This window comes from Paenibacillus sp. BJ-4 (assembly GCF_020404765.1).
GTDB lineage: Bacteria > Bacillota > Bacilli > Paenibacillales > Paenibacillaceae > Paenibacillus.
The window spans coordinates 1-115,343 of record NZ_JAIVEM010000027.1 but is presented as its reverse complement, the minus strand read 5'-3'; the positions used below and the strand labels follow the sequence as shown (position 1 = coordinate 115,343).

At 44.8% G+C, this 115,343-nt stretch carries 97 protein-coding genes and 6 pseudogenes; 67 read left to right on the top strand and 36 right to left on the bottom strand.

Features of this window, described 5'->3' with window-relative positions; all coding sequences use genetic code 11:
• Window positions 1–11 precede the first annotated feature (11 nt).
• The 11 genes and pseudogenes from LCF57_RS05530 to LCF57_RS05480 all read left to right on the top strand — a co-directional run bounded on the left by LCF57_RS05530 (window position 12) and on the right by LCF57_RS05480 (window position 10,698).
• Window positions 12–436: pseudogene (locus LCF57_RS05530) on the top strand (MaoC family dehydratase).
• Between the two features lie 503 nt (window positions 437–939).
• Entirely contained in the window at window positions 940–1,959 is a 1,020-nt protein-coding gene (locus LCF57_RS05525) for a hypothetical protein (protein ID WP_225999804.1), read from the top strand.
• A gap of 609 nt (window positions 1,960–2,568) precedes the next feature.
• Window positions 2,569–3,141 (top strand): TetR/AcrR family transcriptional regulator, encoded by a 573-nt coding sequence (locus LCF57_RS05520; RefSeq protein ID WP_225999803.1) that lies wholly within the window; start codon window positions 2,569–2,571, stop codon window positions 3,139–3,141.
• Between the two features lie 284 nt (window positions 3,142–3,425).
• On the top strand, window positions 3,426–4,184 hold the full coding sequence (locus tag LCF57_RS05515) for an SDR family NAD(P)-dependent oxidoreductase (protein ID WP_225999802.1): 759 nt from the start codon (window positions 3,426–3,428) through the stop codon (window positions 4,182–4,184).
• A gap of 39 nt (window positions 4,185–4,223) precedes the next feature.
• On the top strand, window positions 4,224–5,294 hold the full coding sequence (locus LCF57_RS05510) for an alkene reductase (RefSeq protein WP_225999801.1): 1,071 nt from the start codon (window positions 4,224–4,226) through the stop codon (window positions 5,292–5,294).
• A gap of 94 nt (window positions 5,295–5,388) precedes the next feature.
• Window positions 5,389–6,387 carry an NADP-dependent oxidoreductase gene (locus LCF57_RS05505; protein ID WP_413232183.1) on the top strand — a complete coding sequence of 333 codons (999 nt, stop codon included), beginning with the start codon at window positions 5,389–5,391 and terminating at the stop codon, window positions 6,385–6,387.
• 50 nt (window positions 6,388–6,437) lie between these two features.
• A complete protein-coding gene (locus LCF57_RS05500; protein ID WP_226000007.1) occupies window positions 6,438–7,016 on the top strand; it encodes a TetR/AcrR family transcriptional regulator in 579 nt (192 codons plus the stop codon).
• A 96-nt stretch (window positions 7,017–7,112) separates the two neighbouring features.
• Window positions 7,113–7,475: pseudogene (locus LCF57_RS05495) on the top strand (SDR family NAD(P)-dependent oxidoreductase); the annotation flags it as partial.
• Between the two features lie 75 nt (window positions 7,476–7,550).
• Window positions 7,551–8,555 (top strand): hypothetical protein, encoded by a 1,005-nt coding sequence (locus tag LCF57_RS05490; protein ID WP_225999798.1) that lies wholly within the window; start codon window positions 7,551–7,553, stop codon window positions 8,553–8,555.
• Window positions 8,556–9,027: 472 nt separating this feature from the next.
• A complete protein-coding gene (locus LCF57_RS05485; RefSeq protein ID WP_225999797.1) occupies window positions 9,028–9,426 on the top strand; it encodes a MarR family winged helix-turn-helix transcriptional regulator in 399 nt (132 codons plus the stop codon).
• Between the two features lie 39 nt (window positions 9,427–9,465).
• Window positions 9,466–10,698: an epoxide hydrolase family protein gene (locus LCF57_RS05480; protein ID WP_225999796.1), complete on the top strand. Its 1,233-nt coding sequence runs from the start codon at window positions 9,466–9,468 to the stop codon at window positions 10,696–10,698.
• 227 nt (window positions 10,699–10,925) lie between these two features.
• On the opposite strand, the gene LCF57_RS05475 is transcribed toward LCF57_RS05480, so the two are convergent.
• Window positions 10,926–12,284, bottom strand: coding sequence for an amino acid permease (locus LCF57_RS05475; RefSeq protein WP_225999795.1), 1,359 nt, complete (start codon window positions 12,282–12,284; stop codon window positions 10,926–10,928).
• A 556-nt stretch (window positions 12,285–12,840) separates the two neighbouring features.
• Between LCF57_RS05475 and LCF57_RS05470 the strand changes: the two genes are divergently transcribed.
• Entirely contained in the window at window positions 12,841–13,806 is a 966-nt protein-coding gene (locus tag LCF57_RS05470) for a bile acid:sodium symporter family protein (protein WP_225999794.1), read from the top strand.
• A gap of 208 nt (window positions 13,807–14,014) precedes the next feature.
• Here the strand turns inward: LCF57_RS05470 and rpoN are convergent, their stop codons facing one another.
• The gene (gene rpoN, locus LCF57_RS05465) at window positions 14,015–15,334 is read right to left on the bottom strand and encodes an RNA polymerase factor sigma-54 (protein WP_225999793.1); all 1,320 of its coding nucleotides are present in this window, start codon (window positions 15,332–15,334) and stop codon (window positions 14,015–14,017) included.
• A 250-nt stretch (window positions 15,335–15,584) separates the two neighbouring features.
• Here rpoN and LCF57_RS05460 point away from each other — a divergent pair, with 250 nt between their 5' ends.
• The 5 genes from LCF57_RS05460 (at window position 15,585) to manZ (ending at window position 21,143) form a co-directional block, all read left to right on the top strand.
• Complete coding sequence (locus LCF57_RS05460) at window positions 15,585–18,377, top strand: sigma-54-dependent transcriptional regulator (protein WP_225999792.1); 2,793 nt, start codon at window positions 15,585–15,587, stop codon at window positions 18,375–18,377.
• Window positions 18,378–18,576: 199 nt separating this feature from the next.
• Window positions 18,577–18,996: a PTS sugar transporter subunit IIA gene (locus tag LCF57_RS05455; protein ID WP_225999791.1), complete on the top strand. Its 420-nt coding sequence runs from the start codon at window positions 18,577–18,579 to the stop codon at window positions 18,994–18,996.
• Window positions 18,997–18,998: 2 nt separating this feature from the next.
• Complete coding sequence (locus LCF57_RS05450) at window positions 18,999–19,487, top strand: mannose/fructose/sorbose PTS transporter subunit IIB (RefSeq protein ID WP_025682751.1); 489 nt, start codon at window positions 18,999–19,001, stop codon at window positions 19,485–19,487.
• A 31-nt stretch (window positions 19,488–19,518) separates the two neighbouring features.
• Entirely contained in the window at window positions 19,519–20,289 is a 771-nt protein-coding gene (locus LCF57_RS05445; RefSeq protein WP_225999790.1) for a PTS mannose/fructose/sorbose transporter subunit IIC, read from the top strand.
• Between the two features lie 11 nt (window positions 20,290–20,300).
• A complete protein-coding gene (gene manZ / locus LCF57_RS05440; RefSeq protein WP_269744422.1) occupies window positions 20,301–21,143 on the top strand; it encodes a PTS mannose transporter subunit IID in 843 nt (280 codons plus the stop codon).
• A gap of 295 nt (window positions 21,144–21,438) precedes the next feature.
• On the opposite strand, the gene LCF57_RS05430 is transcribed toward manZ, so the two are convergent.
• Together LCF57_RS05430 and LCF57_RS05425 are read right to left on the bottom strand one after the other, a co-directional pair.
• Window positions 21,439–22,458, bottom strand: coding sequence for a DUF4367 domain-containing protein (locus tag LCF57_RS05430; RefSeq protein WP_225999789.1), 1,020 nt, complete (start codon window positions 22,456–22,458; stop codon window positions 21,439–21,441).
• Entirely contained in the window at window positions 22,419–23,009 is a 591-nt protein-coding gene (locus LCF57_RS05425; RefSeq protein ID WP_225999788.1) for an RNA polymerase sigma factor, read from the bottom strand. The genes LCF57_RS05430 and LCF57_RS05425 overlap by 40 nt, the downstream gene beginning before the upstream one ends.
• 238 nt (window positions 23,010–23,247) lie before the next feature.
• Here LCF57_RS05425 and LCF57_RS05420 point away from each other — a divergent pair, with 238 nt between their 5' ends.
• The 4 genes from LCF57_RS05420 (at window position 23,248) to LCF57_RS05405 (ending at window position 28,488) form a co-directional block, all read left to right on the top strand.
• Complete coding sequence (locus tag LCF57_RS05420) at window positions 23,248–24,042, top strand: Nif3-like dinuclear metal center hexameric protein (RefSeq protein ID WP_225999787.1); 795 nt, start codon at window positions 23,248–23,250, stop codon at window positions 24,040–24,042.
• A gap of 52 nt (window positions 24,043–24,094) precedes the next feature.
• Window positions 24,095–26,449 (top strand): glycoside hydrolase family 2 TIM barrel-domain containing protein, encoded by a 2,355-nt coding sequence (locus tag LCF57_RS05415; protein ID WP_225999786.1) that lies wholly within the window; start codon window positions 24,095–24,097, stop codon window positions 26,447–26,449.
• Between the two features lie 266 nt (window positions 26,450–26,715).
• Window positions 26,716–27,906, top strand: coding sequence for an MFS transporter (locus LCF57_RS05410; RefSeq protein ID WP_225999785.1), 1,191 nt, complete (start codon window positions 26,716–26,718; stop codon window positions 27,904–27,906).
• An 18-nt stretch (window positions 27,907–27,924) separates the two neighbouring features.
• On the top strand, window positions 27,925–28,488 hold the full coding sequence (locus LCF57_RS05405; RefSeq protein WP_318840623.1) for a maltose acetyltransferase domain-containing protein: 564 nt from the start codon (window positions 27,925–27,927) through the stop codon (window positions 28,486–28,488).
• Between the two features lie 11 nt (window positions 28,489–28,499).
• Here LCF57_RS05405 and LCF57_RS05400 read toward each other — a convergent pair whose 3' ends face one another.
• A complete protein-coding gene (locus LCF57_RS05400; RefSeq protein WP_225999784.1) occupies window positions 28,500–29,051 on the bottom strand; it encodes a helix-turn-helix domain-containing protein in 552 nt (183 codons plus the stop codon).
• Between the two features lie 115 nt (window positions 29,052–29,166).
• Here LCF57_RS05400 and LCF57_RS05395 point away from each other — a divergent pair, with 115 nt between their 5' ends.
• From LCF57_RS05395 to LCF57_RS05365, 7 genes are all read left to right on the top strand, one after another.
• Window positions 29,167–29,748, top strand: a complete 582-nt coding sequence (locus LCF57_RS05395; RefSeq protein WP_225999783.1) for a LysE family transporter — start codon at window positions 29,167–29,169, stop codon at window positions 29,746–29,748.
• 226 nt (window positions 29,749–29,974) lie between these two features.
• Window positions 29,975–31,702: an alpha,alpha-phosphotrehalase gene (treC, locus tag LCF57_RS05390; protein WP_225999782.1), complete on the top strand. Its 1,728-nt coding sequence runs from the start codon at window positions 29,975–29,977 to the stop codon at window positions 31,700–31,702.
• Window positions 31,703–31,808: 106 nt separating this feature from the next.
• Window positions 31,809–33,773: a PTS system trehalose-specific EIIBC component gene (gene treP / locus LCF57_RS05385; RefSeq protein ID WP_225999781.1), complete on the top strand. Its 1,965-nt coding sequence runs from the start codon at window positions 31,809–31,811 to the stop codon at window positions 33,771–33,773.
• Between the two features lie 75 nt (window positions 33,774–33,848).
• A complete protein-coding gene (gene treR / locus LCF57_RS05380; RefSeq protein ID WP_225999780.1) occupies window positions 33,849–34,598 on the top strand; it encodes a trehalose operon repressor in 750 nt (249 codons plus the stop codon).
• 214 nt (window positions 34,599–34,812) lie between these two features.
• Window positions 34,813–35,553 carry a LytR/AlgR family response regulator transcription factor gene (locus LCF57_RS05375; protein WP_225999779.1) on the top strand — a complete coding sequence of 247 codons (741 nt, stop codon included), beginning with the start codon at window positions 34,813–34,815 and terminating at the stop codon, window positions 35,551–35,553.
• A 1-nt stretch (window position 35,554) separates the two neighbouring features.
• On the top strand, window positions 35,555–36,856 hold the full coding sequence (locus LCF57_RS05370) for an ATP-binding protein (protein ID WP_225999778.1): 1,302 nt from the start codon (window positions 35,555–35,557) through the stop codon (window positions 36,854–36,856).
• A gap of 124 nt (window positions 36,857–36,980) precedes the next feature.
• The gene (locus tag LCF57_RS05365; protein WP_225999777.1) at window positions 36,981–39,023 is read left to right on the top strand and encodes a serine hydrolase domain-containing protein; all 2,043 of its coding nucleotides are present in this window, start codon (window positions 36,981–36,983) and stop codon (window positions 39,021–39,023) included.
• A 55-nt stretch (window positions 39,024–39,078) separates the two neighbouring features.
• On the opposite strand, the gene LCF57_RS05360 is transcribed toward LCF57_RS05365, so the two are convergent.
• From LCF57_RS05360 to LCF57_RS05300, 13 genes are all read right to left on the bottom strand, one after another.
• Window positions 39,079–40,062, bottom strand: coding sequence for a glycoside hydrolase family 5 protein (locus LCF57_RS05360; protein ID WP_225999776.1), 984 nt, complete (start codon window positions 40,060–40,062; stop codon window positions 39,079–39,081).
• A 477-nt stretch (window positions 40,063–40,539) separates the two neighbouring features.
• On the bottom strand, window positions 40,540–40,860 hold the full coding sequence (locus LCF57_RS05355; protein WP_225999775.1) for a PTS sugar transporter subunit IIB: 321 nt from the start codon (window positions 40,858–40,860) through the stop codon (window positions 40,540–40,542).
• Between the two features lie 56 nt (window positions 40,861–40,916).
• Window positions 40,917–42,353 (bottom strand): glycoside hydrolase family 1 protein, encoded by a 1,437-nt coding sequence (locus LCF57_RS05350; RefSeq protein ID WP_225999774.1) that lies wholly within the window; start codon window positions 42,351–42,353, stop codon window positions 40,917–40,919.
• Window positions 42,346–43,404: a mannonate dehydratase gene (gene uxuA / locus LCF57_RS05345; RefSeq protein ID WP_225999773.1), complete on the bottom strand. Its 1,059-nt coding sequence runs from the start codon at window positions 43,402–43,404 to the stop codon at window positions 42,346–42,348. Before uxuA ends, LCF57_RS05350 begins: the two co-directional genes overlap by 8 nt.
• A 38-nt stretch (window positions 43,405–43,442) precedes the next feature.
• Window positions 43,443–44,738 (bottom strand): PTS sugar transporter subunit IIC, encoded by a 1,296-nt coding sequence (locus LCF57_RS05340; RefSeq protein ID WP_225999772.1) that lies wholly within the window; start codon window positions 44,736–44,738, stop codon window positions 43,443–43,445.
• A gap of 14 nt (window positions 44,739–44,752) precedes the next feature.
• On the bottom strand, window positions 44,753–45,121 hold the full coding sequence (locus LCF57_RS05335) for a PTS lactose/cellobiose transporter subunit IIA (protein WP_226000004.1): 369 nt from the start codon (window positions 45,119–45,121) through the stop codon (window positions 44,753–44,755).
• A 185-nt stretch (window positions 45,122–45,306) separates the two neighbouring features.
• Window positions 45,307–46,797, bottom strand: coding sequence for a BglG family transcription antiterminator (locus LCF57_RS05330; protein WP_225999771.1), 1,491 nt, complete (start codon window positions 46,795–46,797; stop codon window positions 45,307–45,309).
• Window positions 46,707–46,982, bottom strand: coding sequence for an HTH domain-containing protein (locus LCF57_RS05325; RefSeq protein WP_225999770.1), 276 nt, complete (start codon window positions 46,980–46,982; stop codon window positions 46,707–46,709). Before LCF57_RS05325 ends, LCF57_RS05330 begins: the two co-directional genes overlap by 91 nt.
• Window positions 46,983–47,064: 82 nt before the next feature.
• Window positions 47,065–48,261: a Ger(x)C family spore germination protein gene (locus LCF57_RS05320; protein ID WP_225999769.1), complete on the bottom strand. Its 1,197-nt coding sequence runs from the start codon at window positions 48,259–48,261 to the stop codon at window positions 47,065–47,067.
• Window positions 48,254–49,357 (bottom strand): GerAB/ArcD/ProY family transporter, encoded by a 1,104-nt coding sequence (locus tag LCF57_RS05315; RefSeq protein WP_225999768.1) that lies wholly within the window; start codon window positions 49,355–49,357, stop codon window positions 48,254–48,256. Before LCF57_RS05315 ends, LCF57_RS05320 begins: the two co-directional genes overlap by 8 nt.
• A gap of 30 nt (window positions 49,358–49,387) precedes the next feature.
• Window positions 49,388–51,064 carry a spore germination protein gene (locus tag LCF57_RS05310; protein ID WP_225999767.1) on the bottom strand — a complete coding sequence of 559 codons (1,677 nt, stop codon included), beginning with the start codon at window positions 51,062–51,064 and terminating at the stop codon, window positions 49,388–49,390.
• A 253-nt stretch (window positions 51,065–51,317) separates the two neighbouring features.
• On the bottom strand, window positions 51,318–51,668 hold the full coding sequence (locus tag LCF57_RS05305) for an Asp23/Gls24 family envelope stress response protein (RefSeq protein WP_225999766.1): 351 nt from the start codon (window positions 51,666–51,668) through the stop codon (window positions 51,318–51,320).
• Between the two features lie 48 nt (window positions 51,669–51,716).
• Complete coding sequence (locus tag LCF57_RS05300; protein ID WP_225999765.1) at window positions 51,717–52,286, bottom strand: TetR/AcrR family transcriptional regulator; 570 nt, start codon at window positions 52,284–52,286, stop codon at window positions 51,717–51,719.
• A 345-nt stretch (window positions 52,287–52,631) separates the two neighbouring features.
• Here LCF57_RS05300 and nirB point away from each other — a divergent pair, with 345 nt between their 5' ends.
• A complete protein-coding gene (nirB, locus tag LCF57_RS05295) occupies window positions 52,632–55,061 on the top strand; it encodes a nitrite reductase large subunit NirB (protein WP_225999764.1) in 2,430 nt (809 codons plus the stop codon).
• Window positions 55,062–55,101: 40 nt separating this feature from the next.
• Window positions 55,102–55,422 carry a nitrite reductase small subunit NirD gene (gene nirD / locus LCF57_RS05290; protein WP_225999763.1) on the top strand — a complete coding sequence of 107 codons (321 nt, stop codon included), beginning with the start codon at window positions 55,102–55,104 and terminating at the stop codon, window positions 55,420–55,422.
• Window positions 55,423–55,478: 56 nt separating this feature from the next.
• Here nirD and LCF57_RS27825 read toward each other — a convergent pair.
• From LCF57_RS27825 to LCF57_RS05270, 3 genes and pseudogenes are all read right to left on the bottom strand, one after another.
• Window positions 55,479–56,826: pseudogene (locus tag LCF57_RS27825) on the bottom strand (exosporium glycoprotein BclB-related protein).
• Window positions 56,827–57,053: 227 nt separating this feature from the next.
• Window positions 57,054–60,941 carry an immunoglobulin-like domain-containing protein gene (locus LCF57_RS05275; RefSeq protein ID WP_225999762.1) on the bottom strand — a complete coding sequence of 1,296 codons (3,888 nt, stop codon included), beginning with the start codon at window positions 60,939–60,941 and terminating at the stop codon, window positions 57,054–57,056.
• A 46-nt stretch (window positions 60,942–60,987) separates the two neighbouring features.
• Complete coding sequence (locus LCF57_RS05270; protein ID WP_225999761.1) at window positions 60,988–61,329, bottom strand: phage tail protein; 342 nt, start codon at window positions 61,327–61,329, stop codon at window positions 60,988–60,990.
• A gap of 312 nt (window positions 61,330–61,641) precedes the next feature.
• Between LCF57_RS05270 and LCF57_RS05265 the strand changes: the two genes are divergently transcribed.
• Genes LCF57_RS05265 through LCF57_RS05255 form a run of 3 tightly spaced genes read left to right on the top strand, consistent with a single transcriptional unit; the run spans window position 61,642 to window position 65,658 of the window.
• A complete protein-coding gene (locus LCF57_RS05265; RefSeq protein WP_225999760.1) occupies window positions 61,642–63,342 on the top strand; it encodes a spore germination protein in 1,701 nt (566 codons plus the stop codon).
• 22 nt (window positions 63,343–63,364) lie between these two features.
• Entirely contained in the window at window positions 63,365–64,462 is a 1,098-nt protein-coding gene (locus LCF57_RS05260) for a GerAB/ArcD/ProY family transporter (RefSeq protein ID WP_225999759.1), read from the top strand.
• Complete coding sequence (locus LCF57_RS05255) at window positions 64,459–65,658, top strand: Ger(x)C family spore germination protein (protein ID WP_225999758.1); 1,200 nt, start codon at window positions 64,459–64,461, stop codon at window positions 65,656–65,658. The genes LCF57_RS05260 and LCF57_RS05255 overlap by 4 nt, the downstream gene beginning before the upstream one ends.
• Before the next feature lie 104 nt (window positions 65,659–65,762).
• Here the strand turns inward: LCF57_RS05255 and LCF57_RS05250 are convergent, their stop codons facing one another.
• Window positions 65,763–66,311 carry a PadR family transcriptional regulator gene (locus LCF57_RS05250; RefSeq protein WP_225999757.1) on the bottom strand — a complete coding sequence of 183 codons (549 nt, stop codon included), beginning with the start codon at window positions 66,309–66,311 and terminating at the stop codon, window positions 65,763–65,765.
• Between the two features lie 162 nt (window positions 66,312–66,473).
• On the opposite strand from LCF57_RS05250, the gene LCF57_RS05245 reads away from it, so the two are divergent.
• Window positions 66,474–66,965 carry a phenolic acid decarboxylase gene (locus tag LCF57_RS05245; RefSeq protein ID WP_014279672.1) on the top strand — a complete coding sequence of 164 codons (492 nt, stop codon included), beginning with the start codon at window positions 66,474–66,476 and terminating at the stop codon, window positions 66,963–66,965.
• Between the two features lie 180 nt (window positions 66,966–67,145).
• Here the strand turns inward: LCF57_RS05245 and LCF57_RS05240 are convergent, their stop codons facing one another.
• Window positions 67,146–67,535, bottom strand: coding sequence for a winged helix-turn-helix transcriptional regulator (locus tag LCF57_RS05240; protein WP_025716379.1), 390 nt, complete (start codon window positions 67,533–67,535; stop codon window positions 67,146–67,148).
• A gap of 163 nt (window positions 67,536–67,698) precedes the next feature.
• Window positions 67,699–69,042: a glycoside hydrolase family 30 protein gene (locus LCF57_RS05235; protein ID WP_225999756.1), complete on the bottom strand. Its 1,344-nt coding sequence runs from the start codon at window positions 69,040–69,042 to the stop codon at window positions 67,699–67,701.
• Between the two features lie 200 nt (window positions 69,043–69,242).
• On the opposite strand from LCF57_RS05235, the gene LCF57_RS05230 reads away from it, so the two are divergent.
• The 7 genes from LCF57_RS05230 (at window position 69,243) to LCF57_RS05200 (ending at window position 75,061) form a co-directional block, all read left to right on the top strand.
• A complete protein-coding gene (locus tag LCF57_RS05230) occupies window positions 69,243–69,923 on the top strand; it encodes a response regulator transcription factor (protein WP_225999755.1) in 681 nt (226 codons plus the stop codon).
• Complete coding sequence (locus tag LCF57_RS05225; RefSeq protein ID WP_225999754.1) at window positions 69,920–71,689, top strand: sensor histidine kinase; 1,770 nt, start codon at window positions 69,920–69,922, stop codon at window positions 71,687–71,689. The genes LCF57_RS05230 and LCF57_RS05225 overlap by 4 nt, the downstream gene beginning before the upstream one ends.
• Before the next feature lie 24 nt (window positions 71,690–71,713).
• Complete coding sequence (pssA, locus tag LCF57_RS05220) at window positions 71,714–72,223, top strand: CDP-diacylglycerol--serine O-phosphatidyltransferase (RefSeq protein WP_225999753.1); 510 nt, start codon at window positions 71,714–71,716, stop codon at window positions 72,221–72,223.
• Between the two features lie 22 nt (window positions 72,224–72,245).
• Window positions 72,246–72,740 (top strand): DedA family protein, encoded by a 495-nt coding sequence (locus tag LCF57_RS05215; RefSeq protein ID WP_225999752.1) that lies wholly within the window; start codon window positions 72,246–72,248, stop codon window positions 72,738–72,740.
• A gap of 87 nt (window positions 72,741–72,827) precedes the next feature.
• Window positions 72,828–73,244 carry a phosphate-starvation-inducible protein PsiE gene (gene psiE, locus LCF57_RS05210; RefSeq protein ID WP_225999751.1) on the top strand — a complete coding sequence of 139 codons (417 nt, stop codon included), beginning with the start codon at window positions 72,828–72,830 and terminating at the stop codon, window positions 73,242–73,244.
• A 55-nt stretch (window positions 73,245–73,299) separates the two neighbouring features.
• A complete protein-coding gene (locus tag LCF57_RS05205) occupies window positions 73,300–74,307 on the top strand; it encodes an AI-2E family transporter (protein ID WP_025684352.1) in 1,008 nt (335 codons plus the stop codon).
• Between the two features lie 193 nt (window positions 74,308–74,500).
• Window positions 74,501–75,061: an NADPH-dependent FMN reductase gene (locus tag LCF57_RS05200; RefSeq protein ID WP_225999750.1), complete on the top strand. Its 561-nt coding sequence runs from the start codon at window positions 74,501–74,503 to the stop codon at window positions 75,059–75,061.
• 91 nt (window positions 75,062–75,152) lie between these two features.
• On the opposite strand, the gene LCF57_RS05195 is transcribed toward LCF57_RS05200, so the two are convergent.
• Window positions 75,153–76,076, bottom strand: a complete 924-nt coding sequence (locus LCF57_RS05195; protein ID WP_226000003.1) for a ketopantoate reductase family protein — start codon at window positions 76,074–76,076, stop codon at window positions 75,153–75,155.
• 29 nt (window positions 76,077–76,105) lie between these two features.
• Window positions 76,106–76,243 (bottom strand): annotated as a pseudogene (locus tag LCF57_RS05190) (3-methyl-2-oxobutanoate hydroxymethyltransferase); the annotation flags it as partial.
• 562 nt (window positions 76,244–76,805) lie between these two features.
• On the opposite strand from LCF57_RS05190, the gene LCF57_RS05185 reads away from it, so the two are divergent.
• The 3 genes from LCF57_RS05185 (at window position 76,806) to LCF57_RS05175 (ending at window position 78,902) form a co-directional block, all read left to right on the top strand.
• Window positions 76,806–77,177 (top strand): MmcQ/YjbR family DNA-binding protein, encoded by a 372-nt coding sequence (locus LCF57_RS05185; protein ID WP_226000002.1) that lies wholly within the window; start codon window positions 76,806–76,808, stop codon window positions 77,175–77,177.
• A gap of 110 nt (window positions 77,178–77,287) precedes the next feature.
• Window positions 77,288–77,914 (top strand): nitroreductase family protein, encoded by a 627-nt coding sequence (locus tag LCF57_RS05180; RefSeq protein ID WP_225999749.1) that lies wholly within the window; start codon window positions 77,288–77,290, stop codon window positions 77,912–77,914.
• A gap of 37 nt (window positions 77,915–77,951) precedes the next feature.
• Window positions 77,952–78,902 carry a ring-cleaving dioxygenase gene (locus tag LCF57_RS05175; RefSeq protein ID WP_225999748.1) on the top strand — a complete coding sequence of 317 codons (951 nt, stop codon included), beginning with the start codon at window positions 77,952–77,954 and terminating at the stop codon, window positions 78,900–78,902.
• An 89-nt stretch (window positions 78,903–78,991) separates the two neighbouring features.
• Here the strand turns inward: LCF57_RS05175 and LCF57_RS05170 are convergent, their stop codons facing one another.
• Window positions 78,992–82,357, bottom strand: coding sequence for a DEAD/DEAH box helicase (locus LCF57_RS05170; RefSeq protein WP_225999747.1), 3,366 nt, complete (start codon window positions 82,355–82,357; stop codon window positions 78,992–78,994).
• Window positions 82,358–82,505: 148 nt separating this feature from the next.
• Between LCF57_RS05170 and LCF57_RS05165 the strand changes: the two genes are divergently transcribed.
• Window positions 82,506–83,594, top strand: a complete 1,089-nt coding sequence (locus tag LCF57_RS05165; protein ID WP_225999746.1) for a site-2 protease family protein — start codon at window positions 82,506–82,508, stop codon at window positions 83,592–83,594.
• On the opposite strand, the gene LCF57_RS05160 is transcribed toward LCF57_RS05165, so the two are convergent.
• Both LCF57_RS05160 and LCF57_RS05155 read right to left on the bottom strand, forming a co-directional pair.
• Entirely contained in the window at window positions 83,496–84,530 is a 1,035-nt protein-coding gene (locus tag LCF57_RS05160) for a hypothetical protein (RefSeq protein WP_225999745.1), read from the bottom strand. The genes LCF57_RS05165 and LCF57_RS05160 overlap by 99 nt on opposite strands.
• Window positions 84,531–84,712: 182 nt before the next feature.
• Window positions 84,713–85,621 carry an AraC family transcriptional regulator gene (locus LCF57_RS05155; protein ID WP_225999744.1) on the bottom strand — a complete coding sequence of 303 codons (909 nt, stop codon included), beginning with the start codon at window positions 85,619–85,621 and terminating at the stop codon, window positions 84,713–84,715.
• Window positions 85,622–85,796: 175 nt separating this feature from the next.
• Between LCF57_RS05155 and LCF57_RS05150 the strand changes: the two genes are divergently transcribed.
• From LCF57_RS05150 to LCF57_RS05115, 8 genes are all read left to right on the top strand, one after another.
• A complete protein-coding gene (locus LCF57_RS05150; protein WP_225999743.1) occupies window positions 85,797–87,191 on the top strand; it encodes an MFS transporter in 1,395 nt (464 codons plus the stop codon).
• Between the two features lie 52 nt (window positions 87,192–87,243).
• On the top strand, window positions 87,244–89,250 hold the full coding sequence (locus LCF57_RS05145; RefSeq protein WP_225999742.1) for a beta-galactosidase: 2,007 nt from the start codon (window positions 87,244–87,246) through the stop codon (window positions 89,248–89,250).
• A gap of 149 nt (window positions 89,251–89,399) precedes the next feature.
• Window positions 89,400–91,199, top strand: a complete 1,800-nt coding sequence (locus LCF57_RS05140; RefSeq protein WP_225999741.1) for a sensor histidine kinase — start codon at window positions 89,400–89,402, stop codon at window positions 91,197–91,199.
• The gene (locus LCF57_RS05135; RefSeq protein WP_225999740.1) at window positions 91,196–92,260 is read left to right on the top strand and encodes a response regulator; all 1,065 of its coding nucleotides are present in this window, start codon (window positions 91,196–91,198) and stop codon (window positions 92,258–92,260) included. The genes LCF57_RS05140 and LCF57_RS05135 overlap by 4 nt, the downstream gene beginning before the upstream one ends.
• A gap of 175 nt (window positions 92,261–92,435) precedes the next feature.
• On the top strand, window positions 92,436–93,716 hold the full coding sequence (locus LCF57_RS05130; RefSeq protein WP_225999739.1) for an ABC transporter substrate-binding protein: 1,281 nt from the start codon (window positions 92,436–92,438) through the stop codon (window positions 93,714–93,716).
• Between the two features lie 40 nt (window positions 93,717–93,756).
• Window positions 93,757–94,641: a carbohydrate ABC transporter permease gene (locus LCF57_RS05125; RefSeq protein ID WP_225999738.1), complete on the top strand. Its 885-nt coding sequence runs from the start codon at window positions 93,757–93,759 to the stop codon at window positions 94,639–94,641.
• Complete coding sequence (locus LCF57_RS05120) at window positions 94,638–95,465, top strand: carbohydrate ABC transporter permease (protein ID WP_225999737.1); 828 nt, start codon at window positions 94,638–94,640, stop codon at window positions 95,463–95,465. The genes LCF57_RS05125 and LCF57_RS05120 overlap by 4 nt, the downstream gene beginning before the upstream one ends.
• Window positions 95,466–95,848: 383 nt before the next feature.
• A complete protein-coding gene (locus LCF57_RS05115) occupies window positions 95,849–96,895 on the top strand; it encodes a hypothetical protein (protein WP_225999736.1) in 1,047 nt (348 codons plus the stop codon).
• A gap of 210 nt (window positions 96,896–97,105) precedes the next feature.
• Here LCF57_RS05115 and LCF57_RS05110 read toward each other — a convergent pair whose 3' ends face one another.
• Window positions 97,106–100,405, bottom strand: a complete 3,300-nt coding sequence (locus LCF57_RS05110) for a DUF5695 domain-containing protein (protein WP_225999735.1) — start codon at window positions 100,403–100,405, stop codon at window positions 97,106–97,108.
• A 128-nt stretch (window positions 100,406–100,533) separates the two neighbouring features.
• A complete protein-coding gene (locus tag LCF57_RS05105; protein WP_225999734.1) occupies window positions 100,534–101,262 on the bottom strand; it encodes an HAD-IIB family hydrolase in 729 nt (242 codons plus the stop codon).
• Between the two features lie 292 nt (window positions 101,263–101,554).
• Between LCF57_RS05105 and LCF57_RS05100 the strand changes: the two genes are divergently transcribed.
• Window positions 101,555–102,193, top strand: a complete 639-nt coding sequence (locus tag LCF57_RS05100; RefSeq protein ID WP_225999733.1) for a pentapeptide repeat-containing protein — start codon at window positions 101,555–101,557, stop codon at window positions 102,191–102,193.
• Window positions 102,194–102,368: 175 nt separating this feature from the next.
• Here the strand turns inward: LCF57_RS05100 and LCF57_RS05095 are convergent, their stop codons facing one another.
• The gene (locus LCF57_RS05095; RefSeq protein WP_225999732.1) at window positions 102,369–103,898 is read right to left on the bottom strand and encodes a PLP-dependent aminotransferase family protein; all 1,530 of its coding nucleotides are present in this window, start codon (window positions 103,896–103,898) and stop codon (window positions 102,369–102,371) included.
• A gap of 115 nt (window positions 103,899–104,013) precedes the next feature.
• Between LCF57_RS05095 and LCF57_RS05090 the strand changes: the two genes are divergently transcribed.
• From LCF57_RS05090 to LCF57_RS05055, 8 genes and pseudogenes are all read left to right on the top strand, one after another.
• On the top strand, window positions 104,014–104,625 hold the full coding sequence (locus LCF57_RS05090) for a pyridoxamine 5'-phosphate oxidase family protein (RefSeq protein ID WP_225999731.1): 612 nt from the start codon (window positions 104,014–104,016) through the stop codon (window positions 104,623–104,625).
• Window positions 104,626–104,861: 236 nt separating this feature from the next.
• A complete protein-coding gene (locus LCF57_RS05085; RefSeq protein WP_225999730.1) occupies window positions 104,862–105,449 on the top strand; it encodes a TetR family transcriptional regulator in 588 nt (195 codons plus the stop codon).
• A gap of 111 nt (window positions 105,450–105,560) precedes the next feature.
• Window positions 105,561–105,662 carry a hypothetical protein gene (locus tag LCF57_RS05080; RefSeq protein WP_023986941.1) on the top strand — a complete coding sequence of 34 codons (102 nt, stop codon included), beginning with the start codon at window positions 105,561–105,563 and terminating at the stop codon, window positions 105,660–105,662.
• A gap of 348 nt (window positions 105,663–106,010) precedes the next feature.
• The gene (locus LCF57_RS05075) at window positions 106,011–106,466 is read left to right on the top strand and encodes a MerR family transcriptional regulator (protein WP_225999729.1); all 456 of its coding nucleotides are present in this window, start codon (window positions 106,011–106,013) and stop codon (window positions 106,464–106,466) included.
• 40 nt (window positions 106,467–106,506) lie between these two features.
• Entirely contained in the window at window positions 106,507–107,736 is a 1,230-nt protein-coding gene (locus LCF57_RS05070) for an MFS transporter (protein ID WP_225999728.1), read from the top strand.
• A gap of 26 nt (window positions 107,737–107,762) precedes the next feature.
• Window positions 107,763–108,191, top strand: a complete 429-nt coding sequence (locus tag LCF57_RS05065) for a universal stress protein (RefSeq protein WP_225999727.1) — start codon at window positions 107,763–107,765, stop codon at window positions 108,189–108,191.
• Between the two features lie 28 nt (window positions 108,192–108,219).
• Window positions 108,220–108,957, top strand: a pseudogene (locus LCF57_RS05060) (aldehyde dehydrogenase family protein); the annotation flags it as partial.
• A 296-nt stretch (window positions 108,958–109,253) separates the two neighbouring features.
• A complete protein-coding gene (locus tag LCF57_RS05055; RefSeq protein ID WP_225999726.1) occupies window positions 109,254–109,820 on the top strand; it encodes an NAD(P)H-dependent oxidoreductase in 567 nt (188 codons plus the stop codon).
• Between the two features lie 64 nt (window positions 109,821–109,884).
• Here the strand turns inward: LCF57_RS05055 and LCF57_RS05050 are convergent.
• Window positions 109,885–109,997: pseudogene (locus LCF57_RS05050) on the bottom strand (aldehyde dehydrogenase family protein); the annotation flags it as partial.
• A gap of 34 nt (window positions 109,998–110,031) precedes the next feature.
• Between LCF57_RS05050 and LCF57_RS05045 the strand changes: the two are divergent.
• Complete coding sequence (locus tag LCF57_RS05045) at window positions 110,032–110,196, top strand: hypothetical protein (RefSeq protein WP_225999725.1); 165 nt, start codon at window positions 110,032–110,034, stop codon at window positions 110,194–110,196.
• A gap of 52 nt (window positions 110,197–110,248) precedes the next feature.
• Here the strand turns inward: LCF57_RS05045 and LCF57_RS05040 are convergent, their stop codons facing one another.
• Window positions 110,249–110,713 (bottom strand): AbrB/MazE/SpoVT family DNA-binding domain-containing protein, encoded by a 465-nt coding sequence (locus LCF57_RS05040; protein WP_225999724.1) that lies wholly within the window; start codon window positions 110,711–110,713, stop codon window positions 110,249–110,251.
• A gap of 217 nt (window positions 110,714–110,930) precedes the next feature.
• Between LCF57_RS05040 and LCF57_RS05035 the strand changes: the two genes are divergently transcribed.
• Both LCF57_RS05035 and LCF57_RS05030 read left to right on the top strand, forming a co-directional pair.
• Window positions 110,931–111,299 carry a MerR family transcriptional regulator gene (locus LCF57_RS05035; protein WP_225999723.1) on the top strand — a complete coding sequence of 123 codons (369 nt, stop codon included), beginning with the start codon at window positions 110,931–110,933 and terminating at the stop codon, window positions 111,297–111,299.
• A gap of 225 nt (window positions 111,300–111,524) precedes the next feature.
• Entirely contained in the window at window positions 111,525–112,289 is a 765-nt protein-coding gene (locus LCF57_RS05030) for a MerR family transcriptional regulator (RefSeq protein ID WP_225999722.1), read from the top strand.
• A 106-nt stretch (window positions 112,290–112,395) separates the two neighbouring features.
• On the opposite strand, the gene LCF57_RS05025 is transcribed toward LCF57_RS05030, so the two are convergent.
• Together LCF57_RS05025 and LCF57_RS05020 are read right to left on the bottom strand one after the other, a co-directional pair.
• Window positions 112,396–112,872, bottom strand: a complete 477-nt coding sequence (locus tag LCF57_RS05025; RefSeq protein WP_225999721.1) for a hypothetical protein — start codon at window positions 112,870–112,872, stop codon at window positions 112,396–112,398.
• Between the two features lie 90 nt (window positions 112,873–112,962).
• Window positions 112,963–113,442 (bottom strand): GAF domain-containing protein, encoded by a 480-nt coding sequence (locus LCF57_RS05020; RefSeq protein ID WP_225999720.1) that lies wholly within the window; start codon window positions 113,440–113,442, stop codon window positions 112,963–112,965.
• Between the two features lie 220 nt (window positions 113,443–113,662).
• Here LCF57_RS05020 and LCF57_RS05015 point away from each other — a divergent pair, with 220 nt between their 5' ends.
• Together LCF57_RS05015 and LCF57_RS05010 are read left to right on the top strand one after the other, a co-directional pair.
• The gene (locus LCF57_RS05015) at window positions 113,663–114,688 is read left to right on the top strand and encodes a hypothetical protein (RefSeq protein WP_225999719.1); all 1,026 of its coding nucleotides are present in this window, start codon (window positions 113,663–113,665) and stop codon (window positions 114,686–114,688) included.
• A 96-nt stretch (window positions 114,689–114,784) separates the two neighbouring features.
• Window positions 114,785–115,084 (top strand): hypothetical protein, encoded by a 300-nt coding sequence (locus LCF57_RS05010; protein ID WP_225999718.1) that lies wholly within the window; start codon window positions 114,785–114,787, stop codon window positions 115,082–115,084.
• Window positions 115,085–115,343: the final 259 nt, after the last annotated feature.

Genomic DNA, 115,343 nt, shown 5'->3' with positions numbered 1-115,343 from the left:
AGGTGTAATAAATGCGGTTTGAAGAATTTTATATTGGACAAGAATTCAAAACCAAGTCATTGAAATTGTCCAAGGAGGATATCACCAGATTTGCGTCTGAATTTGATCCACAATATATGCACTTAAATGAGGACAAAGCGAAACAGGGGAGATTTAATGGAATCATAGCGTCAGGAATTCAAACTCTAGCAGTTTCGTTTAAACTTTGGGTGAGACAGGTAATTATGGAGATGAGGTCATTGCAGGGACTGCTATGAACAATATCAGATTTATAAAGCCTGTATATCCAGGAAACGAGTTGTATACACTTGTGAAGGTCACTGAACTGAAGGAGAAACGAAATGAATCAGGATTAGTAACTGTTTTACTAACAACTTTTAATGAGAAAGAGGAGGTAGTGTTTGAAGGGGATTTGACAGTTTTAATAAGAAAATAAGACAGACAGTCAATCGGGGGTTTTTGTGTTTGAATAGTTAATGAGCACAACAAACATTTTTAAAAACAAGCAATGCTGGTTCAGTATTGCTAAACCTGCTATTGTTCTCTATGAAGTGTCTAAAAGTTAGCACTCCGAAGGATTTAATACCCAATCGAAATCAATGCTATAAATTACTACAAAAACGTTAGATCAAAACACCGAAGGAGCAGTCATGCCAGTCGGCAGCGCTGCTCCTTTTTGTTAAGCTAACGGGCAGGATAGCACTCATATACGTATACTCAAGATTATGTAAAATTATATTTAAGTGGTATAAATATCATACCCTCTATAATTAGGGTGATGCTTAATATTGGATCTTATAAATATATCATTAAGTCAACTAAAAGGGATAAGGCGTACCATGACGAAAAAAAAACAAAAAGGTTGACCCAGGAATCGAGTTTGATACTTCCGTAAATAATGAAATTCTTAACAAACTTAAGAGTAAGCATAGTAAATGCATGCACGCAGGTTGCAATGCTTTTGCTATTTCATCACATTCAATTTCTCAAGCTATTTCGTTGCGTGAAATTGCAAAGAATGGAATATTACTGACTCCAAAATCTGAAAGGAATTACCCTGATAAGAAATATTACATTGGAGATATCGGATATAAAGATGCTTCTACTTTCATGGGTTTTTGCGGGAATCATGATACAAAGTTATTTCATGAATTAGATAGCCATTCAATACAAACATATATGGACATCGTGACTCAACTTTATAGATCAATTAGTTACAATTACTCAATTAGTAGTGCATATTTGATTGCTCAAACACGCGTTTTGGAAAAACTAATAAATACCTATGAAAATGTAGTAATGAACGCTATGCATAAAAATTGCAGTATGCTTTCTAGACTGGAAAATCTTCAAACGCGTTTATCTGATTTAATGCAAATAGATAAAATTAAACTAGAAGTAAAAGATCCATTTTCAGTTAATACAATTCAAATCTCCAATATAGGTATCTATTATAAAAAGTTAAGCTTCCAAGTGCCTATTGCGATAAACACAAAGTATATGTACCGTTTAGGCAATGAAGAGTTTGAATTATTTGTTATTAATATACCGTATAAAGATTGTACAGATTTTTTGGTTATGTTTGATTATAAATATTTAGAATATTTCGCCTCTTTTTTGGATTATATTTTTAGCTCGGATATCAATATTTTAAATTACATTGAAAGAGTGATCGTTTCATCAGAAGATTGGTGGTTAAATCCTGAAATATTCGAGCATTATTCCGATTTAAAAAAGAGAATTATTCAAGAAGATCTATTTTTTTTATTTGGGAACGAAAAATATTATGATATTTCTATTTTTGATGAAATACGGTTATCGTTAATCTCAGATGACCCTAAATTTGATCAAGAACGTGAGAAAATTACGTTACTCCCTGAGAGAGAACCATTCGAAAAAAGAAAAAAAGAAATTCAGCAAAAGATGTCTGCAACGGTACTTCGATTGTTTGAGCAATAAGAAAGCTTAAATTATCTTGGGAGCGCCATAAATTATTCCGATAGACAAAGGACGGTGATACGTCCTTTTTTCTGTTCCTGATGTCCAAAGAAAATAAAGTATTAGGCTGACGTTGTTTCATTAAGCTAACGGGAAACTTTAGTTAAATAGCCTCAGTCTAAAACCTCTTAGTTGAAGCAAACTAGAATTAATTTATCTTAAATCTATGCTCAACTACGCGGAGAACGACGGAGAGAACTATATCGCCGATTCTTTTAGCCTGTGTTAGCGGCGGAATCACATTAAAAGATCTGCCGCTATTCAACTATTGGGCATGATAGCTTAATAAAATCATGGCTTTACACAAGCTCATTCAGCAAATGAGTAACTGTGTGAAACGCACGCTAAGAAAAGCGATATCCTTTTGAGCTGATATCCTGGATGCGGTCAATGACCTTGGATACTCTGGAAAAAAGGCTGCATGCCTGATTAGCTGCAAACATGCCATATGGCTTTAAAAATTCACGCAGAGTAAAATCAAACGCTAAGTGACTTGATTGTATTCATTTTATTATTTCCAGTTTGCCGAACAATCACTAAAATGTATAATGATTATTCGAGGTGATGACGGTGGCAAGATCCAAAGAGTTCGAAGTTAATGAAGTATTAGATAAAGCAATGCATCTGTTCTGGACACAAGGATATGAGAAAACTTCGATGCAAGACTTGGTTGAGTCTATGGGTATTCATCGAAAAAGTATATATGATACCTTTGGTGATAAGCATGCCTTGTTTATGAAAGCTCTAGAACGATATGAAACGAAGCAGACCAGCAAAATGAAATACCTTATAGAAAAACAAAAATCAACCAAACAAGTAATCCGTGAGATGTTTATGTCGACTGTAAGACACGAAGGAGAACCACGAGGGTGTTTTATCGTCAATTCAGGCGTGGAACTGGGTGTATTGGATTCCGAAGTTTCATCCTTGGTTAGCGAGAGCTATACCCGAACGGAGGAATTCTTGACCAGCCTTATTCTGGAAGGGCAACAAACTGGTGAGATCAAGCTTGATCTTGACCCGGTAGTTATTTCTCATTATTTAATGAATGCTTGGTTAGGACTGCGTACTTTAATTAAGACCTCAACAGATCAACAAAAATTAATGAATATTATTGATATGACACTATTTGTTTTAGAATAAAATGGATTACAACAACTCACCTTAATAAGGACTGGCTGTTTTCATGATACAAGTTCTTACCCATCTAATTTAACAAAGAACTTGTATCACTTCAAGAAATCAAGAGACGTTGTTCTCAAATTAAAAGGATAGTGATAAAAATAATTCTTTACTGTTCGTTCTAGAACTGATATCATAACAGCAAGTTAGATCTAACAGTTTTTTTGCACAATATAGAACGATCGTTCTAAATAAGTTTCATGATCTTATATACATTAATCTGCAGGACAGAAGGAGAGAATATGGTGAAATACACAGTGATTACAGGAGCAAGTTCCGGAATTGGATATGAGACGGCATTGGCATTTGCAGCACGAGGTAAGAACTTGATTTTGGTAGCGAGAAGATTGGATAAATTGGAAGAGCTTAAATCCACTATTCAGAGTATTGATCCTAAAATAAATGTTATCGTTCATACAAGTGACCTGTCTGTTACAGCAGAAGCGTACGCACTGTATAACGATTTGAAGGAATATCAAATCGAGACTTGGATTAATAATGCTGGGCTTGGAGACAGCTCCTTCATTGCTAATCAGAATTTGGATAAAGTGGAGACGATGCTGCGTGTTAACATTGAATCCTTGACCATCCTTTCTACACTGTATGTGGGAGATTACGCAGATGTCGAAGGCACTCAATTAATTAACGTATCTTCAGCGCTTGGATATGCAATCGCTGTTGGTAGTGTTGCTTATTCTGCATCGAAATACTACGTTAGTGCCTTCACGGAAGGGCTTGCTAAAGAACTGGAACTGAAAGGTGCAAAACTAAAAGCGAAGATCCTGGCACCAGCGATAACGGAAACGGAATTTGTGAAAAAATCAATAGATACTGAAGATTTTGATTACAAGGCAAATATGCCCAAGTACCATACAGCTAAAGAAATGGCGGGCTTCATGATCGATCTGTATGATCGTAACGAGGTGGTAGTAGGGATTGTAGATCAGAACTATGATTTCCATCTGAGAGGTTCAATCTACCCAATCATTTCAGAATTGAACTAATACATTTGTTAAATATTATTTGAAGAGGAGTGTATTTAATTGGAAAAGGTATGGAGTAAAACGAAAATTGGCAACATGGAATTGTCCCATCGACTAGCGATGGCCCCCATGACACGCAGTCGAGCACAAGAAGATGGTACACCGGGGGAGCAAGCTGCACTTTATTATGCTCAGCGTGCAACCATGGGACTCCTAATTACGGAAGGTACACAACCTTCTGATGATGGACAAGGTTACTTGTGGTCACCTGGCATTTATACCGATAAGCATATTGAAGGATGGAAAAAGGTTACGGATGCTGTGCATGAAGCTGGTGGATATGTATACATCCAATTAATGCATGCGGGTCGCATGTCACATCCAGACAATACCCCCCACCATCGTCAACCTGTTGCGCCCTCTGCCATCGCACCTGGTGTAGAAATGTTCACGGCTACTGGGATGCAGGATATCCCCGTTCCGCGGGAATTGAGTAAAGAGGATATTCAAATGACCATCGTCGATTACCGAAAAGCAGCAGCAGCGGCGATTAAAGCAGGTGCGGATGGCGTCGAAATTCATGGAGCCAATGGATATCTGATTAATCAATTTTTCGGAGAAAATTCGAATACACGTACAGATGAGTATGGAGGATCTATACAAAATCGTGTTCGCTTCGCGATCGAGGTCACAAAGGCCATCGTCGAAGAAATTGGAGCAGAACGAACAGGCTTCCGTATTTCACCAGGGACACCTCTTGGTGGAATTCAGGATGGTGAACAAGGTCCTGAACTTTATCGTTATCTTGTAAAGGAATTAGCTGATTTGGATCTAGCTTACCTTCACGTCATGCATCTTGGTAATGAACCGCTGCTCCAAGACATTCGCGAAATCTGGCAGAATCCATTGTTGGTCAATCGGGCTGGAAGAGCTCTGGAGGATCTCACTGTGGATATAGATCATGGTCTCGCTGATGTGGTACCTGTAGGGGTATGGTCTTTAGCCAATCCGGATTTAGTTGAACGACTTCAAAAAGGGGCGCCACTAAATGAAGCAGATCCCACAACATTCTTTGGTTTGGGGAGCAAAGGTTATACAGATTATCCAACGTTGAAAGAACAAAAGTTGTAAAAGGAGATACACTAGCATAAAGCATGAAACGTGGCGTACAACTGAACATTGTACGCCATGTTTATAGTCTATTAGCAAAGGAAGAAGATGAATGATGAGAGCAGCCCAAATACAGAAATACTCCAAAGAAATCCAAGTGGAAATAAATAATGTCGATATACCACAGATCCATAGTCGTGAGGTCCTTGTCAAAGTAAAAGCAGCGGGTGTAAATCCACTGGATATTATGAATATGAACGGCAGCGTTCGGATGATTGCCGACTATAAGTTACCTTTAACTTTAGGGAATGAGCTATCTGGTGTGATTGAAGCAGTCGGTGATGAAGTTTTGAATTTTAAAGTGGGAGATTCTGTTTATACAAGGTTGCCGCTGAATAAAATTGGTGCTTTTGCTGAATATGCGGCTGTCCATGAAGATGCTTTATCCATAATGCCTGAGAATTTATCTTTTATTGAAGCTGCTGCGGTACCCCTTACTGCATTGACTGCGTATCAAGCATTGCATGATGTACTTGGAGCCGAGCCGAATAAAAAGCTGTTCATTCCTGGAGGAACCGGAGGATTCGGTGCGATGGCCATTCCCATTGCCAAGTCCATGGGATTAACGGTTATTACAAGTGGCAGCGAAAGAGGCCGATCACGTACACTGTCGATCGGAGCAGATCAGTTCATCAATTATAAGACAGAGAATTATCTGGACATCCTGTTCGATATCGATTATGTCATCGACACCTTAGGTGCCGATGAGATCAAAGCTGAACTGAGCATTTTGAAACCACATGGAAAATTAGTTTCTTTGAAAGCGGGACCCAATTATCGTTTTGCAGTGGACAGTAAACTTCCGATGTGGAAAAGAGCATTGTTTGGTCTCGTGGGTGCTCGCCTGGATTCCTTAGCGCGTAAGAATCAAAAAGAATATCGCTTTTTATTTGTGCATTCCAGCGGGAGTCAATTGCAAGAAATCACAATCCTTGTAGAAAAAGAAGGTATCAAGCCCTCAATTGATTCAACGTATAAATTTGATGACATTGAAAGTGCATTGATTAAAGTGTCGGCGGGTCATTCCCAGGGCAAAGTGATTCTTACCTTTTAAATACAATTAAGGTGTTTCCATGATGGTTTTTCTGAACAGGAGGGACCCAAATAGTGAGAAGCAAAGAATTTGAGGAGTCTGTTGTGTTAGAAAAAGCGATGAGACTTTTTTGGAAACAAGGATACGAGAAAACATCCATGGCCGATCTGGTTGAGCATATGGGAATTCACCGTAGAAGCTTGTATGACACATTTGGCGACAAATATACGCTCTTTCTAAAGTCAGTAGATCTTTATAATCAAAAAATTAGTACCACTCTTGCAGCAGGGGTAAAGCGCTCCAAAACAGCAACGGAAGCACTTCAGTGTATTGTTGGCTTTTTGATTCATGGAGAAGAGAATCCGGGTTCAGGCTGCTTAATCGTGAATTCAACGGTGGAATTAGCGGCGCTTGATGACGACATCAATACCCGATCGATGGAGATGTTTGCGAATACGGAGAAACTATTTGAGGACATTATTTTGTGGGGACAGCAAAGAGGTGAATTCACAACCGAGTATAGCGCTGAGGCATTGGCAGAGTATCTGCATAATGTAGGGGTTGGGCTGAGGGTGATAGCCAAGACTTCTATTTCCAAAGAGAAACTTCTTCGTATAACGAATCTATCCATGCAGCTTATACTAATATAACCGTTTAACTTGAACTTTCTAGAATAATCATTCTAATAATGTTATAACATCATTCCAGATGGATAAAATTTCACCAAAAGGAGAGGCAGGCACCAAATGAGAAAAACAGTTTTAATCACAGGGGCATCGGGCGGGATTGGTAAAGAGTTAGCAGATCGATTTGCCAAAGGTGGACATAATATTGTGCTGGTAGCTCGTAGCGAGGGTAAAATATTGGATCTTGCACAGGAGTATCAGAAAAAATATGGCATTCAGGCGACGGTTATTGCCAAGGATGTAGCGGCAACTGGGGTACCACAGGAGATTTTCAACGAGCTTCAGGAAAAGGGAATTATTATTGACTACCTTGTCAACAATGCGGGTTTCGGTCTGTGTGGGACATTTATGGAGACGGATATAGAACAAGAAATCAATATGATTGACGTAAATATCAAGGCTCTAACCGTTATGACGAAACTGTGACGAAAAAAATTACAAAATGAATATAATATTTCTTCTGTAAAAGTGAGTCGATCAAAAATTTCTAGGGATCTGTTGAAAGGCATTGATTTTTGTAGTTGTCCTCAATGTGGTCAAGATTTAAGTCAACGAGCGAAAACTGAAAGTACATGTTCACTATGTACACAACCAATTAATGAGTCTACAGACACAGAGGAACTTGAGCTACTTAAAGCAGATCTAAAAGTTAGACAAAGTGAGCTAAAGGATTCTATACAGAGGCTTGAAAGACAACTTAATGCAGTCGAAAAGGAAAGAGCTTTACTTATACAGAATAAAGTTGATTTAGACTCTAGAATAACGGAGTTGGATCAAGAGTATGATTCATCTTTTCTGGCAAAAGCACGAGAAATAGAAAGACAGATAGGTGAGTATGAGGGGAGAAGGAAGGAGTTGCTCAATTTACTCCCACTGCCTAACAGAGTAGAGGAAGTGTACTTAGAAGTTGCTAAACTAGCAAAAGAAGAAGAAAAATTAAAGAACGAGTTGACAAATGCAAGACGCCATGCAGAAATGGATGCATCTAACTTAAAAGAATTAAAGACATTTTTTATTGAAAACCTATCAATAGTAGGCTTTCCAGGGATAGAATCTAATGACTATATTGAGATCAATACGTCAGATTTTATTCCAAGAATAACACGATTTGGAGAAGGTGAATTATTTACTACGGAATTTGCTAATCTGGGTAGCGGGGGAAAGAAAACAATATTTAAATGCTGCTACGTTTTAGCAATTCATCGACTAGCAGCAAAAAAGAAAATTCAGTTACCTTCGTTCCTAATGATCGATACACCAATGAAAAATATTAGCGAGAGAGAAAATCGCGATATATTTGAGGGTTTTTATAAATTGATTTATCAATTGTATTCAGATGAGTTATCAAACAAGCAACTTATCATTGTGGATAAGGAATTTTTCAGCCCTGCGGATACTGAGTACGAAGATTTCTATGATGATGTGAATAACATATTTGTAAAACATATGACTCCAGATGACCCAGAAAATCCACCATTGATTCAATATTACCGAGGACATTAAGATCATTGTAAAGATGATTGTGTCAGTTAATACTGAAGAATTAGCAACTAATCTCATTCATAATTGTAATATGTCTCAATTAGAGATTGTAAAAAACGTCGGAAAGGGCATTTTTTAGTGTCAATTATAATGGATACTCACAAGCACATATCGTTCTGACACTCGAGAAGGTACTGGTACAGATGGAGCAGGAAATGACGGCGAAATACATGCTCACAGGCTCTACGAACGATGTGGCTATATGTTTACAAAGGAGCAAAAAAATTATATAAAAAAGTTCAAATAAAACATATTCATCACGAAAATTAGATATCTCTGATTTGAATTTTTAGAGCCAGTAGCTATAGAATTTTATGCTACTGGCTATTTTTATAAATGCTAATTATATTAGAAACTTATATAAATTAATGATATAATTTTTGACATGGAACCTAAAACTCATACTACCGATCTCAATGTCGCCGATTTTACCATGGTGATCGAAGACCTGACGAGGATACTCATTCGGTTGCCATCTATTGAAAAACTAAGCTTCACTACGCTTTCTGTTCTACACACATTGTCTCGCAGGAGCCCCATGCGACTTACTGAGCTGACAGCTACTGAGCAAGTTACGCAGTCGGCAATTACACAGTTGGTGATCCGACTTGAACGAGACGGACTTGTCGAGCGTCGACCAGATCCGAATGATGGACGAGTGGTTCAAGTACATATTACCGCACTGGGCGCAAATGTTATTGACTCGCGTCGTTTGGATCGCATGGCGCAGCTCTCAAAATTCATTGAAGGGCTCGCATTGGAGGAAAAACAGGCCATTGCATCCGCATTACCCGCATTGAAGCGTCTGGTCGAACTTGAAAATGAATCGTAGTCGCAGTTAGTGCATCCATTCGAACAAGGAGGAACACTTATGACAACAGCTCCTTTCGTACTTGAACCTAGTCCGATCTACGTATCGGATGAGTTACTCGCTGATCTTCAAAATCGTCTAAATTCCACTAGATGGCCTCTCGATGCCGGTAATGATGACTGGTTTTACGGCGTTAGTCGAAACTATCTTGAGGGACTTGTCGACTACTGGATTAACAAGTTTGACTGGCGCAAATCCGAGAAAGCGATTAACGCCTACGAGCACTATAACGTCAATGTTGACGGAGTTCCTGTGCACTTTATGCGTAAACCAGGCATTGGGCCCAATCCTACACCCTTAATCCTCTCCCATGGTTGGCCTTGGACATTCTGGCATTGGTCTAAAGTTATTGATCCATTAGCAGACCCTGGTGCATTCGGGGGCGACCCGGCTGAAGCCTTCGATGTAATTGTACCCTCACTTCCAGGGTTCGGATTTTCGACTCCACTTCCAAACAACCCGGACATGAACTTTTGGAAAATTGCCGATCTCTGGCATACACTCATGGCTGATATTCTCGGCTACGATAAATACGCGGCAGGGGGATGCGATGTAGGCGCTCTCGTGACGGGTCAACTGGGACACAAATATAGTGATGAGCTCTACGGGATTCATATCGGGTCTGCTCAAAAACTGAGCTTGTTTAACGGAGACCGCGCTTGGGATCTAGCCGGAGGCCGTCCCCTTCCCGACGACCTTCCTGAGAAAATCCGAACGGAGATTTTGAAGTTTGATCATCGTTTTGCATCGCATCTCGCCGTGCACGTTCTTGATCCCAGCACACTGGCCTACGGACTGAGTGACTCTCCAGTGGGAATGCTCGCATGGATCTTAGAACGATGGGCCAGATGGAGTGACAATAAAGGTAGCATCGAGAATGTCTTTTCGAAGGACGATATCCTTACACACGCAACCATCTTCTGGGTTAACAACGCCATCGAAACCTCAATGCGCGTCTATGCGAACGCAAACCGCTATCCATGGACACCCGCTCATCATCGCTGGCCTGTCATTGAGGCACCAACGGGTATAACCTTCGTGGGCTACGAAAATCCGCCGGGTATCACGACCGAAAATCGCGTACAAAATTTTCTCGACAGTGATCGTGCTCCTTGGTATAACCATGTCAACATCACTGCCCACGAACATGGGGGACACTTCATCCCCTGGGAGATTCCGGACAAGTGGGTCGAGGATCTGCGCCGAACTTTTCGTAGCATGTCATATCACTGATCTAGCTTGGAAGGCGATTATAAGAGCGTAACAATTTATTAGAGAAAATACCTCGCTTACCCGAATCCTTGTAGGGCAGTGCTATAAAGACGCTGTGCATTCAATTCTAGAATGGCTGCAGAGATTTTGAGATGTAGAGGAGTCTTCAGCCTCTATAGAAGCAGTAAAGCCGCCCAATCCAGTTGGGCGGCTTTACTCTACAACAAATTTATATGTTACTGATATTACTATTCACTCGAACTCCAGCTTTTTTTCTTGAGCAAATAGATTGCAGCTACCAGAATGAACCACACCGGTGTAACAAATAGCGCCACTCTCGTGTCCTCGGCCAATGCCAAGATGACCAGAACGAAGACAAGAAAAGCCAGCACAATATAGTTAGACAGCGGGTACAGCGGCAGCTTGAATGTGTTGAGGCGGGCCAGCTCAGGCCGCGTGCGGCGGTATCTCAGATGGCTGATTATGGTGATTCCCCAGACAAAAATAAAGCAAACGGTCGATACACTCGTAATCAGGGTAAATACCCCCTCAGGCATTACATAGTTCAGGATAATCGCGATCAGAATAACGATACTGGAGAACAGCAACGCATTGGACGGAACCTTTCTGCTGTTCAGCCGACTCAACGAACTGGGAGCGTTGCTGTCCTTGGCCATGGAGAACACCATCCGGCTTGTACTAAAAATAGCACTGTTGCAGGCTGAAGCCGCAGATGTCAGCACAACAAAATTGACAATCCCTCCTGCTGCGGTAATACCAATGGCTGTGAATACCTGTACAAACGGACTTTCACCGGGTACAATCTCGTTCCACGGATAAATACTCATGATGATCAGCAGTGCGCCGATATAGAAGAGCAGGATCCGGATCGGGATATTATTGATAGCCTTCGGAATTACCTTCTCGGGGTCCTTGGTTTCTCCTGCCGTCAGTCCAACAAGCTCCATACCTACGAAGGCGAAAACCACCATTTGAAAAGAAAGCAGAAAACCATGAATCCCTTTCGGGAACATTCCGCCATGATTCCAGAGATTAACGAAGCTCGAAGGTCCCTTGGTAGTGGAGAAGCCTTTGACAATCATAAATAAACCGACGAGAATCAGAGCCAGAATCGCCAATACCTTGATCAGGGCAAACCAAAATTCCATCTCCCCGAACAGCTTAACCGTGGCCAGGTTCATAAGGAGCAGAATCACAAGGGCGATTAACCCCGGCATCCACTGAGGAATCTGCGGAAACCAATATTGAGTATACAGTCCGACCGCCGTCAGATCTGCCATCGCAATCGAAATCCAGCAGAACCAGTAGGTCCAACCGGTAATAAAAGCGGCCATATTCCCCAGATAGTCCTTTACAAAATCAACAAACGAATGATATTCCAAATTACTGAGCAGCAGCTCTCCCAATGCACGCATTAACAGGAACAGAACCATACCTGTAATGATGTAGGCGATCAGGATGGACGGACCTGCCAGATGGATCGATTTTCCTGCCCCGAGGAACAAGCCGGTACCAATAGCCCCTCCGATGGCCATCAGCTGTACATGCCTGTTTTTTAACCCCCGTGTTAACTTTTCTTCCTGCATGGAAACTCACCACTCTCTTTCTGTAAATACTTCCTATGGACTGAAAATTTTTATACCTTTCATATTATAATAATTTGACCAGAATACCTATCCTTAAGCTGAAATTTTTTCATACAAAAAAGCCCACCTTTCACGGTTAGGACTGGCCCCCGTTTGTGAGAAGGGCTCACAACACTGTACAAGTTAAGCGGCCAGTCGTCGGAAATCAATCGGCGACTGATTATTTGTTCGAAATGAAGGTTTATCTTGCCGTGAACAAAAATTACGCAATTGCATGTGTTTTTTATCAATCATAAACCATTAATTCCTTTAAAAACTAAATACAGAATTAAAACAAGTGAATAAACTTGCTTAATAAATATCATGACTTTATTCAATTTACCGAAATCAAAAGAAAACGAACTTGTTACTCGTTTTCTTTTTTATTTAAGGCAGCAGTCGAGTGGATTTAAGCAGGTGCTTACAAGAAGGATAAATGGACCGGGCGAAAACTCTCAGATCATTTACGAATCGGCGCTGCAAGGTCTATACTGTAGTATAAAAAAGGAAGTTATGTATGTTCAGAACGTTGAATCGTAGACTAAATGCAGCTATGCCGCTGATTACGCCCATCAGCATTCTAATTGGCGTCCTGATCGGTACGCCGTTGTCGGCCTACACCGGATTGTCCCCCTGGCTGTTTGCATTCATGACCTTTGCGGGTAGTATCAGCATGGGCTTCAAAGATTTTGTCCATGTGATGAAGCATCCCGGTCCGCTGATTGCCTGCCTGTTTATTCTTCATTTGGCCATGCCGCTGCTCGCCATGATGCTTGGGCATCTGTCTTTCGCAGCCGATCCTTATACGATTACCGGACTTATTCTTGGTGCAGCCATCCCTACGGGCGTCTCCAGCTTCGTGTGGGTTAACATCTACAAGGGTAATACGGCGCTGACGCTAGCCATCATTCTGATCGATACGATTTTGGCCCCGTTCGTCGTACCCGGCATTATGTCCGTGCTGATCGGAGCAGATGTACGCCTTGATACGTGGGGGATGATGCAGAGCCTCTTTTGGATGATTGTCGTTCCTTCGCTAATCGGCATGGTGTTGAACGAATGGACCCAGGGGAAGATCGAGCAGGTGTGGGGGCCTCGGCTGGGCCCGTTCTCCAAACTGGCTATGGCTCTGGTCGTGATGATTAACGGATCTGTAATCGCGCCCTATCTGGTCGATTTTAATCTAAAGCTTGTTGGGGTATGCCTGTCGATCATCGTTCTTGCCTCCACCGGATATGTGATTGGTTACCTGATCTCCAAGCTGATGAGGTGGAACGATGCCGACCGTACGGCGCTTGTCTTTAACGCCGGGATGCGCAATATTAGCGCAGGAGCCGTGCTTGCTATCACCTACTTCCCGGCTCCGGTAGCGCTGCCCGTGGTGCTCGGAATGATTTTCCAGCAATCCACCGCGTCTCTGGTCGGATTTTTGCTGAGCCGCCATGACCGAGGCAAGGCCAAGGGGCGGCAAATCGCCGCTTAGAAGGAAATTAATTTTTATATTGGACAATTGAATTTTTGACGATGCTGCTCTGTTAGTACTGAGCTTAGCAGGATGGTCCTATAAAAAATAGACAGCCATGAAGCTGTCTTTTTTTTATTTGATTTTGCTGCTTCTTAATATTCGTAACGGCTTGCTTCTGAGTAAAGGAACAGGGCTACAACCGATATGGTCACCGACCACTGAGGCTTTAATAAATTTTTCTCCTGCTAGAGGAAAGATATCCGAGCTCTTCCCGGTACTTGGCCACCGTTCTGCGTGATAGCTCCAGCCCTTCCTTTGCCAGCAGTTCTGTGATTACCTGATCCGAAAACGGTTTTTGCTTGTCTTCGCCGTCGATGAGCTGCTTAATACGCATTTTTGCGCTCTCCGATGAAGTGGCATCTCCGTCTTTCGATCCCAGGGCGGAGGTGAAGAAATATTTGAGCTCGAACAATCCACGGGGCGTCTGCATGTATTTGTTACTGACAGCCCGGCTGATCGTGGATTCATGCAAGCCGGTACTTTCAGCAATCTCTTTTTGGGTCATCGGTTTGAGATAATGAATGCCATGCTCGAAAAATTCCCGCTGCCTATCAACAATGGCTTGGGCTACACGCATCAGGGTCAGGCGGCGCTGCTCAAGGCTATGAATAAGCCATAATGCCGTATTCATCTTCTCATGTAGAAACTGCTTCTCTGCCCCCAACGCCTGCTCCCGGAGCATACGCTGGTAAAAAGGATTAATTCCGACGCGCGGGACTGTGATATCATTAACTGTCACAATGTAGCCGTTCTTGGATTTCTCTACCGAAATATCTGCTATGTGATACTGGTGTTCATATGGGGCAAATGCCGCTCCCGGACAAGGATTCAACTTGCGTATCTGGTCGGTGATTTGCTGCACCTCGCGAATGTTGATACCCAGAGCATCCGCGATTTTTTGTATGCGGTTACATGAAAGATTGACCATGTGATGTCGCACGATCTCTTCCAGGAAAACATCATCATTACCGGCATAACGCAGCTGCAAAAGAAGACATTCCTCCAGGCTGCGGGCAGCGATTCCTGCCGGTTCAAAGCCTTGGATCAGGGCGAGTATATTTTCAACCTCTTCAGTGGGGACGTCAAGTATTCCGGCAACTGTATTTACCTCCAACTCGAGGTAGCCTTTTTCATTTAAATTCCCAATAAGAAACATGGCAATCATCTGTTGTAGCTTGGATAACCCGCGGACCATCCCGAGTTGCGCTTTGAGATGTCTATATAAATTATCCGCAGGGTTAGAGACAAAATCCAGAAGATCTACCGGATTATCGTTTTTTCGTGGTGAATATTCTTCCTCTTTACTTATCCTTTTGATGGACATGTCAATCTCTGTCAAATCAATAATCGGATTTTCATCCGCTTGCTCATGAAGATAGGACATTAGATCGGCCGAAGAATATTGAAGAATCGTGATAGCTTGTCGTAATTCAGGAGTCATAACCAGCCTGAATGCTTGCTCTTGCTGTAATCCGTAGCGTATCATTTTATCTCAGCTCCTTGCTGGGCAACAATATAGCTTTTAATGAAACTTATTCGTGAAGCTAATGCAATTATACTGCCAACCTCTGATCTTAGAAAAGTAGTGAATGGAATAAGTTGAGTATGAATATTGGATGGATTCAATGAAGAGCGTACCAGATTACTTATTAACTTGTCAGTTTATTTTTTTGTAGAGGATTATTTCTTTTTTTATATACTAATTACATGAGAACTAGTCAGCCTGGGGGAATACTGTGAAACGAATTGATGCGATTTTAGAGTATATTGCTAATGGTACAAAGAAACTGTCGGTAGAGGCTTTGCTGGACGGTGGTGGAATTACGGCTGCGGAAATAGCCGATCATCAGAATATGCTGAGAAATAATGTAAGCAAGGAGCTTAATAGCCTGCTTCGTACCGACTTGATTATTAAAATCAAGGGAAGACCCGTCAAGTTTTTGCACAAGCAGGTAATCGAGGAGACCTTTAGAGTCCAGCTGAAAGAGAAACAAATCCAAGTCAACAGCATTAATGAAATATTGCTGCCTGGAGAGCAAGTCGATCCGTTTCACGCCTTAATCGGTTTCATGGGTAGTATGAGAAATCAGGTTGAGCAGGGAAAAGCGGCAATATTATATCCGCCGAAGGGCCTGCATACGCTGATTGTGGGGCAGACTGGCGTAGGAAAAACGATGTTCGCCAGGTTGATGTATAATTATGGAAAATATATGAAGCGGTTTTCAGAGCAAGCACCGTTTATCGTATTTAACTGCGCCGATTATTATAATAACCCTCAACTGCTGCTTTCCCACATTTTTGGTCATGTAAAAGGGGCATTTACGGGGGCTGATCGGGAGAAGGAGGGGCTGGTCGAGAAAGCTGATGGAGGCATCCTGTTTTTGGATGAGATTCATCGGTTGCCTCCAGAAGGTCAAGAAATGATATTTTATTTCATGGACACGAACAGCTATAACAAATTGGGCGAGTCGGAGCGCAAGCGGGAAGCGAATGTGCTGCTCATCGGCGCTACGACGGAAGATCCCGGCTCTTCCATGCTTAAAACCTTTATTAGACGGATACCGATTACGATCAACATTCCTTCCCTGCAGGAACGAACAGTTGAAGAGCGGTTTTTAATCCTGAAGCATCTCTTGGCAAATGAGGCCCATCGTGTGAACAAACCCATTAGGGTTGAATTGGAAACTGTAAAAGCACTGATTGGCAGCGTCACCTATGGCAATATCGGCCAGTTGAAATCGAACATTCAGCTAGTGTGTGCGAAAGGATTTTTGAACAGCATACATGAAAATAAGGAAGAAATTGAACTTGATTTTAAAATTTTGCCTGGAAATATCAAGGAAGGTCTATTTAATATGGGGAAAAACCGCAAGGAGATTGTCGAAATGGAAATGGTCAACTCCTCGCTGTATATTACTCCTGAAGGTAGCAAAGGAATGGATGAATCAGACGCTTCGGAACTGCCGTTCAACCTTTACAAATTGATTGAAGACAAAATAGGGATGTTGAAGGAAGAAGGGCTCGACGACAGCTTTATCAATAAGTTTATTACTACAGATGTCAATATTCATATTAAAAGCTTCTATAACCGATTTTATAACATCAAAGGAGGCCGGGAACGAATCCTTAAAATCGTAGGCAGAAATATCCTGGAATTCGCTGAACAGGTGCAGGAGATGGCTCAAACAGAACTGGGCAGAAAGTACAGCGACAGGTTTGTTTATGCCTTTAGCCTTCATTTGAGTGCCTTTTTAAAGCGAATCCGAGAGAAGAAATACGTCAGCAAACAAGTCTATGATCCGATTAATGATCAGGATGAAGAATACAGACTGGCCTTAATTATCAAGGATTTGATCGAGTCCAAGTTTGAAATCAGCGTACCCGATGCCGAGACTACCTATGTGGCGATCCTTCTAAAATCAGTGGAAGAGGAGCATCAAGGAAATGTGGGGATTATCGTAGCAGCACATGGCAACAGTACGGCAAGCAGTATCGTCGGTGTCGTCAATAGCCTGCTGGGAAGCTCAAATATTTGTGCCGTAGACATGCCTTTGGATGTTAGCCCCAGAGAAATCCTGGAGGTTATTATTGATAAAGTAAAGGACATTGATAATGGTAGAGGCGTATTGTTGCTGGTTGATATGGGCTCCCTGCTCAATTTTGAAGCAACCATTATGGAACGTGTCGGGATCAAGGTGAAGACTATTGATATGGTTTCAACTCCACTTACGCTGGAGGCTGTGCGAAAGGCCAGTATTTTTGATATGAATATAGATGAAATTTACCAATCTTTGAAGGACTTCCGTGGTTATAACAATGGAAACGCCGAAGTGAAAGCGGAGAAGGTTAGTAATAAGGTCATAGTGACGGTTTGTTCTTCCGGCAAAGGCGCCGCTGTCAAGCTGAAGGAGTTTGTGGAGAAGGTCGTGTACGACCTTACAGAAGAGAAAATTGTCGTTGTGCCGGCAAAGGTCAGGGAATTGGATAAAATGGTCAAGGATTTGCGGACCAAGCATACGATTGTTGCGGTGATTGGAGTAAAGCGGCCAAGCGAGTTGAATGTACCGTTTATTCCTTTGGAAAAATTGATCGAGGCCAGCGGTGAGCAGGCATTAAGAGAACTGTTGCTGAACAATCAACTGCCTGTTATGCATACTAACGAAAGCATCGTCGTTAGAGATCTATGTGAGGATACGCTAAAGGAGTTTATGACTTACCTGAATCCCCACAAAATCTTGGGGATTCTGATGAAATTTATCGAGCAGCTGGAACAGGAGCTGGAAGTCGATTTTCAATATGCAAAGAAAGTTCAGCTTGCCGTTCATACGGCCCATGCCATGGAACGAATGGTCATTGGAGAAGGGTTAATATATCAAGGGGATGTATCCTTGCTTGATCAGCGAGTCCTCGATGCGGTGAACCGTTCCTGCAATATATTTGCTTCCAGTATGAACATGAAGCTGACTAATGACGAAAAATATTATATTTGTGAAATCTTAAGCGAAGTATATAACTGCATTCCCGAGTAATGGCGTAAGTGTATAAAACGATGCTTGATGTGTATTAATTATGCGAATGAGGACAATAAGCAGGTGGTGAGAAAAGACCAAATCCCCGGAAAAGCCAGGGGGTTTGGTCTTTTTTTGATGATTGAACGAGTCATACAGAATTTTGGCACGAGACTTGCATATAAGTATAGGCGAAGGATGTAAGAAGGGGGTGAAACAAATGATAGGTGTTATTGTTGGCACACACGGAAAACTTTCCAAAGAGATCTTAAGATCCACGGAAATGATTTTCGGCCATCTGGATAATGTGGTGGGCGTGACGTTTGAGCCTGGTGAAAGCGTTAACGGACTTGTTGAGAAGTACAAAGCGGCATTGGAAACGATTGATTGGACGGACGGACTGATCTTTCTCGTCGATTTGTTTGGTGGCAGCCCTTATAATGCAGCTAGCAGGATTGTAGCCGGCTATGAAAAAATGGACATTGTAACAGGGGTAAACCTGCCAATGATCGTAGACCTGCTGACAAATAGAGGGCTGGAGAACGTGGAAAACCTGAGTGATCTGGCAATCCGTGCGGGTCAGGACTCGATGAAGTCTTTTCGTGTCATCCGGGACATACAAACAGAGGAGGAATTATAGGTATGGAAATTTCATTTGTTCGTATTGATGACCGTCTGATCCATGGTCAGGTAGCTACGGTGTGGGTGAAGGAAACGAAGTGTAACAAAATTATCGCCGTCAGCGATGAGGTCGCTGCGGATACGCTACGCAAAACCTTATTGTTACAGGTGGCACCGCCGGGAATTAAGGCTTATGTCGTCACGATTGCGAAAGCGATTGAGGCTTATAACAACCCTAAATATAACGATTTTAAGACCTTATTCCTGTTTACCAATCCGACTGATGTACTGCGGGTTGTAGAAGGTGGGGTACCGTTCACATCGGTAAATGTAGGTGGAATGTGCTTTAAAGAAGGTAAGACACAGATTACCGGAGCGGTGTCCGTAGATAAGCAGGATGTAGAGGCATTTCATAAATTGCACGAAAAGGGGATCGAACTGGAAATTAGAAAAGTGGCCAGTGATCCTAAAATCAATTTGATTAACAAGCTCCAGAATGTCCAGTTTTAACAGCAGGTTGGCATAAGAGAGGGGGTCAAACATGAGTGTTTTTGAAATTGTAATGGTAGCGCTGGTTGCAGCCATTTGCGGAATGGGCAGTGTTTTGGATGAAGGACAGACTCATCGGCCTATAGTTGCGTGTACACTGATTGGTCTGGTCTTGGGCGATCTTAAAACGGGCATTATTCTAGGCGGTACGCTGGAATTGATGGCTTTGGGCTGGATGAATGTTGGAGCGTCCATGGCTCCGGATGCGGCTTTGGCCAGTGTAGTCTCAACCATATTGGTTATTGTTGGACATCAGTCGATCGGTGCCGGAATTGCCGTTGCGATCCCGATTGCCGCTGCCGGACAAGTGTTGACCATTTTTGTTAGAACAATTACCGTGTTCTTTCAGCACCTGGCAGATAAATATGCCGAATCTTCAAATTTCAGAGGAATTGAATTATGTCACTTTATCGCCCTCCTGCTTCAGGGGTTGCGCGTCGCTCTGCCTGCCGTATTGGTGGCTATTGCAGCAGAAACCGGTCTGGTTACGGCTTTGCTTGATGCGATCCCGGAAGTCATTACAAAAGGGCTGCAAATTGCAGGAGGATTCATCGTCGTTGTCGGGTATGCCATGGTTATTAACATGATGGCAGCCAAATACCTGATGCCTTTCTTTTTCTTGGGCTTTGTCATCGCGGCATTTACAAGCATCAATCTGGTTGGCTTTGGAATCATGGGGGCGGTTTTGGCTCTGCTGTACATTCAGCTCAACCCTAAATATAGCCAACGAAAAGATCAAATGGGTGAAATTGAAGAGCTCTAAAGAAATTCCTAATGAAAGAGTGGGGTACTATGGAAGAAAAAAAGTTGACCAAAAGCGATCTAAACAAAATGTTTTTCCGTTCATGGTTCCTGCTGGGCTCGTTTAACTTTGAGCGTATGCAGTCGATTGGTTTTTGTGTCACCTTGATTCCGGCAATCAAGCGGCTATACAGCAAGAAGGAAGACCAAAAAGAAGCATTGAAGCGGCATCTAGAGTTTTTTAATACTCAACCGTTTATCTCTGCACCGATTATGGGTGTAACGGCGGCTATGGAGGAGCAAAAGGCGAATGGTCAGCCGATTGATAATGCTACCATAAGTGGAGTGAAAGTTGGCTTAATGGGACCTTTGGCCGGAGTAGGGGACCCTATTTACTGGGGAACGTTACGTCCCGTTCTGGCTGCGTTGGGAGCTTCCATTGCTTTGTCCGGGAGTGTTATCGGGCCTGTCCTCTTTTTCTTGCTCTTTAATGTTATTCGCCTGGCAACCAAGTGGTACGGACTGAAATACGGCTACCAAAAAGGGACGGAGATTGTGTCCGACATGTCCGGAAACCGTCTGCAAAAGCTTACGGAATCGGCCTCCATCCTAGGACTTTTTGTCATGGGCGCACTCGTATCGAAATGGACTACTCTGAATGTGCCACTGGAAGTATCCAGATATACCCGTTCCGATGGAGTAGAGGTAGTTACGACGATACAGATGATTCTGGATCAATTGATACCTGGTTTGTTACCTCTTTTGCTGACTTTCTTGTGCATGAGACTGCTCAAAAAGAAAGTGAATGCTATTGCTCTGATTTTTGCTTTATTCGCAATCGGAATTATTGGATACGCTCTTGGCGTATTGGCTTAAGCCCATTTGTAAAGTGATCCGGTCAAGTAGCCATCTCTGACCGGAAACCCGCTTTTTTAATTTGTAAACGCTTTAAATTTTACTGGTTAAAATATTCCATAATCTACAAGTGAACCTGCAAGCGTTCAACGATGATCGTGGAAGACTGATGGCCTGTTTGAAGCTGATACAAGCAACGACTCTATACCATAAATCACCACAGGCTCAATGATGGTTTTAAAGCCATCTTGAGCCTGTAAACTTTCATCCACATTCTCATGAAATAGGGAGAATTGTGATGACGATATTTACCAGATCAATGGGAGGTAAGGAGATCTTCTGCAATCTTCACTAAGTCCTGCTTGACCAATGGACTATTCGAATTGTCATAAATTTCGTAGAGCAAATGATGACTGTCATCTTTCCAGCCAAGTCGGTTTTTGCTTGTAATAGTTGACTGGCTTGTCTCACCCGATCTGATGTAATATGCCTCAGTTCCTTTAATCGTCAGCCTTTCAGCTGCATCTCGATCATTCTGAAAGACAGTCAGCTTGGAATCAGGCGTGAGTGTCCTGATGGAAATACTCACAGAGTCACTTCCATTCACGTACCGAGCTATGGTAAAGTCCGCCTTTTCCCAGTTCAGCTTCTTTATAAACAATTTTTCACCTGCGGGAGCGGTTTTGGACTTTTGGATAAGTTCATTCGTTAAAGTGCGGTATTCTGCATGGTCCAGCAATTTAGGATACATAAAGGCAGGATATACATATCCGTAATCGAAACGGTAGCCGTTCGGTAGATGGGATGGACTATCCAAGCGTGGTGCATGCGTCCGTTTAATTTCATTTTGCAGGCTGTTGAAACTGGAAAATTCCCCTTGTTTATATTCAAATTTGACCGGATTGGACCGATCTGCGTTATTCATAAAATCGTCCTTAATATAATAGGCGGCATATTCTCCCGGCTGAAGCTGGTCTTTGACCTGTTGGCTGTACGCATTCAGTAGCCGGGAATACGTCTTGACAAAATCCGTTGGTTCATCAGCTTTAGCTGTATTTAATATGATATTGCCCTTACTGTTACGAAATTCAAGGTATTGTGAAGCTGCATATCCGGTCATACAAGCACCCAAAACAAAGAACGAGACCATAGCAGAGACTGCGATACTGGGCCGTAGACCTTTGGCAAACAGCCTCGCTTTTCGTTGCTCCTTCTGATAGACCCGATCCATCACCTTGTCTGTGACATCAAACGCCTGGATTTTGGACGCTTTTGTCGGCAGCAAATCCATTTCTTTTATGCTTTCGTCTTGAACAGTGTGCTGAAATTCACGCATTCCTCTTCCTCCTTCATAGGGCTGATCATTTTCTTGAGCTTTATTTTCGTCCTGCTGTATTTTTTCTTGACTGCTTCCTGGCTTTTATTCATAATTTCACCGATCTCACCGAATGACTTTTCTTCAAAGATTCGCAGTACCAGCAGGCTCCGTTCTTCTGCTGTCAGTTTGTTCAGCGCCCGGCTGAGCGGCTCACTGAAAAGCTGGCTTTCTATAATCTGTGCAGCACTGTCAGTGGCGGTCATATTGTGGGTGAACAGCCCAAGCTTCAATGTTTGGTGCAATTTCTTTCGGCGAATCAAGTTCAAGCAATGATAATAAGCTATTTTATACAACCAGGACGAGAAGCTTACTGTCGGCTTGTACATGTTAATTTTCTCAAATGACTTGACCAGGATATCCTGAACGGCGTCCTCTGCTTCTTGTTCGTTGCCCAGAAGCCGCCAGCAGTACACCAGAATCTGATGCTGGTACTTTTTTACGATAAAAGCGTAATCCTGGACCTCGCCTGCCTGAACCCGTTTAATCCTGAATTCTATTTCTTCATCCAAATCCTTAAGCACCTCCTCTGTTCGGCATGATGTATATATGTATATAACAAGTGAAGCGAGTCCAAAGGGACACCTTTTCTATAAATACGTTGGAAGAGTTCTGAAATAAATATATAATACATACATTTATACTACAGCCGGCTCTCTAGAGCTGTTTTTTTTGCGAGAAAGAATGGCACCCATGATTGATATAAAATGGTATAATTGACGCATATTCTCCATGAGGAGGGACACCTGAATGACCATAACTATGGGACAGATTGTGAATCACCTGACCAGGGGAATAAATACACCCCATACGACCGTAGATCTGCTTAACCCAGGGCATGTGGATACTGAAGTGCAGGGAATTGTAACCGCTTTCTGTGCATCGCAGTATGTGATAGAACAAGCCATTTCTTTAGGTGTGAACTTTATCATTACGCATGAAGGTATTTTTTATAGCCACCAGGGTATGCAGGAATGCTTACGACATGACCCCGTTTTTCTGCAAAAATCTCGCCTGATTGCCGACTCAGGTCTAGGTATATATCGTTTTCATGACACGATACACCGTTATCAACCGGATGGAGTCATGATTGGGCTTCTTCGGGCGCTCGATTGGCAACCCTATGTAGTGAAATCATTGCCGACGGCCGCCATTTTGACGATTCCAGCGATGGAGGTTAAGGAGGCTGCCGAATATATCAAAGCCAAACTCCATATTCGTTATGTGCGAATAGCTGGAGAGCTTACCATGCCATGTGAACGAGTGGGGATCACGGTGGGATACAGGGGAGGTGGTGAGTTAGCTATTCCATTATTTCTAAATGAAAATGTGGATTTGATCATTGCCGGTGAAGGGCCAGAATGGGAAACGCCAGAATATGTGAAAGACGCTGCCTATCAGGGTCAAAATAAAGCCCTTATCATGTTAGGACATGCTGAAAGTGAAGCGCCTGGTATGAAATATCTCACTGATGAACTTTCCGCCCAATTCCCAATGCTCCCCGTTCACTTTGTTGAAGATCGTCCAGTGTTTCAAATCGTGTAGAAGCACATGTCGTTATATCCGTTCATCAATTTTATGAAATGGAGGCAACATGATGGGAAGCAGAGTGATCAAGCCATTCAACACAGACTGGAAGTTTATAGAGGGCAATTATACAGGTGCCGAGAAGATGGATTACAACGATGAGCAGTGGCGGCTCCTTCAAGTCCCGCATGATTGGAGCATTGAAAAGTCCTTTGATCCACACATGCTGTATGGTGGCAATCAAGCTTATTTGCCCAGATGGTCTGTGGGATGGTATCGAAAGCATTTTAATGTAAAGCCCTCTTCTCAAAAACAGCGCATATACACACAATTTGATGGTATTCACAATAACAGTGAGGTTTGGGTCAATGGGCATTTTGTGGGCAAGCGGCCTTATGGATATGTTAGTTTTCAATATGATTTGACCCCATATATTCGGTGGGATGAGGATAATGTGATTGCTGTCAAAGTGGATAATACGACTCTTCCACCTGACAGATGGTATTCAGGGTCCGGTATTTATCGTCATGTCTGGCTAATTTGTACGGATTATGTTCACGTAACTGAATGGGGCACTTACATCACTACACCTGAAATTTCGCGGGATGAAGCTAAGATCAGTGCCAGTATTCAGGTTACTAATCATCATGCGCATGCCGTAGAGTGTAACATTGTGACTGAAATACTGGATTCCAAGAGACAGCTAAAAGGAAAAATTGAAAATCGAGTGACCCTGTCAGGCTTTGAAACAGGTGAAATGGAGCAAATAACACGGATTTTGGAGCCAGAACTATGGTCACCGGAGAAGCCAGTGCTCTATGAGGCTCAAACGATCATCTATTGCGACAATAAAGAGGTGGATTGTTCTCGTACCCCTTTTGGTATACGAGAAGTGAAGTTGGATGCTCAAAAGGGGTTATTTCTGAATGGAAGCAGCCTGAAGCTGAAGGGAGTCTGTATTCACCATGATTTAGGCTGTCTAGGAGCTGCCTATCATGATACAGCCATGAAGAGAAGGCTGCAGAAGCTTAAGGAGATGGGCTGTAACTCGATTCGTTTTGCCCATAATCCGATGGCGCCCGAGCTATTGGATCTCTGTGATCAGATGGGGTTCCTGGTGATTGACGAAGCCTTTGACAAATGGAAATCTCTTTCCTATGAGCATTTATATGATGAATGGTGGGAAAAGGACCTGAAAGCGATGCTCGTAAGAGACAGGAACCATCCCAGTGTTTTTATGTGGAGCGTTGGGAATGAAGTAGAGCACCAGGGTCAACCGTCCATGCTCAGGATGTTGGAGCAACTCGTCGCCTTTTGCCATGAAAAGGACCCAACCCGGCCTGTTACATGTGCACTTGAGCCGCATAATACACCGATCAGCTTGCGTGATGGTTCGATTGAAACCAAAGTGGAGCATACCAAGCTGCTGGCACAACGAGTGGATGTTCTGGGGCTGAACTATCAGGAACAGTGGTATGAGCACTACAGGAAGGCCATGCCCGATACGCTTATCATTGGAACCGAGACTTTCCCATACTATCGTGGTAAAGATAACCGGGTTAAGGGTTATTTGCCGCAAAATCCTTGGTTTGATGTAGCTAATCACGATTATGTGATCGGTCAATTTGTCTGGAGCGGGATCGACTATCTGGGGGAAACAAGCTATCCCTCCAAAGGGTGGTCCTCAGGCCTGATTGATACTTGTGGGTTCCGCAAACCTGTATCCTATCTCCAACAAAGCTTATGGTCAGAGGAGCCTGTTGTGCACATAGCCGTATTTCACGAACCGATGAAGCCGGAATACAATCCGTCATGGACGATGCATTGGAAATCTCCGGATATGGAGGATCATTGGACATTTCCTGAATACGGTGGAAAATTGATACGATTAGTTACCTTCACTAATTGTGAGAGCGTGGAATTGATCGTGAACGATGAATCCTACGGTGAGCGAAAGCTTGTTGATTATCCTGATCATTTAATTACATGGGAACTTCCCTATACGCCAGGCAAAATCCGGGCTATTGGCAGTCATGGCAATCAGAAGGTCTGTGAGCATGAATTAACCACTGCCGGACTTCCCTATGCTCTAAGGCTGCAAGCCGATCGGACGGTACTACCTGCCGATGGTTATGAAATAGCCCACGTTGAAGTCATCGTCACAGACCGGGAAGGGATCATTGTTCCCAATCAGGAGTTTGATTTAACCTTTCAGTTATATGGTGATGGTCGTATCCTTGGGGTAGACAACGGTGATCTCACCAGTGATGAACCCTTTCAGGGAAACCAGAGACGAACACATAGAGGCAGGTGTCTCGTAATTGTGCAATCCGGGCATCAGGCTGGGGAGGTGTTGCTTCAAGCCTCAGCTGATGGAGGGTTGCAGGGAGAAATCAGACTAAATATTGAACATGAAGGCAAATGACCATTCAAGGTTGATTCAGAATAGATAGGGTATGGTTTAACTAAAAAGGGTCTGAACAGGTGGTGAATACTCACATTCCCTGTACAGACCTTTTTTCAATACATTTATTTATGGCAAACGGCAAGTGTACGCTTCCAGTACCTTTTAAAGCAATTTGTTTTGACAAACAGTCCGATTGCTAATAGAATAATGAATTACAATACCACTTATTAAAAGTTTAATAAAAAGTGGAGATAAGGAGTAATTGAATGCCAGCAGGACAATCTATGAACCCGAAAATAACTCGTAATATTTTATTCTTGTTGTTCGCTTTACCGGGTGTAGCTTTTGCCTCCTGGGTGTCCAGAACGCCTACTATACGGGATATTTTGCATGTCTCGACTGCTGAAATGGGAGTGATTATTTTCGGATTAGCAGCGGGTTCTTTATTGGGACTACTTAGTACAGGTCCTATTATTTCTCGTCTAGGTGGACGGTCGGTTATTCTTGGAAGCGCATTTTTAATCGTAGTGGGCTTTGTTATTGTAGGGTTAGGAACTGCATTATCGTTCACAAGCCTCGTATTTGTCGGTTTGGTCATTTTCGGAAGTGGCTATGGGGTAGCTGAAGTAGCTCTAAATGTAGAAGGTTCTGCGGTAGAAAATCAATTGAACAAAACGCTTTTGCCGGCTTTTCACGGTTCATTTAGCTTGGGGACCCTTGTTGGCGCCATCATCGGTTCTGGAGCAGTGGGACTAAACATTCCTGTTGTAGTCCATTTTGGGGTAGTGGCTATCATAATAGCAGCTCCAACCTTATACTTCTATCGCTTTTTGCCACATGATACAGGGAAAGAGAAGGAAGCTTTTACCCAAAAGCTTGGAGCTAATATGAGGGCGCAGCTTGCGGTCTGGAAAGAAAGACGAATTCTATTGATCGGCATCATTGTGCTGGGGATGGCGTTTGCAGAAGGATCTGCGAATGACTGGCTGCCGCTAGCGATGGTAGATGGCTATGGCGTGGATTCTTTAACAGGCTCCTATATGTATGGCCTATTTGTTACAGCGATGACCATTGGACGTTTTACCGGCGGGTTTCTGCTGGATAAATACGGCCGGGTCCCTGTGCTCAAAGGGAGTGCTGTCCTGGCAGCTATGGGTATCATTTTAGTGATCTGGGGACAGCATTACCTGGTGGCCGGATTGGGTGTCTTACTATGGGGGCTTGGAGCTTCACTTGGTTTCCCAGTAGGATTATCTGCCGCTGGAGATGACCCTCGGGGGGCAGCTGCCCGGGTTGGAGCCGTCGCAACGATCGGTTACATTGCCTCTTTAGTAGGCCCCCCAGGATTAGGTTTTTTAGGAGAGCATTTTGGGCTTCTACATGCATTAATTGTAGTGCTTATTGGCGTTAGTGTCGCTGGCTTAATATCGGGTGCTGCCAGGCCTATCAGGATGAAAAGGGAAAAATCAAATTAAAAAACAAAGGGGATACCCATGACGATGAAAACGGAAAAACAAAAAATGATAGATGGAGAACTGTATATAGCCACTGATCCTCAATTATCAAAAGAAAGAGAACATGCGAGAAAGCTAGTTCGCCTTTTTAATCAGACGACAGAAACCGATGGTGAATTCCGCGAACAATTGTTAAAGGAGCTTTTTGGATCAACAGGTGAACATATAGGCATGGAGCCCAACATTCGTTGTGACTACGGATACAATATCCATGTTGGCGAAAATTTCTATGCAAACTTTGATTGTACCATTTTGGATGTTTGTGAAGTACGTATTGGAGATAACTGTTTATTGGCCCCGGGCGTCCATATTTATACGGCCACACATCCGCTTGACCCGTTGGAACGAATTGCTGGTCCGGAATATGGTAAGCCTGTAACTATAGGAGACAATGTATGGATCGGCGGCCGAGCGATCATTAACCCCGGTGTTACGATAGGTAATAATGTCGTAGTGGCATCAGGAGCAGTAGTAACCAAGGATGTCCCTGACAATATGGTTGTAGGCGGTAATCCGGCACGAATTATAAGACAAATAGATTGAACAGACTATGACTATATAGAGTAATAAATAATCATATTCATCCTGACAAGCGTTTCTCCTGGATTATAGTACATGTGAGGCCGGTCTGCTTTAAAGCGGATGGAATCTCCAGCCTTAACCGTGTACGTTTCTTCGCTGACTTTGACCACCATTTCACCTTCAAATACCGTAATAAATTCCTCTGTATCTTCACGGTGAGGGGCTGAACTCAGCTCCCCGCCTTTTTCAATTTCAACTGTATATACCTCAAAATTCCGGTTGCCCTCATAGGGGAAAAACGGATATAACCGATAAAGGTTACGCTCTTCAAGCACCTGTACTTTGCTTTTGGGAACGACTACTACATCTGCAGGCGGTTCATTGATCAGAGCAGAGAAAGAGATTTTTAAGCCGTTCGCAATTTTCCATACCGTTGTAATGGAGGGATTAGATTCCCCCCGTTCAATCTGACCCAGCATCGTTTTACTGATGCCTGTCAGGTCAGCCAATTTATCTAGACTTAGTTTCCTTTCATTGCGCAAAAGTTTTAGATTTTTACTTAAAACCAGATTAATATTCTCCATAAGTTTCAGCCTCCCTATTGTGCTTTATAAAGAACATGTTGTACAATTATAAAGCACAAAAGTGCGCTTTAACGTACGATTAGTCAAATTATAGCACACTGGAGTTGAATTTTACATGCCGCTTATGCCGTTCCTTTCTTATGCGCTTGTTACCAGCTTTACGCCTGGACCCAACAATATTATGTCCTTAGACAGTGCCAGGCGATTAGGGTTGAAAAAAGCATTTCCGTTCATGCTGGGAGTAACAGCCGGCTGTTTTGCCATTATGCTGTTAGCCTGCTATGTTAACCTTGTTTTGTATCATTTTTTGCCACGGATTAAAATATGGATGAACGTACTGGGCAGTCTTTATATGCTCTATTTGGCGATAAAAATAGCCAAAAGCAAATCTTCGACAAGGGACAATGGTCAGAATGAAGGATACTCCTTCAAATCAGGATTGCTACTGCAATTTATCAATTTAAAAATTATATTGTACGGTATCACGGTCATCTCAACCTTTGTTATGCCTTACGGCGCTTCATACATTACGCTTTTTGCAATCTCACTGCTCCTTACAGGTATTGGTTTTGCAGCTATCGTTTGCTGGGCGGTTTTTGGTGCACTGTTTCAACGTTTTATAAACAAATATGAGCGATCCTTTAATATCATCATGGCCTTATTGCTCCTGTATAGTGCACTGTCTATATGGATTTAAAAGAAACCCAATTTATCAAAGAGGTTCCTGGAAATGAGCAGGGGCCTCTTTGGTATGGATGAGTTTCCTGATCATTGAACAGCCAAACGGGTATTACCTAAATAGAAATGATAAATCCTGTTGACAGTATGTATATACATGATTTAATCTTGTATATACAAGATGATGAAAGCGTTGTATTAAATATGTTTACGCTACTGCATTCGCAAGAAAGGAATGATCATGGATGGAAGGAATGAATAGGGCCTTAGTCCCTCAAGATACAGACTGGTGGCGCAAGTCAGTCGTCTATCAGGTATATCCCAAAAGCTTTAACGACACGACGGGTAAAGGGATCGGTGATATCCGAGGACTGACGCAAAAGCTGGATTATTTGCACAAGCTGGGTGTGGATATTATCTGGCTACAGCCGGTATATGTATCCCCACAACGTGATAACGGGTATGATGTAGCGGATTATTACAGGATCAACCCGGATTATGGAACGATGCAGGATTTCGAGGAATTGAGTCAGGAAATTCAAGCCCGTGGAATGCACTTGATGTTAGATATTGTGGTAAACCATTCTTCCACAGAACATGTCTGGTTTCAGGAGGCACGGCTTTCCAGGGATAGTGAGTACAGGGACTATTACATCTGGCGTGATCCAGCACCCGATGGAGGGCCTCCTAATAATTGGATTTCCAAGTTTGGTGGGCCAGCCTGGCAGTATGACGAGGCAACAGACCAATATTTCCTGACGCTGTTTGACAAAACTCAGGCGGATCTAAACTGGGAGAATCCGAAAGTCCGTCAGGAGGTTGTCAATCTGCTGGAATTCTGGACTGAAAAAGGAGTCAGTGGCTTTCGGCTGGATGTCATTAATTTGATCTCCAAAGATCAGCGCTTCTTAAATGATGACGGAAGCACTGTTCCTGGCGACGGACGTAAGTATTATACGGACGGTGCACGTGTACATGAATACATTCAAGAATTATATGAAAAAGTATTTGCTAGACATAACATCGTCACTGTGGGTGAAATGTCCTCCACGACACTGGAGCATTGCATCCGCTATTCCAATCCAGAGAACAAAGAACTGTCCATGACATTTAATTTTCATCATCTGAAGGTGGATTATCCGAATGGGCAAAAATGGGAATTAATTCCCTATGATTTTGAAATGCTGAAAAAGCTATTCTCGGACTGGCAGGTTGGCATGCAGCAGGGGGGCGGCTGGAGTGCATTGTTTTTGAACAATCATGATCAGCCAAGAGCGATTTCTCGCTTTTTGGATGATGGCGCATTCCATGCAGAAAGCGCCAAGCTATTGGCGACCACGCTACATGGCCTTCAAGGAACGCCGTATATATTTCAAGGTGAAGAGATTGGTATGGCTAATCCAAAGTGGTCAGAAATTGAAGAATTCCGGGATGTTGAATCCCTGAATATGTATCGTATTTTACAGGAACAAGGCAAAAGTGCGGAAGAAGCATTAAATATCATTCGAGAGCGCTCCCGTGACAATTCGAGGACACCGATGCAATGGGATAACACTCCCAACGCGGGCTTCACTACAGGTACTCCCTGGATCAAGGTAGATGAACGTTATCCACAGATTAACGTTCAGGCCCAGTTAGAAGACCCGGACTCTATCTATCACCATTACCGTAAGTTAATTCGTCTGCGTAAGACGGTGCAGGTCATTACGGATGGGGATTATCAACGTCTGGACGACGCTCATCCTCAGGTCTATGCCTATCAACGCAGCAATGCACAGGAGACTTTGGTCGTCATCTCTAATTTTAGCGGACAGAATGCACAATTCGCACTGCCTGATTCATTGTATTCTCCATTCAAAAATCAAGCGTTAGGCTCGGCTGAGCTTTTAATTGGCAATACCAAGCAGGCTCCAGAGCTGGATCAGGTTATCACTTTGACCCCGTATGCTTCCTATATGTGGATCATTCGTTAGCCTTGATTGAATAGTATAAAAACATACGGTAACACCCCAAGGTACGTTGCTTTTTACAACCGGGGTTGCTGCATCAAAATGAGCAAACGTTAAGGGAGTGGGATAGATGGCGATTGAAAGAGCAAAGGTAGAAGAGATTATTAAAGCTGTTGGTGGCAAAGACAATATAGAGGCCTCGACGCATTGTGTAACCCGTCTGCGGTTTTCCCTCTATGATGATAAGCTGGTCGATAAGGATGCCCTTGAGCAAAATGATCTGGTCAAGGGGCAATTCTCTTCACAAGGACAGTATCAGGTCGTGATAGGCCCGGGTCTGGTGGATAAGGTATATGATGAAATGATTTCAATAACAGGAGGCAGCCGGGCTTCTAAAGATGAGGTTAAAAATGCAGCCAGCAAGAAACAAAATCCGATTCAGCGTGCGATCAAGACGCTGGCAGATATTTTTATCCCGATACTACCCGCTATCGTGACCGCAGGCTTACTGCTGGGAATCAATAATATTTTGACAGGCAAGGGTATTTTCTTTGAAGGGATGTCCCTGGTACAGGTCTATCCTCAATGGACCGACTTTGCTGCTATTATTAACACCATTGCCAGCACCGCTTTTACTTTTCTACCTGCCTTGATCGGCTGGTCAGCCGTTATCCGGTTTGGTGGTAGCCCTTTACTCGGGATTGTGCTCGGTCTGATTCTGGTTCATCCGGATTTGCTGAGTGCATACAATTATGCGGATGCGGTGACCAAGGGAACTGTTCCGGTCTGGCATCTGTTTGGCTGGGATGTGAACAAGATTGGTTACCAGGGACAGGTTTTACCTGTTTTAGTATCCGCTTACGTTCTTGCACAAATTGAAAAATTCCTCAATAAAAAAATAGCTGATTCATTTAAGCTGTTACTCGTTGCGCCGATCACATTATTAATTACCGGATTTCTTGCCTTTACGGTAATCGGACCGCTTACATTCATGATTGGTAATGCTATTACATCCGGTATTGTATACGTTTTCAATTCAGCTCCAGCGCTGGGCGGCTTGATTTATGGAGGCTTTTACGCCTTGCTTGTGATAACGGGAATGCACCATACCTTCCTGGCGGTGGATGTGCAATTAATCGGTACACAAGGCGGGACGTTTCTGTGGCCGATGCTGGCGCTGTCCAATATCGCTCAAGGTGCCGGAGCATTGGCGATGATGCTGGTATTAAAGGAGCAAAAGGGAAAAGGATTGGCCTTTACCTCTTCAGTGTCTGCTTTTCTGGGTGTAACCGAGCCCGCAATATTCGGGGTGAATATCCGATATAAATATCCGTTTGTATTCGGAATGATTGGTTCTGGTATTGCAGGTATTCTGCTTACAGTAAATCATGTGATGGCCTCTTCCATCGGTGTAGGAGGAATTCCAGGTTTCTTGTCTATTTTCCCAAGCAACTGGGGGGTCTTCTTCATCGGGATGGCGATCGTACTGATTCTGCCGTTCACCTTAACTGTGATGTACGGAAAAATACTAAATAAGCGCCGTCAGAATCCAGCTACACCAGCTAACGGTTCCATACAGAATCATACGAGCCACCAGAATTCCGCATTCGATGTGCTTGAAGTCAAGACTCCGGTGCTGGGGCATGTGGTCCCATTGGAGCAGGTTCCTGATCCGGCTTTTGCCGGACGGCAGATGGGGCAAGGGATTGCAGTGAAGCCGGAAGCGGGTCAAATTGTTGCTCCTTTCAGCGGAAAGGTCATTCATATCATGCTGAAAAGCAAGCATGCCTTGATTCTGGAGCATTCGACAGGTGTACAGATTTTGGTGCATGTAGGGGTCAACACGGTATCACTGAAGGGCGAAGGGTTCACCATGCATGTGGAGACTGGGCAAACTGTAGAGCAAGGGCAGCTGTTGATGGAATTTAACCGTGATCTCATTCGGGAAGCTGGATACCCGATCATCACACCGATCATTGTGCCGGATGGTCAGAGTATGGTCAAATCGGTTGAGGAGCTGCCGGGTGAGGCGGACGATTTGCAGTATACCTTAATGAGAATTCATTTGAATTCGTTGTCAGACAATAAGGATTAATTCCGAGCGATTCCCTCAGCCTATTTTATTAACCAGGCTAGTGAAAGAATGCTACAATGTACCTGGTGATGAAAATTGACAAAGAATATATTTTTGCAAATTTATCAGGAGTATTCAGGACGGATTCAGACAGGTGATTTGGCCCCCAGCACGAAAATGCCTTCTGAAAATGAACTGGCCCGCGAGTATAATACTTCGCGCGAGACCGTCCGTAAGGCACTTCACTTGCTTGCACAAAATGGGTACATTCATAAAATAAAAGCCAAGGGATCTTTTGTTTTGGATATTGGGCGGATGGATTTTCCAATGGGAGGACTGGTCAGTTTTAAAGAGATGTCCGAGCGAATTGGGCGTCAATCACGTACGATTGTACATGAAAATCAGCTGATTCCAGTTCCGGAGGACATAGCCAGCCATCTCGAGATTGACCAGCACAAATGTCTTGTCTGGAAGGTCATTCGTGCGCGCGAGATTGAAGGTGAACGCGTCATACTGGATAAAGATTACTTTCGATCAGACATTGTACCTGTGCTAACCCAGGAAATTAGCAGCGGTTCCATCTACGAATATCTGGAAGGGGAGCTTAAGCTTCAAATCAGCTATGCCAAAAAAGTCGTTTCCGTAGAAGAAGCAGACGAAGAAGATCGTGGGTTGATGGACCTCCAGCACTATACCCATGTGGTCGTAGTACGTAACTATGTTTATCTGGAAGACACCACGTTGTTCCAGTATACCGAGTCGCGGCATCGGTTGGACAAATTCCAATTTGTCGACTTTGCCAGACGTTCCCACGGTGAAGACAAGAAAGCAGATTTTTTAAAATGACCATCAATAAAAAAACAGTTAAGAAACCCTGTCTTTTGAAGACAAGGGTTTCTTTTTTACCTTGGATGCAACTGCTGAGCAGCCTGTATACTAGCATTTGAGGGATTTGCATTTGCGTTTTATCCAAAAGCTATGTATGGAATATTAAATTAATGTATACTGTTTGGACTATAATTCCATGCTACATGCCATGGGAATGAGGTGCATGTTATTTATGTATAGAGTGGCTATCTGCGATGATGAGCACAACCAAAGAGAGCTTGTTAAAAATATGCTAATCGCTTTATCAATAAAGACAAATGTAGAATTTAAAGTTGAATTATTCGACTCAGGAGAACAGCTGGTATCTCATTATCTAAATCATGAATCGCCATTCCATATCTTAATATTGGATATTGAAATGAACGGCATGAACGGAATTCAAACAGCTCAAAAAATAAGGAGTTTACGTTATCTTGATGAACAGATCATATTTTTAACGAGCTATCCTGAGTATATGCTGGAAAGCTTTGATGTGGTTACATTTCAATATTTAATAAAACCAATTGCTCCCCATATCTTTGAAGAAAAAATGATCAAGCTATGTCACTACTTTCAATCTCTCGAAAAAAAATTCGTTATCATCAAGTCAGCATATGAAGAGGTGCTTTTAAAATATGACGATATCATTAGCATTGAGGTAGCCAAAAGCTTAACCATAAAAAACAAGCTGCTTTTTGTAACCTCTACTCAAACCTATGATAGCAAAGGGATTCTTTCGGACTATGCATCAGCATTAAAGGAACATAATTTTCTGCAAATTCATCGTTCGATTATTATAAATTTAATTCATGTCAAAAAATTTGCTGGCGGTGATGTGTTGATGTCAAATGATGTGAAGCTACCTATTGGGCGTTCTAAAATAAAAGAAGTTAAAGATCTGTATACCAAATTTATGATCATGAAAATGCATTAATATGATGGAATATAGCTACCTGCTTCTTAACCTCTGTGTTGTATTGGTGATGTGCTTTCAAGTAAATTTTTACTTTAACTCGGTTTTTGATAAGTCCAATCGTAAGCCGAACAGATTTATGTATTTCATTATTTTTGGATTACTGAACATTTTATATCTAAGTGTTTATCTGTCTCCTACGATCTCTTCGATTTTAGCATTACTGGTCATATTTAGTTTGGCGCAGTCCTATACAGTGGAGATAAAAATAAAGATTATTTTCTCCATAATTTATGCTGTGTTGATAACCATCGTTAATTTTATATCCCTTTACATTTTATATGCTGTAGACTCCGTTAAGATCAGCAACTTTAGTCATTTGAGCCGGCAAGATCACTTGATATTTTCTAAGGTTATGTTACTGAGCTGTATTATCATGTTTGCTGTCATTCAGATTATACGATTATTTGCCAAACGCAGAACTTTCCCTTTGCAAGCTCGTTATTACATTTTATTTTTAATCGTACCCATCATAAGTATATACCAGGTCAATGTTTTATCTGTTTATAGTGAAAAGAATATGTATTATTTTGGTTCTATTATTAGCTTTATTTTCTTAAATATTTTTATCGTATATATTTTCGATAATATCATTGAAAAATTCCAATTAATGCATGAAAATGCTCAATTACAACATCAGATGGACTATCAAGATGCTAACTATGAAAAAACGGTTCACAGCTTCAAAAATATAAAAAGAATCATTCATGATACACACCAACAGTTTTTGTATATTGAAGAATGTATCCAGAGAAATGAATTGGCTGAGGCCAGTGAACATATTAAGGTTACATTAAATAAAATCGAAGGAGCCTATCAAAGAGTGAATACCGGTAATCTGGTTATAGATGCCCTTGTCACGAACAGTCTTAATATTGCTCAGGCCAATGGCATCAAGGTAGATACCCAGCTTAACTTGCATTCACAGAAAGTAAATATTGAACGTTATGACTTATGTGTCGCTCTGGGCAATATGCTGGATAATGCCATAGAAGCATCTAAAAGGGTCAGGATTGCGGATGATCGATATATTCTTATTAAAATACATTCCAATGAGTCTGCGCTGTTCATTCACATCCTTAATCATGTGGAGAATGAAGTTGCCCATTTGCATAGTCAAAAATCAAACCCGGATATTCATGGCATAGGTCTAACGAATATATCTAGAATATGTGATAAATACGGTGGAAACATGACCATTGAAACGAAAAATAAAATATTTAATAATATGGTTGTATTGCCATTTTATAAGGACAATCCTTAGACAGCATGCTGTTTAGGGATTGTTTTTTTCGTTTAAGGGGTGGTTTTATATTTAGAATCCTCATTCATTGTATGATCAGTCCAGCAATAAAATCTGGTGAAGTTATAAGAGGAGGAAATATGGAATGAAGAAAATAATAGCTGTGTTCATTTCTGCTATGCTTTTTGTACTACCCATGACGAATACTTTTGCTCAAGGCAATCCTGAACCCATCAAGGAAAAGGCTCGCGATCTGGCTTCGGAGCTGGTGTCCAAATACGGTGTTAGCGGAGTGCAGTATGCCATTATGGATCATGGAGACATCGTTTTGTCGGATAGCATGGGTGTAAAGAATAAAGCTACCAACGAGCCGATCACCAAAGATACCATGTTCGGTATAGGCTCTACAAGCAAAATGTATGTATCTGCTGCAACGATGATGCTGGTGGATGCCCACAAAGTCGATATTGATCAGCCGCTTACCACATATATTAAGGACTTTAAAATGTCTGATGAAAGGTATAAACAAATTACACCGCGTATGCTGTTAAATCATTCGTCAGGCCTTTACGGTGCTCACTATAAAAATAGTATGTTATTTAATGACAATGATACAGAAAATCATGATGAGCTATTGCTGAGATTGCAATCAGAAACTTTAAAATCAAACCCTGGCGAATATTCCGTATATAGCAATGATGGATTTCAATTGCTTGAAATATTGGTTGAGCGGGTGAGCGGTCTAAGTTACACCGATTTTCTGACAAAGCATATTAATACCCCTTTGGGTTTGAAATCTACAAAAACACCTCTCGATCAATTTGATAGAAAAAAGCTGTCCAAAACTTATTTCCCTGCGATTGAGGGGGCCTTACCGGTTGAAAATGCCAATGTCATCGGGACAGGGGGCTTATACTCTACCGCAGAAGAGGTGGCTATGTTTTCAGAAGTATTAACGGGGAACAGACCCGATATTTTGTCTACACAATCAGCAAAGTCCATGCAAAGTCATGAATATCGAAAAGGAATATGGGTACCTGAAGAGACAAACAGCTTTAATTATGGGCTTGGTTGGGATGCGGTTCAGTTGGCACCATTTAGTGATTACGGAATAACTGCGCTATCCAAGGGTGGGGATACTGTTTTGTATCACTCTGTTTTGATCACCATACCAGAGCATCAGCTTTCTATGACTGTGCTTTCATCTGGAGGGTCTTCCATCCTAGATAGTATTTTTGCTTCTAACGTTTTATTGGAACTTTTAAAAGATAAGGGCATCATTAAAGACATTCTACCGGATAAAACATTTGAGCCTCCCGTCAAAGTGGAAATGCCATCTGATTTACTTACTTATTCGGGATTATACGGTTCAGTGGGTACAACCATCAATGTAAAGATTAAAAACGGAGAGTTTGAGTTACCAGCTTTTCTGGATGGATTCGTCCCGGCGCAAAAATATGTGTATACAGGCAATGGACAATTCAAAAGCAGTGATGGCAGTGTAGCCATAAGCTTTGACAAACAAAAAAACGGGAAAACGTATATTAAGGCTAACTTCTATTTAAACTTTCCGGGATTAGGTCAAATGGTTATGGTGACTTATGAATATCAAAAGCTAGATGCCAATCCTGTAAATCCTACAGTTAAAAAGGCATGGGAAAACAGAAACGGGAAGAATTATTATGCTTTGGATGAAAAGATATCTTCTATTTTTTATCTGGCCCCATCATTTATAACGAAAAAAATATCCGTTGATCATGATGGATACGCAAGTGGTACCAAAATTGTGGATGAGAATAAAGCCGTTAATGCAGTTGAGATTCCTGTTATGAGTGGAAGAGATGCATATGATCTGAACTTTTATACCAAGGATGGTTCAGAGTATTTAACCATAGATGGACAGTCCTATATTAGTGAGGATGCTATTAAACCTATCCTGAGTGGGAAATCAGTGTACACCATACCGTCGAATGGCCAAGCCGCATGGTTTAAAATAGATAAAAGCTCAGCCAATCAAACGATGACCGTTGATTTTCCAAAAAGCGGCGGGTTCGCTGTTTATGATGAAAGCGGAGCGATTGTGGATTTTTCAACTGCCAGCAATAATAATTCGGTTGTATTACCCAAAGGTGGCTTGATCGTTTTGGGTGGCAATGCAGGGGATGTATTTAAAATCAATCTGAAATAAGCGTGATAGCCGCTTCTAAAAAATTCAGGAGCGGCTACTGTTATTTTAGAATATTTTAGAAGATACCCGCTTTTTTTGATGTTTCTTTGATTCCGTTGCTTCCGTTAACTACAGTTTGGCCCCAGCCAGTCAGATTGCCATTAGGTCCTGTTGCAAGATCCAGATAGGAAAGGTTGGAGCTATTACCATACCAGGACCAGGCTAACCAGCCGACACCTTTGGATTGGCCGTATCTTATGATTTCTGTCTCGTCGACATCCGCTCCCTGATGGTAACCGCCAAATTCACCAATTATCAGAGGAAGTCCTTTATTCAGAACGTTATCAATATTGGCGCGTACAGTTTGAGCATCTTTACCGGCATATTCATACATATGGATGGAGAAAACCGTATTTCTTAATTGATCCGCTTCAAATACCGATTTTCCAAAATCATTGATAGATTGAGGATATTGTCCCCAACCGGCACAATCGACGATGAGCGTATTTTTGATACCTGCGTTTCTGAGCTTGGGAATCGCTTGCTTGTATCCATCAGCCCAACCGTTTCCATTCCAAGATCCATACCATTCGTTCGCAATGTTTACGATAACCCGGTCTTCCTTACCGATCAGAGCATCTTTTATGCTAATCCAGTAATTCACAGTTGCATCCAAAGACGCGTAGTCGTCTTTCCCCGTAGCGTCATGAACTTCAAGTACAGCAATCATTTTATAACTTGTGACTAGGGAAATAATATTTTTCACGGAATTCATGTCATCCTTGGTGTATTGGTTTCCGTCAGAAAGGACAATCCGGACTGTATTAGCGCCTGTCTGGGCAATTGCCGGGATGGCTGTATAAAGATCGTTTTTGTACCAAGTGTGAGCATGATTGACGCCTCTCATAACAAATGGCTTACCTGTAGAGTCGTACAGCTTGGTGCCGCTTACATAAAAACTTGAAGCAGCTTGTGCCTTTGAGAAGAACCCTCCTAGGCCTATCATGATGAGTAGGCCGGCTAATGCAGCTAACAATGTTTTTCTTAACAACACTTGCATTTTTATTCCTCCTTAAGTATATTATTCAACTCTCTGCCACACAGGTGTAATCAGTATGTAGGTCTTTGTATAGCAGCAAGCCAAACACATGGTTAAGCGCTTTCAAAAAAAGATAAGTTATTGTTTGTTATTATATTATTGAAACTTTTGTTATTCAGTATATTTTATTAGTTAGTTTATAAACTTTGAGATTTTAATGTAATAATTACAATTTGTATAAAATTAATATGTATAATTAAATTTTTTTTATTATATTTGTTGGATATTATGCTAATGAGTTATTCATTTGTTAGTTAATTTAGGTGATTTACTCATTGGTTATCACCTTGAATTGAGTTTATCGTGGCTATTGTTATGTTGGGTGTGAACGGGGAGGGGTGTCTGAGGAAAGAAGAGGGGAGGAGATCGTTATCAGTGGAACGAAAAAAAGATGACTCCTAACAGAAGTCATCTTACAGCAGATTTTTATAACCGTTATTATTCGCCGGCCATCTTCAAGGCTTGATCGAGTACGGCTGGACCATTGCCTCTTCCGTAAGCCATCGTATCAATGACATCTACAGGAATACCATATGGAGATGCGATCTCAGTAACTGCATTTTTACGCATGCGCACTTGAGGACCTAGTAAAATGGCAATAACAGAATCATTGATGCTCGCTAATTCTTCCTTAATGGTACTTTCGGGGATGGCTTCGATATTAATCTCTAAGGCTCTCGCTTCTGCTTCTTTTTTCATCTTGGATACCAGAATCGATGTGGACATACCAGCGGCACACGCAAGAATAATTTTTTTCATCATTCAACGCCTCCATAAATCTATATTTTTTAGTCATTGAAAGTAGCCGTAACCGATCACTTATACTCTTCATCCAGATTCACATCAAATGAACGTTCCTTAATCGTCGTTTGGTACCAGTAGCCGGATTTTTTTAAATGCCTGCTTCTGTCGTTCTCCAGGTTAATTTCTACTAATCCATAACGGTTTTTAAAAGCATTCATGGGAGAAACATTATCCGTAAAGGCCCACAGCATATAACCTAGGCAGTTGGAACCCGCCTCCACAGCCTTTAACGCATTGTATAAATGCTCAGAAATAAAATCAATGCGGTAATCATCCTGGATTATTTGCTCCTCATTCTTAAAGGCAACTTCATTCTCAATACCCATTCCATTTTCGGCAATAAACCACTCGATATTGTTATATTCGTTCTTGATGCGCATCCCCATATCATAAATAATTTTAGGGTTAATTTCCCAACCTCTTGATTTATTCATTTTTTTGCCTGGAAGATCAAAATGCTCATAGTAGTATGCCGGGTGAAAGGGGGTGCTTTCATTCCAAGCTCTACTTGGTGCTTTTACCCGATGCGGATAATAGAGATTGATACCAACATAGTCAACGGTATTTTCTTTTATTAGATTTAGCTCTTCCGGAGTCGATTCGAATGTAATGTCATGCTTAGCCATTAAGCCGAACAGTTCTTGCGGATATTCTCCTTTGAGGAGAGGGTCCATAAATACTCGATTGTAAAATAAATCATATACATGCGCGGCATACTGATCATGAGGTGCACTCGAACGGGCATAAGTGACTTCAGGATTTAGAATAACGCCTATTTTGGCCCCGTTTTGATGATAGCCTTTTGCTTTGAAGAGCTGCACACACTTGGCTGTAGCCAACGTTTTGTTATAATTCCACTGCATCCACTTCCGAGTATTCTGTTCATAGGGATAGCGTATGGCATCCAGATATACACGAGTCTGGACGACAATCGGCTCGTTGAACGTAAACCAGTGCTTTACCCGATCTCCATACCGCTCAAATACCTTTTCTGCGTATTGAATAAACAGTTCTACTACATGCTTGGATGACCAGCCATCGTATTTATCTAGCAGATCAGCAGGCACCTCGTAGTGCTCCAAACAAATCATCGGCTCGACGCCGCTGGAAATCAACTCGTCAATGACGCGTCCGATATAATCGGCATAGGTTTCATCCACTACAACATTCTCGTAATCTGTCAAAAATCGAGACCAATTAATGGAGGTACGATAGTGTGTCAGGCCAATCTCCTTCATGAGTGAGACATCCTCGGCATAACGATTATAGAAATCGGTGGCACCCGCAGGTCCGTATCCATTATGCCAGACATAGCGGTCATTCTTGTACCATACATCAAGATATGAGTCCTGACCTTCCTTTTTACCACTCCAGCCCTCTGTTTGCCAGGCGGAAGCAGCAGCTCCCAAAATGAAATTGGATGGAATGTGAACCTTATGACTAGCCATGAATTGTTCCTCCTTTTTGTTGAAGCGCTTCCCAGAGGCCTGTTAAATAGGCTGCTCCTAGTGCGCGGTCATACAGTCCATAGCCCGGTTTGCCTTGTTCTCCCCAAATCATTCTTCCATGATCGGGTCTTACATACCCTTCAAATGTATGTTGATGCAGGATTTGAACCAGCTCTGCCATATCGATACTGCCGGATTCCGACAAGTGTGCTGACTCTTCAAAATCACCATTAGGATACCGCTTTACATTACGAAGATGAACAAAATGAACTCGCTTTTGCGAAGCATATTTGTCTAGCATTTTGGGTAGATTGTTGTCTGGTGAACTGCCCAGTGAGCCGCTGCAAAAGGTAACACCATTCGAATGGCTTGGCTGGAGCTCAAGCAAACGATCAAAATCTGCTTCTTTGCTAAGGATGCGCGGCAAGCCGAAAATCGGCCATGGTGGATCGTCCGGATGGATAGCCATTTTAATACCGACATTTTCAGCTGCAGGAATAATTTCTGCCAGGAAATAATTCAGGTTTTCCCAAAGACCTTCTTTTCCCAGTTCTTTGTACTGGCTCATTAAAGCAGGAAGCTCTTCTTTGGGATATGATAAATCCCAGCCTGGAAGTGTAAAATCGGCAATGCCAGGTTCGATCTTTTTCAATTCTTCTCCCGAAAATGCCAAAGCGAACGAACCATCTGGAAGCGGCTTATCAATAACGGTGCGAAACCAGTCAAAGGCCGGCATGAAATTGTAGCAGACTACTTTTATCCCGGCTTTCCCAAGTCTTCTGAGCGTTTCTTTGTAGTTGGCAATATAGCTGTCCCTGGCGGGAAGCCCCAGCTTGATTGCTTCATGTACCGGAACGCTTTCCACCACTTCAAATTGGAGTCCAGCCTGCTCAATCAGGTGCTTGAGTGCCGAGATGCGGTCAGTGGGCCATACTTCTCCGGGAGCAACGTCATAAACTGCGCTTACAATTCCTTTAATATAGGGGACATGTCGGATGTAAGAGAGAGGAATGAGATCCTGCTCTCCATACCACCGAAAAGTCATTTTCACAATGATCAGCTTCTTTCCACTATAAAATGAACTACGTATTATTCAGCAGTACGCTTGTTAGCAATTTTGACGAACGGAAGATAAATAATAATCGCTACCACAATACATATGATCTGAGTAACGACAGCCCCAATGCTTCCACCTGTGGACAGGTAGGCATTAATGATAGGCGGAGTAGTCCACGGCACCATGATAACTGCTTTCCCTGCAAACCCCAGCAGGGTCGAAAAGTAACCGATTGTTCCTGTGATCAGCGGGGTAACAATGAACGGAATAGCCATTAAAGGATTCAACATAATCGGAAGTCCGAAAATGACAGGCTCATTAATATTAAATAGTCCTGGGCCAAATGAAAGCTTGGTAATTTCCTTCATATCCTCACGCTTGGAAGCGATCAAAATGGCAATCAGCAGGGCTAGCGTAATTCCTGAACCACCTATGCTCATATATACATCCCAAAAAGGCATGGTAATAATGTTCGGAATCGGAAGCCCTTGCTCATAAGCAGTCATATTGACGGTGATGGCTCCAAGCAGCAGCGGTTCGCGAATAGGTTTTACCATCTGGTTACCGTGAATGCCGATGACCCAGAAGATTTGTGCGACCAGCATCAGCACCAGTATACCAGGCAATCCTTGTACTACGGTCTCTAGTGGTTTTTGCACGACATTGTAGACAGCGTCGTACAAATAGAGGCCCGTGAATTTATGAAACAAGATTCCAAACGTTGAGAAGACCGTTACGGTTATAATGGTTGGAATAAGTGCCGAGAAGGAAACAGCCACATTACTCGGAACGCTTTCGGGCATTTTGATTTTAAGCCGATCGGACTTGCCCAGCTTGCTATACAGCTCAATGGACAGAATGGATACAAAAATTCCCAAAAACAGACTTTTGGTATCTGTAAACTGACGAGCAAGAACATCGGTTACTTTTTGCATTTCTCCGTTAACCATCAAATCAATCGTTGTTGGTGTCACAGATACAAAACAAATCACAGCGAGTAAGCCTGGAAAGAGATTTTTCTCCCCGTTAATTTTTCCTAGCTCCAAACCAATCATGAAAATGGCTAGTATAGTAAGGATATTTAGGCTGGCATAGTTTATACCTGAAAAAATAGGTTTGTACTCTGCCAAGAATGAGAAGGGTTTAAAATGCGCGAGTCCGTTAACCGGGTCCATGACCATATTAGAAATCAATACAGCAAAGGCACCTACAATAATCACAGGCATTAAGGTGATAAAGGCGGTTTTTATGGCAACGATATATTTAAAATTATTAATCGTATTGGCTACAGCCGTGAGGCCGTTGACCAATTTTTCTTTGAAAGCCATGGGATAGCCCCCCTTTATGATTTTGAGCCTAGATGTGCAATCCGTTCATACAGGTCTACAAATTCTGAGGCCATATCTCGAATGGAAATAGCGTTCATTAAATGATCCTGTGCATGTACGATCATGACTGACATTTCTGTTTTTTCGCCCGATGCTTCTCTTCGGATGAACTGGGTTTGGATTTTATGTGAGGATACCAACTCGTTGCTGGATACAGTTAGTTGCTCTCTTGCTTCCTCAAATTTTCCTGCCTTTGCAAGCTCAATAGCTTCCATAGCTGAACTACGTGCATTTCCTGCATATAAAATGATTTGAAATACAAACTCCGTGTCGTCTATTTGTTCCGCGCTTACATCTGAATTTTTAGTCTCATCGCTAGTCACGTTATTCAATTCCCTTTGATTTAATTATGTTGATGTAGGCTTATTATAAACTGGAACCGCTTTCAATAAGGCGTATGTTTTTTCCTCTTCTTAACGGAAATTAAACCTTCTCTCTAGATTTATTTTGGGCAGCAAAAGAGAAAGGACCTTTGCTATTTAAGCTGAGGTCCTTGTTTGCTTCAATATTATTTAAGACTGTATAGCGTCTGTGTTTTACGACGTTGTATACAGAGCATACAAACAAACTGAACTGGCTTACCATCCCAATCAATGGCTTTTTGTAAAGTACAGATAGCCCAAAAGGTTGAGTGGGCCAATGGTTCCATTGGATGCGGGATCGCGACCAGATTCCCAAATGCAGTAGGAGATACTGCTTCCCGCTCTATGACAGACTGTAGCAGCGGTCCGTTTACAAGATCGGCTGCTTGTATTTTTTCGGATAAAAATTCAAGCACTTTGAGTTTGTTATCGAATTTTTGCTGAAGAAAAACCATCTTTTTCCGAACATACTGCACAGCCGGAGGTTTTGCCTCTGAGAGGGCGCTTTCAAGCTTATGGATATCGGAACCATCCAAAAATGTATTTACATGAATCAGAGGAACGGAAAGTGGTTCGGAAAGTGGAATGGTACTGATGACAAAATCCAGTGTATCCAGCGACATCTGTTTAAGCTTATACAGCTCCGTTATACCTACAATCTCCAGTTTGGAGCCGAATGTCGATTGAAGCTTATAATACAGCAGTTTGGCGCTACCGAGTCCAGAGGCACATACGATCATCGTTCTTTTGGGTCTACCTTTTATTTTTTTTCTTTCCATGGCACCGCTGATATGAATAGCCAAATGACCAATTTCGTTCTCCTCAATTTGTATACCCAGTTGCAGCTTAACCATTTCAGCTGCAATGATCCCCGCTTCAAAGGCAAGCGGGTAATTGGTTTTGATTTTATCCAGCATAGGATTCCGTGAATTCATTCCGAATTTATGACGGTTAATGAGCGGCTTGAGGTGAAGACACAAACCAATCAGTAATTCTTTATCGCTACGAATGTCCATTTTTAGCTGCTCATCGATTTGATTGAGTATTATAATAGTTAATTCGTATATATCTTTATCAATGATGGCTTTAATTTCTTCTTCATCCATATGGGCGGTGACAATGGTCCTCACGCCTAATAGATGTATGGCAATATAGGCAATTTCAGCAGACGGAAAAGAGTGCCCCATTTTTTGCTCGAGATCAAGTACGATTTCAGATGCGACCTTAAATTCTTTTTGTGCTTCAATTTTTTTGATCTCTGAAGGGTAATACGAAACGTATCTTTCATCTCGTATGCGCTTACATGCAATTGCAATATGAATAATGAGATTATTCAGCGCTATGTCTGATAGTTGAATTTGGTTGAGCTCAATCCGTTCCAGAATGACTTCTCTAATTAAATCCATGTCTTCATCAGAGATAATGGGGAGCGTAGAAAGCTTGCGATCGCTTATCTCGTCTCGCCTGCCGAATAAACAATCGGATATGCAATAACGAAGTTTGGCTTCACTACCTTTAATTTTAATGCCGTTATGCGGACGATTCTCTAGTGATAATCCATAAGCCGCAAGAATTTTGCGCATATCTTTGAGGTCGCTTTGTAACGTGTAACGGCTGACATATAATGTTTCAGCCAAATCTCCAGCTTGTAGCCAGTCCCTTTGAGCGACTTGATGGTTGCTCCATGCTCGGACAAGAATGTATCCAATTCCTTTAGATCCGTTCGGATGGTTCGTGTCGATACATTCAACTCATTTGCCAGATGTTCTCCCTTAATAATCTGCTGAGCAGCCAATAGATGAAGAATATCGAAAATACGCAAGATGCGACTCCTTTCGTATCGGTGATGATAAGAAGTATACATTATTCTAAAGTGCTATGCTAAGCTTAATCAAGGGAGGACTTTATTCGGCAGATGAACCTAAGTCCGTAATGGATAATTTAATATCAAAGGTTACTGGTATTTGACTGAATTTATAATCCCAATCGTCCTTTACCTTTTTCCACACTTGAGGTTTTTCAATATTTAAGTGTTCGCCGAAACCGGCAACATCGACTTTATATTCCGACTGTAGCTTGTGCATAAGAGACTTAATCCTTCTAGTCACTTCCTTTTCAAATTCTTTCTCAGCTTCTTTCATGACTCGCGTCTTGGTCGGGTCCATTTTATCATCCCAGTTTTCGATTAAGCGTCCTTTGGATTTAATCTTGACATGAAAGGAGATATCGTTTCCCTTGGCCACCTTAGTCAGTATTTTGCTTTCTACCGATTTGATCTCATAAGTTATAGGTTGATTCCGCTCATCATACGTTTTGATAGCTCCGCCCTTAACATCACCTTTAATCCATGCAATACTTTCTACCTCTTGTTGCCCCAATTTACCGATCCAATGACCGGTATCTCCCTTAATAATGCCGGCCCCTGAAAATTCAAACTCTTCTTGGGCTTTTATAATGTTTTGCAGGATATAGCTTTTTTTGGAATGCATCAATCCATCAAGTTCAGATAAATTGACCCCTCTCATCAGCTTGCTGGTTCTGAAATGGTTCCGAAGCATATACAAAAGATGAAAGGAGGGGACCTCTTCTTTATATTTTGTAACTAATGTGTCATCTGCTCGTTCCTGACTTAAGAAAACCAGGCAGCTAGGCCGAATATCATTATCACGAAGCACAAAATCCATCAATTGCTGCATCGTCTGTTGTTTCGCCAGTTCAGTGGAAACCACAATGACCTTTAGATGTTGACCAATAATAGGGCGATCCAAGCGGATGGAGTATTGCCGGAAGATTTCAAATAAAGAATCTCCGGTGCCAGCTATATTGATATAGTTTGGCCCTTGTGATCCACCGCCTTGTTTACCTGCGCCCCCAAAAGATTTTTTTGGGACGATTTGTATGCTGGCCGTAATTTTATTTTTCTTGAAGTAATGGCTGCCTTTCTTCTCCAGTTCTTGTTCCATCGGAGTAAGTTCACCCTTATCCAGAGCCAGTCCTGTATATATGCTTAGTTCCTCCACTTCTTTGCTGCTCCAACAACCAGCCTGAGTAACCAGAAGAATGAAGGCAAGCAGCAAAGATAGGATATGTCGTCTACACATTTTGCTTCATTCCCTTCTTCCTGATCATAAAAATGATGGAAAGAAGTACCGGAACCAGAAAGAATAAAATGATTCCCATGTATCCAATCGCATCGCCGAGACTAAACACTTCAGTCATACGTACAGGAGTCATAGTGGAGATAAAGACAATCGGGATTAAGCCAAATATAGCATAACGATATTTAAGGCCAAACACCTGTGAGACACCTAAGGATGCATTAAAGTAAAAACTGCAGAAATTACAAAACATTTGCATCATCCAGATCACCAGCAGTGGAAACTCAAGACGTTCAAAAAGAAATCCCGAGATTTCAAAACTGCGCATTAAATTAATGGTGGGCCAGGTACTTGTCACAGTAGAATCCACGGATAACCCACCGACCACCATAACGACTGTCAAGAAGTACAATGCCCAAGGGATACTGATCCCCACTACCATGGCTTTGACTGCTTGTTTAGGATGCTGTAGGAAAGCGACCAGTGTCATGACTACTTCACATCCAGTGAAGACAAGGACTGTCGATTTTAGCCCCTTGATTACAGGAAGAATTCCGTTACTCAATACGGGACGAAGATGATCCATTTCAAAGATCCTAAGGCTAAGGATAAAACAGAGGAGCAGAAAGAAGAGACTGATCGGGAGTACAATCTGGTATAGTCGTGCGATAGAATTAATGCCTCCAAAGACCAGATAACTTCCCACCCAGATGAATGGAATCACAATCGCCCAGACGGGTGTACCTTCGAGCAGAAAAAACATCGTCACTTCAGCCAAAACGCGAATTTCAAAGCCAGCGATGATTAGAAAGTATATTATTAATAACAGGCTTAAAAAACCTCCCGGAATGATGCCCACGATTTTTCTAGAGTATTGATACACGGTGTTTTCGGGAAACTGTTGACTTAATTTCACCATTAGCAAGACCACTAATATGACAATACATCCACCTATCAGGACAGAAAGCCATGCATCAGGAGTTTGTACCGCTTCAGTTACACCTCTGGGCAGTGTCAAAATCCCTGCGCCCAACACTGTATTGGTCAGGAATACTGCTGCCTGTGTGGATGTAATCTTATCATCATTGCGTTTAAACATAATCATTCCTCCTTCCTCTGGATATTAAGACTAAGATCTGCGCTTGTTTTGCTGAGTTTTCATCATCGCGGGTCTTCGTTTCATTAAACTTAAAGGTACGCGGATATATAGATCTTTCCAATCTTTTAGACGTATGGGTGTGAAAGGAGTAATGTACGGTACCCCAAAGCTTTTTAATTTCGTCAGATGGATACAAATTAACAGAAAGAACAAAATCGTTCCGAACATGCCCAAAACTGCTGCAAAGAGCATTCCGGCAAAACGCAAAAGACGCAAGGTAATGCCCGCACTGTATGTCGGAATCGAAAAAGAAGAAATGGCAGTAACCGAAACCACAATCACAAGGAATGGGCTAACAATGCCTGCATTTACAGCAGCATCGCCGATGACCAAACCTCCCACAATGCCCATCGCAGGACCAATGGGTTTAGGCAATCGTATGCCGGCTTCCCGCAAGATTTCGATAGAAATTTCCAGAATCATAACTTCTATGACAGATGGAAAAGGGACGCCTTGACGGGTTTCAATGATGCTAATGACCAGCCTGGTCGGAATCAAACCGGGATGAAACGATATAAAAGAGATATATAAAGCAGGACCCATAAGCGCTATAAAAGCTCCAGTAAATCGCAATAGGCGTAAAAGTGTCCCTGGGATCCAGCGCTCATAATAATCCTCTGGAGACTGAAGCAGCATACTGAAGGTCACCGGAACAATGAGGGCAAAGGGAGTACCATCCAGCAGAATCGCTATTCTCCCTTCCATCAAAGCATTCATGACACGGTCGGGGCGCTCTGTGTTGTGAGCCTGCTGGAATGGACTTAAATAATTGTCCTCAATTAGTTGTTCCACATAGCCGGATTCAGGTAAAAAATCCATGTCTATTTTGGAAATTCTGTGGTTCACTTCTTGAAGCAGCTCCGGGTTCACAATATCCTTGATGTACGCGATAACCAGATCTTTTTTGATTCTGCTTCCAACCTGGAATTTCTTTATCTCCAGACTTTTGTTTAAGCCTTGGCGTCGAAGCATCGAAGTATTTTCACTTAATACTTCCGTAAAGCCGATTCTAGGACCCCGAAGTAATGCTTCAGAGGTCGGTTCATTCACGGAGCGGATCGAGCCGTTAGGGGCCCCGACCAGCAGTGCTCCGTTCATTCCTTCAATTAATAACGCGGTATGGCCTAAAAGGATAGACTCGTGCAGCTCCTCCATATTGGCAACTTCACTGATTTGTGTAAGTGGCATCAAGCTTTCTTTGATAAAAGATTTACTTATATTCTCGCTGGTACTCTCCTCCGGTTGTTCCTGTTGGCCCTCAAACATCAGTACCTGCAATACCTGCTTGTTCATAAGCTCCTCATCTTGCATACCTTCTATAAAGATCAACACAGATCGTGCATGAAATTTCTTCACCATAAACTCACGAAAATGCACATCGCTATTTCCGCCTATAGCGGCTTGGAGCGATTTCAAATCGGCATCATAATCCCCTGTAATGCTGGAGCCCGATTCCTGCTGCTGATCAGCGTGGTCTTTGTCATCCTTAGAACGCTCAGTAGACTGTTTGGGATGCGCTCCCTTACTGCCCACAAGCGAATAAATCGAGGTATTTATATAATAAATCCCTAATGGAACAATCAACGCGAGGACGGCCTGAAATAATGTAACCCAGCTTGGAATATAAGGAACTATTTTAGACCACATGATAATGCCCCCCAAACGATTCGATTCATTTCCCCGTAGAATAGCAGATTGTCCATAAAGTATTCCTTGTAAAGGATTTATTTACACATGGAATATGAAAAGGAGACAGACTAAAAAAAAGGGACCGGCTGCTACAGCAGCTGGTCCCTTTGTCATTTCACCCTTTTGATCATTCTGTACAACGAAAAAGCCGGCCTGTTCACTTCCATTATCTCCCTTATCATTTATGCCTATCACTTATTCATTTCTCCGACTAATGAATGGGTAGGGATATCCCTTGAACTTTGACGTTTATCATGCCAATGGATAGGCCCGTATACCTCTCAATGGCCTCCCGAACATTCTTCTGTAACTCTCTGCCTACATCGTACATTTTTGTTCCGTAATGAACGACAATGCTTAAATCGACATCCAACCCTGATTCTGTCATATGAAGTTCAATGCCATTTTGCAGGCTTTTCCCACTTAACTTGTTGGTGATTCCTTCGACGACTCCCGTTGACATCGATGCAATTCCCATTGTTGCCGTTGCTGTCTTGCCAATGATTTTAGAAATAGCATCCTTGGAAATCGCAATACTTCCCAGTACGTTTTGAATTAACATGTAGATTCCTCCTCGTGTGGTTCGTCTCTTCATGTTGCAGTATGACCATTACTCAGTTGCTTTGAATCCATGATAAAAAGTATTTACAACCATTGCTGCGGCAGAGTTTTTCGCGATATTACCGTTCTTTACTTGCTGCCATGTTAGAAATAGCAGCGAGTAGAGGACATCCATGATCCATTCTTTATCGATATGTGGCTGAAAATAACCTTTCTGTTGCAATATTTCTATTACATGCAATATGGGTTCTCTTAGCTTCTGATCTGCTTCTTCAATCTCCTTGTTATAGTTGACGGATGCATCATGAGCAAGGAAATAAATTTTGTCTCCTAACGGAATAAGTGCCTCAATCAATTCTGGAATGTAGTTTTCATAGTTATCCTCATCCAAAGAGATTCCTTTTATGGTTTCACTTACAACTTCGATGGCCCGAAATCCCAGATGAATCATCAATTGCTCTCTGCTTTCAACATAGCGATGCAAGGTGGCGATACCAATTCCTGCATAATCTGCAATCTCGTTCATGGAGGCGGTTGGCCTTTCGATAAGTAGCATGGTGGCTACGTCCAACAGGCTATTAAGCCTCATTTGCTTGATTGTTGTCATGTCCTTCTTCATTGAAAATCCTTCTCTTATTGATAATTTTTATAATTAATTGATAGTATTTTGTATCATTTAATTGAATTTTAAATCAAGAATCAAGAACAGTCAAATCCAAGCATCCACTTTTCAGAAATCAACATCATAGCTCGATTTTTTTGATTCTTACCTTAATCCCTTGAATTTGAATAGGGAACTCCCTCGACATGTACAACTCTAACTATATTGTGACTGAAATCACATATAACATAACCCACGACATTAGAATAGAAGCATAGACAATATTTAAATAGACAATATTTAATAGGATCGTAGGAGTAGTCGTCGGTAGGAATGTCGTCGAATGAATGGAGGAACCGGTATATGATAAACAGTAAACAAAAGCTTGTGGTTATAGGTAACGGGATGGCTGGTATCAATACGGTCGAACAAATTCTAAAATTAACGGATAAATATGAAATTACAGTCCTTGGAAATGAGCCTCATCCGAACTATAACAGGATCATGCTCTCTTATGTTTTGGAGGGGAGTAAAACCATCGAGGACATTATACTGAATGACCTGCAATGGTACGAGGACCAAGGTATTACTTTATATACTGGGAAAACGGTGCGCAGCATCGACGGGGAAGGAAAGAGGATTCACACTGAGGACGGGCTTGAAATTGATTACGATGTAGCTTTGGTGGCTACTGGCTCCCAGTCGTTTATTTTGCCTATTCCAGGTAAAGAATTACCGGGCGTCATCGGTTTTCGGGATATTGCCGATTGTTCAGCAATGCTTGAGGCGGCCAAAACCTATAAAAAGGCAGCGGTCATTGGTGGAGGGCTGTTGGGACTGGAAGCGGCTAAAGGTCTAGTCAATCTCGGCATGGACGTAACGGTTGTTCATTTGATGGAGGATTTGATGGAACGTCAGCTCGATCGGGAAGCCTCTGCGATGCTGAAAGCAGAACTAGAACGCCAGGGAATCAAGTTTGCTATGCAAATGCAAACTGCAGAGGTGTACGGTCAGGATCGGGTACAGGGACTGCGGTTCTCGGATGGAAGCGAACTGGAAGCGGATTTAGTCGTTATGGCCGTTGGGATCAAGCCCAATATTCAGGTGGCTGTGCAAAGTGGTATAGAAACAAAACGTGGAATTGTAGTCGATGACTTGATGAGGACCTCCATGCCGGATGTATATGCTGTAGGGGAGTGTGCTGAACACCGCGGGATTTGTTACGGCCTGGTTGCTCCGCTTTTTGAACAGGGAAGTGTCATTGCCAAGCATTTCGCAGGTGCAGATACTGAAGGCTATCAGGGATCAGTGGTTTCCACCAAGCTCAAAATTTCAGGGGTGGATGTTTTCTCAGCTGGCGAATTCATAACTGCTCCTGAACATACGGTGATTGTGGCAAAGGATGAGTGGAAGCGCACCTACAAAAAAGTGCTGCTTCGTGAAAATAAAATTGTCGGAGCGGTGCTGTTCGGAGATGTGAGCGAATCCGCCAGCCTACAAAAATATGTGCGGCAGCAAACGCTGATGACTGATGAAATATATGGACAGCTCATGGGTACCGGATGCAGTAAAGACGGGGCTAAAGCCTTATCCGCTGAAACGATGGCTGATGATGAAATTGTCTGCGGCTGCAACGGTGTGACTAAAAAGGCAATTGTTGATGCGATCAATGAAAATGGACTGACAACAGTCGACGAAATTAAGGCATGTACCGGGGCGACACGGTCCTGTGGGGGATGCAAGCCGGTCGTTGAACAAATTCTCCAGTATGTCCTAGGCGACAGCTTCAAGTCGGCTGCCAAGCAGGGAATATGTGGCTGCACAACCTTGAGCCGGGATGAAATTGTTGCAGCGATCCGAACCAAGGGCCTTACAACGACGCGTGAAGTTATGAATGTACTAGGTTGGCAGAATGATGAAGGATGCTCCAAATGCCGCCCGGCACTGAATTACTATCTGGGAATGATTAATCCAGATACCTATGAAAATGAAGAAGATTCCCGGTTTGTGAATGAGCGACTGCACGCCAACATTCAAAAGGATGGAACATTTACAGTTGTGCCAAGAATGTACGGCGGTGTTACGACTCCGGAGGATTTGAAAAAAATAGCGGATGTTTCTCTTAAATACAACGTTAAAGTTGTTAAAGTAACAGGGGGACAGCGGCTAGATTTGATTGGTGTCCGCAAAGAGGATTTGCCTAAGGTATGGGAAGAACTCGACATGCCGTCGGGATATGCCTACGCGAAATCGCTTCGTACAGTTAAAACCTGTGTCGGGTCACAATTCTGCCGCTTTGGCACACAAGATTCCATGGGAATGGGCGAGGTGCTGGAACGGAAATTTGAAAGATTGGATTTTCCGGCGAAATTTAAATTAGCGGTCAATGGGTGTCCGCGCAACTGTGCCGAATCATGTACGAAGGATATCGGAATTGTGGGTAATGATGGGGGCTGGGAGATTTTTATCGGCGGAAACGGCGGTATAAAAGCGCGGCTGGCTGATTCGCTCTGCAAAGTGAAAACGGACGCTGAATTGATTGATATTGTGGCAAGTGTGATGCAACTGTACCGGGAAACAGGCCAATACCTGGAACGTACTTCGGAATGGGTTGAACGGACCGGCCTTGAAGAGATTCGGAAGGCTGTCGTCCACGATATAGACAATCGCAAAGCTTTAATAGAACGGATTGAGTTTGCACTGCAACAGGTTGAAGACCCATGGAAAAAGATTATCCATGATGCGGATTCGCGTAAGAACTTATTTGAGGTCGTTACACCATCTATTGTATGAATTATTTAGATCATGCCTAGAGAAGGGAGCAATCAAGCGAATGATCAAACATGCTGAATGGCTTATCGTCGGTAACAGTAAGGATTTTCCAACTAGAATTGGGCGGACGATCCGGTTGGATGATAACGAAATTGCAGTATTCCGCACTTCTGAGAACAAGCTTTACGCTGTTGAAAATTCCAGCCCGCATCCTAAAGGGGGGCCGCTTACCGAAGCGATGGTATCCGGTCATTACATTTATGACCCGCTATGTGACTGGAAGATTGATTTGGAGACAGGTATTGTTCAAGAGCCTGATACCGGGCAAGTCAAAACATTCGACATTCGGGAAGACGGAGAAGAAGTGAAAATATCGCTTTAATACAAATGACAAGAGCCTCACAGGACCTAATCCTGTGGGGCTCTTGTCATCCTGAATCAGGTAATGGTAATACCTGCGCTCGCATAACCGATAACGGTGTTAAGAAGAGAGGCACCAGTAGCGGTTGCGGAGAAGACCAGAAGCAGTCGGGTTCCCGCTGTTACCGGTATAGCCAATCCGGTATTGATGCCACTGGATATTGCCCCTAAAGCGATGATACCAGTCAGTGGTGGAGTTAATGTAACAGTAGCTCCGGGGACCGCTGTAAAGGTGTTATTAGGTGCTGAGGAACTAAACAATTGGGCAGTGATGGATATAGATGAACCGATAAGGGTAAGCCCGGCCGTTGTACTGAAATATCCGGCAATGGATGTAATTACACCATCCCGTGGAACGGAAAAAGCGAAGTTGATCAGTGGTCCTGCAAGTGCACCTGTCAGGTCAATGGCTCCGCCTATAAGGTTAACCCCTGTTGTCGAGCTTCCGAAGCCGATCAAACTTGTGGTTCCTACCAATCCGCCAGCAATGGTGGTCATAATCGCTGGTCCACCTGAAGCAAACGGAATGATTGCCCCCGAACCAGTGGCTCCGGTAGGTCCAGTCAGTCCAGGCAAGCCGTCCGCGCCCGTAGCGCCAGTCGCCCCCGCGAGCCCGGCAATGCCATCGGCGCCCGTGGCTCCGGTAGGTCCAGCGGGTCCGGCAATGCCATCGGCGCCTGTTGCCCCTGTGGCGCCCGTAGCCCCTCCGGCAGGACCCGCCGCCCCTGTGGCTCCGACGGGTCCTTCAGGCCCAGCAGCCCCGATCGGCCCAGCGGCTCCGACAGGTCCAGTAGCTCCAACTGGCCCCGCAGGCCCGGCAGGCCCCGGTGGTCCCGGAACCCCTGCTGGACCCGGAGCACCCACAGGACCTGGAGGTCCAGCAGGCCCTTGTGGGCCAGGGCCCCCTGAATATATGCTTCGTATGTTTCACCTAATGCGTTGCTAATAGTCGTTCCTGTCGTTCTGATCGCACTAATCAGACTGTCTTTAAAAACAGGATCAAGGGATTCCTGTAGAACGATAGACAATAGGGCATCCAGAAGCTGTTGCAGTGTAGTTCCTACACTAATCGGCGAGAAAGGTGCTGCTTCTAGCGCCACGATAGCCAGCTCCAATGCTGCCAATAAGTCTGCCTTAACCCCATTTCTAAGTCTTAAGCTTTTCGCCAGAATTAACAATTGTTTTAAAATTTGCTGCAATGAAGAAACATTAGCTGCTGAGGGATTTTCAAATACGAGTGGGATGATCGCGGTCAATTCATGAATAAGCTTGAGAAGAGCCTCAATACTTCGATTAACTTTTGTTGGTTTCGGTCTTCATCTTTTTTTGAAGCGCCACTGAACCTGAACGGCTTTTTATGTTTCATGCTCTTAATATCTCCTCCTCACCATCTTCCTACTACATGAGGTGACAAGTGGTTAATCGCCCCGCTTCACAGGTATTATTTAATATATTTACTGAAGCAAAAAGGGTGAACAAACAAGCAAAAATGAATGTTGGAGGCTTGTACATGAAAAAAGCGCGGTCCCCGAGAAGCTTGGGGCCGCGCTGTATTTATTTGTACTCTGTCTAATTTAAGGGTCCTTAACACTCTTATTTGAAAATACGTACCAGTATTTCAGCCAGCTCGCCTCTGCTGATGGCTGCCTTCGGTCTGAGCGTCCCATCAGGATACCCGTTAATCCAGCCGGAGCCAACAGCATTTTCGAATGCAGTGGAAGCCCAGGAAGCAATCTGCGGATCATCCTTATAGGACTGCGGTACAGCCTTGCTTGAAGCAGATATTTTATCCGCTAATGCATGTGACAGGATCACCATCGCCTGTTCTCGGGTAAGGCTCTCATCAGGGCCGAATGTCTGAACGGTTAGCCCCTGAATCCATCCCTGACGATGAGCGGCATCCACGGCTGCTACAGCCCAGTGTCCTTCCATATCAGTAAAATTGGTAGATGTAGCTTCGTCTTCAGTAGTCCCCAAAGCTCTGGTCAGTATGGACACAAATTCTGCACGGCTTACCGCGCGCTCAGGGCGCATGTTGCCGTCTTTATATCCTTGTATCCAGCCTTTGGCTGCAAGAGATTGCAGGGATTTCGCTGCCCAATGGCCTTGTACATCCGGCCATACCTGAGCTAGCTCTTGCGAATCCGGCGAATTTACGGGGGCATTTTGCACATTTGTCTGACCGGTTTGAGGCTTTGCGTCGGTAGAGACGGCAACGGCAAAGGTATTTAACCGAGTTGTATTCAGACTCACACCCGACAAAATTCCTCTTGAATCCATCACAGCAGTGCCTTTTAGAATCTCACGCTCGCCATTTTCATGAATAGCAAGAATAGAGAATTGAGGTTCCGCATTCTGCAATTTGTTTAAGGATTCGTTATCCAGCGGTAGAACGATGGACGAGGTTCCTGTCACGTTGGCTTTGATGTCTACAATCGGGCCTATTAGCTTCAGGTTGGATTGTTGCTCGGCCCAATCACGCATCTGCTGTGCGCGTTCTGCATCCGCATGCTGGAAGGACAGGGTAACGTCCTGCTGGCCTGGGGCCATGCGGGTTAAGGCGTCGCTGGATATCATCAGTGTTCCATATCGGGATATTACCGCAGCTCCAACCTTATCCCATTTATTCAGCAAAGCTCGAGAAAGGATAACACGACTAATTTGCTTTTCCTGCTCCGAACGAATGTCTGCGTATGCCTTGCCTTCCCGAAGTGCTTGTTGTATCTGTTCATCGAGATATGCCGCTGTCGGAACAAAGAGGGAGACCTCTTTTCCTTGCTCGGAGGTTCCTGCCTGTAGAAACTGATCTTCCTCGTTATCTTTGTTAGACTTGCCCGTGTCCATACTAATCTTGGCAGGGATAATGACTTCTATTGCTTGTGTCAAAGCATGAGAACCATCACTTACCTTTATGACATTCAATACTACAGATACAACGGATGAAGTTACTGCTTGAACAATAGTTCCATCTGTCCGTACGATGTCTGGCTGGCTACTGCTGCTGATGGTCAGACGGAAACCATCGGGAACAGCAGGCAACCTGAGCAGCGTATCACTTGCTGTAGGGGCTGGTATGCTTGTGATGGAATCCGCGACACGCTGGGCGGTTAAGCCTTGAGCATATACTAACCCCGAGGGAGCGCTCTTCATGCCATTTGCGCTTTGTATCACATAGTAGCTGGCCCCCTCGGGAACGGGTGTAAATATATATTTTCCTTCTGCGGAAGCGGTTCCTTCCGCTATAAGCTCTTGCTGGGCATTGTACAGCTCCAGACGAGCCCCCGGCAAGGCACCCGTAACGATCACCGAGCCGATACTCTCAGTGCCTGCTGCGGCACCAACCGCACGGGGCAGTACGTTTACACGGCGTTCGGCTGGCTCTGCCGTCCAGCCTCCATTGTCGCTATAAGCATAGTTCAATACGTATATGCCGGGCACATTTGTGTCGACATTACCGCTACCTGACAGCTCAGGGATCAGAACATTGCCGTAGACGCTGTCCAGTACACTGGCTCCCGGATCGGTGAAGCTGTCGCCGGTTTCCAGAACAATCGGGTTATTGCCGTTCAATCGTACATAAGGTGTATTCGGCAGTGCCTTCAACACCGTAATGGTGAATGTTCTTTCTACAAAAGCCGTACCTTTAGAAATGATTGCCTTTAACTGTACATTCACATCACCGTCTGTATATTTGGGCCGATTCACCTGACCGCTGCTGCTGAGGACATCCGGTTGATCCGAGGACCAGTCGATCTGGGTATCGAATGCCCCGGTATGGGGCAGAGCGATAGAATCCTTAATCCCTTGTGGGTAATCCAGTTTCAGTGTATTTGCCGCCAAGTTCACTGCTTCATCCGCACTTACGGGCAGTGCAGGCACGAGCAGGCTGAATGTTTTTCGAAGCTCAACTCCGCCTCTTGACAGAACCGCTTCCAGCGTAATGTTCTGATCACCCTGTACATAGCTCGGGAATGTGACATGTCCAGTATGATCCAGGAATTCAGGCTGATTTGAAGTCCATGACACCTGAACGCCATTCAGAGCGTCTGTCGGCAAATATACGTCTCCGGTTACTGTAGTCATCGGCAACTCAAGCGCCCTGTATGCTGCGTCAACGGCTTCAGTATCGCTCATTGGCAGACTGAGTACATGGGCAGTGAAATTCTTTGTTTTCGACAAGCCAGCGAGTTGCAGGGTAGCTGTCAGGGTAACGTCAGTATCTCCATGACTATAGGAGGGTCTGGTGAGGGTTCCATCTGCGGCAATAATAAGCGGTTTGGCTGTGGACCATTCGATCAGCACACCACCATAACCGGATAAAGGAAGAGATATATTATCTTTTACCGCAGTCAAATCGCCAAGCGAGAGATGATCCGCCGCCTGATCCAGTGTATCTTGAGCAGTAGCTTTCAGAACCGTAACCTCAAAAGTTCGGGTATCTGAAGCGGTTCCCTTTGTAATCGTTGCGGTCAGCGTTACTTTCTTATCTCCCGCATCGTAGCTTGGACGCGTTACAGCACCCTCTTTTGTAATGACATCCGGGCTATCCGAGCTCCAACTCACCGTCGTACCGTTCAATCCAGTCCGTGGCAATACCAGTGGCTGTGATACCGCAGCAGCAGAATCTCCGGAGGCGAAGCCTAGCGCAAGTGCGTCTTTGGCCTGTGCAACATCATCGGCATCCGTAGGAATGTTCACTGTGACCTCTGAGGGAGTACTTTCTCCTTTAGCATTCACAGCCTGCAGACTGTACAGAGCCTCGCCTGGTGGCAAGGCTGAAGTGTCTATAAATTGGGTTAAGCTGCCCGTATACAGTGTAACGCCATTTCGTATGACCTTGTATGAAGATGTATAAGGAACGGAATCCCAGCTCAATTCCACCGTATTTCCCTTTTTAATTCCCGTAAAATGACCCGGAGCCTGCGGAATGGGTAATCGCTCCCCATAAGCTTCAAATTCCAGAATAGAAGCCCATAGATTGTTTCTCGCATTTCCTTGATCAATATATAATTTCAAGTATCGTGCAGTTACAGGAGTGATGCTCTTTTCAAAATGAGGGTTCGCATTATCCTGAACGGTATCGACCGTGACCCAATTGCTTCCGTCACTGCTCGTTTGCAATCGAAAGCTGTAAGGGTCACGTTGATCCTGCCATCCATCCATGATCCCCATACCTGCTACAGCGTAACGATCTACGATATACCAGTCTCTCAGATCCACCTGAATCCATTTTTCACCGTTGCTGGCTTGATACCAGCGGCTTGTCGGTTCATAGGAACCGTCTACTGCTTTACTGGCCTCATATGGCTGGGTGTAGCCGCTTGATGTGGCTGGTTTGTTAAGCACTACATTTTCCGAGCCAGCAGCACTGGCCTCATTCGTCCCTATGAGTAAAGCAGCTCCGCCGAGGAAGGGCAGCAACGGAATCAGCAAGCGATAGGGTTTCAATTTATTGCGTGTGAAGTTATTGCCTTCGAGCACGCCATCACCTCTTCTTCATTAAATAGGACACTGATGAACATATTCATTATGGTCGAGGCGGGAACTGCCCTTGAATTGCAATATAGTAATCTACATTTGGTATCGGAGAGGCCCCGCGCAGATCAGGTAATGCAAATGTAGTTGTTCCATTCCCACCAAAATTAGCACCCAGCAGTGAAAATAACATCGTATTCGATTGAATAGACAAGACCTGGCCTTCACATTTTATCCATCCATTAGGTGCGTACGTGTAAGGATACAACGTAATTTCCCCAATAAAAGGGTCGGGTGATGCTTGTGCCTGTTTGGGGCTTATTGCAGTTCCCCCTACCAAAATGACCGCCAACAAGCTCAATACAGCGGTTTTTTTCCAAAAATGATTCTTCATACCTACAGCTCCTTTTAAATTCGAATAATAGACAATAAATTCAAGAAAATTGCGACATTAGTCATAGAATGAATAGATATTATCATGGAATTCCACTTTTTACACTACAAGTCCTCCATCAAATTCACCTTTTTATTCCTTTTATTCATCAATAAATTTATCCCATGAAATGCGCATATTGAGATGCGAGCATCACTTGTTACGTCCTTTATGTATACCTGAGGATGGTTAAGTCACCCATCATGGATGCATCTTTTTTCTAATCCAGGTAAATATATATACAAATCGGATGGAAATGAAGGAGGAATGAACATGTGGCAGGTAATCACAAAGCACATGCCCAATTGGACCGTGTGGGTGGAAGCCTTTTTTTTGTTCATTGTACCTTTGATGATTTATCTCACAGTACGACAAATTAGAGCGCTGGATGGCCGAGAAAGCAGACGTAGGGAGCGATTAAAGCTCATGGAAGAACAAGACCGTTCGGAGCAATCAGATCATAATTCATCTGTAAGTGAAGAAGAGAAGGAAAGGGAGACTTTTACCGAAGACTATGAGGCCAATTTAGATAAAATCAGACAAGCAGTCGCGGATATGGCAGACGTGAATGAACGCTCGATTTTTCTGGAAAACCTGAACGCTGCATGTACACTTTTTTTTGTGGATGGATTAACGGACAAGGTGGGCATGGACCAGAACATTTTAAAGCCGCTGATGGATTGGGGTAGCTCCGGGCAAGGAGGCAACGATCTTCCGAAAGGAGAATTGCTTCGGGATATGATTGTTCGCCAGGTCATGCTGGTATCAGAGACAGAATGTACGTTGGATGTGCAGTTTGCTTTACAAAAGGTGTTGTTCGGTTCAGTAATACTCATGATTCAGGGCATACCGGGCGCTTTTGTGCTGGGTACACCCAAGGGGAATACACGAGGGGTGGAAGATCCGATATCGGAGTCGGTACTGCGGGGACCGCGAATTGGTTTTACCGAGACACTCAGCGACAATACGGCCATGCTACGCAGACATGGAGAAAGTACAGAACTGGCTATGTCGTCCTTCAAAGTCGGCAAAAGAGTGGAGAAGCAACTGATGGTGGTGTATTTCAAAGACATTGCTGATCCTGAGCTTGTAGATGAGGTGAAGCGGCGGGTCAAAACCATTGATATGGATGAGGTGCTGGAGTCGGGCTATGTGGAGCAGCTTATAGAGGATAACTTTCTGAGTCCGGTTCTTCAGATTCAGAATACGGAGAGACCGGATCGGGTCATGGCTGCTTTGCTGGAGGGACGTGTAGCGATTCTGCTGGATGGCACACCTTTTGCGCTCCTTGTGCCTGTAACGTACGGGATGATGCTCCAGTCTCCCGAAGATTACTATGAACGATGGATACCAGGGTCGCTTATTCGATTTCTTCGTTTTATGGCAACTTCGATATCTTTGTTCGCCCCAGCGCTCTATATTTCCTTTATCTCATTTCATCCCGGGCTGATTCCGACCAAGCTGGTCATTTCCATTATCAGTGCGAGACAGGGCGTCCCCTTTTCCACGCTCATTGAAGTCCTGATTATGGAGACTTCCATTGAAATTTTGCGTGAAGCAGGGTTACGGCTACCTAAACCCATTGGTCCCGCCATGGGCATTGTCGGCGGTCTTATTATTGGACAGGCGGCTGTCAATGCCGGAATCGTGAGCCCGATTCTCGTCATTGTGGTGGCAATCACAGCCATTTCCTCTTTTTCCACACCTGTATACAGCGCTGGAATTTCCATGCGTGTTCTCCGTTTTGCGGTCATATTCGCGGCGGCTATCTTCGGTTTGTATGGGGTGATCATGTTTTTTCTAATGCTGAGTATTCATATGGCTAAATTACAAAGCTTCGGCGTGCCGTTCCTTAGTCTAACGGCCCCACGTTCGTTGAAGGACTGGAAGGATTACCTCTTACGGGCACCGCTACAGTTTATGAAAAACAGACCCATTCTATTGAAGCATAAAGACCCCAAGCGAAAAGAATGAGGTTGACAATGAAGGGAGCCGAATGGCCGTGGGAAAAGAAAAGGCAGATAAAATTACAACGTTACAGGCGACGGTAATTATTCTTAGCTTTATGCTGGCCGCTGGGTTGCTTACGCTTCCCCGGGTAACGGTGGAGGATTCAAAGACACCAGATGTGTGGATATCCACTATTTTGGCAGGAGGGATCATTTTCCTCTCCGGATGGATTATTGTAAAACTAAGTCAGCGATTTCCAGAATCGACCTTTTACCAGTATGTACAGAGGATTATAGGTAGAGCAGCTGGCAAAGTGATTGGCGTGCTGTTAGTCATCTATTTTGTTTGTATAGCTGGATTCGAAATTCGATCTGTGGAGGAAGTAACAGCATTCTTCCTGCTTGAAGGGACGCCGGCATGGGCTATTTCAGCACCTTTTATGTGGATCTCTCTGTACCTGTGCATGGGGGGCATCGGCACAATAGGTAGAATATGCCAAATCATTTTCCCGATTACGGCATCTATCTTTTTGTTGATATGCTTGCTGGGATTAAATGTTTTTGAATTGAATAATTTGCGTCCCGTCTTGTCGGAGGGTGTGATGCCAGTGTTTAAAGCCCTGAAAGTTACAACGCTTACTTTTACGGGGACTGAGTGCATGCTTATCATTCTTTGTCGCATGGAAAAACCTAAGAGAGCAACCAGGGTGATCGGTCTGGCGATTGGAATAGCGGTCGTTTTTTATATAACTGCGGTGATTCTGTGCATTGGCGCTTTTTCGGTGGAAGGGGTAATGACCAGAACCTGGCCTTTTTTGGATTTAGCTCGCAGCTTTGAAGTGGAGTATTTGGTATTTGAACGGTTCGAATCCCTATTGCTGTCGATCTGGATTATGCAAATTTTTTCCACATTCACTATTGCATTTTACTGCGCTTCACTTGGAATTTCCCAAATTTTGAATAGATCCTATTCCAAAACCCTGTTTATTCTGCTCCCGGTCATTTACATCCTATCTCAAATTCCCAAAAACCTTAACGAGTTGTTTTCATTCGGAACGGTCATCGGGAATATGGCTATCATTTTATACGCATTGCTTCCTCTGCCGCTGTTGCTCATTTCTCACTGGAGGGGGGTGCGGTCATGAAGAAAGTTCGGTTAGGATTACTCGGAATGGCGGCTCTCTTGATATGCAGTACACTTTCAGGTTGCTGGAGCAGCTCTCCGGTGGAAGATTTAAATTTGGAGACAGGCATTGCTATGGATGTAGCGGAACAATCTTCGCAGGAAGAGCAAATCAATCGGAAAGGAGGAGATTATCCGAAGAAAGAGTTAATTAAAGGAACATTTCAATTCGTAGTGCCAGAGGATAGCCACAGTTCCGGGAACTCTCCTTCGCAAACTAAAAAATTTTATAACATTACGGAAACTGGTGATTCCGTCTTTGAGATGCTAAGGGAAATTTCATTACGGACCAATCGTCCTCCTATCGGATTCCATTTGAAGACGGTCATTATCAGTTCCAGTCTACTTCGTAAGGTTCCGTTGTATGAGCTGCTGGACTTTTTTTTGGGGGATAATGACATCCGGCCCAGCGTCCAATTGCTGATCAGTACAGACAAGGCAGGTGATGCACTTCAGGAGATAATCCCTGGTCAGACCCCGGCCTTTATATTAAAGGATATTTTCGGAAACCGTAAACGGAATTCACGGATGTTAAAGCCCGTGTCATTGGCAAAAGTAATCGGACCCATGAAAGCGAAAAGCAGCTTTTTATTGCCTAATGTCATTACGGCGGAGAATGAAATTAAGCTCGCGGGTGCAGGAATCATCAAGGGAAAGACGCAAACATACGGTGGTTTTCTGAATGAGTCTGAGGTGGAAGGGCTCATGTGGATCAAAGGCGAACTGAAAGGAGGTCTTCTGAAAGATATCGATCCCAAAACTGGTAAAAACATGGCATATGAGATCAAATCGGCAAAAAGCAGCATCAAGGCCATCGTTCAGGGGGATGAGATATCTTTCCGTGTGAGAATGACTTCAGAGGGACGCATTTCGGAAAATTTTAATCCGAATGAGGATTTGAGCAGTAATCGACTGCTAGGCCGATTAGAGAGTGTTTTTCAGGAGAAGGTCAACTCATTAGCAGAACAAACCGTAGCCAAAATGCATAAGCTGCGGGCGGATGTTGGAGGCTTCGGAGAAGCCCTGCGGATTCAGCATCCTAAAGTATGGCGCAAGGTCAAAAAGGATTGGGATACGACCTTTAGCACGATTCCGGTACAATTCAGTACGGATATTCACATTGAGGATTACGGATCTTCCACTACGACGGCAGATTAAAATACAAAAAAGCCAGCTCAGGCGGATAGGATACAATTTTGTTTGCTGAGCTGGCTTTTTTGTATTGTAGGACGTTTACTTGCAATCATTTCTCATTCAAAAAGCTACTCAAACAGGGACAGCGTTTCTTCCAGCCATGTAATATAGCTTTCTTCCCGATTGATAGCACGACTCAGCACCAGATAATGTCCGAATTGATGAGAGCCGGGAACTTGGAGGTTCTCATCCAGCAGTTGGAGTGATTTTTTGCTTTCATACAAATACTCCAGCTTCTCTTTACGTTTGGCGATCTGATCCTCGAACAGCCGCTTGTTCTCTTCCTTGGGGATAGCGGCTGAAAAATACAGCATGAGCATAAACTCATCCTTTTCCGTTTCCGGCAGCTCTTTGGGGCTCAACAGCCATTCGGTCAGCTCTTGAGCTCCCTTGGGTGTGATGCAGTACAGCTTCTTTTCCAGCTTGGCTCCTGTAATGGAGGTGCGATATTCAATTAACTCTTCTTCGGTTAGCCTTTTGAGCTCGGGATAAATCTGACTGTGCTTCGCACTCCAAAATTGTCCGATTTCCTTCTTGAATTGGCTTGTAATATCGTAGCCGCTCATTTCCTGTTTGTGGACCAGGCCCAAAATGGCATATTTTAATATACGTTTCAACGTAGCTCTCCTTACAATGGGGTATTTGACACTAGTATATCACAGTGCTACAATTTAAATGTAATAAAAAACATGTTTATATTTACATGTTTAAAATTACTTTTATTCTCGATGTCCTATTTAATTCATGAAAACTCATTATAAAAGAAAGAAGGATGTACGATGGACAAGTTTATCGGTAGTCACATGATTTATACCTATGAGAACGGGTGGGAATACGAAATATACATTAAAAATGAAGATACGATTGATTACCGCATTCATAGTGGTATGGTAGGCGGGCGCTGGGTACGTGATCAGAAGGTGAATTTGGTGAAATTAGTGGAGAATGTGTACAAAGTGTCTTGGACTGAGCCGACAGGCACTGACGTTTCTCTAAACTTTATGCCTGAGGAGAAACGCATGCACGGTATTATTTTCTTCCCCAAATGGGTGCATGAGCATCCGGAGATCACTGTACGCTATCAAAACGATTTTATTCCGTTGATGGAAGAATCGCGTGAAAAGTACGAAACCTATCCGAAGTATGTAGTCCCTGAATTTGCAGACATTACATTCATTGAAAATGCGGGTGTGAACAACGAGAAATTGATTTCCCAAGCACCTTACGCGGGCATGACCGATGATATTCGTGCGGGTAAACTGCAAGCCTAATCAAGCTATGGAGTGATCGAAGCGTAAAGCCTGAGCCTGTGTGATGTACAGTCTCAGGCTTTTTACGTTAACTGGAGAGAGAAAAGGAGCCGATAAAAAAGACAACCCCGGGTATTCCCAGAGTCGCCTCCACTGGCTAAATATATATTTCAAGCGTGATGCATCATGCTATTGAGCTGATTACACGGGTGTAACGTCCTGAATAGCCCCTTCTTCTTTCCAAATCACGTTCTCGCGATAGTTTGATCCCCAGTCGTACATGGCTTTCAGTACCGGAATCAGGCTCTCGCCATGCTCGGTCAGTGAGTATTCCACATGCGGAGGGACAACAGGGTAAACTTTACGAAGGATAAGCTTGTCTTCCTCCAGCTCGCGCAGCTGATTGGTCAGCATTTTTTGCGTAATATGAGGGATCAGCTTCTTCAATTCACCGAACCGCTTGGTGCCTTCCATACCGAGATGCCACAAAATAATCAGCTTCCATTTTCCGCCGATGACCGCGAGGGTCAATTCCTTATCACAATTAATCAGCTTCAAATCAATTCTGTCTTTTACAGTAGTGATGTTCATCGCCCTCCCATCCGTAGTGACTCCAAGTATACTATTTATAACTACTCTACGCAAAAGGGGATACATCCATTTTGGAAACTAAGCATACGTTTGGATACGGATCAATCGGACAGTGACGCGTGATGATGTGTGCAAGATTGTAAAAGTCCAGAATCAGCGATTGCTAAGAAGGAATGACGATCGTGTTAAATGACTCCGGCTCCAGCTCCAAACGGTGCGTCGTTTGTCCCACGGATAGATTCAGCGTGCGCGATTCGTGGAACGGATTGGCGATGACCAGCACCCTTTGTCCGTCTGTATTTTGGAAGGCAACGGCATTTCCGGTCCATGATCCGCGAAGTCCAATGCGTCTGGCTCCCGGCAAAACAAAATGAGAAAAGTGCTTCATGACATAATATTCCGGGTTAAGGACAGGCTTTCGATCCGCTGGATCAACGGTGATCATCGAATTTTGTTCCCATCCCCATGTGCTCTTGCCTTTCGGCTCCAAAACCATATTCCAGTAAATATAAGCATTCACACCGTTAGTAAAGTAATGCTGGTACAAGTTGTACACATATTTAGCGTAGTCCCATGAGTTTTCCCCGTTCCCGCATTCATTTTCTGTCTGCATGTAACGAAGCTCGGGATAACTGGCAACGGTGCGTTGAATGGCATTTTTGCCTGCCCATTGATAGCCCACGCCTTTAATATATTTGTAGGCTTCCGGGTCGCTCAGCACGGTATGTGCATACTCGTCGAATCCGGTGGAAACCTTCTTCATTAATTCCTCCCACGGATCGGGAGCATTAATGGTACCGAGCCAAATTTCCGTATCCAGTCCGTGTTCCTCAAAAGCAGGGCCCAAATAGTCGCGAATAAATTCACGCAGCTGTTCTCCCGACCACACACAGGAAGGGAACTTTTGATCGGCAATGACTTCATTTTGAACATGAATCTGATGGATTGTAATTCCTTCTTCACGATATGCCTGAACAAATTTGACAAAATATAATGCATACGCTTTCAAAATATCCTTTTCCCAGCGCAGTGTGCCGTAATTGTAGGCCTTGGGCGATTTCATCCATGTCGGCGGGCTCCAGGGGGAAGCGAACAACTTCAAGTCCGGGTTGAGCTTCAGCGCTTCCCGAATGAAAGGAATAAGATATTGCTGATCGCGTCCAATGGAGAAGTGCTTCATTTCCACGTCGCCGTCCGTTTCATTGTGGCTATACCACTCCAGTGCGTAGTCACTGGCCCCAATGGGCAGCCTGCAAATCGTGAATTTGTGCTCGCCCTCCGGGTGAAAGAGGGAATGCAGCACCTGCTCACGTTCGGCGCTTTCCAAGTGGTTCAGAGCCACATACCCTAGTTCATTAAAACAGCCGCCAAATCCTTCGACAAGCTGATGGACTTCTTCCGTCATGGTCAGGTTTGCCTGCTCTTGCGTCTTGGTAAGGTTATGAGCTTGGGATTTCCAAGCTTGGGCCTTGGAAGTGGAAAACCACTGAATGGTTTGATTGCTCATGTATTACCCTCCTGTTCAAGCTTTTTGTATCTCTTTTTATTATAGGGTAGGATCAAGGGAGAAGAGATGGTCTGAGCCACGACAAATTTGCCCTAATCCAAGGTGGAATTTGCTGAGAAAATTTCTGCTGATAAGAACACATAAAGAACACAAGTCTTAGGTATGCTGTTGTCATAGAATGGCCGAAAGAGGGAAGTCGATTGAATAAAAGAGTTCTTCTCGTAGAGGATGAAATACGTATTCGTGAAGTGATTGCGGATTATTTTAAACAGAATAAATGGGAAGTCTATGAAGCAGGCAATGGAAAGGATGCGCTAATCTGGTTTGATTCGGTGCAGCCGGACCTGATTGTACTCGATATCATGATGCCGGAAATGGATGGTTGGGAGGTGTGCCGTCAGGTACGCAGTCGTTCAGGAGTGCCGATTATTTTGCTGACAGCCAAATCCGGTGATGATGATAAAATATTAGGCTTTGAGCTGGGGGCGGATGACTATGTTACCAAGCCCTTCAGCCCCAAGGTGCTAATCGCCCGCGCAAATGCACTGATGAAGCGGGTGAAGGGACATGTGCAGCCAGAGTCGCATATATTGCGATTCGGCAGTGCTATTCTCAACACGATGGCTCATCGGCTTGAGGTGGATCAGGCAGAAGTCGAGCTGACACCCAAGGAGTATGAGCTGCTGCGGCTGCTTATACATAATAAGGGCATGGTCATTTCACGGGATGTGATACTGAACCGGGTGTGGGGCATTGACTTTGAAGGAGACACACGGGTTGTCGATACGCATATCAAAAAGCTGAGAAGCAAGCTGGGCCGTGAATCAGGCCATATCCGCACGGTTTTTGGTACAGGCTACAGGTTTGAGGAGGAAGAATGAACAAGCGGGGAGTCACCTTTAAGTTGTTCATTATGACTGTTGCATTTTTCCTGTGCTTTTACGGGATGGTGATTTTGTGCCAATTGTTGTTCTTTGAAAATTTTTATCAGCAGCAGAAGATTAGTCGGGTGGAAAGCCGTTTACAAAGCTTCGGTCAGAGCTATGTCAAGGAGGCGTGGGGATCAGGCAGAGTTTCGCGCGAGGCGGCTCGCTTTATGCTTCAAAACAAGAACCAGCTGGCGATTGTAACACTGGACGGCAAAGTCAAGCTGGATGATCCGTTTCATATCAATCTCAGAAAAGCAGATGGTAAGATCGTTAAGATATCGCTGTCTCTGTTTATAAGCCAGTACGGAGATGAGCTGAGAGCTTCCCGGATTCAGCCAGGTGATACGATAACCGTTGAAGGTGAGATTCCGGAAAGTGATGGAATCTCTACTGCCAATGTGATCTATCCTATGGTCATTCAGAAGCCTGGCTTCAAAAATATAGGAGCTGCCTCGGACGAGACAAGCGCAGAAAGCAGCGTCAAATGGACCGGCACAGTGACGGAAATTGTAATGCCAGATCTGAAAACATTAAGCGGTCGACAAGGTTTACTGTTAAGTGCGTTGGAGGAATGGGTTCCTTTATCGCAGACGCATCTGGAGAAACTCAAGAATTTCGAAGTGCTGGAGGAAGAATGGACAGAGCCTTGGACGGGCGTACGTAATGCGGTCATCGTCTATCCTGTTCGTCAGAGTACGGGAGAAATCGATCTGCTGTTCACAGTGACTTCGTTACAGGAAATCAGTGAGACAAATGAAGCCCTGCGTTGGTTTTATTTATATCTGGGGATCGGGGGATTTGCGCTGATTTTGATTTTGTCCCTGTTCTATTCCCGGATGGTGACCCGTCCGCTTATTGCCTTGAACAATACCGCCAAGCGGATGGCTAAACTCGATTTTACAGCCCATATACCGATCCGGCAAAATGATGAGCTGGGCAGTCTTTCCTATAGCATGTATACCCTGTCCCAGAACCTGGATTCCGCTTTGCGCGAGCTTCAGGAGGCCAATCAGCAATTGGTCGAGGATATGGAGCAGAAGCAGAGGATGGAGGCCGTGCAGCAGGACTTTTTTGCCAACGCTTCTCATGAGCTGAAGACCCCGCTGAGTATTGTTAAAGGCTTTGCCGAGGGGCTACTGGATGGGGTTAGCGCTGGAAAGCAGGATCATTACATAAAGGTCATTGTAGAGGAAGCGGACAAAATGGAGCGGCTAGTCGAGGATATGCTGGACCTCGCCAAATTGGAATCCGGCACCCTCAAGCTTCGCAAGACGACCTTTATATTAAGTGAGCTGGTGGAGGAAGTCGTGGACAAGCTATTCCATCTATTGAAGGGAAAAAGACTGGAAGCGGTCATTATCCCTGCCAATGAGATGCCGATTCATGCCGATGCGGGCTGGCTGGAGCAGGTGATGATCAATTTCGTCGTCAATGCCATCCGGCATGCTGAGGAAGGAAGCTCAATCACGATCCGTATCGAAGGCTCTGGAGAAATCAGTACTTTTTCCATTGAAAATAAAGGGGAGACGATTCCTGAAGATCAACTGGATCAGATATGGGATCGGTTTTACCGGGCCGAGCTGTCACGCAGCCGCCAGACGGGTGGGACGGGACTCGGGCTGTCCATTGTCAAACGAATTCTGGATTTACACGAATTCCGCTATAAGGCGGAGAATACCAAGAATGGCGTCCGTTTTGTCGTCATATTCGGAGGCTAAGCTATAGCAGAGGAGTTAAGTAATATGAAATGGAATTGGTTGCCCTCACTTTGCACGCTTGCAAACCTGGGGGCGGGGGTCTTATCCCTGTACTTCACGATTCATGAGCAATATATGACTGCCTTTACCCTCGTGGTGGTGGCTGCTTTATGGGATGTACTAGACGGTTTGCTGGCTAGGCTGCTGCATTGCTCCAGTGATTTTGGCAAGCAGCTCGACTCGCTGGCGGATGTTGTCTCCTTTGGTGTTGCACCTGCCTTCTTGATCTTGCTGTACAAGCTGGGAGATACCCATTGGATAGGAATGGTGGTTGCTGTTTTGTTTGTGATCTGTGGTGCGGTAAGATTGGCAAGATTCAACCTGATGGCTTATAGCAAAGGCTTTGTAGGCATGCCGATTACGGCTGCGGGTGTGATTATATCCTTTTTGTTTTTATGGAGTGAGCATTTGAAGCCGGGGTTGCTGCTTACGGTAATGGTAGTGCTATCGTTTCTCATGGTCAGCCGTATTCCGTTCCCATCCTTCAAAAAATAACCGATCAGGAGGTGGCGTCTCTATGGAATGGGCCATCAGCATGATTACACAATACGGATATATCGCTATTTTTGCGCTGCTTGCTCTTGGGATTATCGGCCTGCCGGTTCCGGATGAAATTATTATGGTATTTGTCGGCTATTTATCCTCCATCATGGTACTGAATTATTCGATATCTATACTGGTTAGCTTTATCGGTGCCATGACGGGGATGATGTTCAGCTACACGCTTGGTAAAAAGCTGGGACAGCCGTTGGTCGATAAGCACGGCAAGTGGGTAGGGCTGACACCGAAGCGGTTTGCAAAGGTGAAGGGGTGGTTTGCACGCTTCGGGCTATGGACCATTCTGTTCGGTTATTTTATTCCGGGAATCAGACATGCGACAAGTTACTTGTCGGGGATTAGTGCGATGCCTGTTCGAAAATATGTGCTGGTGGCAAGCGCAGGTTCTCTGGTATGGACGCTTATCTTTATCTCGATTGGTTATATAGCCGGGGCGAATATAGACTTTTATTAAGGTTACATCAAAAGTAGTGTAGCATTTTTCGCGTATTCCACCGATAATATAAATAAAGAACCTGTACAATCAGTGAGGGGATATGTATTGAAGGCTTTTATGAAGTATATTGAAAAATTACCTGGTTTTCTGCAAATGATCTTGAATATCTCGTTGTTTCTGGTCGGACTGATTTTAAGCTTCTTGCTGCTGAAAGAAACATGGTCCATCTTTTCCTATGTTTTTTTGTATACAGAGGCCGACAAAAATTACTATGAATTCACGGAAGAGTTGCTTGTGTTCTTCTTGTATTTTGAATTCATTGCATTAATAGTTAAGTACTTTAAAACCAATTTTCATTTTCCATTACGTTATTTCATCTATATTGGGATCACGGCCGTCATCAGGCTCATTATTGTAGATCATGATGATGCTAAAAATACATTCTGGTGGTCTATTGCTATCCTAGTCATGGTAGGTTCTCTATTAATCGCTAACAGTAAATTGTTAAAAAGAGAAAGTTGATGCTGGGGAAGATTGCAAGGTTGACAGACAAGTGGGAGAGAGGGAATAAAGACGAATGGTAAGAAACTGGATGAATCATGCGGGCGTCAGGCGGATAGCCGTCCTTGCGATAATCGTTTTGCTGTTGTTTATGTTAAGAAGCATGATGAATATTATGTTGTTAACACTGCTGCTTACGATCCTGATTGGGAGTATATATAACGGAGTGAATAAGCTGGTCAAGCGGTTCGCCAATGTGCCGTCAATGATCGTGTTGCTTCTGGTGTATGGGCTGCTAATCCTGATTATGGTGTGGGGCGTTTACCGAATGGTGCCGCTAATCATTGTACAGGTCAAGCAGGTGTATCTCATGATTCAGCAAGCGTATATGTATCCTGATCGTAATCAATGGAACGAAACGATTATCGAATTTATGGACACGCTGAATGTTCAGCGGCTGTTTGAGCCGGGCTTGAATGCAGTGATGAAGGTTAGTCAATTGGGAACACAACTGCTGGTTTCGATTATTTTGAGCTTATTCTTCCTGATGGAAAAATCCTATATTACACGCTTTACAGCAACGTTTGTAGATAGCAAGCTGGGCTGGTTTTTCAAGGAAGTGGGCCATTTTGGTCGTATGTTCCTGGACACGTTCGGGAAGGTGCTGGAGGCTCAACTGCTGATTTCACTGATTAACTGTATATTGACTACGATTGCGCTCTGGATTATGGGCTTTCCTAATCTGCTGGGTCTTGCGCTCATCATATTCGTGCTGGGATTGGTCCCAGTGGCAGGTGTGTTTATCTCGCTGGCGCCGCTCGGTCTGATTGCTTTCAGTGTCGGCGGCATTCAATATGTCATTTACCTGGTTATTCTGATTGTAGTTATACATGCGATTGAAGCCTATTTCCTGAATCCGAAGCTGATGTCTTCCAAAACCAATTTACCGATATTCTTTACCTTTGTCGTATTGATTTTCTCTGAACATCTGATTGGAATTTGGGGCTTGATTGTAGGTATTCCGCTGTTTGTTTTCTTCCTCGATCTGATTGGGGTAAAACGCAAGGCAGAGAAGGATACCTAACTCAGCGCCACAGATTCTAACCTTGTATAGTTACGATCCATAAATAACGAATGCCTGCGAAGCCGCAGGCATTTTTTAATTGCCTTTTTAGTTGCAAGATGGGATCACTGACGCTCATCATCACAACTTTTTAATTCTCTTGTTAACTGTAGTACACTGAGTATCCAGATAAGATTAAGTTAAAAGAAACGGGATGATATGGATGGATCAAAAAATTAAGGTATTGGCTATATCGGGTAGCCTACGTCAGAAGTCTTCCAATACAGCACTTATGAAGGCTACGATTGGGCTAGCACCTGAACAGATGATATTCACCGTCTATGACGGGTTGGGGGATCTACCCCATTTTAATCCTGACTTGGATGTAGAGGAGGGGCCAGCTTCCGTAAGAGAGTTACGGGGGCAATTAAAACAAGCCGATGGAGTGCTGATCTGTACGCCGGAATATGGGAATGGTGTGCCGGGTGCTTTGAAAAATGCATTGGATTGGCTCGTATCTTCGGGCGAATTTGTAAATAAACCTACAGCAGTTATTAGTGCATCACCGTCTCCTATGGGCGGGAATCTGGCGCATGCCTCGCTGCTCCTTACACTGCAAATGATCAATGCAGAGATTGTGGAAAAAGGAAAGGTCATTATTCCGCATATCACATTGAAGCTAAATCAGGAAGGTGAAATTACAAACCTTGAAACGAGGCAGGAACTGTTAGCATCGCTTCAAGGGCTTGAGCAAGCCTGTTCGAGACAGGTGTAAAAGCTGTTAAAAGAAAAGCAGCGGCAGTCCGAGATTTTATTTCATCTCCGAAGCTGCTGCTGCCCTTTTAACTGACTTTAAAGTTTGAATTTTAGAAGGTGTCCAATAAGCTCTCATATACCTTTAATCGGGCATATACCGTTTCAAGTACGGGATAGACGGCATTACTGGCAGAAGCCAATGCAAGAAGTGAACCATGCAGGTGACTGGCTTCAATCGGAAGCTTTTTATACATATCACGTTGCATGGATGACATCATCTCGGGTTGTAAGGACTCCATCGTTTTCAGTGTATGAGCTTCCATCTCTGAATCAATCGGCATCCCTGCGTTGCGAGCAAGTGTGACAATCTCATGCACCAACTTTTCGTATATAGCACGTGACTCTGCCGTGGCAAGTATAGTCCCAACCGGGGCATCCATCAGTGTTGTAATTCCACTCAAGCTGGCAATAAATATATATTTCTGCCAAACTTCACGCTGGATATCCTGACTTCGTGTCACTGTGAAGCCTGCATGATCGAGATGATTAAGCAGTATTTGTGTACGCTCTGATTGCACTCCGTTCCATTCACCGAAGACGATACGGTGGAATGGACTTGTCTGAACGACAGAGCCATCATGATCTAGCGTAGTTTCGATATAACAAAATCCGCCCAGCACTTTTTCCGGACCGAATTGCTTGCGTAAAGAGTCAAAATGTTCGTAACCGTTAAGTAACGGAAGAATCATGGTATGATCACCGATATAGGGCTCAAGATCGAATTGCAATTGGGGCAGATGATACGCTTTGACCGAAATGATAATACAGTCGAACGGACCGGCAGCTTCACCATATGTAATAGCGTGGATTGGCGTCTGGAAATCCCCATGAACACTTTTAACAATCAGACCGTCCTCTTTCAACTGAGATTTTTTGGAAGGACGTACGAAGAAGGTCACGTCTTCTCCTTTTTGAACAAGACGTCCCCCGAAGTAGCCTCCAATGGCCCCTGCACCTACAATCAAAAATCGCATCATATGATCCCTGCCTTTACCTTTGTATTTTTCTCACGATAAGGAGAGGAGCATTGCAGCATGTCATGGTAGACTAAAACCTGGCCATCACAGTATCTCCCGGCACCGATACCAATAACCGGAATAGATATCTCCTTGGTAATGGTCTCCGCTACTTCCTCAGCCAAACGAGCAGATGGATAGTCATACGCCGTGATCATACTTATAGGTAAACCTGCTTGTTTCATTTTCTTCAATTGCAAAATATTAAGTGCTTTCGAGGTTGCCATGGTTGCATTCAAATCCTTTCCTACCTTTATTTTAGATCACAAAAAAAACCTTTCAGCACATCGCTGAAAAGGTCCGAAAGGCAAAAAAAGAGTCAATTTGCGACCGTTCTTTTGTCTCGGTCCTTGCGGGTCAGAGCAAAATCCAACGAGTTCACCTCCATAGGCTCACACATCTACATATTGAATTACACTAAACCAGAGTACCGTTCGATTTTTTCGATACAGCCTCTCACGGAATTATACCAAAATATAGGGTTCTTGCATAACATTAAATCTTTAGGACCCGCACGAGCTCACGGACCTGTCCATAGGGAGCCTTTGCTCAAGGTGACTACAGAGTCCTTTTGGCACAGATACCCTAATGTAGCATGGACGTGATGTATTTGAAGAGCACGAAGGTGATATAATAGGGCACAAATAGATTCATAGGGCGATGACTAGAGTAGAGGAGAGAAGGCTAATGTACGAGCAAATTGTAACGTATGGTCTGAGCAAAAAAGAGGCTGTTAAGGATTATCCATTTGGTGCTGATCCGCTGGTGCTGAAAGTAGGGGGCAAGATGTTTGCTCTCCTGACCGAAAAGGACGGCGTTAGCCACGTATCTCTGAAATGTGATCCGGTCATTGCGGAAAACCTGCGTGAGCAAAACAAGGCGATTAAGCCGGGATATCATTTAAGTAAAAAGCATTGGAACACGGTAACGGTCGATTCTACCTTCCCATTAGAGGATCTGTATAGCATGATTGACCATTCATATGAGCTGGTTTTCAAGAGCTTAACCAAAGCGCAGCGTGAAGCCATTACGATGAGAATACGGGCAATCGAACTGTAAAAAGTGTGTTTGTCGATTTTTTTAGTTTTACTTGACAGAAAGAAGTAAAAGATATATTCTTAATTTAAAGATAATTTATTTGAAAATAATATCCGGGAGTGGAACTGAACATGGGCGAATTGGTGAATATTATTCAAGAGAGAAGATCAGCTTCTAAATTTATTCCTGAGGTTACAATAGATCAAAAAGAATTGGAAGAGATATTTCAGCTGGTGAAGTTTGCTCCATCGGCTTTTAATTTACAGCATGCGTATTATATCGTGGTACAGGATGCAGATACAAAACAGCGGTTACATGATGAGGCAAGTAAGCAATATAAAATATTGACGTCTTCGGCCACCATTGTGGTGCTGGGGGATACAGAGGCTTATACAAAAGTAGCTGAATACAATGAAGGTTTTCTGAATCTGGGTGTTTTGAGCAAACAGGAATATGACAGCACAGTGGAATCGGTGACCCAGTTTTACCGCGAGCGGGGACCTGCCTTCCAAAGGGAAGAAGCCATACGCAATGCCAGCCTGTCAGCCATGCAGTTCATGCTGATTGCCAAGGACAAAGGCTGGGATACCTGCCCGATGATTGGCTTTGACCCGGCGAAGGTGCAGGAAGTATTGAATATTCCAGAACAATTTGTACCCGTGATGCTGATTACCTTGGGCAAAGAGGATGAATCGGGTCAGCGTCCACGCGGATACCGCAAGCCGGTTGGACAATTTGTGAGCTACAACGGATTCTAAAAATATGTGAATCATGAAAATATAAGGAGTGATTGAGATGACATTAAAGACTGCTGGAATTCACCATATCACGTCCTTTGCAGGAGACCCGCAGGGCAATGTTGATTTTTATACAGGTGTGCTTGGTTTGCGATTGATTAAAAAGACGATCAATTTTGATGCTCCTGAGGTATATCATCTGTATTTTGGTAATGAACAAGGCAGCCCGGGAACGATTATTACCTTTTTTCCGGCTCCGGGTACACGCAGGGGTAAGATTGGCGGTGGACAAGTCGGGATTACGACGTATGTCGTGCCGTCCGGTGCTTTGGAATACTGGGAAAATCGCCTGCACAGCTTGAAAGTATCTTTCACGAAGGCCACTCGTTTTGGCGAGTCATACATCCAATTCCGAGACAATGAGGGCTTGCATCTGGAGCTGGTGGAGCGGGAAGAAGGCCCGGCGAACACGTGGACAGCAGGCGGTGTGCCTACGGATAAAGCCATCAAAGGCTTTGGCGGTGCAGTACTGTTTAGTACGGATTCCAAGCAAACGCAAAGTGTATTGGAGAACGTTCTAGGCATGGTCCCCATTGGAGAAGACGCAGACGCAGGTTACATCCGCTATCAGGCAACGGGGGATTTGGGCAACCTGATCGACCTTCCGATCAAAGATGTACCATGGGGCAACGGCGGTGCCGGTACGGTTCATCATATTGCCTGGCGTGCACAGGATGATACGGAGCATCAGGCGTGGAACGAATGGGTTCGCCAGCAGGGCTTGGGGACAAGTGGTATTGTGGATCGCCAATATTTTAATGCCGTATATTTCCGCGAACAGGGCGGCATTCTGTTCGAGATCGCGACCGATCCGCCTGGCTTTACCGTGGATGAGGAATTGAATGAATTAGGTCACAAGCTGATGCTGCCCGAGTGGTATGAGCCTCAGCGCTCCGTAATTGAGTCTAATCTGGTTCCCATTGAACCCAGAGTAATAAAACAGGATTAATCTTTCTGGTCAGGACAATCACGTCATAAGTAAAACAGGCTCAATTGCGGGTAAGCTCTACCGTTAATTGGGCCTGTTTGATGTGCTGGCTAGATCATGAGCAGTTCACGAATTTCCAGCTCAGTCAGTGCCGAAAGGCTTTCTTGTCCCGGCTGGATGACCTGATCGATCAGGTTTTTCTTTTTCTGCTGTAGCTCATACATTTTGTCCTCCACCGTGCCTTGGGCAATGAGACGGATAACCTGTACGACATTTTTCTGACCCATTCGGTGCGCGCGGTTGGTAGCCTGCTCCTCTACGGCGGGATTCCACCACAGGTCATACAAAATGACCGTGTCTGCTCCGGTAAGATTTAGGCCAGTTCCTCCTGCCTTTAGGGAAATCAGGAACAGGTCGCGTTCCCCTTCATTAAAGCGACTGCACAGCTCTACACGCTCCGAAGCCGGTGTCTGTCCATCCAGATAGAAGTAAGGGACCCCTTCCCGAGCAAGCTCGCGTCTGATCATTTGAAGCATCGTAGTGAACTGTGAAAAAATGAGCATCCGCTTCCCGGCGCTGAGACATTCCGTCATGATCTCCAGCAGCTGCTCAAATTTGGCTGAGCTTCCAGTGTACCCATCGACGAACAGGGCTGGATGACAGCAGAGCTGACGAAGTCGGGTCAGACCTGCAAGGATTTTGATCCGATTTTTCTGAAAGCCTTCCTCGTTGAGATGCTTCAACGTTTCATGCTGTAGCTTGGCCAGATAAGCCGTGTACAGCTTTTTCTGATCCGGCAGGAGCCGCGATACCTGCACGGATTCAATTTTTTCAGGCAGCTCCTTTAGAACATCGCTCTTGAGACGGCGCAGCAGAAACGGGCGAATCCGCTTGGCGATCACATTGCGAGTCAGGTTGTGAAACGCTCTTTTTCCGCCGGGAAATAGCTCAGGAAATACAATATCGAAGATGGACCACAGCTCTTCCAACGTATTTTCTACTGGCGTTCCTGTCAGGGCAAAACGGTAACGAGCCTTTACATCCTTAACAGCCTGCGCTGTCTGGGTGGCATGGTTCTTGAAGGCCTGCGCCTCATCCAGAATGAGCGTGTGAAACGATAGCTTGCTGTACATATCCGTATCCCGGCGTAGCAGCGGATAGGAGGTGATGATGACGTCATAGCTGGCAGCATCCCGTATCATTCGGCCGCGCTCTTCCGGAGTGCCATCTGCGATCGTGACGCGGATATGCGGAGCAAACTTCTCCAGCTCATTCCGCCAATTATATACCAGTGATGCAGGAGATACGATCAGGGCTGGCAGCTGCTGGCTGCGGATTTCCGGCAGCACAGACACAAGGAAGGTGATGCTTTGCAGCGTTTTGCCCAGCCCCATATCATCTGCCAATATGCCCCCAAAACGATAATGTGCCAATGTCTTGAGCCATTGAAAGCCGTAGACCTGATAATCTCTCAAGATTGGAGCGAGCATGTCTGGAACTGGAAATTCGAGATGGTCAGGGTTACGTATATTTTCCAGCAGCTGGCGAAAGGTTTTACCCAGAGTCAGGTTTTTTCCATGATCATGAGGATCAATTAAATACAGTCCTTGCGTGACGGGAATACGAATTTGCGCTGCATCCAGATCGCTTTTACGGATACCTGTTTCATTCATGAACCGAATCAATTCCTTGTACTCCTCTGTTTCCAGCGGGAGCAGGGCACCATTCGGCAAACGGTGATACTTTTTTTTCTCATCTAACGATTTGAGCAGTTTGCGAATTTCAGATTCCGGTATACCGTCCATATCAAATTTAAATTCAAGCAAATCCGTGTGTTCATCCCACTCCACCCGTGTTCTCGGGGCGGGCAGCGTGTTGTTGATTTTCGCTTTGACCGCACCTGTGGCATAGACTGCAAGCAGCTTCTCCAGTTGTGGTACGGTATGGTACAGAAAATCAAATTCCGCATGTTCATCTTCCATGAAGTATCCGCTGTCTGTTCTAGCAAAGGAGCTATTGTCCATCAGTTCCAAAATACGCTGCTCCTGTTCCCCGTCCCGTATCAGAATACGGTCGTTACCAGGCACTCGCTCATCTGTTTCCAGCGGGTTGATCACGATATCACCATATTGGAATTCCAGCGCCGCCAGCAGCTTGTCTCTAACCCGATCAAGGTACAGCTTCGCCTTTAGTGGCTGCTGTGTGACCCGTTCAGAGACAGACTGGGTCATGTGGACCCGTCCGAGCTTCATTAATCCTGGCACGACCTTGTCCATAAAAGATTCCATCTGTGTCGGCGCAATCTGGATCTTTCGCCTGTGATGGACCTCCACCATCCGTTTTAGCTCGGACAAATACCGCAGCGGATCAGGCTTCTGTGGTACAAGCTTGCCCTCGGCAATAACCACGCCATAGTCCTCCATGATGGTCAAATCATCGAGTCCCTGAATACTGAGCTGATAGCCTTCGGTGTCGCCCTCGGCTTCATCGAATTCGAATTTCAGTGGCAGCATATGGTCCGACTGGGGGATACCCTCGGTCATGTTTCCGTGAATTTCAAAATGGACGCCTTGTACCGCTGTCAGCAAGGGGAATAGCTTCTCCCAAGCCGCAGGGGGGACCAGCAGGATTCGTTCACCACTTATATGACTGCTTGGGGACACATACGTACCTGAAGTTTCCCGAATCATACGCTCATTGCGGAACACCTGCACCAACTGCTGGAGAATGGCGTCATGCTCAAGCCGGAAGCGGTGTAGCTGAGGCTCGTATGAGAAGTTTTTCGTGAACAGGTAGCTACTTCCCCGGTCGATACTATCGAGGAACGAACGGATTTTTTGAACGATATATAATCGTTTGGGTCCGGCTTTCATCTCCACGCCAAACATATATTTCTGGTAACCGTAGGCAAAAGGCCGGATCATGAATTGAAAGTCCAAGATTGCGCGAGTATCCAGTATAGTAGGTGTGCTGCGAAGCGGCCTCTTGCTGCCGAACAGTTTTAACATACTGTCGGTCAGCTGGAGATCGCCTGGTGTGATGCCCGAGGAGCGTACGGTTTTAACCGTGTGATCATATGGGTCATCTGTAGATGTATACAGTTCGTTTGAATCCATTCCTCCTGTTGTATCCGGGGAAGTACCGGGATGAAGTCTGGAAGCAAAGGAGCGCACGGATAGACTTTTTCCACGCAGCATATCATGCGCGTTAATGAGCACGGCAGCTATGTGCTTACAATACCGTCCGGTAGTCTGGAATGTACTACAGGTGCATTCTGCCCGGATATTGCCATTGGGACGGATCATTGCGGCAACGGCATAAAATCCGCTTCCTTTGACTGTAGCTTCGTATACACCTTCGTCATGATCTATTTGTGTAAAGGCCACTTTTTTGGCCCGGTAATAGGCATCCCCGTCGTCATAAGCGGCTTGACTGCATAGCTGTCTGATGGCCCGCCGGGTAAGTTCAAAGCTCATGGTTAGTAATCCTTTCCTGGATACTCCGTTTTCTTACATGATAACAGAACAGAAGGGAGGTTGGACACATAGGAGGTCGCTTGAGGTTTTTTACAAGCTGCACATAGCAGGATACAATGGAAGTGTTAGAGAAAGGAGACGGATACTTTTGCCAAAAGAAGACCAAAAAACGGATTCCAAGTCCGGCTCATCCAAATGGTACCTTGGTAGTGCAGCAGCATTGCTTCTTTTGAAGGGCAAGTCGTTGCTTGCTCTGTTGAAATTCAGTAAATTTGGCGGTGCGCTGTTCTCTATGGCAGCGACGATTGGCGCATATGCGATCATATACCCATGGGGATTCGCGGTTGGGTTCGTACTGCTATTGTTTGTGCATGAGCTGGGGCATGTATGGGCTGCCAAGCGTAAGGGACTTCCAGTGTCGACACCGTTATTTATTCCTTTTCTAGGTGCGCTGATCACGATGAAACGCCATCCTTTGGATGCCCAGACAGAGGCTTATGTGGCCATGGGCGGCCCGTTACTGGGTACGGTTGGGGCTATGGCGGTATTTGCAGGAGCCTATGCCACGGACAGCCCGCTATTGTATGCGCTGGCGTATGTCGGTTTTTTCCTGAATTTGATTAATCTATTGCCGATTCATCCGCTCGATGGAGGACGGATTTCCACAGCCGTGACACGCTGGTTATGGCTGGTGGGCCTGCTGGGTGGAATCGTCGTAATTGTGTATTTGAAATCCATTTTATTTTTCTTTATATGGGCCCTCTTCGCCTATGATTTATACAAAAAATATATTAAACGCACCAAAGAAGAGGCCAAGGTTTTGTCATTTATGCAAAAGCCGGTGGTTGATGTACAGCACCTGTACGAGCAAGGGTATCCGCTGCCGGGACGGGAGCATTCACGTAGATTATCCTTTAATACCTACTCGGATTTGGAAGGACAGCAATATGTGACGGTATATATGGAAAGTCTGGACGTGGAGCAGACGTTTCTGCTGCCACAGCAGTGTCTTGTCCAACGTGCATGGCTGAACGGGGTGGAGCATATTCCGACACCAGATGCGTATCAGCTCAGATTGCTGTGTGAGATTGACTATATTCCCTATGAAAATGATAAATATTATGAGGTACCCGCATCATCACGCTGGAAATTCGGCATCGGGTACTTGGGCTTGGCTCTGTTCCTGATGGGGATGATGTATGTGGTACACCAGCATATAGGGGATATCAGGCTGTGAGATAAGTGAATAAAAAGGCGCGTATCTGATACTTTCAGACCGCGCCTTTTTTGTTTTTTTGGAGAAGTATGTATTTCTATATTTTTTGAAATCAGAAGTTTCTATAGGCACTTTTCCTTTTATTAGGAACCATTTGTGATTCTTGTAATTTTGAATCATTCCAATATCAAAAATGATTGAATTTACATTGTTTTTCAAAAGGATGTCCCGAGAAATATCGGCCTCCAATGTATACTTAATGGAGTTATTGTCTATCTTTTGATGAGAGAACCCTATATTAGATGCATACTTTCTAATTTGGGATGGAAATAGATATTCTATTTTGGAGTTCCTATCTTGAGGAAGTATGATATCTGTCAGCAAGTGTCCATCTTTAAATTTTAAATGGAAATTATTAACTCCAAGGATTTCTTTCTCAAATTCATTCAGATTGTCTTCCTTAAAATTTTCGAAATAGTATTGGCCTGGTTCTAACCGTACATTGTTTCCATCCTCGAGAACAACTTCGACAGCATCAAATTTACGAATGAATTTGATATCTACAGTCAATTCATTTTCATGGATCTGAATTATTTTTACATTATCTGACACCACTTTATTATTTAATAATAGAGAAGCCTTTTTAATGTTTAAATCTTCTATTCTATAGGGGAAACTTATCTTAATTTTTTTAGGGTTATCATCATGAGAATTGAAAATGAAATAACTATTCTCTCGTACACTTACTTGTCGTATATACTCCAACTGAGTGTTTTTGCTTTTATTTGATTCATTTATAACCTTTTCTTGATTATTGTTTGTACATCCAAATAAAAACATAGAATTAGTCAGTAGCAACATGATGATTAAAATAAAACGTAGTCTCAATATGTAGTCACCTCTTATTGTAATTGGTAAACCCCCATCATCTTGAGGAGGGCTGTATAAACGGTCCATTTTTTAATTAGCTTAGGTTATCGTATCTTCTCTTTCACAAATTGCAGTTTAGTCTATTAATGACTAATAATCGTTCAGGTAAATATGCGTATGCTATTTCCCACTCAGTAGTTCTCTATAAAAAACATAATGTCGGAAACTCTTGAAATAATTAAGAGCTTACGACATTATGTTTAGATCCCCTAATGCTCAGCAGTAATTGGCTTTAATGATTGGCGATATTTAAGCGGGCTGATGCCCGTCCAGCGCTTGAACTGCCTGCTGAAATGAGCCAGACTGGAATATCCAAGCAGAGAAGCTACCTTGTTCAGCGGCAGATTGGGCTGCTGGATCAGCACTTTGGCCTCATGCAGCTTGGTTTCCGACAGGTAATGCCGCGGCGAAAAGCCGTATACCTTGCGGAACACTTCTTGGGCATAGCCAGGACTGATTCCAAGTGAAGCCGCCACGTCTTCAATCCGGAATGCCTGCTCGTCAGATTCATCATCACGGTAAGGTCTAAATCTGGATTGGATAGCTTCCATAATGGCCTTGGCATATTGAACAGATGAAGGTGCAAGTCTCGGCTCCAACTCGTTAGAAATCATTTGCGAGAATATTCCGAACAGCTCGAACAAAGCAATTTGCATGCGAAAACGGTCTGCCGTCGTATATTCTCCGCTCTCCTTCACCATGCTAATCCAGCTATGGACAACCTTTTGCAGCTTGGTATTGGTTTCAGTGCCCGCCGGAAAAAAGAGCTGATTGCTTTTAATCATCTCTTGACGGAACAATGGATCATCGACATTAAAATGGGTGCTAAAATAATACATTCCATCTGGGGAGGCACACTGACTCACGTGCTTGAATCCCGGCGGAATAATTAAAATATCGCCCTCCCCAACCGTATATACGTTATTTTCCATAATCGTTTCCTGACGACCTTCTAAGATAAGTGCAATTTCAAATCCAATATGAGACTCCTCCGGCATGCACCAATCCGCTTTGACCCGGTGAATATGAGCGCCGAAAAACTTCACATTCCAGTCAATAATGGGCAGCCATTGGCAATCATTGAATAGAGCTGGATCAACTTCAGGGTTTAATATCATAAGATCACCTTCGATTAGGGCAAATTTTACACCGCTTAGACAATCTCATTGTATCTAACATTTAACTATAATAAAAGAGCGTTTACAAATGCTCTACAATAAGCTTTTGCATAAAAAGAAAGCGCTTATATGAAGAAGGTTTGAAAGCGATACTATATTGTAATCAGGAGGAGCTATGGAAACAACAACGAAAGAGCGTGTGTCCTATTACGTTTATTTTTTGGGAAGCAACGCAATTCTCTGTCTGGTCGCCTCTTTTGCGATGCTATTTTATACGGATTATGTTGGTATTTCTGTTTCGATTATCGGTACTTTATTCGTGTTGGCCCGCATATGGGATGCTCTGAGTGCTCCGATCTTCGGCGTGATCATTGACCGGGCCCAACTAAAAGGCGGTTTGTTCAAACCTTGGACGAACCTGGCCTCCATTATTTTGCCCATACTTACTGTACTGGTGTTCCTCGTTCCCAGCGATGCGTCGCTTACCGTCAAGGTCATTTATATTGCCGCTACATATCTGGTATGGGAAATGTGTTACACCATCAGTGATGCGCCCGGCTTTGGCTTGGCTACACTGATGACGAAAAACACGCACGAACGCGACCTGTTGATGTCCAGAGGCCGGACGATGGTATTCTTGGCTTTTATGATCATCTCCTCGTCTGCGGTGGCTGTGGCCAATCAGATATCTTGGCCGATTTTGGCGGTTATCGTTGCAATAGTGGGTTTGATATTGATGAATTTTACCCGCTTTAATGTCAAAGAGCGTTATTCCAATAAAGCAGAGAAGGTTACGCTCAAGCAAATTATGACGTATCCATTGCAAAACAAGCAGCTTCTATTCTATCTGATGTCATTTATGACATTGTCCATGACCAATCTGCAAGGAATTGTCGTGAGCTATTTTGCCTTATACAACTTGAAGAATCCTATTTATATTTCAATACTGATGTTCATATCCTTGGGTGTACAGCTGCTAACGGCGTTAATCTTGCCACCGATTATTAAAAGATTTGGTAAATGGAAGGTGAACGTATTCAGCTTGCTTGGATTGTTTGCCACAGGGTTGTCCTTGTTTGCAATCGGTTACAGCAATCCCATCGTCGTATGTGTATTCGCGGTTCTTTTCGGCCTGTTCAGCTCTGCACCGCAGCTCATGGTGCCGATGTTCACCGCCGATTGCGTCGAATATGGAGCGTTCCAAAAAGGTGTACGTGCCAGTGGAACCGCTTTTGCCACTCAAACGTTTGCAGGCAAGCTGGGAGGAGCGGCAGCCAGTGGAATCGTCGCTTATGCTCTTGCCTTTGCAGGCTATATCCCGAATGTACCGCAAACCGGACAGGTGCTCACCTGGATATTCGCGCTCTATGCGGTGGTCCCCGGTGTAGGGGCCTTAATTACGGCCGGGCTGTTCGCGTGGCTGTACAAGATTAGAGAAAAAGACGTAGAGGGCTGGCTGGCGATTGCAAAAAAAAATCAAGAGCAGGCGGATGCTGCGGGGCAGGGCATTGCCGATAAGAAACTAACGGTCCCGTCCCTGACAAAGCCACATAACAGCCACAGCGTTTGAAACGAATGAAATCGTATGACATTCTACTATGAATCTATTGGAGGACGACTACATGAAAAAACTGCTATATGGTGTTGCTTATTATGATGAGTATATGCCTTATGACCGTTTGGATCAGGATATCCAAATGATGAAGGATGCGGGCATTAATGTCGTGCGGATTGCCGAATCCACCTGGAGCACGCATGAACCGCAAAACGGAGTATTTGATTTCACCTCTGTGGATCGGGTGCTGGATGCCATGCATAAGGCAGGTATTGAGGTCATTGTAGGTACGCCCACCTATGCCGTTCCGACATGGCTGGTCAAGGAGCATCCCGACGTCTTGGCGACAACACCTCACGGTCCGGGCAAATACGGAGCTCGCCAGATTATGGACATTACGAACCCGGTTTATTTGTTCCATGCCGAGCGAATCATCCGCAAACTAATTGGACGGGTGAGTCAGCATCCGGCGGTCATTGGCTTCCAGACGGATAACGAGACTAAGCATTACAACACATGCGGACCGAATGTCCAATTGCAGTTTGTAAAGTATTTGCGGGAGCGTTTTGAATCACTGGAGGAGCTGAATCGCAAATTTGGCCTCGATTACTGGAGTAATCGCATCAATAGCTGGGAGGAATTTCCTTCCGTGGTCGGAACGATTAATGGAAGCTTGGGAGCAGCCTTCTCCCAATTCCAGCGCAAGCTGGTGACGGACTTTCTGGCGTGGCAGGTCGCACTTGTGAATGAGTACAAGCGGGAAGACCAATTTGTTACGCAAAACTTTGATTTTGAGTGGAGAGGGTATTCCTTTGGTATTCAACCGGATGTGGATCATTTTGCGGCATCCCAGGCATTTGATGTGACGGGCGTGGATATTTACCATCCAACACAGGATGATCTGACAGGCATTGAAATTTCCTTCGGGGGCGATGTGGCGCGTTCGACGAAAAATAACAATTATCTCGTGCTGGAAACGGAGGCGCAGGCTTTTACCCACTGGGTTCCCTATCCGGGGCAATTGAGGCTGCAAGCGTTCAGCCATCTGGCTTCCGGGGCCAATATGGTGGCTTACTGGCACTGGCATTCTATTCATAATTCCTTTGAAACGTACTGGAAGGGTCTGCTAAGCCATGATTTTGAGCCGAATCCTGTTTATCAGGAAGCACAGACCATCGGGAAGGATTTTGCGAGATTATCTCCGCATCTGATCAACCTGAAAAAGAAAAACAAAACCGCCATCCTGGTTAGCAACGAAGCGTTGACATCAATTAACTGGTTCAAGTTTAATATGAACAGTCCGCTGAATTACAACGATATTGTACGCCGCTTGTATGACGAGCTGTATAAGCTGAATATCGGTACGGATATCGTTCATCCGGGGACGGAATCGTTTGACGATTATGATCTCTTGATCGTACCGGTACTCTACTCCGCGCCGAATGCGCTGTTAGAGAAGCTGAATCGGTATGTGGAAAATGGCGGTCATGTGGTTTACACGTTCCGCAGCGGATTTACCGATGAACATGTGCAGGTGAGAACTTCCCGGCAACCGGGCGTGATCAGTGAAGCCTGCGGCATTCACTACAGCTTGTTCGTGGAGCCGAAGAACGTAACGCTCAGGGATAATCCTTTTAAAGTAGCAGCAGAGGACAATCAGGTAGATACGTGGATGGAGCTGATTACCCCGACGACTGCCGAAGTATTGGCCTATTACAACCACCCGCATTGGGGAAAATATGCGGCGATTACGCAAAACCGCTATGGTCAGGGGATAGCGACTTACATCGGCTGTATCGTCAGCCCGGCGGTTATCCGCGAATTATTCCGCTCTGTCGCCAAACAGGCAGGAGTGTGGGGAGCGGATCAGGAAGCTTCATTCCCGATCATTATTAAATCCGGTACGAATGAACAAGGACGGACGATCCGGTATTATTTTAATTATTCCGAACAAGCGGGCTTGGTGGTGTATCCACATGGAGACGGCAAGGAGCTGATCGGGGAGCAGGCGATTTCCCAAGGACAAACGCTTCAATTGGAGCCTTGGAGTGTTATAATTATCGAAGAAGCGTAAATGCTGAGTACTGAGCTGAAATTGACATAGCTGAAATTGACATATGAATGAAATCATATATGTGTCCAGCCGGGAATACCCGGCAAATGAGCGCCCCTGCGAATAGCGGGGCGTTTTCGCATATAGCTGAACAAGAGGAGTGCATCGCCATGCCAACCCGAATAGTCCGCTGGTTCCGGGCGTTGACGGCCCCGTATCGACGCAGCATTCAGCTCAAGCTCATTTTAACGATGATTGTATTATCTGTGCTGCCGGTCATTGCCGTTACGGTGCTGGCTGCGGAAAAAAGCAGAGCGTCGATGGAAACCGAAGTGGTAGAGACGAACATGTCCAATATGAAATGGACGGGAATCTATATCAGTGACCAGTTAGACCGCCTGAATCAGCTGATTTACAGCATTCAGATCAGTCCTGATCTGAGTGATTATTTGAATGAGCGGGAGCCGGACAATCTTTCAAGCCAATTCAATGCCCAGCGTAAAATGCTGAATACGTTGGCGAATGTGTATTATTCGGCCGGAAGCCACGTGATCGGTATTCAGCTTTATTTGAAGCAATCGCAAAGCCTGTTTACCTTTAACGGCATGCAAAATGATATTACGACGGTGAACGGTATCCCCCCGCAGTATGCCGAGATGTGGCAGGCGAACAAGGATTATTTGATTCGCACGAGCCCGAACGATTCGGAACGCTTTACCTTGACGCGCAGTATTCGGCGATTTGAGGATCAGAAGCAGACAGGTGCTATTTCACTGGATGTCCTGTGGTCGCAATTCGATCAGACGCTGGGCTTGCTGGGACGAGGGGATCAGCATCAGGTGCTTATTACAGATGCCGATGGCAGGATCATGTATCCGGCGCAGGCTCGCCAGTCGCCTCCTCCTGCAGGTGTGCTGACAGCTCTCCGCGACGTTAGGCCAGGCCCCGGCATGATTCAAACTGCTGAACATTATGTATTCTATAATGATCTGGATGTGGTTGGGCTGAGGCTGGCCAAAATCATACCTACTTCTTCCATTAACCACAGCGCCTTTTCAACGATGCTGTATGGTATTATCGTAGGTGCCATTTCTATTCTTGTTTCCATCTGCATAGCCGTTTTCATCGCATGGCGGACCGCCCGTCCGATTGTTCATTTGGCGCGGTCCGTACAGGAGTTGGACATGATCAAGGGGCCGGCTGGACAGCCGAGTACACGCCCGGATGAGATTGGACTGCTGGAAAGAAGTCTGCATGGCATGGCAGGACGAATCCGTGAGCATATCCAGACGGAATACAGTATGAATTTGCAAAAAAAGACGGCTGAATTGAAAGCGCTCCAGGCGCAGATTCATCCTCACTTTCTGCAAAACACACTGCAAATGATCGGAAGTATGGTATTTTCCCAAAAGCCGGAGGACACCTATGAGGTGATCCGGTCGCTGAGTGAGATGTTTCGCTACGTGGTACGGGAGCCTCAGGATATGGCCTCTTTACGCGCGGAGCTCGACCATGCGGGACACTATATGCGCATCCAGCAGCGGCGTTTTCCGCAGAGATTGGTGTTTCAGGTGGAGGTGGATGAACGGGCGATGGATATTCGACTACCCAAGCTGTCACTGCAGCCATTGCTGGAAAACGTGTTCCAGCACGGTCTAGAGCGTAAGGCGGGGGCATGGCGAATGGGCATCCGCGTGGAGATTAGGAAAGAGGACGTGTGTATCACGGTTTGTGATAATGGTAACGGCATGGTCCCGGATAAGCTGGAAAAAGTACGGGCAAAGCTGGAAAATGCTTCGGGGGAACCGATCTGGGCGCAGGGGAGTCATATCGGATTAAGCAATGTAGCTTCACGATTGCGAATGAATTTTGGAGAGAATTACGGGGTGACCATAGACAGTGAGCAGGGCGTAGGTACACGTGTCACCATCCGAATTCCATTCACCTCAGCAGAGGAGGGGGACATATGATCAGGGTATTAATTGTCGACGATGAGCCATGGAACCGCGATATTGTGAAGACATTTGGCGCGTGGGAAAAGCTCGGCATGTCGGTGGTGGGTGAGGCCGAGGACGGAGACGAGGCGTTCAGGCTAACCGGGGAATTAACCCCGCATATTGTGATTACTGACATGCGGATGCCGGGTGCGGATGGAGTAGAGCTGCTGCAAGCGCTAAATAACCATTTTCCTGATGTAAAAATCATTGTCGTGAGCGGCTATGATGACTTTGCGTATGCCAAACATGCCATCCGCTATAAGGCTGTCGATTATTTGCTGAAGCCTATTAACCCCACCGAGCTGAATGCAGTGCTGCTCAAATGCAAACACGATCTGGAGACCCAGGCGGCAGAGCAGCAGCAAGAAAAGACAGAGCTGGATTATGAGTTCTTTCACAAGCTGACCCGGTATAAGCAACTGTTGCGTCTTTATTTCAATGAGCTGAATCAGGACGGCGTGAACGTGACATGCAGGCAGGTCATGCAGGAACTGGAGCGCCTCGAAGCGCCAAGTCCACCTATGCTGGGCAGGCTGGTGCAGGAACTGCTTTCCCTGCTTAAAGAGCTGGCAGTAGACAATGGATTGGATACTCCGACAGCGAAAGCCGGATTTCCACTGTCGCAGGATGCGCTATCCTCAGCAGAACATGCACTGGAGTTCGTATCGGCGTGTTATGTTCAGGAGCTGGGTCAGCTTATTCGACAGCGAAAATACAAAAACAAGCTGAATCTGGAGGAGGTACGGCGCTATATGGATCGTCACTTTGCCGAACCGATTACACTGGAGCAACTGGCGAAAAACTTTTTTGTGAGCAAAGAGTATATGAGCAAGGTATTCAAGCAGGAGTATGGTCAAAATGTAACGGACTATATTGTGCAGCGGAGAATGGAAAAAGCGCGGGAATGGCTGGCAGATAAGCAGATTTCAATTAAAGCGGTCGCGGAGATGGCGGGATATGAGGATGTGTCATATTTTTATCGGGTGTTTAAAAAGCATTTTGGCATGGCGCCCGGAGAAATGAGAAAGGGATAGTTTAAAAAAATCCAACTCAACAGGCTAATGGTGTCCAATGGCAGAAGTGACCTCCCACCCTATAATGAAAGCGTATACAAAAAGAGTAATACAAAGGATTCAGTCTCTACGAAGCTCAACCTAGAGCATGAATGGAGGTTGACCGTTATTTCCAACTTAGGGGAGGTCATTTTGCATGAAATTATGGAAAGGTGTATTGAGCACGATGCTGGTTGGTACGTTGTTGGCCGGGTGCGGAGCAAATTCTTCAGGCAGTGACAGCAGTGGTTCCGGTGGAGACGGTAAAACAGTGAATCTCAAAATGTTTATTGCCCAGCCCCGCTTGAAGGAGCACTACGATAAATACATTAACGCGTTCGTAGCGAAAGAGAAGAAAGATAAGAATATCGACGTTACGGTGCAACTGGAGATGCCGCCTGCCGACAATGCCGCACAAATTTTGAAGACGAGACTTGCATCCAACGATGCGCCGGATGTGTTCGCGCTGCATGCGGTGAATGAAATTCCTCCGTTTTATAAAGCGGGTTATTTGGAGGACTTGTCCGGTCAGCCGTTTGTCAGCAAATTAATGGATAGTGTGAAGCCTTCGGTGACGACCAAAGACGGCAAGGTTGTGGCGGTCCCTTTGGAAACGATTTCATGGGGCTACTTGTACAATAAAAAAATATTTAAGGATTTGGGTTTGAAGCCACCGGGAACGTTGACTGAAATGAAGGCTGTGGTCGAGAAGTTGAAAGCGAATAATGTGAAGCCGTTCCTGTTGTCCTACAAGGAATCCTGGATTCCACAGCTATTCGTGCCATTGACAGCAGGTGCGATGATGAACACACAGAATAAGGATTTTATCGACCGGATGAATCAGGATAAAGGTTCTTTTGCTGAAATGAAGAGCATGTTCGACATTATCGACCTGGTCAACAGCAACGGCACAGACAAGGCGCTGGAAATTGGCGGGGATGACGGATCGGCGGCCTTCGCTTCGGGCAAAGCAGCCATGTGGATTCAAGGGCCGTGGTTTGCGGAAACGATTTTGAAATCTAATCCGAATATGGACTTTGGGGTAGCTCCTTTGCCGATCAACGATGATCCGAATGCAACCTTGATCAATCTGTCCACTTCGACTTCGCTGGCTGTATCCTCCACAAGCAAAAACAAGGAGGTTGCGCTCGATTTTGTCAACTATGTGCTGGACGACAAGGATTCCAGCGCGTTCTATGAGGCATTGAAATTTAACCCGATCTCCAAAGTGCATACGTTCAAAAGCTATCCTTGGGTCAATGACGCTACCGCATATGTGAAAGCAGGCAAATCGTATCAAGACCCATCCATCCCGCAAGCGGTCAAGGACGAGGCAGGCAAATCGCTTCAATCCTACTACGCGGGCCAGCTCTCGCAGGATGACGTGATTAAGGCGCTGGATAAGGCATGGAAATCGTATAACAAAGTGAACAAGTAACGGGTAGCCTACAGGAATACATCAGGAGGGGGGAGACTCCATGCCTTTTAAAATCTACAAAAAATATGTGATGCTGCTGGCATTTACCGCTCCGGCGCTGATCTTTTATGCCATTTTTCTGCTCATTCCGACGATCAGCGGCATGTATTACAGCTTCACAGACTGGAATGGACTGAATCCGAATTACAGCTTTCTTGGCTTGGGGAACTTTATAGAGGCGTTGAAGGAAGACCCCGATTTTCTCAATTCCCTTTGGTTCACGCTCAAATATGTATTGGTCATGATTGTGCTGCAAAATGTGCTGGCATTGGTGCTGGCTGTGCTCATCGAGTCGCGTACGCGTTCTAAAGGATTTTTCCGAACGATATTTTTTATGCCCAATATGATTAGTACTATTATTAGTGCCTTTATGTGGACGTTCGTTTTTTCCTCCGTGCTGCCGCAGATTGCCGAAAAGACGGCTATCGCCTTTTTAGGTCAATCGTGGCTGGGCGATCCGAAGGTATCCTTCTTTTCCATCATTATTGTCTCGCTCTGGAATGGTGTCGGGTATATGATGATCATTTATCTAGCTGCACTTCAGGGTGTACCACAAAGCTTGAAGGAGGCCGCTATTATTGACGGGGCCAACGCATTTCAGACATTACGAAGCGTGACGCTGCCGATGATTACCCATGCCATTACAATCTGCTTTTTCCTGACGCTGAACGGTGCCTTCAAAGTGTATGAGGTCGTCTACGGATTAACTGGCGGGGGGCCGGGACGCAGTACGCAGGTGATTACGATGAACATTTATGAGGAGGCATTCTCCAACAACTTCCGTTACGGTTATGCGAGCGCCAAATCCGTTATTTTATTCGCTATCGTTCTGATCTTCACGCTGATCCAGCTGCGTGTCATGAAGAAGAAGGAGGTGGAGGCATGAGGCTGAAAAAAGCCAATTCCTTGCTGATTACGTTGCTGCTGTGCGTGGGCGCAGTGGTGTCCTTCTTCCCCATCTATATGGCGGTGATTAATTCATTTAAAACGCAGGGTGAAATGTTTGCATCCTTTACGGCGCTGCCGACGAGGCTTCACTTTGAAAATTACAGTCAGGCTTTTCACCAGACCCATTTGCTGAACAGTGCGCTTAATTCCACAATTATTTCTTTTATCGGAATAGGCGGTATCGTGATTTGTTCGGCGCTGGCGGGCTACAAGCTGTCGCGTACACGGGGAAAAATGAGCAGTGCGATCTTCTTCCTGTTTGTCGCCTCCATGCTGGTTCCGTTTCACTCCATTATGATACCGCTTACACGAATGGCGAAGGATTTGTCCGTCCAAGGCAGTACGTATGGTCTGGCACTGATCTATATCGGTTTGGGTGTCAATATGGCCATCTTTTTGTATCACGGGTTCGTCAAATCCATTCCGCGTGAGCTGGAAGAATCGGCACAAATGGACGGCTGCAATGAGTTCCAAACCTTCTTTCGCATTATATTTCCTTTGCTGCTGCCGATCACTGTCACGATTGCTATTTTGGATTTTCTGTGGATTTGGAACGACTTTTTACTTCCGTTGTTGATGCTGACGGATGTGAACCACTACACCCTGATTCTATCGACGAATATGCTGTTTGGCGAGTACAACAAGGATTGGTCGCTCATTCTGGCTGCACTTGTATTGACCTCTATTCCAGTCATCCTGATCTATGCATTCTTTCAAAAATTCATCATGGAGGGGATCGCGGAAGGAGCGGTTAAGGGCTAGAAGCCTCTTCCTGCAATAAAAGTTTCCAGGCGAACACAAGCACCGGGTACAGCAGCATTTGGCTGTTCTGTGCCATGATTACCTAAAGAAATAGCCGTGTACAAATGACACGGCTATTTTTTATGTCTAAAGTTTTAAATTTTAATGGGCTACTTATATTCCCAAGAGTTGGATGAAGGGCTGTTTGACCTTAAACTTGTTGTTTACCAATGTAACCCTCTGGAAATCAGCTAATCTTACGGCGGTTGGTAGCGCAGCGGTTCAATTGAATCTGGAGAAGCGTAATCCTAAGAATCCCACTGCAACAGCGATCGTAAGATCAAATGGAACGCGTAGCGGTCTTAGCCATACAATATTTCATCTGAATGCAAAAGGGGATGATAATGTTGGCTACCTTCTCGGCCGCCCTTCAAGTGAAAAAGCGGATGGCCAAGCGCGTATTAAAATTATCCGGTGTTCACGGTATTGGCGTAGGGTACAAAGACCCTGCTCATCCCAAAAAGGGAGCCGCTGTCATTGTGTATACAGACCGGCTGGCTTCGGCCTCCACCGGACTCCTGTCCGCCACAGCATTGGGCAAGAAAACGAATGTCCCTGTCCGGATTGTAAAAACCGGAAAGATTAGAGCCAATGCAACGGATTACAGGGCGCGCATACGCCCGGTCGTCGCCGGCTACAGTGTCGGAACGATTGAAGGCTCCGGGACAACCGGATTGATCGTTGCGCCAACTGGAGCGCCGGCCACACGGTATCTTTTCAGCAACAACCATGTCCTTAATCCCTCCAATACAGACAATCGGGAGGCTACGATTCAGCCGGGTGGAGCCGATGGGGGAACGGTTACCCAGGATCGTATTGGGCGGCTGTATCGTTACGTACGCTTGAATCCAAGCGGAACGAACCTGATTGATACGGCGCTTTCCCTGCCGACCAGCAATAGCTTGCTCAGTCCGCGTTACGCCACAGTAGGAGCGGTTCCGGGCCATGTGACTGCTTATCGTGTGGGAGAAAGATTTAAGAAGGTAGGGCGTACGACCGGGCGGGTCAATGGCACGGTAGAGTCTGTCTATACGGACCTGCAAATCAATTATGGCGGAAGCCTGGGGCTGCTGACCTTCGAGGACCAGACGGTCATCAGAGGCACGACTCCTGTATCGCTGCCCGGAGATTCCGGCTCTGTCTGGCTCAGACAGTCGGATAATTATGCAGCTGCGGTCAACTATGCAGGCACGGCAGATGGTCGTCTATCCATTGCCTTCCCGGTGCAGTGGTTCATGCAGGTGTTCAACACACGGGTAGCCCGCCCCAACGGGGCAGGCAGGGTACTCACGGTAGATACAGGCTCTTCTCCTCGTTCCTATACAAGGCAGCTCACCAGTGAGGAGCTGGCTCGCTTAAGACCGAGAACGACGCGCATTAGAAAGAGCTAAAAGACCGGTAGATGGAAAAGCTGCTTTCCTGCAATCCAAATCGTAAAGCTGCGTATGAACGGTGGAGGGAATCTGGCACCGGACGCCGTTCATTGCATAGCCTGAGTGTTCACGATGTCAGTTCTTTAGAGCATAAATCTTTCACGATACCAATAGTTCACATTACAAATCATTCACAGGCTAAAAAGTTAAGGGCATGAAATGCTCGTTCTAATCGGCTCCTTCGGCATATGAATCGGCTCCCATAGGATGAGCATTAACGGTGCTGCTTGCTGAGGCCAGGCCCCGGATTTCCTGAGCAGTCAACGCTCTGTTGTAAATGATCAGCTCGTCTACCGCACCGTTCAGATAGGGATCATCGAACTGCGATTTACCAATATAGTTCCGGGCTGTCAGTCCAAGGCTGGACGGCCTCAATGTCATATTGGCGTTACGCGTCGCCTCCACACCATCCACATACATCATCGCAGTCGTGCCTGACAGAGTCACGGCCACATGCTTCCACACACCTGTCGCCAGTTCCGGGGCATTCAACTGCTGCTCATCCCCGTTCCCCGAGACGGTGATGGCAAAGCGCATACCTGTCCCTTCGGCCTTAGGGGTCAAAAACATATACCGATCCGTTCCTGCTCCGAAATCAAACAGGCGAGCCCAGCCGTTATGCGTGTTCACTCGTACCCACGCTGCAATCGTAAAGTCATTTAGGCTGCTAACTAGACCGAAGGGGAGACTGGCATAGGCGTCTGTGCCGTTGAAGTGCAGCGCGTTGCCCTTCCGTCCGGGACCCCATGAGCCGCCATATACACTGGCCTGCTGCCCATAACCCGATGAATCGGCTGCAGTAGATCCGATCGTTTCGTTAAATTCATACCGGGCTATAATGTCTTCGGTGGGACCCGGATTGCCGGTGCCTAACTGAATACGAATATCGTAGCTGGCAGCCGTCCCGATATTCAGTTTGATCGTGGCTGCGGAGCTGTTAGCAGCCGTGACAGAGCCGGTCTTCGCGCCGTCTACGAGCACGTCATACGTACCGGCCGCGAGTCCGGTCATCGTCACAACAGTAGTATGAGCGGTGCCTGGTGTCGTATTTTTCAACGTCAAGCGGACGTTGTTTCTGGACTTGGACACGATAGCCAGACTATATTGGTCCCGGTCCAGCTCCAGACTCAGCTTTTGGGTGATCAGATGCAGACGTTGGAATACGCCGTCCTTCGGAGTAATCGTATAGCTGTTATTGCTTTCCGCAACGTCGCAGCCATAGCCGAACAAGCCGAATATCGGATCGACAGCAACATCCGAGCTTAGTACCTTAATGGCTCCAAACAGTCCCAGATCCGCTTCCCCGGACATGCCGCGCCATCCGTTAAAGAGGGGACCGCCGTCCAGACCAAGAGCGCCATAATTGCCCTTGCCCGCCTGATACGTCCACGATACCGCCCCGATATTGGCAGGATCAGAGCTGATCTGTCCTGAGTTAATCGCCCCGATGTTCGCCAGCTTGGCTGCATAGGACAAGCGTTGGTCTACTTCGGGCTTGGACGAATAACGGCGTGTCCAGTCGTCCATCGCATAGCCCGCCAGCGAGGTGGTGTACTGGAAGTTCCACCAATTCTCCCCGGTAATGGTGACCGGATCGGCGTAATAGTACCAGACAGGCATATGACCGCGTGCGGCGCGCGTTTTGGCATTGATTTTGCTCATCATCGTCGTGTTGTTGTTCATTTTGGCGAGTGTATATACCGCTTCTTCGCCTGTATTGTCGTAATTGTACTCGGAGCCGTAGGGATAGGTGGTGTTTTTGAAATTGTTGTACTTGGTAGCCATTTTGGCAAGCAGGTCGTTGGCCTCGGTGGTCAAGCCTTCTTCCTGAAGCGCTTTGATGATATCCGGTGTGGTCAGCTCACCCATGAGTCCGGTATTCCAGTTATAAGCGACAGGGCCTTCATACAATGCCTTGAAAATACGATACGCACGCAGTAAATACGTGTTTTTGCTGTTACGGTAACTGATCAGATTGGGATATAGCTTGGCGAGTTTATACATACTGAAAAACGTGTTGTAAATGTGTGGATAGGCATAGCCGCGGTATGTCGGTGTCGTATTAGGCTGCGGCATCAGGAAATCTGGAACCAGATAATCGGTATGATGGCCTTCCATCAGATTCGTCCAGATGGCCACCTCCAGATAATCATCGACCGCCTTGATCTCAGATGCCACAGGCTTCTGGACATTTTTCTCCGCCAGAAACTGGCCGTGTGTCAAGCCCCAATCATCACCCCAGCCCCAGTAGCCTGCAAAGCTGTTGCGCTTGGCTTTATACTGCATCATCCAATCGTCAAACACTTTGTCCCGCAGATCGCCCGGCACATTCCATTGTGTGCTGTTGACCATGAAGGTAGAGTGGCGTTGGAGCGCAGCATCGACAGGCTCGATGGCATAGAACTGAAGGACCGTTTTTTCGCCGTTGCCGTAGATCACAGTTATATTGTTGTGTCCCAGTCGACCGAGCTTAAGTTCATATATTTTATGGTTTGTGGGGGCTGTTTCCAGATAGGTGATGGTGGTTTCGGACGGGTACTGTGCAGTAACAGAGGTAATGGATTTGCTGGTATGCAGATCAAATTTCGCTTTGAGATTGGTGGGGACAATCATGCCAGGAACGACAGTCACATCCACATGACCCTCGCTGTATAGCCTGTCCTTTACATCCTGCTCGTCCGCTACCTTAAAAAATTTAAAGGCATATGTTTTGCTTTCACCCGGAGCCAGCGACAGGCTGGTGCTCCCGAGATAGCCGCGGTTAGTGCTCTTAATGACATTGGAATGAATATAGAATACATTCAGTCCCTCGGCCCAACCGCCTTGGTCCATCGCCCATGTGCTGCCGGGATGCTCCTCGACTCTCCAGTGGTCCTGATATTCCAGACCCGCACCCGTAGAGCCATCAGGAATAAGTAATAAATACGGCCCGATACCGCTAGGCCGTCCAGCGGTAATAAAGGAGCTATTATTCCCTACAAAGGAGTGGGAGAGTACCCTTGTTTCATAGATTTGTTCGTTATTACCGCCGGACCAAAATTCGTTGAAAGGAAGCGGCAGCCCCCAATCTCCGATGTCCAGCGTTTGATTAGAGGTATTCGTTACTTTCATTTGCCAATGTAAATAGTCGTTAACCAATGAATAGGTTTCATGTAAAGTGAAATTACGTATTCCCTGAGAATTGGACGAATTTTGATAGGACACCTGAACACTGTTGCCGGAAGAGGTGATTTTGCGGACATCAGCAGAATTACTTGTCCATGCCCGCATCCACGTCCCGTTACCAAGACGATATGTGAACATAAGCTCACCCAGCCACTGATGATCCGGCGTATTTTGATTAGGTGCGTTGGAGCTGTTCATGACATAATTCGTATTGAATGTGTCTCCTACTATGCGTAAGGAAGAGATATCGCCGTAATCTCCTACCGAGACGGAGAATACTTGATTAGATAGCTGCACTGCCATTCTATCAACCTCCTTAAAAAGGTTCGTGAGCGTACTCTCACATCGTTAATATATGTAAAGAGAAATGCTTTTGCTACCCTATGAGTAGAGATTGATAGGAAATAGATTCATATATGCTTCTATTCACGTTATCCATATTGATATGATAATTCCTTAATTTTCCTAGCCACATTTGCAGCTGCTATAGTTTCATTGGCATACATCGAAATCGGATGATGTCCCACACAAACACTGTAAATCGCTTGTTCAAATAATACTCTATCGTTTGCATCATTTCCAAAAGCAATATACTCAGTAATACCCAATTGATCTAATCCTTTTGCTTTATCCATACCGGACGGACTAATATCAATCAATACCTCTGTATGGTGTTCAAATAAAGACACGTTCATCAATTGTAATAGATTCATTACCTTATCTGTTGGGGAAAACATAACTATCTTTGAAATGCCGTTTAATTGATGTAGCTGTTTATTGCTGGCCGTTTTTAAGGGATCGATATTTTGATAAATGGAATGATGTTCATCCCCTGTATAGCTATAATCCCAATCGCTATCCGCCAAGTATTGCAGGTTGTGTGTCAGCGCGATTTCAACCAGCTGTGCCTGTACTTCGTTTGGAAAATAGGTAACGCCGATTTTGTGATCTGCATAAGTGAACGCCCCATTACCCCCAACCATCCGAAAATGATGATATTCCTTTGGTAAAATGGGTAATAAATCGCGAATCGGTCTTGCGGATGCAAAAATGACTTCATGTCCTTGCTGTATACATGCATCTAAAGCGTGACAAACCTGCTCATCTAGCGGTTGGCCTTTAAAACAAATGGTTCCATCCAAATCAAAAACAAAGTTCATATGCCTCACCTCTACTTATACATATAAAAGGCTTCTGGTAAAATGAGAAGGACAGATGTCCCGGAGGTAATCAATGAATATTCAAAAAGCTTGCGAACAGTTCCGAATTCCGATACCTTTGTCTGTACGGCCTTTGTGCAAATGGCTCACAGTTTCTCCTCAAGCCACCTTCTTCAAGCAGGGGATGAGATTACAGGACTCTACTTATTAATCGAGGGAAGATATTATGTAACAGCAGCTACAAAGTTCGGTTTGGCGTGTGCTGGTATCCGTGCTCAAGAGATGAGGTATTATGAAAATTAAAATGGAGTTACCGAAGATTCCTGCGGATTTACCGATATTAAATGAAGAAATGTATTCCGTACGATCCAAAGATGAACTTCGTATGGGGTCTGTAGAGGATATGATTTTGGATAATATGGATGCAGTTAAGGTTTCTTTGGACAAGATGACCTTTAAAAATGTAACCATCATGGAATCGTCATTGCCGGAAAGTGAATGGACAGATGTCATTTTTGATAAATGTGATCTGTCTAATGTTCATCTGTCCGGGTCTTTTATTCACCGGGTAGAGTTCAGAAATTGTAAATTGCTTGGCACTGACTTTTCCAGAAGCAGACTCCAAAACGTTCGTTTTGTGGATTGCTTGGGGGATTATTCGGTGTTTCGGTTTTCCAATTTCAAGCAGGTTGGTTTTGAGGATTGTTCATTGATGAGCGCCGACCTTTATCATCTGACGCTACAGAAAACCTTTTTTACCCGTTGTAATCTGGATCAGGCGATGCTGTCGGGGTCCAAGCTCAATGGGGTTGATTTGAGCGATTGTGAATTCGATGGATTGCAGGTAGATATAGAAGACTTGAATGGCTGCATGATCTCGCCGCATCAAGCTTCCTCTTTTGTGGGACTGCTGGGACTAGTCATTAAATAAGGGGGACTTATTATGGTTCAGTATAAGGAAGAGCTGATTCGTTGGAAGAAGTCATGACCAGCGAATGCCGTTTTATCGAATGTGATTTCCAAGGGACACGGATGGATCAAGACCAGGCGTTAGCGTTCTTGCGTTCATATGGCGCAAAGGTCGATTGAGGACCTTTTAACTGCTTCTAGTTCTCTGCGTGGTACTGATGTTTAATACGGTCCCAAGCCTGGCGCAGACGCTTAATTCCTTCGATAATTTGCTGTTCCGTTAAATGGGCAAAGATAAAGCAGGCAGCAGGGGGGCCTGGGGTCAGCTGGTAATCGGCGGCATCCCGCCATGTAACTCCGTAACCCTGTGCTGTCCGCATCAAATGATGATATGGAGCACGCTCATGCTTCCAGATGGCATAGGCATGTAGTCCACAATCGCTCTGATGCCATTGAAACAGTTCACTCAGTTGCTGCATTTCGCGCTGGAACACGTCGTAGCGTGATCTGTATATGCGGGTCATCCGCCGCAAATGGCGAGCATAGTCGCCGCGCATCATAAAACGTGCCAGTGCACGTTGCTCTAGACGGGCAGGAGGCAGGGGATCATATAGCCGTTTGGCAGCTGTCAGCGCTTGGGCCAGTGCAGCAGGCAGGATCGCATAGCCAAGTCGAAGGCTGCTGAACATGCTTTTGGAAAAGGAACCGACATAGATTACGCAATCTGCCTGATCCAATGCTTTTAAGGGTTCAACGGGTCGTCCGGCCCAGCGGAATTCACTGTCATAATCGTCCTCGATAATCCAGGCACCTCGGGATATCGCCCATTGTAAAATACGCTGACGACGTGCCAGTGGCAAAACAGCACCGGTCGGGAACTGTCGTCCCGGCGTAACAAACAGTAGCTTGGAATCCCAATCCTGTGGGATTATTCCTTGCTGATCCAGTTCAGCAGCCTGAATCTGTCCGCCCGAGGCCATAACTGCTCGATAAATTCCGGAATAACAAGGATTTTCCAATATAATTGTATCCTGTTCATCAATAAGCAGTTGGCATAACAGGGTAATCACTTCCATAGAGCCACTGCATAAAACGACTTGGTCTGGATGGGTCGTAATCCCGCGTGTTCTACCAACATGCTGGCAAATCGCTTCACGTAGCCATTCATCGCCATTGACCGGCGCAGTCGCCGAGTCCGACGAAGGCTTTTGCAGGTCTTTGCCAGCGGCAGCCATGGCACTTTTCCATGCGAGCTGTGAGCTGCCCTCCAATACGACTTCTCCTGCTTGAAAAGATATCAAAGGCTGTTGTGCATCGTCTCTCTCTTCAGCAGAAGCAGAAGATGACAGTAATTCCCGTTCCCTTTCCAGCTGCATGATTCGTTGTCCCCAGGCTGACAGAGCGGGGGCTTTTTGCTTTATAAAAGGTGGATTCTGGTTCTGCTGGCCGATTTGAGATGGGTTCGGCAGCATTGCTGTCTGCTCAATAACAAAGGTTCCTCTGCCTACCGCCGCTTCTACATATCCTTCTGCCAACAGCATATCGTATGCTTCGGCAACACTGCCACGCGAAATTTCATACATCCTAGCCAGATCACGACTGGAGGGCAGGCGCGTACCGCCAGCAAGGGAACCGTTAAGAATCCCATCCCGGAGAGCGTGATACAATGCCAAATATTTATGATGATATTTTTGAATAGCACGCTGGTAAGCAATTGTAATATCCATACCCTGCTCCTTCTATTGGACTACTTATTTTCGTTCAAATTGGATCTTTTTATGAATCCATTTTCAACATAATCTGAAATGTATCGTTGGTCAATAGAAGGAAGGAGAGTTAATCATGAGAAGAAAAGAATTTACCGTGGCAGAAGAAGAGGAAATAGAGCAATTTCTGAGCGAGGTCAGTTTCGGATTCTTAGGTCTCAACAGCGAGGATGGTTTTCCGCGTGTGGTTCCCTTGAATTTTGCTTACGGAAATGGCGTTTTTTATATTCATGGCAGCCGTGCCGGAGAGAAGATGGAACGGATGAAGGATGATAACCGGGTCACATTTTCCGCTGCCAAGGAGTATGCGTTGATTCCGTCTTATTTTACAGACGAGCATATGGCATGTCCGGCGACTGCTTTTTTTAAAAGCGTTACCGTGCGTGGTCATGCGGAATTTGTAGTTGATCTGGAAGAAAAAGCGGCGGCATTTTCCATTTTTATGAACAAGCTGCAGCCGGAAGGCGGCTATGACACTATTGATGCCAGTGATCCTCGGTATGCTTCACGTCTGAAAGGGGTCGCTTTGATCAAAATCGTACCGGATGAATGGACAGCCAAGTTTAAATTCGGTCAGAATGTCAAAGGTCAGGAGCGTCAGCAGATCGTGGATGGCTTGCAAAAACGGGGGCTGGATAATGATCTGGCCACGATTGAAATGATGCGCAAATATTGTCCCCATCACTGAGATAATTCTTCTACTCCGTTTCTACGTTCATTCTTGATTTAGGACGATTTATTCCTGCTCGCTCATGGCCTAACGGGTTAAATATATATTAAAGAAGTAGCCCTTAACTTTCAAAGTCTTCGTTTCATCTGTATTAGGACTTTTGAAGGACAGGTATATATCATTCTCAGGCCCGTTGTTCTTACTGCAAAGGAACCTTATAATACGATAGATTTATGGAGTAAGGGGGCAAGACCGTGAAGAGAGCGGGAATCAGAAGTCGGGAAAGTCGACGGTTGTTACTGGAAGCGGGGGCTGAAGAGTTCGCTCAAACGGGTTTTTATCAGACAAAGGTAAGCTCAATTGCGGCACGTGCAGGATTAACGCAGCCGGATTTTTATATTCATTTTGAAAGCAAGGAACAGATTTATGAGGAGCTTGTCGAGAGCTTCCGTGCTTTGGTGAACGAGACGGCGCAAAGCATGAAGGTGGAGCCTGACCAGAGTAAAGCTGAAATTTTGAAACGGGGACAGGTATTTCTGGAAGCTATTTTTCGTATGCTGTCCCATAATCCTGCGATGACCCGTGTTGGATTTTACCAGGCGGCCGACTCGGTGCGGATTAAGGCGGAAATGGCTGAGCATATCAAAAAGCATTTGCTGGCGGCACAACGATGGGGTTCTTGCCGTGAGGAACTGGACCCTGAATTGACAGCAGAATGCGTCACCGGCTTGATTGAACGGCTGACGTTAACCCAATTGCTGCCTGGACGCGAAAGCCCATCTGTGCTTGCCAAACAAGCACGCAACCTGCTGTATCGCGGTATGCTGGCATCTGAAGGATAACGCAGCTACAGCATAGATCTATAATTGGGCGATCGGCGCGGCATTTGTCCCTATCATGGATAACGGCATATGCATAATATGCTTTTGTAAACCACGAAGGGAGGAATCAGCATGTCTGGAGTAGGCGCTGGTTATGGAGCTTTTACATCCACAGGAGCGATTCTGGTACTTTTCATCCTGCTTGTTATTATCTCCAAAGCATTTATCATCTGATTCACAGCTCAAGATTTCAAATTCGGGCGATTTGCTGTCAACAGAGAGGAGGAATTTGAAATGGGTGAAGTAGATAGAGGTTGTTGCGGTTATAACATGTGGACTTCTACTGGTGTTATTCTGGTTCTCTTCATTTTGCTGGTTATCATCACTCGGACTTGTTTCATCTAGTGCTGCATTCATGGGCTTGAGCACCGATGCTTCGGGTCTATGACCATGTAAAGCCATATAAGCCGGAACAGAACCGCCTTGAACAGAGGCGGTTTTTTTGTTTTCCAAAGTTAACGTTGACGTTAACGTCATATAAGCGTAATATTTATATATAAAATTTTTCATAAGGTGGGTGTCATGGTCACGTATAAAATTGATGAGGTCGCCAAGCAAAGCGGTCTAACGAAGCGAACCATTCGTTATTATGAGGAAATCGGTTTGTTGCCCTCCCCGCAGCGCAGCGAAGGTAATATGAGGCTGTATACGCAGGAGGATGTGGATTTGCTTAAAAAAATAGTGAGTGCCAAGGAAGTGCTTGGTTTCTCTCTGCAAGAGCTACAGCGTTACATGTCCGCAGCGGAGATGCTCAAGGGTCAACGGGAGGAATATCGCGAACGTACGAATCATTTGCAACCTGCTGAGCGTCGGGCCATGCTGGTGGATATGGAGGTCACCCTGAACGAACAGTTGGAGATGATGGAGGAGAAAATCAACAGCATCCGCATGCTCCAGACTGAGCTGGAGGAGCTACGCGTGAGGGTTCGTGAACGGAAGGCTCTGCTTGATGAGGAGCTTGGCAGCGACCCGTCATAACGAGGAATATTTATAATCAGATTTGGAGGTCACATCATTCATGAGTTCTCAACGCGTATTACCTGATGAGCTAAAAGTCCCTGATGGGTTAAAAAAACAGTCAGGCTTGTTGTCTCAGCCTAGAGCTGTCTGGGCGGTCGCCTTTGCCTGTGTTATTTCATTTATGGGTTTGGGCCTGGTCGATCCGATTCTTTCGGCCATTGCTGATCAGCTTCATGCGACTAAAAGCCAGGTGTCGTTGCTGTTCACCAGCTATAATCTGGTGACCGGTGTTGCGATGCTGATTACGGGCGTCGTGTCCAGTCGACTGGGAGTCAAATGGACACTGCTGACCGGAATTTTGTTTATTATTGTATTTGCCGGACTGGGCGGCACCGCCAATACGGTGGGTGGAATTGTAGGCTACCGGGCAGGCTGGGGGCTGGGGAACGCCTTATTTATTGCCACAGCGCTGTCTGCGATTGTAGGTCTGTCCACCTCGGGAACAGCCAAAGCCATTATTTTATATGAGGCCGCACTGGGGCTTGGGATTTCTGTTGGCCCATTGCTCGGCGGTGAGTTAGGCTCCATCTCCTGGCGCGGTCCGTTTTTTGGTGTTGCTGCACTGATGGTTGTGGGATTTTTGTTCATTACGTTTATGCTGCCTTCGATTCCGAAGCCTAAAAAGCGCGGGTCGCTTGCCGATCCGTTCAAAGCGCTCAGTTATCCGGCCTTGTTCACGCTCGGTATTGTGGCGTTGTTATATAATTTTGGATTTTTTACATTGATGGCGTACTCTCCATATGTAATGCATTTGGATGAGCATGGTCTGGGTTATGTATTTTTTGGCTGGGGGATTATGCTGGCCTTTACCTCGGTGTTTGTAGCACCCAAGATTCAAGCACGCTTTAGCGTGGTATCTTCCATTAGTGTCATGCTGACGCTGTTTGCCCTTGATCTAGGTGTTATGGCGGTCGGGACAGTGGCAGGCTCGCCAGCAACGGTCATTGTCGCGGTCATTGTTGCGGGGATTTTTCTGGGGATCAACAATACATTGATTACAACCGCTGTGATGCAGGCCGCTCCGGTAGAGCGCTCGACAGCATCTGCCGCATACAGCTTTATGCGCTTTCTGGGCGGTGCAATCTCGCCATGGCTTGCCGGGAAGCTGTCAGAGTGGTATACAGCAGAAACTCCGTTTTATTTTGGTGCATTGATGGTCCTGATTGGTGTAGCAGTTCTGATCATACGACGTCGACATATGCAAAATATTCAGATTGATGCACACTAAGACTGAACTTCCGAGGAGGAAAGAGTATGAGCGAATACAAACATATTCTGGTCGCGATTGACGGCTCAGAGCACGCGATGAAGGCGCTGGAAGCAGCCAAAACGTTGTCCAAACAGCTTCAGGGAGAGCCGCATCTGACTGTATTGCACGTAAATCCGTCTTTATCCATGAATGAGCCTCCGGTTGGAATAGACGTGGATGAGCGGATTGAGGAGGAGGGACGTCATATTCTGGAGCCTGCCTCCGACTACTTGAAGGAAGAGGGCATCTCTTACCGCATGCTGGCGGGTCATGGTGACCCGGCGAGTGTCATTTGCGAAAGTGCAAATCAGGAAAAGGTAGATCTGATTATTATAGGAACACGGGGAAAAGGGCTGGTTTCGGAAATGATATTGGGCAGTGTTAGTCATCATGTGATCCAGCATGCCCCTTGTCCTGTATTGACAGTGAAATAAATCTGAATAGAGAGAGGAGGATATTAGCATGCAGCAGCATTTATTTATAAAGGGTAAATGGCAAGCAGCTCAAGCGTATACAACATTAAAATCACCGTACTCCGGGGAGTTCATTGCTGAGGTGGCAGAGGCAACCGCAGAGGATGTCAATGCTGCTATTCAGGCCGCATCCGACGCACGTGCAGAGATGCGGGCCATGCCGGCGCACCAGCGCTCAGCCATTTTGGAGAAGCTGGCTGACCTGCTGGAGGAGCGGCGCGCTGAGGCCGCGCGTATCATTGCACGCGAAGCGTCCAAACCCTGGAAGGCTGCGCTGGCAGAGGTTGACCGAACGGTGCAAACCTACAAGTTTGCAGCCGAGGAAGCCAAGCGGATTCACGGGGAAACCATCCCGCTGGATGCCGCACCGGGCGGTGAGGGCCGTATGGCCTATACGCTTAAGGAGCCCGTCGGTGTGGTCGGAGCCATCACACCCTTTAACTTCCCGATGAACCTGGTCGCCCACAAGGTTGGCCCTGCACTCGCGGCAGGTAATACGGTCGTATTGAAGCCTGCCGAGCAGACCCCGCTGTCGGCTTACCTGATCGCAGAGCTGCTCGAGCAGGCCGGCTTGCCTGTCGGCGCACTTAACGTAATCAGCGGCGATGGCAAAACCATCGGCGATGTGCTTGTCACCGATCCGCGCGTCAGCTATATTACCTTTACCGGAAGTCCGGCAGTCGGCACGGAAATTCGCTCTAAGGCTGGCCTGAAGCGGGTCACAGTCATATCAATGCCTTGAATACGAATGCCTACCGAGGATTTGAATAGCTGAAGCCCCTGTTCTGCCATCTAGTCAGAGCGTCGCACGAGCTTTTATCTAAAGTTGAACAAAGCACTTGCAAAGTGAAAAAGAATATAATATACTGAGGCCAATCAATTAGTAATTGATCAATCACTAACATGATTTATGTGAATATTCAAAGAACAATAATTTACAACGTAGAGCATTCCATTTTTTTAAAGTCATGTAATTGATCGATCACTAATTAAAATATTTTGACCAAAATGGAGGGAAATACAATGAATCATCTTATTCTTTACGCACATCCATCTCAAGAAAGCTTTAATTATGCGATTTTGACCACAGCGGTTGAGGGACTAAAGCAAAAAGGGCACGATGTGGTTGTTCGCGACCTCTATGCGATTGACTTTCAACCTGCAGTCAGCAGCAGTGAGATCATTGGGAAAATCGGTGAAGATATTGTACAGGAACAGGAATATTTGCAGTGGGCAGAGGTGATCACCTTTATTTATCCTATTTGGTGGACGGGGATGCCAGCCATCATGAAGGGCTATATTGACCGCGTGTTCTCCTACGGATTTGCATACAAATATGTAAATGGGGTACAAATGGGACTGCTGAAGGGGAAAAAAGCGATTATCCTCAATACGCAAGGAAAATCGCATGCGGAATATGCCAAAATTGGCATGGATCAAGCACTCCGCTTGACCTCAGACAAAGGAATATTTGAATATTGTGGACTTGATGTCATGTATCATATATTCTTCGAATCGGTGCTCCAATCGGATGAGCATACACGCAAGGGTTGGCTTTGCCAAATTGCAGACATGGCCAGCAAAGCGTAATTAAGAGTGGCATAATCCAGTTATTAACCGCCAATACCAGCCGACCCAACGCCTCCAAAAGGCATTTTCCCCAAATAATACGCTTGGCTGCAATCTCGATATTCGCGGATGAATCCACACTTACGGTGCTTTTCCCCCAAGTTCGAGGGTGACAGGCACCAGATTTTTGTCCGCTGCTCTAGCCGAAACTTAACATTGGGGTATGACCATTGTGAAAAAATTGACGATGCTGCTTGAAAACAAAGAGCCACCGGGTACAGGGGTTTCGCCTGTAAAAGTTCCGGTGGTTCTTTATGCCCAGTATGAAATTATTTCCATGGGCGTCTATGGCTTTTGTCGGTTAGCTATGGTGACGCGTATCACGGTTCAAAAGTAGCTGTGCATGATGAAATCTCTGATGTAGACCTATGTAGGGTAGCAAGCTGCAGTTATAGCATTTTTTTGAGCTGGGATATACGGGCTTGGGAAACCTCAAGTATTTTGGCATATTCGTGCTGTGCTGCATTAGGGTGCTTTTGCATTAATTCTTTCAGGCTTTCGAGCATCTGTTGTGTCGATCGGCGCAGCCTCTTGGACTCCCTATTAGTGCGATCCCCGCTGGAGAAAGCTGATTTGGCCGGCCTTATCATGGGACTAAGATTCGTGCCACTCTTTAAACTTTCAATACATTCCTCGCAAATAAAGCTGTCTCTAAAATAAGTCAGCTGCTCTGTTGAACCACACATTTTGCACGTCACCCCGGTATATTTTCGTAGGGCGAGAATACCGGTTTCCTCATCTGCAAAAATCTCAACAGGATCACCTACATTGTAATCCATAGAAATTCGCATTTCTTTGGGGATGACGATACGGCCTAACGCATCTAGGGGACGTGTCATACCTGTACTTTTCAAATGATAACCTCCTTTTTTTATATCCTTATAATACTAAATGGAGAGGATAAAAAAGAATAGGCTTAGAGGAGCAATCGCATATATTAAGTAAACTGTTGAAAAGTATACAATTATATTCCATAATATGTTTTGTTTTTTTGCACTCTTTTCTATGAAAACATATACTTATGGCTAAAGCTGACTTTAAGAGAGTAGAAGAACGAGGAGGGAATTAACCGTGTACTCCATCAGAGAAGTTGAAATCAAGAGTGGATTGCCTGCATCAACACTTCGTTATTATGAAAAAGAGGGGATATTGCCTGATGTTGGTCGGGATGAAGGCGGAAGAAGAGTATATACAGATAAACAAATCGACTGGATTAGGTTCCTTATGGCTATGAAAGATACCGGGATGACGATTGAAGAGATTAAGGCATATCTTGTGCTTAATGCAAAAGGCGAAGCTACCATACATGAGAGAAGAGAGCTTCTCGTAGCCCATAAGAAAAAGGTAGAAGAACATATGGCCCAAACGCAGAGCAATTTGGAGAAAATCATTCAGAAGATAGCTTATTATGATCATGTAGTTATGGGAAAAAGCTTGTAACCTCATACGCGTCCCAGACAGCGTACATAGTATTTTGTACCTGCTTGGGATCACCGATGAGGTAAACCTCGGAAACCTCATTTTGGATGTCTTGCAGCTCGTGGGTTCATGAGGGACGGTTCATCACACGCTTAACGGGTAAAAGGTAATACCAAGGCAATAATGCGGGGTTGACTCTCACGCTACGTGAGGCTGTAGACTGTGAAACAAGGGAGGTGAAGCGGAATGGCTTATACGGTGAAGGAAGTATCCGCTCTGTCGGGTATCAGCGTACGAACATTGCATTATTATGATGAAATCGGATTGCTGAAACCGCATCATGTCGGAAAAAATGGATACCGCTATTATGAACAGGAACAATTGCTGAGGCTCCAGCAAATCATGGTATACAGGGAACTGGAATTGCCTTTATCCGAAATTGGAAATTTGCTAGAGCAAACCAAGGGAAAAACGGCCGAGGTTTTGCAGGAGCATCGAAGCAAGATCCAGGACAAAGTCTTCCGCTTGCATACTCTCCTACAGACCATCGACCAAACGGTGGCTCATTTGAAAGGAGAACGAACAATGCAACCTGAGCATATGTACCATGGGTTTGACCCGGAAAAGCAGGAAATATATGAACGTGATCTGACGGAACGTTATGGTCATGGGGCTGAGGGAAAAATTCAGGAGAGCAAAACAGCGACGAAGAACTGGACCAAGGACGATTATTTGGATTCCCAGGCAGAGGTGGATCAAATTCATCGGCAGTTGGCAGAAGCGATGAATATGGGATTAAAGCATAGCAGTGAAGAAGTACAGGCTATGATCCGCCGCCATCTCCAATGGGTAAGCCGATTCTATACACCTACAGCTGAGATTTATAGCGGGCTGGGAGACTTGTATGTGGAGCATGAGGACTTCAGAAAAATGTATGAAGGGTATAGACCTGGACTGGCAGAGTATTTGCGAGACGGGATGAAGGTGCTGGCCGAACGTGAATTAAGCTAACTCGACAGCTGGTGGAAAAGGTTGCGAGAAGAAGTGTATAAAGGGATGAACAGCAAGCTGAGATTTAATGGCTTGCTGTTCATCCCTTTCGTGTGTAAAGCCTTCTTTACATACTGCCGTGTGTCGTTCTCATCCCTTGCTGGCTGTTGCTTCCGTAGTGTTGCATGTTACCACTGGTTGCATACTGTTGCCCACTCGTACCCATATGTTGCGGGAAGCTGTGACTCATGTGGCTTCCTGGACCATAGGAGGATGGCTGCATACTGCGGGAAGCATAGTTATCACCAAATCCAGGCTGAGTCATTTGGCTGCTGGAGCGGATGGTGTTTTCCAACTGACTACACAATTGAATAACTTGTTGGTATTGCTGCATAGCTTTTTGGTGGTCCTGGATTGCGGTTTGGATCATTTGAGCCGCATTACGTTCACGTTGCACCAGGCTTTCAAGGCTGGATGCATTTTGTTGCTCTTGTTGCAGCAACTGCTGATACATGGCAGTTCCTTGCTGTGTTTGCTGTACCAATTGCTGAATAATTTGTTCACATTGATGAAGTTGTTGTTGTGGAGCCATGCTGCTGTACATTGATCATCAATCTCCTTCGCCGGGTAGTTTTAGGTTGTAAGACCCTCATATATTGTGGCAAAGGAAGAACATATATATGCACAATTTTGGTTACAGGCTGGACACCAGTATAGACGTAAATTCCTCTAGGAATACACGATCTTCGTGGTCAAAGCGGCCTTTTAGCGGGCTGTCAATGTCCAGCACTCCAATCAGTTTTTCGTTCTTGATCAGGGGGATCACGATTTCGCTATTGGAAGCAGCGTCACAGGCGATATGTCCTGGAAATGCATGCACATCGTCAATGACAAGCGTTCTTCGTTCTACTGCGGCTGTACCGCATACGCCACGCCCCAGTGGAATCCGTATACATGCGGGTAAGCCCTGGAAAGGACCGAGTACAAGCTCGGTGCCATCATAAAGATAGAAGCCGCTCCAGTTAATATCGGGCAGAAAATGACCTAGTAGCGCAGACGCGTTCGCTAGATTGGCAATGGTATTGGATTCATCGTGAACAAGTGCACGGAGTTGTCCGAGAACGGATTCGAATTGTTCCTGACGAGTACCTTCGTAAGGGATAGCTTGAAACATGTAGAGTCCACGCTCCTAACATTGATTTTTACATGATCTGTTCTATATATTACCAATAACAGGTAATTATTCAAATGACTTTTACCATTGGTTAATTAATTTAAGATATAACGATTGTATACATTCAGTCAAGAGGAAAATCCATCTGTAACCTTTTGATCATATCCGTACTCTAACCTTTGTACACCATAATTTTAGGAAAGAACAGGAGTTGTTTAATATGAAAAAGGTATGTTACACACTTGGCTTAGTGGTCGTAGCCAGCTTGATTCTGACAGCTGTTCCTATGTCTGTAGCACATGGTGCCTCAGTAAAAAATATCCAATCCACACAAATGGCAACAGGAGCATCATCCCTACAGGGAGTGGATGCTAAAATTGTGCAAAAATCACAAGCATACTTAAAGAATGTGACAGGCAAAAGTTACACGTTTAGCGGAGCAAAAAAATGGAGTATAGATAACGACAGCGGTTGGGATTTCAGCATTAAAGGTGTTGAGCACAGTCAAGTCATGGTGACCAAGACTGGTGAATTAGAACGTATCTATGTAGATCAATCCTGGGGAGAACTCAAGGATAGCTACAAGCAGCAACTTCAAGCCGCATTCAAAAACGTTCTCCAGGAACCGGAAGCAAGTAAAACACCGGAAAAAGTAAATATTTCAGTGGATAAAAGCCCGAAATATCCTAAGGGTGCAGTAGATTTATATACAAAAATTGATAATAACATTATTATTCTGCGGGAGGGTAAAGTACTGCGCACAATAAAGCTGCTTGCCAAGCAGGAGATTGATGAAAATGCACTGAAGGCAGCAAGCGGTGTCTTCGCTGGTCTGGAGGGTGTAAAGCAGGGGACGCTAGTTGAACCAAGCCAGTTGATCACTGCGAATGGAAAAACCGTATATAGCCTGGTGTTTGGAACTGGAGCGAGTCAGGTGTTTGTGAATGTCGAAAAGGGTACGAATAAAGTAACCAAGGTTGCGGCATATGAATTACAGGATTCGGTTGCTAATTATAAAGAAGCATTCAAAAAAATGAAATCATATAGCGAGGCTCAACTGCTGAAAAATGCAGCCGGGCATTCCAAGGAGCTTTTGAAGGTTGACCTGACTGGCTATAAAGCGACTTTGGACCCTCAAATGACGGCAGTCGTTCATTTTACGAAAAGCGGATCGCCGGCTCTAATCGGTTCCTACAATTCGAAAGGCCAATTTTATGAACTGGAATTTAAGGAATATAGAGAGTAATTCCGCAAGGGCTGTCCCTTATCTGTTTCCGGCTTGTTTACTATGGGTAAAAACAGTATAACGTTGTTGACCTTAAGCCGGGAAGGAGGTAGAGCCATGCATGCAGATGTTCAAAACTTGTTTATCCGTATCCAGATGCTTTCCTATGCACAGCAAAACGATCTGACGGTAAGAGATATTCAACCAGTATTGGAAGAGCGCGGTTACCGCGTAGGAGAACGTGAGGTCAAGCAGGAGCTTGAGAACCTGACGCAGGAAAACTTTCTGACACCGCATGATGATTTGTTCAGCATTACCGGCGCGGGAATCGATGAATTACAGGAAATTCAGTCGATGCTGGGCGTATTGTACAAGGATGTTGTAAAGAAACCGACGCGCGCCACTACCCGTGTCTAATCCTAAAGGCAGAGGAACACAGAAAAATCCGTGCGGAAGACCAGCTTTTAAATGGTTTGATTCATAAAATAAAGGTAGCCCTTCTCATTCCTAATTCTAGGAACAGGAGGGCTAATTTTGTATATAAAAAAGTATCTCAACCTTAAAGAAGGTTGTCAGGCTGTCGAGAAAGTCTCGACAGCTTTTTTTATGTTGATTTTGTTTAAGACGACACCGCGTTAATGTTGTATAATATAGGTAACTATTGTATAGAACGGAC

Excerpts from the sequence above, each read along its gene's own strand:
- LCF57_RS05240 (WP_025716379.1), bottom strand. The coding sequence starts at position 67,535 with ATGAACATCACTACTGTAAAAGACAGAATTGATTTGAAGCTGATTAAT.
- LCF57_RS05105 (WP_225999734.1), bottom strand. The coding sequence starts at position 101,262 with ATGAACTTTGTTTTTGATTTGGATGGAACCATTTGTTTTAAAGGCCAA.
- LCF57_RS05120 (WP_225999737.1), top strand. The coding sequence starts at position 94,638 with ATGAGGCTGAAAAAAGCCAATTCCTTGCTGATTACGTTGCTGCTGTGC.
- LCF57_RS05020 (WP_225999720.1), bottom strand. The coding sequence starts at position 113,442 with ATGTTTCAAGCTATCCCTTACGAAGGTACTCGTCAGGAACAATTCGAA.
- LCF57_RS05420 (WP_225999787.1), top strand. The coding sequence starts at position 23,248 with ATGACCATAACTATGGGACAGATTGTGAATCACCTGACCAGGGGAATA.
- LCF57_RS05180 (WP_225999749.1), top strand. The coding sequence starts at position 77,288 with ATGGGCGAATTGGTGAATATTATTCAAGAGAGAAGATCAGCTTCTAAA.
- LCF57_RS05090 (WP_225999731.1), top strand. The coding sequence starts at position 104,014 with ATGAGAAGAAAAGAATTTACCGTGGCAGAAGAAGAGGAAATAGAGCAA.
- LCF57_RS05355 (WP_225999775.1), bottom strand. The coding sequence starts at position 40,860 with ATGAAAAAAATTATTCTTGCGTGTGCCGCTGGTATGTCCACATCGATT.
- LCF57_RS05340 (WP_225999772.1), bottom strand. The coding sequence starts at position 44,738 with ATGGCTTTCAAAGAAAAATTGGTCAACGGCCTCACGGCTGTAGCCAAT.
- LCF57_RS05305 (WP_225999766.1), bottom strand. The coding sequence starts at position 51,668 with ATGTTAATTCAAAACGTACTGGGAAGTATTGCGATTTCCAAGGATGCT.
- LCF57_RS05160 (WP_225999745.1), bottom strand. The coding sequence starts at position 84,530 with ATGGACCGTTTATACAGCCCTCCTCAAGATGATGGGGGTTTACCAATT.
- LCF57_RS05365 (WP_225999777.1), top strand. The coding sequence starts at position 36,981 with ATGAAGAAAATAATAGCTGTGTTCATTTCTGCTATGCTTTTTGTACTA.
- LCF57_RS05400 (WP_225999784.1), bottom strand. The coding sequence starts at position 29,051 with ATGGAGAATATTAATCTGGTTTTAAGTAAAAATCTAAAACTTTTGCGC.
- LCF57_RS05450 (WP_025682751.1), top strand. The coding sequence starts at position 18,999 with ATGGAAATTTCATTTGTTCGTATTGATGACCGTCTGATCCATGGTCAG.
- LCF57_RS05135 (WP_225999740.1), top strand. The coding sequence starts at position 91,196 with ATGATCAGGGTATTAATTGTCGACGATGAGCCATGGAACCGCGATATT.
- LCF57_RS05315 (WP_225999768.1), bottom strand. The coding sequence starts at position 49,357 with ATGTTTAAACGCAATGATGATAAGATTACATCCACACAGGCAGCAGTA.
- nirB (WP_225999764.1), top strand. The coding sequence starts at position 52,632 with ATGATAAACAGTAAACAAAAGCTTGTGGTTATAGGTAACGGGATGGCT.
- LCF57_RS05235 (WP_225999756.1), bottom strand. The coding sequence starts at position 69,042 with ATGAGCAATCAAACCATTCAGTGGTTTTCCACTTCCAAGGCCCAAGCT.
- LCF57_RS05525 (WP_225999804.1), top strand. The coding sequence starts at position 940 with ATGCACGCAGGTTGCAATGCTTTTGCTATTTCATCACATTCAATTTCT.
- LCF57_RS05185 (WP_226000002.1), top strand. The coding sequence starts at position 76,806 with ATGTACGAGCAAATTGTAACGTATGGTCTGAGCAAAAAAGAGGCTGTT.
- LCF57_RS05445 (WP_225999790.1), top strand. The coding sequence starts at position 19,519 with ATGAGTGTTTTTGAAATTGTAATGGTAGCGCTGGTTGCAGCCATTTGC.
- LCF57_RS05415 (WP_225999786.1), top strand. The coding sequence starts at position 24,095 with ATGGGAAGCAGAGTGATCAAGCCATTCAACACAGACTGGAAGTTTATA.
- LCF57_RS05475 (WP_225999795.1), bottom strand. The coding sequence starts at position 12,284 with ATGCAGGAAGAAAAGTTAACACGGGGGTTAAAAAACAGGCATGTACAG.
- LCF57_RS05505 (WP_413232183.1), top strand. The coding sequence starts at position 5,389 with ATGAGAGCAGCCCAAATACAGAAATACTCCAAAGAAATCCAAGTGGAA.
- LCF57_RS05470 (WP_225999794.1), top strand. The coding sequence starts at position 12,841 with ATGTTCAGAACGTTGAATCGTAGACTAAATGCAGCTATGCCGCTGATT.
- LCF57_RS05300 (WP_225999765.1), bottom strand. The coding sequence starts at position 52,286 with ATGAAGAAGGACATGACAACAATCAAGCAAATGAGGCTTAATAGCCTG.
- LCF57_RS05245 (WP_014279672.1), top strand. The coding sequence starts at position 66,474 with ATGGACAAGTTTATCGGTAGTCACATGATTTATACCTATGAGAACGGG.
- LCF57_RS05310 (WP_225999767.1), bottom strand. The coding sequence starts at position 51,064 with ATGTGGTCTAAAATAGTTCCTTATATTCCAAGCTGGGTTACATTATTT.
- LCF57_RS05395 (WP_225999783.1), top strand. The coding sequence starts at position 29,167 with ATGCCGCTTATGCCGTTCCTTTCTTATGCGCTTGTTACCAGCTTTACG.
- LCF57_RS05485 (WP_225999797.1), top strand. The coding sequence starts at position 9,028 with ATGGTGATCGAAGACCTGACGAGGATACTCATTCGGTTGCCATCTATT.
- LCF57_RS05215 (WP_225999752.1), top strand. The coding sequence starts at position 72,246 with ATGGAATGGGCCATCAGCATGATTACACAATACGGATATATCGCTATT.
- LCF57_RS05270 (WP_225999761.1), bottom strand. The coding sequence starts at position 61,329 with ATGAAGAATCATTTTTGGAAAAAAACCGCTGTATTGAGCTTGTTGGCG.
- LCF57_RS05200 (WP_225999750.1), top strand. The coding sequence starts at position 74,501 with ATGATATGGATGGATCAAAAAATTAAGGTATTGGCTATATCGGGTAGC.
- LCF57_RS05375 (WP_225999779.1), top strand. The coding sequence starts at position 34,813 with ATGTATAGAGTGGCTATCTGCGATGATGAGCACAACCAAAGAGAGCTT.
- LCF57_RS05025 (WP_225999721.1), bottom strand. The coding sequence starts at position 112,872 with ATGTACAGCAGCATGGCTCCACAACAACAACTTCATCAATGTGAACAA.
- LCF57_RS05100 (WP_225999733.1), top strand. The coding sequence starts at position 101,555 with ATGAAAATTAAAATGGAGTTACCGAAGATTCCTGCGGATTTACCGATA.
- treP (WP_225999781.1), top strand. The coding sequence starts at position 31,809 with ATGGCGATTGAAAGAGCAAAGGTAGAAGAGATTATTAAAGCTGTTGGT.
- LCF57_RS05010 (WP_225999718.1), top strand. The coding sequence starts at position 114,785 with ATGCATGCAGATGTTCAAAACTTGTTTATCCGTATCCAGATGCTTTCC.
- LCF57_RS05015 (WP_225999719.1), top strand. The coding sequence starts at position 113,663 with ATGAAAAAGGTATGTTACACACTTGGCTTAGTGGTCGTAGCCAGCTTG.
- LCF57_RS05150 (WP_225999743.1), top strand. The coding sequence starts at position 85,797 with ATGGAAACAACAACGAAAGAGCGTGTGTCCTATTACGTTTATTTTTTG.
- LCF57_RS05195 (WP_226000003.1), bottom strand. The coding sequence starts at position 76,076 with ATGCGATTTTTGATTGTAGGTGCAGGGGCCATTGGAGGCTACTTCGGG.
- LCF57_RS05125 (WP_225999738.1), top strand. The coding sequence starts at position 93,757 with ATGCCTTTTAAAATCTACAAAAAATATGTGATGCTGCTGGCATTTACC.
- LCF57_RS05370 (WP_225999778.1), top strand. The coding sequence starts at position 35,555 with ATGATGGAATATAGCTACCTGCTTCTTAACCTCTGTGTTGTATTGGTG.
- nirD (WP_225999763.1), top strand. The coding sequence starts at position 55,102 with ATGATCAAACATGCTGAATGGCTTATCGTCGGTAACAGTAAGGATTTT.
- LCF57_RS05030 (WP_225999722.1), top strand. The coding sequence starts at position 111,525 with ATGGCTTATACGGTGAAGGAAGTATCCGCTCTGTCGGGTATCAGCGTA.
- rpoN (WP_225999793.1), bottom strand. The coding sequence starts at position 15,334 with ATGATACGCTACGGATTACAGCAAGAGCAAGCATTCAGGCTGGTTATG.
- LCF57_RS05405 (WP_318840623.1), top strand. The coding sequence starts at position 27,925 with ATGACGATGAAAACGGAAAAACAAAAAATGATAGATGGAGAACTGTAT.
- LCF57_RS05260 (WP_225999759.1), top strand. The coding sequence starts at position 63,365 with ATGGCCGTGGGAAAAGAAAAGGCAGATAAAATTACAACGTTACAGGCG.
- LCF57_RS05095 (WP_225999732.1), bottom strand. The coding sequence starts at position 103,898 with ATGGATATTACAATTGCTTACCAGCGTGCTATTCAAAAATATCATCAT.
- LCF57_RS05170 (WP_225999747.1), bottom strand. The coding sequence starts at position 82,357 with ATGAGCTTTGAACTTACCCGGCGGGCCATCAGACAGCTATGCAGTCAA.
- LCF57_RS05430 (WP_225999789.1), bottom strand. The coding sequence starts at position 22,458 with ATGCGTGAATTTCAGCACACTGTTCAAGACGAAAGCATAAAAGAAATG.
- LCF57_RS05205 (WP_025684352.1), top strand. The coding sequence starts at position 73,300 with ATGGTAAGAAACTGGATGAATCATGCGGGCGTCAGGCGGATAGCCGTC.
- LCF57_RS05360 (WP_225999776.1), bottom strand. The coding sequence starts at position 40,062 with ATGCAAGTGTTGTTAAGAAAAACATTGTTAGCTGCATTAGCCGGCCTA.
- LCF57_RS05130 (WP_225999739.1), top strand. The coding sequence starts at position 92,436 with ATGAAATTATGGAAAGGTGTATTGAGCACGATGCTGGTTGGTACGTTG.
- pssA (WP_225999753.1), top strand. The coding sequence starts at position 71,714 with ATGAAATGGAATTGGTTGCCCTCACTTTGCACGCTTGCAAACCTGGGG.
- LCF57_RS05320 (WP_225999769.1), bottom strand. The coding sequence starts at position 48,261 with ATGTGTAGACGACATATCCTATCTTTGCTGCTTGCCTTCATTCTTCTG.
- LCF57_RS05145 (WP_225999742.1), top strand. The coding sequence starts at position 87,244 with ATGAAAAAACTGCTATATGGTGTTGCTTATTATGATGAGTATATGCCT.
- LCF57_RS05115 (WP_225999736.1), top strand. The coding sequence starts at position 95,849 with ATGTTGGCTACCTTCTCGGCCGCCCTTCAAGTGAAAAAGCGGATGGCC.
- LCF57_RS05155 (WP_225999744.1), bottom strand. The coding sequence starts at position 85,621 with ATGATATTAAACCCTGAAGTTGATCCAGCTCTATTCAATGATTGCCAA.
- LCF57_RS05455 (WP_225999791.1), top strand. The coding sequence starts at position 18,577 with ATGATAGGTGTTATTGTTGGCACACACGGAAAACTTTCCAAAGAGATC.
- LCF57_RS05080 (WP_023986941.1), top strand. The coding sequence starts at position 105,561 with ATGTCTGGAGTAGGCGCTGGTTATGGAGCTTTTACATCCACAGGAGCG.
- LCF57_RS05070 (WP_225999728.1), top strand. The coding sequence starts at position 106,507 with ATGAGTTCTCAACGCGTATTACCTGATGAGCTAAAAGTCCCTGATGGG.
- LCF57_RS05110 (WP_225999735.1), bottom strand. The coding sequence starts at position 100,405 with ATGGCAGTGCAGCTATCTAATCAAGTATTCTCCGTCTCGGTAGGAGAT.
- LCF57_RS05225 (WP_225999754.1), top strand. The coding sequence starts at position 69,920 with ATGAACAAGCGGGGAGTCACCTTTAAGTTGTTCATTATGACTGTTGCA.
- LCF57_RS05255 (WP_225999758.1), top strand. The coding sequence starts at position 64,459 with ATGAAGAAAGTTCGGTTAGGATTACTCGGAATGGCGGCTCTCTTGATA.
- LCF57_RS05265 (WP_225999760.1), top strand. The coding sequence starts at position 61,642 with ATGTGGCAGGTAATCACAAAGCACATGCCCAATTGGACCGTGTGGGTG.
- LCF57_RS05175 (WP_225999748.1), top strand. The coding sequence starts at position 77,952 with ATGACATTAAAGACTGCTGGAATTCACCATATCACGTCCTTTGCAGGA.
- LCF57_RS05140 (WP_225999741.1), top strand. The coding sequence starts at position 89,400 with ATGCCAACCCGAATAGTCCGCTGGTTCCGGGCGTTGACGGCCCCGTAT.
- LCF57_RS05075 (WP_225999729.1), top strand. The coding sequence starts at position 106,011 with ATGGTCACGTATAAAATTGATGAGGTCGCCAAGCAAAGCGGTCTAACG.
- LCF57_RS05065 (WP_225999727.1), top strand. The coding sequence starts at position 107,763 with ATGAGCGAATACAAACATATTCTGGTCGCGATTGACGGCTCAGAGCAC.
- LCF57_RS05055 (WP_225999726.1), top strand. The coding sequence starts at position 109,254 with ATGAATCATCTTATTCTTTACGCACATCCATCTCAAGAAAGCTTTAAT.
- treC (WP_225999782.1), top strand. The coding sequence starts at position 29,975 with ATGGAAGGAATGAATAGGGCCTTAGTCCCTCAAGATACAGACTGGTGG.
- LCF57_RS05350 (WP_225999774.1), bottom strand. The coding sequence starts at position 42,353 with ATGGCTAGTCATAAGGTTCACATTCCATCCAATTTCATTTTGGGAGCT.
- LCF57_RS05480 (WP_225999796.1), top strand. The coding sequence starts at position 9,466 with ATGACAACAGCTCCTTTCGTACTTGAACCTAGTCCGATCTACGTATCG.
- LCF57_RS05410 (WP_225999785.1), top strand. The coding sequence starts at position 26,716 with ATGAACCCGAAAATAACTCGTAATATTTTATTCTTGTTGTTCGCTTTA.
- manZ (WP_269744422.1), top strand. The coding sequence starts at position 20,301 with ATGAAAGAGTGGGGTACTATGGAAGAAAAAAAGTTGACCAAAAGCGAT.